Origin of the sequence: Luteimonas sp. J29 (genome assembly GCF_000472505.1) — a bacterium.
Classification (GTDB): Bacteria; Pseudomonadota; Gammaproteobacteria; order Xanthomonadales; family Xanthomonadaceae; genus Luteimonas.
The window spans coordinates 39,088-137,870 of sequence record NZ_KI421429.1 but is presented as its reverse complement, the minus strand read 5'-3'; the positions used below and the strand labels follow the sequence as shown (position 1 = coordinate 137,870).

The window sequence follows — 98,783 nt, the reverse complement described above, 5'->3', positions numbered from 1 at the left end:
ACCGCTACTTCCAGGCGACCGGCGACGACGAGGATCCGGGCGACGACATCGGTGCGTACGCCGAAGGCGCGTATGCGACCGCGTCGGGCGAGGCGGCGAACGCGTTCGGCCAGGGCGCGTCGGCCTACGGCAGCGGCGCGTACGCCGACGGCCAGTACGCGACCGCGTCGGGCTTCAACGCGACGGCGACGGCCGACAGCGCGACGGCGGTGGGCGGGAGCCTGTACTACGAGGATCCGACCACGGGCGAGGTGCTGCTGGACCAGACGACGACCGCCTCGGGGGTGGGTGCGAGCGCGTTCGGCGCGGGCGCGCAGGCCAACGGTGCGTTCAGCACCGCGACCGGCGCGGCGGCGACGGCCGACGGCCTGCAGTCGACGGCGCTGGGCTACAGCAGTGCGGCGGGGGGCGACTACGCCATCGCCGCGGGCGGCTTCAGCGATGCCTCGGGCTACGCGGCGACCGCGCTGGGTTACGGCGCGGTGGCGGGCAGCGCCTTCTCCACCGCGGTGGGCGTGGACGCGTCCGCGACCGGCCAGGGCGCCACGGCGGTTGGTGGTTACGCCGACCTCGTGCCGGGACTCGGCTTCATCGTGCCGGCCGCGGCCGACGGCACCGCGGCGTCCGCGTTCGGTTCGGGTGCGGGCGCCTGGGGCGACTTCAGCACCGCGACCGGTGCACTGGCGCAGGCCGACGGCGACCAGGCCACCGCGCTGGGCTACTTCGCCTATGCGCAGGCCGACCGCGCCACCTCGGTGGGCGCGCAGGCCTGGGCCAGCGGCGCGGACAGCGTGGCGCTGGGCTTCTACAGCACCGCCTTCGGCGACTACGGGGTCGCGGTCGGACCCAACGCCTTCGTCAACGAGGACAACGGCGTCGCCCTCGGGTCCAACGCCTCGGTCGACGCCGCGAACAGCGTCGCGCTGGGTGCGGATTCGGTGGCCGACCGCGACAACACGGTGTCGGTGGGCAGCGTGGGCAACGAGCGCCAGATCACCAACGTCGCCGACGGCCGGATCGCGGCCGGCAGCACCGACGCGGTGACCGGCGGCCAGGTGCACGGCGCGCTCGACAGCCTGGCGCAGGCGATCGGCGGCGGCGCCGAGGTCACCGCCTTCGGCACGCTGTCGGCCCCGGCCTTCATGATCCAGGGCAGCACCTACTTCAGCGTCGGCGACGCGCTGGGGGCGCTCGACGCGCACATCAGCATGCTCGACAGCCGCCTGGTCGCGCTCGAGGGGTCGTCCGCCGGTGCGCCGGCGAGCGCCGCGACCGGTGGGCGGCGCATGGGCGGCGACGCCGCCGGCGGCGTGCGCACGGACGTGCCCGCCGGAGACGTCGGCGTCGGCGGGCCCGCCGTGGCGGGGGGCGGCGGCGCGCCGGTCGCCGACGTTCCGGGCACGGCGTTCGCCGTCGGCCAGGACGCGGTGGCCACGCAGCCGACCGCCACCGCGATCGGCGACGGGGCGACCGCCACCGCGGCCAACTCGGTGGCGCTGGGCCACGGCTCGGTCGCCGACCGCGCCAATACGGTGTCGGTGGGCAGCGCGGGCAACGAGCGCCAGATCACCAACGTGGCGGCCGGCACCCAGGCCACCGACGCGGTCAACGTGGCCCAGCTCGAGTCCACCGCGACGCGCGCGGTGGCCGACGCCAACGCCTACACCGACCAGCGCTTCAATGCCTGGGCCGACAGCTTCTCGGCCTACCAGACCGAACTGGAGCGGCGCTTCACCGACCAGGACCGCCGCATCGACCGCCAGGGCGCGATGGGCGCGGCGATGCTCAACATGGCCACCAGCGCCGCGGGCATCCGCACCCAGAACCGCCTCGGCGTGGGCGTCGGCTTCCAGGGCGGGCAGAGCGCCCTGTCGGTGGGCTACCAGCGCGCGATCAGCGAGCGCGCCACGGTGACCATCGGCGGTGCCTTCAGCGGCGACGAGAAGTCGGTGGGCCTGGGCGCTGGCTTCGGCTGGTGACCCGGAGCGGCGGCGGGCGCCGCGCCCGCCGCCGCGGAATACGGGATTCCCGCGGGGCGCCACGGCGCATCCGTCTCCCACGGGCATCCGGTGAGCGACAGCAGCAGACGGTGATTGCGGGGCGTCCGACCCGGTCGCGCCGCCCATGTGCGATGGACCCACACGTTCCCAGAGAGGGCAATTCATGAAGAAGCGCAACATCCTCCCCTGCACCCTGGCCCTGGCCGTGATCGCCGCGGTCGGCGCCACGGGCGCGAACGCGGCCAAGACGCCCAAGCTCCCGATCCGCCCGGCCAACCTGGCCGCGCAGCTCGGCGACCAGCCATCGTTCCACCGGATCGTGGTCCAGTACCGCGACGGCGCCCGCGAAGCGACCGACCGCAGCGCGGCCGCGGCCGGGATCACCCGCGCGCTGTCGCGCTCGGGCCTTGCCGGCACCCGTGCCGCCAGCGCCAGCCACCTGCGCAAGCTCGCCACCGGCGAGCACCTGATCAGGCTCTCGCGCAGCCTTGATCGCGTCGAGACCGAGGCCCTGCTGCGCCAGATCCAGGCCGATCCCAACGTGGTATCGGTGCGGCCCGACCGCATGCGCCGCATCACCCGCGCCGCCAAGGCCGGACCGGACGTGAAGCCCGCCTACGTGCCGAACGACCCGTACTTCGTCGAGTACCAGTGGCACTTCCTGGCGCCCGATGGCTCGCCCACCTACGACGGAGGCCCGAACCGCGGCGGCGCGAACGTGTCCGCGGCGTGGGACCTGGCCGACGGCAACGGAATCACCATCGCGGTGCTCGACACGGGCATCACCGAGCATCCGGACCTCGACACCTCGCTCGGCGACGCCGGCTACGATTTCATCAGCGATTCGTTCGTGTCCGGCCGGCCGACCGACGACCGCGTGCCCGGCGGCTGGGACCTGGGCGACTGGACCATCGGCTATCCCGGCGCGGGCTCGTGCATCCAGGACTACAGCTCCTGGCACGGCACCCACGTCGCCGCCACCGCCGGCGCGGAACTCACCGGCAACGGCGTCGGCATGACCGGCATTGCCCACAATGCCAAGGTCCTCCCGGTGCGCGTGCTCGGCCACTGCGGCGGCTACGAGAGCGACATCATCGACGCCATCGTCTGGGCGGCGGGCGGCACCGTCCCGGGCGTGCCGGACAACCCGAACCCGGCCCACGTCATCAACCTCAGCCTCGGTGGCGAAGGCCCCTGCTCGGCGGGCGAAGCCGCCGCGATCGCCCAGGCCAACGCGCTCGGCGCGGTGGTCGTGGTCGCCGCGGGCAACGAGAACACGAACGTGTCCAACGCCTCGCCCGCCAACTGCCCGGGCGTGATCGCGGTGGCGTCCAATGGCGTGACCAGCCGGCGCGCGTTCTACTCCAACTACGGCGCGGGCATCACCCTGTCGGCCCCGGGCGGCGGCATCTTCGCCAACGACGGTGCGGGCGGGGCGCAGATCTACGACGGCTTCGTCTGGCAGGCCCTCAACCCCGGCGATACCACCCCGGTACCGCTGGCGCAGATCAACCCGGCCAACGCCTACGGCGGCATGGCGGGCACCTCCCAGGCGGCGCCGCACGTCGCCGGCGTGGTGGCCCTGATGCAGGGCGCGCGCCTGGACGCGGGCCTGCCGCTGCTCACCCCGGAGGAGGTCAAGGACATCCTCGTGTCCACGGTCAGCCCGTTCACCGTCGCGCCGGGCGCCTCGCAGCCGATCGGCCCGGGCATCCTCAACGCCGCCGCCGCGGTGGCGAAGGCGATCGAGCCGCCGTGCGAGGAGAACTGCGGTCCGGTGGCCACCCCGATCTCCAACGGTGTCGCCGTGACCGGGCTCGCGGGCGCGGCGGGCAGCGAGGTGCTGTACAGCATCGAGGTCCCGGCGGGCGTGAACGGGCCGCTGAGCATCACCACCAGCGGCGGCAGCGGCGACGTGACCCTGCTCGTCAGCCGCGGCGAAGAGCCGACCGACGCCAACGCGCAGTACCGCTCCGAGCGTCCGGGCAACAACGAGACGGTGCGCGTGGACGCGCCGCAGGCCGGCACGTACTACATCAAGCTGGTCGGCGTGCGCGCCTACAGCAACGTGCGCCTCGTCGCCCGCCACAACTGATCCCCAGCGTGGTGCAATTGGGGCCCCGGTTCGCCGGGGCCCTTTTTTGTCCGGCGGGCCGAGTGCGCGGCGCGTGCTCCGGCCCGGGGGCGGCCACGACGGCCTGGTGCCCGCCGCCGGCGACGCGGGCGCGACCCCGGATCGCGCGGGAACCCCGCGTCAGACCCCGTTCACCGCCCGGGCGCGGCCGGGGCGGTCGGGCAGGGCAAACTGTTAAAGTCGAGACCCCCGACGGAAAGCCCCCTATCGTGAACGCGATTCCCGACCCGGTGGCCGCGCCGCAGGCCCGGACGGCGGAAGACCGCATCCTCGACGTGCTGCTCTCCAGGCAGCAGCTCAAGGATGTGGACCTCGCGCGCGCCCGGCGCCTGCAGGAGGAGACCGGCGGGCCGATCCTGCAGCTGCTGTCGCGCCTGGGACTGGTGTCCGAACGCGACCATGCCGAGGCCTGCGCGCAGGCGCTGGGGCTGCCGCTGGTTTCGGCCAAGGACCTTCCCGCGGAGCCGCCCGAGCTGCCGGCGGAGAGCCAGCCGCTGAGCGTGCGCTTCCTCAAGCAGTTCCACCTGTGCCCGGTCGCCGAGCGCGACGGCGGCATCGACCTGCTCATGGCCGACCCGCACGACGGCTACGCGCTCGACGCGGTGCGCCTGGCCACCGGCCGCGAACCGCGGCCCGTGGTCGGGCTGCGTTCGGAGATCGACGACCTGATCGAACGCTGGCACGGCCAGGGCCGCAGCGCCATGGGCGCCATCGTCGAGACCGCCGACGGCGAGGGCGGCGGCGACGTCGACGACGTCGAGCACCTGCGCGACCTCGCCTCCGAGGCGCCGGTCATCCGCCTGGTGAACCTGGTCATCCAGCGCGCGGTCGAGCTGCGTGCGTCCGACATCCACATCGAACCGTTCGAGAACCGGCTCAAGGTGCGCTACCGCATCGACGGCGTCCTGGAGGAGGGCGAGAGCCCGCCCGCCAACCTGACCGCCGCGGTGATCAGCCGGGTCAAGATCATGGCCCGGCTCAACATCGCCGAGCGCCGCCTGCCGCAGGACGGCCGGATCATGTTGCGGGTGCAGGGCAAGGAACTCGACCTGCGCGTGAGCACCGTGCCCACCGCGCACGGCGAGAGCGTGGTGATGCGCCTGCTCGACCGCGAGACGGTGGTGTTCGACTTCCATCGCCTCGGCTTCACCGACGACTTCCTGCCCAGCTTCCAGCGCGTGCTCGAACAGCCGCACGGGATCCTGCTGGTCACCGGCCCGACCGGATCGGGCAAGACCACGACGCTCTACACCGCGCTGTCGAAGCTCAACACGCCCGACGTGAAGATCATCACCGTCGAGGACCCGGTCGAGTACCAGATCGAGGGCATCAACCAGATCCAGGTGCGGCCGCAGATCGGGCTCGACTTCGCCAACGCGCTGCGCTCGATCGTGCGCCAGGACCCGGACATCATCATGATCGGCGAGATGCGCGACCTGGAGACCGCGCGCATCGCGATCCAGTCCGCGCTCACCGGACACCTGGTGCTGAGCACCCTGCACACCAACAACGCCGCCGGCGGCATCACCCGCATGCTCGACATGGGGGTGGAAGACTACCTGCTCACCTCGACCGTCAATGGCATCCTCGCCCAGCGCCTGGTGCGCCGGCTCGAGCCGACCCATGCCGAGCGCTACCCGGCCTCGCCGGAGGAGATCGAGAAGTTCGGCCTGCGCCGCTTCCAGCCCGAGGGCGAGATCTTCCTGTACCGCCCGCGCGGGTCGGCGATCGCGCCCACCGGCTACCTCGGCCGCACCACGATCCTCGAGTTCCTGGTCATGAACGACGACCTGCGGCGCGCGGTCATGCGCCACGCGGGCATGGGCGAGATCGAGCAGATCGCGCGCCGGCACGGCATGCGCACCATGTACGAGGACGGCATCGCCAAGGCCGTGGCCGGGGTGACCACGATCGAGGAAGTGCTGCGGGTGACGGAGGACGCATGACTCCGGCCACGTGCAGCCAGGCGGGCGGGCGGTAGCGGAGCACCATGCCCCTGTATCGCTACAAGGCGCTCAACGCGCGCGGCGAGACGCTCGAAGGCCGGATGGAGGCGGCCAGCGAGCGCGAGGTCGCGCAGCGCCTCCAGGAGCAGGGACACCTGCCGATCGAGGCGCGCCCGGCGGGCGAGGGCGGCGGCGCGGCGTCGTGGAAGTCGCTGCTGCGGCCGAAACCGTTCGCGGGTGCGCGCCTGGTCCAGTTCACCCAGCAGCTGGCGACCCTGCTCGGCGCCGGCCAGCCGCTGGACCGCGCGCTGACGATCCTGCTGGAGCTGCCCGAGGAACCGGCGGCCCGCCGCACCATCGCCGAGGTGCGCGACGCGGTGCGCGGCGGCGCCTCGCTCTCGACCGCGCTCGAACGCCAGCACGACACCTTCTCTCGGCTCTACATCAACATGGTCCGCGCGGGCGAGGCGGGCGGCAGCCTCGAGGAAACCCTACAGCGCCTGGCCGACTACCTCGAGCGCAGCCGCCTGCTGCGCGGACGGGTGGTCAACGCGCTGATCTATCCGGCGATCCTGGTGGTGATGGTGGCGCTGTCGCTGATGTTCCTGCTCGGATACGTGGTGCCGCAGTTCGCCGCCATGTACGAGAGCCTGGACGCGCCGCTGCCCGTGTTCACGAAGATCGTGCTGGCGATCGGCCTGTTCGTGCGCGACTGGTGGATCGTGCTGCTGGTGGTGCCCGCGCTTGCGCTGTGGTGGTTCGACCGGCGCCTGCGCGATCCCGCCTTCCGTACCCGCTTCGATGGATGGGTGCTGCGCCGCAAGCTGGTGGGCGGCCTGGCCGCGCGGATGGAAACGGCGCGCCTGGCGCGCACCCTGGGAACCCTGCTGCGCAACGGCGTGCCGCTGATGACCGCGCTGGGCATCGGCCGCACCGTGGTCGGGAACCGGGTGCTCGCCGCCGATGTCGAAGCCGCGGCGGAGGACGTGAAGAACGGCATCGGCCTCTCGACCGCGCTGGGCAAGGGCAAGCGCTTCCCGCGACTGGCGCTGCAGATGGTGCAGGTGGGCGAAGAGTCCGGGGCGCTCGACGCGATGCTGCTCAAGACCGCCGACACCTTCGAGCAGGAGACCGGCCAGGCGCTCGACCGCATGATCGCGGCCCTGGTGCCGGCGGTGACGATGGTGCTGGCGGTGGTGGTGATGGTGGTGATCCTCGCGGTGCTGGTGCCGATCTACGACCTGACCAGCGTGATCGGCTGAACCGCGCGGACACGGTGGACACGCAATGGAGTGGAGGAACGGACATGGGTAATCGAAGATTCAAGGCGCGACCGGGCGGGCGTCGGCGCTCCATCGGCGCCGGCCGCGGCGCCGGCCGCGCCTCGCAGCGTGGCTTCTCGCTGATCGAGATCATCCTCGTGGTGGTGCTGATCGGGGGCATCGTCGCCTTCGCCGCCACCCGCATCCTCGGCGGCGGCGACCGCGCGCGGGTGCGCCTGGCCGAGGCCCAGGTGCAGACCCTGGCCGAGAAGGTGCAGCAGTTCGAGATGGATACCGGCGCGCTCCCGGCCACGCTCCAGCAGCTGGTGGTCGAACCGGGCGGCGCGGTCGGCTGGCTCGGCCCCTACGCGAAGGAAGCGGAGCTGCGCGATCCCTGGAACACGCCGTTCGAGTACCGCGTGCCCGGCGACGGCCGTCCGTTCGAGATCGTGAGCTACGGCGCCGACCGCAAGCCGGGCGGCACCAGCGTCAACGCGGACATCCGCTACCAGTAGCCGGTCGTGGCGCGGGCGCGGCGGCGGAAGCATCCGGATGCGGGCCGCGGCGGCGGAGACCGGCGGCCGTGCCGCCGCGGGCGCCAGCCGGGCTTCTCGCTGCTGGAACTGCTGCTGGTGATGGCGCTCATCGCCGCCACCGGCCTGCTCGCCGCCGGCGTGCTCACCGGCGGCTTCGAGCGGATGTCGCTGCGCAGCGGCGCCAGGGAGATCGCCGAACAGCTGCGCTTCGCCCGCGCGCACGCCATCGCCACGGGCGTCCCGCAACGTTTCACCATCGATCCGGTCGCGCGCACATGGCAGGGCGCGAACGGTCGCGCCGGGGAGCTCCCGGGCAGGCTGCAGATCCGTTTCACCGGTGCGCGCGAGGTGCAGCCGGCCGAAGGCGTGGGCGCGATCGTGTTCTTCGAGGACGGCGCCTCCACCGGCGGGCGCGTGCAGCTCGGCCTGCGCGACGCGGTGTGGAACGTGGACGTGGCCTGGATCACCGGCGAGGTGACCCTGCGCCGCGGCGGAGCGGAGCGATGAGCGGCGGCCGGCACCGGCGCCACGCCGCGTGCGCCGGACTGCGGCAAGGGCGGCGGCGGGTGCCGCGCGGGACCCCCGGCGGCGGCGCGCAGACGGCGCGGCCGATCGCGCGCGGCAGGCGCCAGCGCGGCTACACCCTGCTGGAGATCATGGTCGCGTTCGCGGTGCTCGGCGTGGCGCTGGTGCTGCTGCTGGGCACGCTCTCGGGCGGCGTCCGCCAGGTGCGCTGGGCGGCCGACAGTGCGCGCGCGGCGCTGCACGCGCGGTCGCTGCTCGACGTGGTCGGCGTGGGCGAGCCGCTCGAACCGGGGCTGCGCGAAGGCGGGTTCGAGGACGGCCGCTACCGCTGGGTGCTCCAGGTCGAACCGTACGTCGATCCGGCCCGGCTGCCCGACGAGCCGGTGGATCCGTTCGGCCCGCGGCTGATGCACCTGGTGCTGCAGGTGCAGTGGGGCGAGGGCGGGCCGCGCGAGCGGCTGCGGCTGGAGACGCTGCGCCTGGTGCAGCCGGATGCGGCGTGGGGGTCGGGGTGATGCGTTCGCGGCGCGGGCCACCCAGGCCCCCTGGAGGGGAGCGCAGGCGTGCGAGGGGCGTCGATCGCGTGTCCGTTTCGACGAAGCGATCCGCGCAGCCGCATGACGCCGGTCGCGGGCCCGTGACTGGCATCAGCCGTGGCGCCGGCGTCGTTCCCGCCGCGACGGCGCGCGCGTCGCAGCGCGGCTTCACCCTGCTCGAGATCCTGGTCGCCATGACCCTGCTCGCGGCGGGGCTCGCGCTGGGCTTCTCCACGCTGCGCGCGGCGACCGCGACGGTCGATCGCGGCGAGCAGATCGCGGCCAGGACCGAGCGCATGCGCGCGGTGGGGAACTTCCTGCGCCGGCGGCTGGCGTCGGCCACGCCGATCGCGTTCGGGACCGATCCCGGTACCGGCCGCGTCCTGCGCTTCCATGGCGAGCCCGACCGCATCCGCTTCGTCGCCGACCTGCCCGACTACCTGGGCCGCGGCGGCCCGCACCTGCACGAGATCCGCGTGCGCGACGCCGGGCGCGACCAGACGCTGGTGGTGTCGTTCGCGATGGTGCTGGCCGGCGAGACGGTCGACGCGCGCGATGCGCGCGCGCCGGAGGTGCTGGTGCCCGACCTGCGCGGCGCGCGCTTCCGCTACCGCGGCATCGGCGAGGACGGGCGCCTGGGCGAGTGGACCGACCGCTGGGAAGAGGTCGAGATGCTGCCGGTACAGGTGTCGGTGGAACTGGCCAGCCGCAGCGGGGGCACCTGGCCGCCGCTGCTGGTGACCCTTCCGCAGCGCGGAGGCATGGTGCGGTGAGCCGGCTGCGCGCGCACGGCCGCGGGGCGGCCCTGGTCCTGGTGCTGTGGCTGGTGGCGCTGATGGCGGCACTGATCGGCGCGTTCGCAATGACCGCGCAGACCGAATACCTGCAGGGGCGCACGCTGGATGCGTCGCTCGTGGCCGGGCAGGCGGCGCGGGCCGGACTCGACTACGCGGTCACGCGGGTCTCGCACCCCGAACCGCGCCGGCAGTGGTTGCCGGACGGCCGCCGCTACGCGTGGCGGTTCGGTGGCGCGGACGTGGAGGTCCGCATCGTCGACGAGTCCGGCAAGCTCGACCTCAACGCCGCCGAGCCGGCCTCGCTGTCGGCGTTGATGCAGGTGCTGGGCGTGGAACGCGGGCGCGCCGACGCGCTGGCCGCGGCGATCGTGGACTGGCGCGACGGCGACGATCTCACCCAGCCGCAGGGCGGCGCCGAGGACCCGCAGTACGCGGCGGCGGGGCTGGCGTGGGGGGCGAAGGACGCGCCGTTCGAGACCGTCGCCGAGGTCGAACAGGTGCTGGGCATGACCCCGGGCCTGTTCGCGGCCCTGGCCCCGCACCTGACCGTGTACAGCGGGCTGCCGATCCCCGATACGCGCTTCGCCGCCGGGCCGGTGCTCCAGGCCATGGGCGTGGATCCGGAACCGGTGCTGGCCGGGCGTGAACGCCCGCCGGCGCCCGGCGACCCCGCGTTCGTGGGCACCGGCAGCGGCACGTATAGTATCGAGAGCCGGGCGCGGCTCAGGGACGGCCGCCAGGCCGCCCTGCGCGCCGTGGTCCGTCTCGGTCCCAGTGGAGTGCCGGGGTCGGCGTTCACCGTCTTGAAATGGGAGGAAGGCGCGTTGCCGCGATGAGCGCCGTGGTCGAACAATCCGAGGCGGCCCCCGGCGGACTGCGCGCCGGGCTGCACCGCATCGACGGCACCCTGCGACCGCGCCTGCGCCGCTTCCTGGCCTGGTGGGGCGCGGCGCTGGCGGGCTGGCTGCCGTCGCGCATGCGCGACCTGTTCGGGCTGTCACCGCAGCGGCTGCTGCTGCGCGTGCGCGGCGACGGGCTCGAGCTGGCGCTGTGGCGCGGCGACGGCATGCGGGCGCTGGACAGCGTGCCGCTGGACGGGCTGCCCGACCAGGGCGCCGATCCCTTCGCCCTGTTGCTGTCGCCGCGCGCCGTGGACGTGCCGCGCTGGCTGGTGCTGCCGGCGCGGTCGGTATTGCGGCGGCGGCTGACCCTGCCGGCGGCGGCCGGCGAGCGCCTGCGCGAAGTGCTCGGCTTCGAGATCGACCGCCAGACGCCCTTCGCCGCCGACGAGGCCCAGTACGACGCGCGCGTGCTCGGCACCCGCGGCGACGGCCAGCTCGACGTCGAACTGGTGGTGGTGCCGCGCGCCACGCTCGACGCCGCGCTCGCGGCATTGGGCCCGCTGGCGCCGACGCTCGCGGGCGTCGACGCGGCGGATGCCGACGGTGCGCCGCTCGGCCTGAACCTGCTGGGCGACGCCCGTCGCCTCCGGCGCGAGGATCCGTGGCGGAGGCGCAACGCGGTGATGCTGCTGGTCGCGGCGCTGGCGCTGTTCGCGGGCATGTGGCAGATGCTGGCCAACCGCCAGGCGGCGGCCGAGTTGTTCGAGCAGCAGGTGGAGGAGTCCGTGCGCCAGGCGCGGGCCGCGTCGCTGGAGAAGCGCCGCCTGCTCGACCTCGTCGAAGGCGGCGCGTTCCTGCAGTCCGCGCGCGCCGGCACGCCGACCATGGTCGAGCTGATGGACGAGCTGGCGCGGCGCCTGCCCGACGGCACCTACCTGGAGAAGCTGTCGATCGAAGGCGACCGCATCCTGCTGATCGGCCTGAGCAGCGAGGCCTCCTCGCTGGTGGGCCGGCTGCAGGGATCGACCCTGTGGACCGCACCGGCGCTGGCCGGCGCGCTGCAGCCCGATCCGCGCAGCCGCATGGACCGTTTCACCCTGACCGCCACCGTCGCCAGGGGCCAGGCCGGCGTGCCGGCGGCCGCGACGGCCGGGGAGGCCGGCGATGCAGCCGCAGCCGACTAGGCGCGACCGCTGGCTGGCGCTGGCGATCCTCGCCGGCATGCTCGTGCTCGCCTACCTGGTGCTGGTCCATCCGTGGTGGACGGTGCCGATGCTCGAGACCGGCGCGCGCATCGAGACCCTGCGCGAGCGCGACCTGCGCGCGCGCATGGAGCTGGCCCAGGCGCCGGAGGTCGCGAGCCGGCTCGAGGCCGCGCGCGAGGCCATGGCCGGCACCCCCGGCTTCATGGCCGAGGCCAACCTGCAGCTGGCCACCTCGGCCCTGGTGCAGCGGCTCGAACAGGCGGTGGCCCAGGCCAGTCCCGGCAACCGCAGCTGCGCGATCAGCAACCGCCAGCCGATCAACGAAGTGCGCCAGGAGCGCTTCCCGCGCGCCACCGTGCAGGTGCGCCTGACCTGCGGCAACGCCGAGCTGGCCGCGGTACTGCACTCGCTGGAAAGCGGCTCTCCGCGCCTGTTCGTCGACAACCTCAACATCCTCGCCCAGCGCTACCAGTTCAGTGGCGGCGGCGGCAGCGGCGGCGGCGTGGACGCGAGCTTCGACCTGACCGGCTACCTGCAGCCTTCCGCCACGGGGGTGGCCGGTGCGCGCTGAGGACGCCGGCGCGCGCACCTGGCTGTCCGCCGCGATCGCCGGCTGGGCGGTGTGCGTGTGGATCCTGGCGATGTTCGGCATGGGCGGCAGCATCGACCGCCTCGAGGAAGACCCGTCGCTGGTGCAGCCGCTGCCGGCGCTGGGCGCGCCCGCGCCCGAGCGGCTGGGTCCGCTGCCGCAATACGGCGACGTCGCCGCGCGCCCGCTGTTTACCGACAACCGGCGGCCGCAGCCGTTCGTGATCGACCCGACGGCGGAGCCGGGCGCAGGCGGCGGTTTCGACTACGTGCTCACCAGCGTGCTGCGCACCCCGCAGGTGCAGCTGGTGATCCTGCAGCCGGCCGAAGGCGGCGAACCGGTGCGCGTGCGCCAGGGCAGCGCCCCCGAGGGCGCGCCGGGCTGGGTGCTGCAGTCGGTGGAAGCGCGCCGCGCGGTGTTCGCCGGACCCGAGGGCGAGCGCACCCTCGAACTGCGCGTGTTCGACGGCATGGGCGGAGAGGCGCCGACCCCGTTCGCCCCGCGCGACGCGACGGCCTCGGCGGCGGGACCCTCGCCGTCGCCGTCGCCGTCGCCGCCGGCGACCGCGGCGCCGCCGGACGGCCGCCCGGCGCCCGCGGCCCGGGCCGAGCCGACCGGGGCGGCCGCCGAGCCGCTGGTGGCCGACGCGCCCGATGCCGCTGCCCAGCGGCAGGCGGAGCAGGAGCAGGTGGAGATGATCCGGCGCCGGATCGAGGAACGCCGCGCCCGCCTGCGGGCGGACGAGATGGCCACGCGGCGCCCCCCGCGCGCCGACCCGAACACCAACTAGACTGTGCCGATGACCCTGCGAAGCTCCTGCCGTCACGCGATCGCGGCCTTCCTGGCCGCGCTGCTCGCCGCCTGCGCCTCGATGCCCCCGCCGACGCTGTCGCGCGCGCCGCAGCGCCCGGCCGCGCCGGACGGCGCCGCCGGGATCGAGACCGAGGCGTTGCCCGCCGAGGACGCCGGACCGCGGGCGCAGATCCGGCGGGGCACCGGGCAGGTGATCAACCAGCGCGCCGCGGCCTCGACGCCGCCCAACCTCGGCGGCAGCACCGGCGAAGCCTCGTTCAACTTCGAGGGCGAGCCGCTGCATGCGGTGGTCAAGGCGATCCTCGGCGACATGCTCGGCCAGAACTACACCATCGCCCCGGGCGTGCAGGGCACGGTCACGCTGGCCACGCCGCGCACGGTCAGCCCGGCGCAGGCCTACGTGCTGCTCGAGCGCGCGCTGGCCGACAACAACGCGCGCATGGTCTACAGCGGCGGCATGTACCAGATCGTGCCCGCCGACTCCGCGCTGGCCACCGGCGCCGTGGCGCCGCGCTCGGGCAGCGCCGCCGCGGCGCGCGGCTTCGAGGTGCGGGTGGTGCCGCTGCGCTACATCTCCGCCAGCGAAATGGAGAAGGTGCTCAAGCCCTACGCCCGGCCAGACGCCATCGTCGCGGTCGACAACGGACGCAACACGATCACCGTCTCCGGTTCGCGGGTGGAGCTGGAGAATTACCTGCGCACCATCGAGATCTTCGACGTCGACTGGCTCTCGGGCATGTCGGTGGGCGTATTCCCGCTCCAGGCCGGCAAGGCCACGCGCGTGGTGGCGGACCTGGAGAAGGTGTTCGGCGAGCAGAGCAAGTCGCCTGTCGCGGGCATGTTCCGCTTCATGCCGCTGGAAGGCGCCAATGCGGTGCTGGTGATCACGCCGCAGCCGGAGTACCTCGACGAGATCCAGGACTGGCTCGACCGCATCGACAGCGCCGGCGCGGGCATGCGGCTGTATTCGTACGAACTCAAGTACATCCGCGCCCGCGACCTGGCCGAGCGGCTGGCCGAGGTGTTCGGCGGCCGCGGCGCGCGTTCGGGCGGCGGCGACGGCGGCCCGTCGCTGATGCCGGGGACGACCCCGTCGACCCTCGGCGGACTGGGCGGCCAGTTCGACGGCGGCGGGCGAGGGGGCGGCGGGTTCGACCAGGGCGGCGCGCCGGGCAGCGGCAGCGGCAGCGGCAACGGCGGCTTCGGCAGCGGCTCGATGTCGCTGGGCCAGGACGGCGGTGGCCCCAGCGCGGTCACGCTCGAGGTCGAGGGCAACCAGGTCGGCGTGTCGGCGCTGGACGAGACCAATGCCCTGCTGGTGCGCACCACGCCCACGGCGTGGAAGTCGATCCGCGAGGTGATCGAGCGCCTGGACGTGATGCCGCTGCAGGTCCACATCGAGGCCCAGGTGGCGCAGGTGCAGCTCACCGGCGAGCTGGCCTACGGCGTGCAGTGGTTCATCGAGAACGGCGCCTCCGGCGTGCCCGGCCTGCCGAGCCTGGACCTCGCGGTCAATCCCTCGCTGCCGCGCAGCTGGAGCACGTTCGGCGGCAGCGTTACCGGCAGCAACGGCGCCTCCTGGACCCTGTTCAAGAACGACGCCGCCGCGATCATCAGCGCCCTGGACCGGGTCTCGGACGTGCGCCTGCTGTCCACCCCGTCGGTCTTCGTGCGCAACAACGCCGAGGCCGAGTTCAATGTCGGCGACCGGATCCCGGTGTCCACCGTGTCGGTGAACCCGATCCTCGGCAGCGACAGCAGCCTGACCTCGGTCCAGTACCTGGAGACGGGCACGATCCTCAAGGTGCGGCCGCGCGTCACCCAGGACGGCACGATCTTCCTCGACATCGTGCAGGAAATCAGCGCCCCGACCGGCCAGCCGGACAACAACGGCAACTTCATCATCTCCACCCGCCGGCTCAGGACCGAGGCGGCGGCGCAGGACGGCGACACGGTGATGCTCGCCGGCCTGATCAGCGACGGCGTCGAGCGCGGCAGCGGCGGCATCCCCGGGCTGAGCCGGATCCCGGTGCTGGGCGCCCTGTTCGGCAGCCAGCGCAACCAGAGCTCGCGCAGCGAGACCATCGTCCTGATCACCGCGCGCATCGTGCGCAACAACAACGAGGCGCGGAGCCTGACCGACGAGTACAGCCGCCGCTTCCGCGCGATGGAGCCGCTGCACCAGCCTCGGGACTGACCCGGTGCAGGCACGCGGATCCACGCATGGCTGAGCTTCCGGTCGTGCTGCTGCCGGTGGGCGTCGACGACGATGCGCTCGACGCCTGCCTGGCCGCCCTCGACGCCGCGACGCCGGCCGGCACCCGGGTCTGGCTGGCCGACGATGGCCAGGCCGGCCCGCGCGGCCTCGCGATCATCGAGCGCTGGCTCGGCGCCACCCGGCTGCAGGCGCACTACACGCGGCGCGACCGCCCGGCGGGCGAAGTCGCGCATCTGGACGAGATGCTGGCGGCCTGTGGCGATGCCGACGTGGTGGTGCTCGCGCCCGACGCCGTGCCCGCGCCGGGCTGGGCGGCGCAGCTCGCGGCCTGTTTCGCGCGCGACGCCTCGATCGCCAGCGCCACGCCCTGGTGCAATGCCGGCGAAGCGGCGGCGTGGCCGCGGATCGGCGAGATCGAGCCGATGCCCGCCGACCTGCCGCGGCTGGCCCGGGCCTGCGCCGCGATGCCGCCGGTGCATCCGGAGCTGCCGGCCGCGGTCGCGCACGCGGTGATGCTGCGCGGCAGCGCGCGCCGCAAGGCCGGCGGACTGGACACGGCGAGTTACCGTTCCTGGTACGCGGCGCTGATCGACCTGTCGCTGCGCCTGTCGGGCCTGGGCTGGCGCAACGTGTTGTGCGAGACCGCCTTCGTCGCCCGCGGCGGCGAGGGCGGGCCGGCCGACGGCGACATGGACGCGCTGGCCGCGCGCTGGCCCGCGTGGCACGCGCGCCTGGCCACGTTCCTGATGGAAGATCCGCTGCGCGCGCTGCGCGAACGGCTGTCGCGCCTGGAGGCGGAGGCCGCGGGCCCGCAGCGCCAGCACGAGCTGTTCCCGCCCGATCCGCCCGGCGGGCCCGGCGCGGGGGAGGACGGAACGTGAGCGCGCACGCGCCGGGGATCGCGGCGATCGTGGTCAGCCACGAGAGCCTCGCCACGATCGACGACTGCCTGGAGCGGCTGCTGGCTTGCGACGGCGTCGTCCAGGTGCGGGTGGTCGACAACGGTTCGACCGACGGCACCCTCGAGGCGGTGCAGCGCCAGGCCGCGCGCGACCCACGCCTGCGATTCATCGGCAATCCCGACAACCCCGGATTCTCCGTGGCCTGCAACCAGGGCGCGCGCGACAGCGACGCCGAATGGCTGGCCTTCGTCAACCCGGACTGCCTGCCGGCGCCCGACGCACTGGCGCGCCTGCTGGCCCACGCGCGCGCGCTCGACCGCGACTGCCTGCTCGGCGCGGACCTGGTCGACGAGCACGGCCGCCGCGACGATGCCGCGCGCCGGCGCGACCCCGACCTGGCCGCGATGCTGCGCGACCGGTCCGCGCGCGACGTAGCGGTGCCGCCGGATCCGTCGCGCGCGCTGCAGCCGGTCGATGCGGTATCCGGGGCGCTGATGCTGCTGCCGCGGCGCCTGTTCGAGCGCATCGGCGGTTTCGACGAAGGCTACCGCCTGCATGCCGAGGACCTCGACCTGTGCCGCCGCGCACGCGCCGCCGGCGCGGTGGTGGCGGTGGCCAACGACGTCCGGGTGCTGCACCTGCGCGGCGTGTCCAGCCGCGCGCGTCCGCTGTTCGTCGAATGGCACAAGCACCGCGGCCTGTGGCGCTACTTCCGCCGCTTCGACGCCGCGCGCACGCCGTGGCCGGCGCGCGTCGCGGTCTGGTGCGCGATCTGGCTGCGCTTCCCGTTCGCCGCCCTGCGGCAGTGGCTGGCGTGACCGCCCCCGCCGCGGCCGACCAAGGAGCAAGACGATGCCCGTGATCGAATCCCTGCTCGATACCGACCTGTACAAGTTCACGATGATGCAGGCGGTGCTGCACCAGCACCCGGGCGCGCACGCCGAGTACCGGTTCCGCTGCCGGACGCCCGGGATCGACCTGGCCCGCCACATCGACGCGATCTCCGACGAGATCGACCACCTGTGCACGCTGCGCCTGGCCGACGGGGAACTGGACTACCTGCGCGGCCTGCGCTTCATCAAGTCCGACTTCGTCGACTTCCTCGCCCTGTTCCGGCTGCAGCGCAAGTACGTCTCGCTGCGCCGCTCGAAGGCCGAGCCCGGCGCGATCGAACTCGAGGTCAAGGGGCCGTGGCTGCACACCATCCTGTTCGAGGTGCCGCTGCTGGCGATCGTCAACGAGGTGTACTTCCGCGACACCCACGGCGCGCCGGACGAGGCCGAGGGCCTGCGCCGGCTCGAGGCCAAGGTGGCGCGGATCAACGACGCGGTCGGCTACGAGGACTGCCGGATCACCGACTTCGGCACCCGCCGGCGCTACTCGCGCGCCTGGCACGACCGGCTGATCCCGCGCCTGGCCCAGGGCCTGGGCGAGAAGTTCGCCGGCACCAGCAACGTCGACCTGGCGCGCCGCCACGGCCTGGTCGCGCAGGGCACGATGGCGCACGAATGGCTGCAGGCCTACCAGGCGCTGGGGCCGCGGCTGCGCGATTCCCAGGTGGCCGCGTTCGAGGGCTGGGCCCGCGAGTACCGCGGCGACCTCGGCATCGCGCTCACCGACGTGATCGGCCTGGACGCGTTCGTGCGCGACTTCGACATGTACTTCTGCAAGCTGTTCGACGGCATGCGCCACGACTCCGGCGACCCGGTGGAGTGGGGCGAGCGGCTGATCGCGCACCTGGCCGCGAACAAGGTCGACCCGCGGACCAAGGTGTTCGTGTTCAGCGATGGCCTGGACATCGAGGAGGTCATGCGCCTGTACGCGCACTTCAAGGGACGCTGCCTGATGTCGTTCGGGGTCGGCACCAACCTCACCAACGACCTGGGCCCGAAGCCGCTGAGCATCGTGATGAAGATGGTCCGCTGCAACGGCCAGCCGGTGGCCAAGCTCAGCGACAGCCCCGGCAAGACCATGTGCGACGACCCCGGTTACCTGGCCTACCTGCGCCAGGTGTTCGGCGTCCCGCCACCCGAGTGACCCGCATCCCCTGTAGGAGCGGCTTCAGCCGCGACCGCCTATTGGGAATGGCGCCGCTCCGGGGGCCCGCTACCGCGGCCGAAGCCGCTCCCGCACGCACCGACGCCGCTCAGCGGTAGCGGTTGATCTCGTCGCGCAGCAGGCGCGCGGCCCCGGCCGCCGCCTCCGCGTAATCCTCGCCGGTGGAGGCGTAGAGGATGCCGCGCGAGGAGTTGATCACCAGCCCGGTGCCATCCACGGTCGCGCCATTGCGCACCACCGCCTCGACGTCGCCGCCCTGGGCGCCCACGCCCGGGATCAGCAGCGGCATGTCGCCGACGATCCCTCGGATCACCTTGAGTTCTTCGGGGAAGGTGGCGCCGACCACCAGGGCGCAGTTGCCGTCCACGTTCCATCCGGTCGCGATCGCGCGCGCCACGTGCTGGTACAGCGGCAGGCCGCCGACGTCGAGCTCCTGGAAGTCGCGCGCGCCGGGGTTGGAGGTGTGGCACAGGAAGATGCAGCCGCGGTCGTTGCGCTGCAGGAAGGGCGCGGCGGAATCGCGGCCCATGTACGGATTGAGCGTGACCGCGTCGGCGCCGAAGCGGTCGAAGGCCTCGATGGCGTACTGCGCGGCGGTGCTGCCGATGTCGCCGCGCTTGGCGTCGAGGATCACCGGGATGTCCGGATGCGCGGCGTTGAGGTGGGCGATGAGCCGCTGCAGCGCGGCCTCGCCGCCGTTGTGGGCGGCGAAGTAGGCGATCTGCGGCTTGAACGCGCAGGCGTAGCGGGCGGTGGCGTCGGCGATGTCGCGGCAGAACGCGAACAGCGCCTCGGCCGTGTCCGCGTAGCCGTTGCCGACGAAGCGGTCGGGGAACCGCGCCGGATCGGGGTCCAGGCCCACGCACAGCAGGCTGTCGGCGTCGCGCCAGCGGGCGCGGAGCTTGTCGATGAAGGTCATGCGCTCTCCCCGGTATCGAGTTGGAGGCCACGCCCGGACCGGGCCGCGCGCCCGCGCCGGTCCGCGGCGCGGGCGGCCGTGGCCGTTACTTCAGCGCCTTGAAGCGCAGGCGCTTCGGGCCCGCGTCGTCCCCGAGGCGGCGCTTCTTGTCTTCCTCGTACTCGCGGTAGTTGCCCTGGAAGAACTCCACGTGCGAGTCGCCCTCGAAGGCCAGGATGTGGGTGGCGATGCGGTCCAGGAACCAGCGGTCGTGGGAGATCACGAAGGCGTTGCCCGGGAACTCCAGCAGCGCGTCTTCCAGCGCGCGCAGGGTCTCGATGTCCAGGTCGTTGGACGGTTCGTCGAGCAGCAGCACGTTGCCGCCCTGGAGCAGGGTCTTGGCCATGTGCAGGCGGCCGCGTTCGCCGCCCGACAGCGAGCCCACGCGCTTCTGCTGGTCCTGGCCCTTGAAGTTGAAGCGGCCGATGTAGGCGCGCGACTGGATCTCGATGCCGTTGATGTTGAGGATGTCCAGGCCGCCCGAGACCTCCTCGAACACGGTCTTGTCGCCGTCCAGCGCGTCGCGGCTCTGGTCTACGTAGGCCAGCTTCACGGTCGGCCCGATGATGATCTCGCCCGAGTCGGGCTTCTCCTGGCCGGTGATCATCTTGAACAGGGTCGACTTGCCGGCGCCGTTGGGGCCGATGATGCCGACGATCGCGCCCGGCGGCACGATGAAGCTCAGGTCGTCGATCAGCAGCCGGTCGCCGAACTTCTTGCTGACGTTGCGGAACTCGATGACGTTGTTGCCCAGGCGCTCGCCCGGCGGGATGAAGATCTCGTTGGTCTCGTTGCGCTTCTGGTACTCGACCGACTGCAGTTCTTCCAGGCGGGCCAGGCGCGCCTTGCCCTTGGAGCGGCCGCCCTTGGCGTTCTGCCGGGCCCACTCCAGCTCCTTGGCGATCGCCTTCTGGCGCGCCTTCTCCTGGTTCTCCTCCTGCTTGAGCCGCTCTTCCTTCTGCTGCAGCCACTCGGTGTAGTTGCCCTTCCACGGGATGCCGCGACCGCGGTCGAGCTCGAGGATCCACTCGGCGGCGTTGTCGAGGAAGTAGCGGTCGTGGGTCACCGCGACCACGGTGCCCGGGTAGCGCTGCAGGAACTGCTCCAGCCACTCCACCGACTCGGCATCGAGGTGGTTGGTCGGCTCGTCGAGCAGCAGCATGTCCGGCTTCTGCAGCAGCAGGCGGCACAGCGCCACCCGGCGCTTCTCGCCGCCGGAGAGGTTGCCGATCTTCGCGTCCCACGGCGGCAGGCGCAGCGCGTCGGCCGCGACCTCCAGCTGGTTCTCCAGGGTGTGGGCGTCGCCGGCGGCGAGGATCGCCTCCAGCCGCTCCTGTTCCTTGGCCAGGGCGTCGAAGTCGGCGCCTTCCTCGGCGTAGGCGGCGTAGACCTCGTCCAGGCGCTTCTGCGCCTGCAGGATCTCGCCGACGCCTTCCTCGACCGCCTCGCGCACGGTCTGCGCGGGATCCAGCTGCGGTTCCTGGGGCAGGTAGCCGACCTTGATGCCCGGCTGGGGGCGGGCCTCGCCCTCGAAGTCGGTATCCACGCCGGCCATGATCCGCAGCACCGTGGACTTGCCGGCGCCGTTGAGGCCCAGCAGGCCGATCTTGGCCCCGGGAAAGAAGCTCAGCGAGATGTCCTTGATGATCTGCCGCTTGGGCGGGACCACCTTGGACACACGGTTCATGGTGTAGATGTACTGCGACGACATGGACGGACTCCGGGGAATAGCGCGCGGCCGCAACCCCGCGCGGCGGGCCGCGCGGACCGGCAGGGATGGCTCGGGATGGGTCGATTATAGCCGGTCGTGCCGGCCGGCCCGAGGCTGAGCCGCGGCTAAACGCGGGCCGGGGCACGGAACCGTGCAACCGATTGCAGGGAGTATCGATTCAGCCGCGCCGGCCGATAGTCTCCATCACGCCGTCCGGGGTGGGATGGCGCGGACCTGGAGAGCGAACCATGAACCTGAAAGTCACCTGGGCGACCGTCCTTGCCGTGGCGCTGGCCACGCTCGCCTCGCCGGCATTCGCCGACGCCCGTCGCGGCCACGGCCACCACGACCGCCGCGAGTACCGCCACGACTACCGCCGCGAGGTCCGCCACGACCGCCGCGACCATCGCTACGACCGCCACCACCGTGCCCCGGTGCGCGTCGTCCACCACCACCACCATGCGCCGCCGCGCCACGCCGGCCCGCCCCGCTGGGCCCGCGGCGGCTACGTCCACCACTACCACCACCCGGTGTACGTGGTCCACGACTACCACGGCTACGGGCTGCGCCATCCGCCGCACGGCCACCACTGGGTGCGCGACGACTATGGCCGCTACCTGCTGGTCGCCGTCGCCACCGGCCTGATCGTGGACATGATCCTGCGCTGAGGCCTGCACCCGGCGGGGAAAGTTTCCCCTGCATCCGACCCCCGGAAGGCGCGCCCGCAGGCGCGCCTTCCGTCGTTCCGGGCCCGGTCGCGGGCCGCGGGCAGGGCGGGACGGTACAATTGCGTGCCTGCCCCTGCCCCGGAGAGCCGATGTTCCCGCGCGATGCCCGCATCGAAACCTTCGATCCCGAACTGGCCAAGGCCATCGCCGACGAGGCCCGCCGCCAGGAGGACCACGTCGAGCTGATCGCCAGCGAGAACTACGCCAGCCCCCGGGTGATGGAAGCCCAGGGCAGCCAGCTGACCAACAAGTACGCCGAGGGCTACCCCGGCAAGCGCTACTACGGCGGCTGCGAGTACGTGGACGTGGCCGAGCAGCTGGCGATCGACCGGGTCAGGCAGCTGTTCGGCGCCGACTACGCCAACGTCCAGCCGCACTCGGGCTCGCAGGCCAACCAGGCGGTGTACTTCGCCCTGCTGCAGCCGGGCGACACGATCCTCGGCATGTCGCTGGCCCACGGCGGCCACCTGACCCACGGCGCCAGGGTCAACGCCTCGGGCAAGCTGTTCAACGCGGTCCAGTACGGCGTCGACGACGACGGGCTGATCGACTACGACGAGGTCGAGAAGCTGGCGCTCGAGCACAGGCCGAAGATGGTGGTCGCCGGTTTCAGCGCCTATTCGCGCCGGATCGACTGGGCGCGCTTCCGCGCCATCGCCGACAAGGTCGGCGCGATCCTGTTCGTGGACATGGCCCACGTCGCCGGCCTGGTCGCCGCGGACGCGTACCCGAACCCGCTGCCGCACGCGCACGTGGTCACCTCGACCACCCACAAGACCCTGCGCGGCCCGCGCGGCGGCATCATCCTGGCCGCGAAGCAGGGCGCGGGCGACCGCTTCGACGACATCGCCAAGAAGCTGCAGAGCGTGGTCTTCCCGGGCATCCAGGGCGGCCCGCTGATGCACGTGATCGCGGCCAAGGCCGTGGCCTTCAAGGAGGCGCTGGAGCCGGAGTTCAAGGCCTACCAGGAGCAGGTGGTGAAGAATGCGCAGGCGATGGCGAAGGTCATCATCGAGCGCGGCTACCGGATCGTGTCCGGCGGCACCGACAACCACCTGATGCTGGTGGACCTGATCGGCAAGCCGATCACCGGCAAGGCGGCCGAGGAAGCGCTGGGCAAGGCCCACATCACGGTCAACAAGAACGCCGTGCCCAACGACCCGCAGAAGCCGTTCGTCACCTCCGGCCTGCGCATCGGCACGCCCGCCGTCACCACCCGCGGCTACCGCGAGGCGGACTGCGGGCAGCTCGCACACTGGATCTGCGACGTGCTCGACGCGCCGGAGGACGAGGCCGTCCTCGCCCGGGTGCGCGAGGCGGTCACGGCGCAGTGCCGGACGTTCCCCGTCTATGGGTGAGGCGCGGCGTCATGCGACGGCCGGCCGGCGGTGCCCCCGCCGGACCGGCGCACCGTTGCCGCCGCCGGCCGGACGCCGCTAGCCTCCACCCGCCGAGGAACGCCGCCCGATGCACTGTCCCTTCTGCCAGCACCAGGACACCAAGGTCATCGACTCGCGCGCGTCCGAGGACGGCGCGACGATCCGGCGCCGGCGCGAATGCGAGGCCTGCGGCGAGCGTTTCAGCACGCTGGAGACGATCGAGCTCAAGCTGCCGGTGATCATCAAGGGCGACGGGCGGCGCGAGCCGTTCGACGCCCGCAAGCTGCGCATCAGCATGGACCGCGCGCTGCACAAGCGCCCGGTCTCCGAAGAGCAGATCGAGGCCGCGGTGCGCGCGGTGGTGCACCAGCTGCGCATGACCACCGAGCGCGAGGTGCCCTCGCGCCGGGTCGGCGAGTTCGTGATCGCCGAGCTGCGCAAGCTCGATCACGTCGGCTTCGTGCGCTTCGCTTCGGTGTACCGCTCGTTCGAGGACATCACCGATTTCCGCGAGGAGCTCGACCGGCTCGAACGCGAGCTGCCGGCGGTTCCGGCCGAAGGCCAGCTGCCGCTGCTGGGCGGCGACGTGGTGCCGTTCGACAAGGCCTCCGGCAAGGGCAAGAAGCGCTGATGCGCGGGGCCTTGCGGGCGTGAGCGCCTTCTCCGCCACCGACCACGCGATGATGGCCCGGGCCCTGCGCCTGGCCGGGCTGGGCGCCTACACCACCCGGCCCAACCCGATGGTCGGCTGCGTGCTGGCGCACGGCCACGAGGTGGTGGGCGAGGGCTGGCATCGCCGCCAGGGCGAACCGCACGCCGAGGTGCTGGCGCTGCAGGCGGCCGGCGAGCGCGCCCGCCACGCCACCGCCTACGTCACCCTCGAACCCTGCGCCCACACCGGCCGCACCGGGCCCTGCGCCGACGCGCTGGTGGCGGCGGGCGTGGCGCGCGTGGTCGCGGCGATGCGCGATCCGTTCCCGCAGGTCGACGGCAGCGGTTTCGACCGCCTGCGCGCGGCCGGGATCGCGGTCGAGGTCGGGCTGATGGAGGCGCAGGCGCGCGCGCTCAACGTCGGCTTCGTCTCGCGCATGGAGCGCGGCCGGCCGTGGGTGCGGGTGAAGCTGGCCTGCAGCCTCGACGGCCGCACCGCGATGGCCAGCGGCGATTCGAAATGGATCAGCGGCGAGGCGGCCCGGGCGGACGTGATGCACTGGCGCGCCCGCGCCGGCGCGATCCTCACCGGCGCCGGCACCGTGCTGGCCGACGACCCCTCGCTGACCGTGCGCTTCGACACGCCGCGCGAGTTCGTGCCGCCGCTGCGCGTGGTGCTCGATCCGGGCCTGGCCACCGTCGCCCGCGGCAAGGTGCGCGAGGGCGATGCGCCGACCCTGTACCTGCACGCGCCCGACGCCAAGCCGCCGCGCGAGCTCACCGCCGACCGCGCCGCGGTGCCGGTGCGCGCCGGCGTGTTCGACCTGCCGGCAGTGCTGGCCCTGCTGGCCGGGCGCGGAATCAACGAGGTCCACGTCGAGGCCGGCGCGACCCTGGCCGGGGCGCTGCTCAAGGCCGGACTGGTGGACGAGCTGCTGCTGTACGTGGCGCCGGTGGTGCTGGGCGACACCGCGCGGCCGCTGTTCGGTGGCCTGGGCTTCACCGAGATGGCGCAGCGGCTGACCCTCGACATCGTCGAGACCCTGCGCATCGGCGACGACCTGCGGCTGCGGCTGCGGCCGCGGGCAGGGGCCACGGCCTGACGGCGGCGATGCCGGGTCCGGGGTTCAAGGACCACTTTTCCGCGGTCGCCGCGGCCTACGCCGGCGCGCGGCCGGGTTACCCGGACGCGCTGTTCGACTGGATCGCCGCCGTCGCGCCGTCGCGCGGGCTGGCGTGGGAAGCCGGCTGCGGCAGCGGCCAGGCCACGCGCAGCCTCGCCGCGCGCTTCGAGCGCGTGCACGCGACCGACGCCAGCGCGGAACAGCTCGCCCATGCCCGCGGGCCGGCCAACGCGCGCTTCGCGGTCGAACCGGCCGAACGGTGCAGCCTCGGCGCTGCCAGCGCCGACGTCGCCTGCGTCGGCCAGGCCCTGCACTGGTTCGACCTGCCGCGCTATTTCGACGAGTGCGCGCGCGTGCTGCGGCCGGGCGGGGTGCTGGTGGCCTGGACCTACGATGGCCTGGCGGTACCGCCGGAGCTGCGCGAGGCGGTGGGCGCCTTCAGCGACGCGATCCGCCCGTACTGGCCACAGGAGCGGGCGCTGGTCGGCGCGGCCCACGCCGGCTTCGACTGGCCGTTCGCGCCGGTCGACACGCCGGCGTTCACGCTCGAGGCGGACTGGCCGCTGGCGCGGATGCTGGCGTACTTCTCGAGCTATTCGGCCACGCGCCGGCATCGCGAGGCCACCGGGGCCGATCCGGTCGCCGCGCATGCCGACGCCATCGCCCGCGCCTGGGGCGATCCGGAGGCGACCCGCCGCCTGCGCTGGCCGCTGTACGTGTTCGCGCGGAGGAAGCCTTGATCCGCTGGGGCATCCTCGGCTGCGGCGAGGTCACCGAGGTGAAGAGCGGGCCGGCGCTGCAGCGCGCGCCGGGCTCGGCGCTGGTCGCGGTGATGCGCCGCGACGCCGCCAGGGCCGAGGACTACGCGCGCCGTCATGGGGTGCCGCGCTGGTACGCCGATGCCGATGCGCTGGTCGCCGACCCGGAGGTGGACGCGGTGTACGTCGCGACGCCGCCATCGAGCCACGCGCCGCTGGCGATCCGCGCGCTGCGCGCAGGCAAGCCGGTGTACGTCGAGAAGCCGATGGCGCTGGACGCCGGCGAGGGCGCGGCCATGCTCGCGGCCAGTCGTGAAACGGGACGGCCGCTGTTCGTCGCCTACTACCGTCGCGCGCTGCCGCGTTTCCTGAAGGTCCGCGAGCTGCTGGCGTCGGGCGCGATCGGCGCGCCGCGGCGGGTCCGGGTGCAGCTGCACCGGACCCTCGATCCGCGCTACGCCGACCCGGCCGCGCTGCCGTGGCGGGTGCGGCCGGAAGTGTCCGGCGGCGGCCTGTTCGTCGACCTCGGCAGCCACACCCTGGACCTGCTCGATTTCCTGCTCGGCCCGGTGGTCGGGGCCTGCGGCGAGGCGCGCTCGGCGTCGGGTGCCTATCCGGCCGAGGACACCGTCGAGGCCCGCTTCGGCTTCCCCGGCGGGGTCGAGGGCACGGGCGACTGGTGCTTCTGCAGCGATGCCCGCCGCGACCTGGTCGAGATCGAGGGCAGCCGCGGCCGGCTGTCGTTCGCCACCTTCGACGAGGCGCCGGTGGTGCTCGAGGCTGGCGGCCGCCGGCAGAGCTGGAGCATCCCCCACCCGCCGCACATCCAGCAGCCGCTGGTCGAGACCGTGGTCGCCGCGCTGCAGGGCCGCGGCGACTGCCCGTCCACCGGCGAGACGGCGGCGCGCACCACGGCGGTGATCGACGCGATCCTGGCCCGCTTCCGCAACGCTGCGTCCGGCGCCTCGACGCGGGCCGCGGGGCCGCTGGGCTAGAATGGCGCCACGGCCGCCCGCGTGGCGGCCACCAACGATGGAAACGTCTTCGGGGCGGGGTGGAAGTCCCCACCGGCGGTAGGCGTGGCGCGACCCGGCGGATCGCGCGCGCGAGCCCGCGAGCGCCCGGCCGGCATTCCCGGCCGGGGTCAGCAGATCCGGTCCAATGCCGGAGCCGACGGTCACAGTCCGGATGAAAGAAGACGCGTCGCGCGGCCCCGTGGGCCGTGCGTTCGCTCGCTCCCGCGGGCGTTTCCCGCATTGCGGGAAACGGTCATGTTCACAGGTCTCATCGAGGGTGTCGGCACGCTGGTCTCGCGCGAGGCGCGGGGCGGCGACGCGCGGCTGCGGATCGCGGCCGGCAGCCTGCCGTTCGACGGCGTGGCGCTGGGCGAGAGCATCTCGGTCAACGGCGTGTGCCTCACCGTGGTCGCGTTCGACGACGCGCATTTCGAGGCCGACGCCTCCAACGAAACCCTGTCCCTGACCACGCTCGGCGCGCTGGCGCCGGGGCGCGCGCTCAACCTCGAGCGCGCGATGCGGCCCAGCGACCGGCTCGGCGGGCACCTGGTCAGCGGCCACGTCGACGGGGTGGGGCGGGTGGCCTCGGTCGCCGACGACGGCCGCGCCCAGCGCTGGCGCTTCACCGCGCCGGCGGCGCTGATGCGGTACATCGCGCGCAAGGGTTCGATCTGCGTCGATGGCGTCAGCCTCACCGTCAACGCGGTCGACGCCGACGGCTTCGAAGTGGCGCTCGTGCCGCACACCGTCGCCCACACCGCGTTCTCCGGCACCGCCCCCGGCGATCCGGTGAACCTGGAAGTGGACCTGCTGGCACGCTACGTCGAACGCCTGCTCGAGGCCGGCACGCCGGCGGGAGGGCGCTGAGATGGCCTTCGCACCCGTGCCCGAACTGCTCGAGGAGATCCGCCAGGGGCGGATGGTGGTGATCGTCGACGACGAGGACCGCGAGAACGAGGGCGACCTGATCATGGCCGCCGAACTGGTGCGCCCGTCCGACATCAACTTCATGGTCACCCATGCGCGCGGGCTGGTGTGCCTGTCGCTCACCCGCGAACGCTGCGCGCAGCTCGGCCTGCCGCCGATGGTGCAGTCCAATACCTCGCGCCACCGCACCAACTTCACCGTGAGCATCGAGGCGGCCGAGGGCGTGACCACCGGCATCTCGGCCCACGACCGCGCGCACACCATCCGTACCGCGGTGCGCCCGGACGCGCGCCCCGAGGACCTCTCGCAGCCCGGCCACATCTTTCCGCTGATGTCCGAACCGGGCGGCGTGCTCGCGCGCGCCGGCCACACCGAGGCCGCGTCCGACCTGGCGCGGCTGGCGGGCCTGGCGCCGGCCGGCGTGCTGGTCGAGATCCTCAATCCCGACGGCAGCATGGCGCGGCGCCCGGAACTGGAAGTATTCGCCCGCGAGCACGGCCTGAAGATCGGCTCGATCGAGGACCTGATCCGCCACCGGCTCGAGACCGAGCACACGGTCGAGCGCCTGGACGAACGCGGCATCGAGACCGCGCATGGCCCGTTCCGCCTGGTCAGCTACCGCGACCGGCTGGCCGACCTGCTGCACCTCGCCCTGGTGCGGGGCACGCCCGATCCGGCGGTTCCGGCGCTGGTGCGGGTGCAGCCGATGAACCCGCTCGCCGACGCGCTGCACTGGCGGCGGGCCGACTTCGGACCGGCCAGCGGCGAGGTGCTCGCGCGCCTGGCCGCCGAGGACGCGGGCGCGCTGGTGCTGCTGGACGAGCCGCGCGACCCGCAGGCCCTGCTCGAGCGCATCCGCGCGCCGCAGTCCGCGCCGCCGGCCGCCGGCCGCGGCGGCCGCACCGGCGAGTGGCGCCGCAATGGCGCCGGCTCGCAGATCCTCCACGACCTGGGGTTCGGGCGCCTGCGCGTGCTCGGCACCCCCCGCCGCCAGGTGGGCCTGGCCGGCTTCGGCCTGGAGATCGTCGGCTACGAGGAGCCGTGAGGCCGCGTCCGCGGCCCGGCGCGGGGGCCGCGCGCGGTAGAATCGCGCTCCCGCCCACCGGACCCGCCCCGGCATGAGCCATTACGAAGGCGACCTGCGCGTCATCGAAGGCGCCCGCTTCGCGATCATCGCCAGCCGCTGGAACCCGCGCATCTCCGATGCGCTGGTGGCGGGCGCGCGCAAGGCCTTCGCCGACCATGGCGTGGCCGCGGACGCGGTGGACGTGGTGCGCGTGCCGGGCGCCTGGGAGATCCCGCTGGCCGCGCGCCGGCTGGCCGGGCGCGGCGCGCATCGCGCGATCGTCGCCCTGGGCTGCGTCGTGCGCGGCGACACCCGGCACTTCGAGCAGGTGGCCGACGGCTGCAGCGACGGCCTGATGCGGGTCGCGCTCGACCACGGCGTGCCGGTGGCCAACGGCGTGCTGGCGGTGGATTCCTACGAGGATGCCGAGAAGCGCGCCGGCGGCAGCCACGGCAACAAGGGCGAGGAATGCGCGCTGGTGGCGATCGAGATGGCGCACCTGATGGAGACCCTGCCATGAACCGTGGACGGCGTCGCGACGGCGTGGATCCGGTGGCGCGCACGCGTTCGCGCCGCCGCGCACTGCAGGCGGTGTACGCGATGCAGCTCTCGGGCGTTGACGCGAAGAACGCGATCGCCCAGTTCGCGCACGAGCAGGCCCACGAAGTCGCCGACCTCGAGTACTTCGAGGACCTGGTGCGCGGCGTCGGCACCCACCGCGCCGAGCTCGACGCGGCGCTGCAGCCCTTCCTCGACCGCCCGGTGGAGGAGGTGGACCCGATCGAGCGCGCGATGCTGCGCATCGCCGCCTACGAGCTGCGGCACCGGATCGACGTCCCGTTCCGGGTGGTGATCGACGAGGCGCTGCGCACGGTCAAGCGCTTCGGCTCCGAGCACGGCCACACCTACGTCAACGGCGTGCTCGACCGCGCCGCCGCGGAGTGGCGCGCGACCGAGGTCCAGGCCGCGCGCGGCTGACCGGCGCGTCGCGGGGCCGCGGCCGATGGCGATAGAATTCGACCTGATCGCCCGCATCCGGGCCCGCGCCGGGACGCGCGGGGACGTGGTCCTGGGCATCGGCGACGACGCCGCGCTGCTGCAGCCGCCGGAAGGCATGCAGCTGGTGGTGACGATGGACGCGCTCAACGCCGGCGTGCACTTCCCGCATGGCACGGCGCCGGCCGACATCGGCTGGAAGGCGCTCGCCGTGAACCTGTCCGACCTCGCCGCGATGGGCGCGCGCCCGGCGTGGTGCACGCTCTCGCTGTCGCTGCCCGAGGGCGACGCGCGCCTGGTCGACGCGTTGCTCGACGGATTCCTCGCCCTGGCCGCCGAGCACCACGTGGCGCTGGTCGGCGGCGACACCACGCGCGGGCCGCTGTCGCTGTGCGTGGCCGCGCACGGGTTCGTCGAACCGGGCCGTGCGCTGCGCCGCGACGGGGCACGCGTCGGCGACGACGTCTGGGTGACCGGCACGCCGGGCGACGCGGCCGGTGCGCTGGCCGCGCTGCAGGCCGGCGCCGCGGTCGAGCGCGCGCTGCGCGCGCGGCTCGACCGGCCGCAGCCGCGGGTGGCCGCGGGACGCGCGCTGTCGGGGCTGGCCACCGCCTGCATCGACGTCTCCGATGGCCTGCTCGCCGACCTCGGCCACGTCTGCACCGCCTCCGGCGCGGGCGCGGTGGTCGAACTCGCGGCTTTGCCGGCGTCGCCGGCGCTGGCGCGTTTCCGGCCGGAGATGCGCTGGCCGTGGCAGGCCTGCGGCGGCGACGACTACGAACTGTGCTTCACCGCGCCGCCGGAGCATCGCGAGGCGATCGCGCAGGCGCTCGCCGGCGCGGGCGTGCCCGCGGCGCGTATCGGCCGGATCGAGGACGGACGGGGCGTGCGCGCGCTGCGGCCGGACGGCAGCGCGTGGACGCCCGCGGTGCCGGGCTACCGCCACTTCCAGGACCCCGCGTCCCCCCTGTAGGAGCGGCTTCAGCCGCGACCGGGAATCGACACGCGCGCAGGTCGCGGCTGAAGCCGCTCCTAGAGGGAGGCTTTCGGCTGCGCTTCCCGCGATCAGGCGCCGCCGCGAAGCGTCGCGATGGCATCGGCCATGCGCGACAGCGCCTCGTCCAGCACCGGTCGCGGCATGGCGAAATTCAGGCGCACGCAGCCCGCGCCCGCCTCGCCGCACTCGCGGCCGTCGGTGAGGGCCACGCGCGCGTGGCGGCGGAAGAAGCCCGCGGCCGTGGTGGCTTCCGGGAGCGGCAGGGCGCGGCAGTCGATCCACGCAAGATAGGTGCCCTCGGGCGCGATGAAGCCTGCGTCCGGCAGGTGCGCCGCCATCCAGTGCGCCAGGCGCCGGCGGTTGCCGTCGAGGTAGGCGACCACCTCGTCCAGCCACGGTCCGCCATCGCGCCAGGCGGCGGTCGCCGCGATCATCCCCAGTCCCGCCACGCCGTGGCCGGCCAGCAGCGCGATCCGCCGCCATCGCGCCAGGTCGTCGTCGTTGCACAGGATCATCTGCGCGCACTTGAGGCCCGCGAGGTTCCAGCCCTTGGAGGCCGACACCGCCACGACCGCGTGCCGCGCGGCGGCCTCGGACACGCTCGCATAGGGGACATGGTGCGCCCCGGGATACACGAGCGGCGCATGGATCTCGTCCGAGAACACGCGCGCACCGCGACGTTCCACGATCCCGGCCAGCGCGCGCAGCTCGCCAACCTCGAACACGCGCCCGAGGGGATTCTGCGGATTGCACAGCAGCACCAGGCCTGCGCCGCCGGCAAGCGCGGCGTCGATGCCGTCCAGGTCCATGCACCAGCGCCCGCCGCGCGGCACGTGCGGCACCTCCACCACGCGGTGGCCGTGCAGCTGCAGCAGCGGACCGAACGGCATGTAGGCAGGCGTCGGCAGCACGACGGCGGTGCCCGGGGGGAGGAAGTGGGCCAGCATGATCTCCAGCGCACCGAGCACGTCGCCGACCGCGTGGATCCGCGCCGGATCCACTTCCCAGCCGTGGCGCGCGGACTGCCACGCGGCGCAGGCCTGGGCCAGGTCGCGCGACAACGCGGGCGTGGGATAGCCGGTGCGTCCGCGCGCCACCGCCTCCTGCAGCGCCTGCGCCACCGGCGGCGCCAGGCCGAAGTCCATCTCGGCGACGAAGGCGCCGATGCAGTCGGGGAACGCGCTCCACTTCAGCCCGCCCGCGGCGCGCAGGGAAGCTTCGTCGATGTGGTCGAATCCGGTGCTCATGCGGTCGGGTCAGTCGTCGGCACGGAAGGCGTCGCGCAGCCAGCGCAGGGTGGGGGCCTCGGGATCGCCGCTGGCGTCGACCACGTCGAAGCGGCACGGCGCGTCGCGGAGCCGGCGCTCGCGGGCCAGGAACTGGCGTGCCGCCAGCACCAGGCGCCGGCGCTTGCGGGCATCGATCGAGGCGGCGCCGTCGCCGAACCGCGCGCTGCGCCGGTAGCGCACCTCGACGAACACCACGGTGTCGCCGTCGAGCATCACCAGGTCGAGCTCGCCGAAGCGCGCGGTCGCGTTCGCCGCCAGCGGCCGCAGTCCCTCGCGGCACAGATACGCGCAGGCGGCGGCTTCGACCCCGGCGCCGCGCTCGCGCATCCTCAGCGGGCGGTGTCCGCGACCGGCGTCACCAGGCCGCCGCTGAAGGTGGCCCAGGCGGGCGTGCGCAGGACGCGGCCGTCGCCGGTCATCGACAGGCGCCCGGTCGCGCCCTCGATCGTGGCGTCGGGGCGCGCCGCCAGCTGCGGCAGGCGGGTGCTGAGCAGCCAGGCATCGTGGCCGAAGGCGAACAGCCGCGCGGCCGGGCCGCGGGTGGCGGGCAGCTGTTCGGCCAGCGTGGCGGCCGAGGGCAGGCCGGGGTGGCCGCTGGCGGTCCAGGGCTCGGTCACGAACACGACCCCGTCGAGGGCGCGGTCGTCGTCCGCATTGCCCGTGCCCGAGGCCAGCTGCGAGGTGGCCACGCGCAGGCGGTTGCCGAGGCCGGCGGCGAACAGTTGCGGCACCACCAGGCGCGCCTCGCTGCCGCGCAGCGCGACCAGCACCGCGTCCACGCCGCCCTCGCTGGTCGCTGCCGTGCGCAACGCGGGCGACTGGTCGCCCGGGTCCTCGCCGGTGATGGCCAGGGTGGACACGATCGTGCCGCCCGCGGCCTCGAACGCCTCGCGGAACGTGGCCACCGCGCGCACCGCGTGGTCGTCGCCATTGCTCAGCACCAGCACCCGGCGCGCATTGTGCGCGAGCAGGCGCGTGGCGATGGCGGCGCCTTCGTCCTCCGGCGCGAGCGAGAAGTCGGCGGCGTTCTCCGGCGGCGCCTGGTGGCCGCGGTTGAGCGCCAGCAGCGGCACCGGCTGCGGGGCGCTGAACAGTGCCGACACCTCGTCGCGGCCGAGCGGGCCGAGGATCTGGTCCGCGCCTTCGGCGACCGCGCGGTCGCGCGCGGCCACCGCACCCGAGATCGTGCCGCCAGTGTCGTAGAACACGAGTTCGGGCCTGTCGCGACGCTCGCCGTAGTAGGCGGCGAGCAGGCCGTCGCGCACGGGGCCGGCGGCGGTGGCGAGCGGGCCGGTCATCGGCAGCAGCACCGCGAGCCGGCGCGGCGGCCGGTAACCGTCGCCGTCGCCGGGGCCGGCACGGTCCGCGCCGAACGCCCAGTGCGAGCTGACCGGCTCGGGCGCGGTCGTCGCCACCTGGGGGCCCACCTGCACCGAGGCGCAGCCCGCCAGCATGGCCGCCAGGGCCGCGCCCAACATCGCTTTCGACTTCTGCCGCATCTGCGGGCCCCACGGGTGGACAATGTCCCGATTCTACCGTCAGACCGTGGAGGGGCGATGCCGACCGATCCAGCCGCAACCGTCGCCGGCGTGCTGCACGTGGTGGCGACGCCGATCGGCAACCTGGGCGACCTGTCGCCGCGTGCCGGGCAGGTGCTGGGCTCGGTGGACGCCATCTGCGCCGAGGACACCCGCCACACCCGCCAGCTGCTGTCGCAGCTGGGCGTGTCCACGCCGCTGCTGGCCCTGCACGAGCACAACGAGGAGGCGATGGCGCCGCGCCTGGTGGCGCGGCTGCAGGCGGGCGAATCGCTGGCCCTGGTCAGCGACGCGGGCACGCCGCTGGTGAGCGACCCGGGCTTCCGCCTGGTGCGGGCGGCGCGCGAGGCCGGGATCCGGGTCAGCCCGGTCCCGGGGCCCTGCGCCATGGTCGCCGCGCTGAGCGTGGCCGGGCTGCCGAGCGACCGCTTCGTGTTCGAGGGCTTCCTGCCGGCGAAGGCGGGCGCGCGCCGCGAGCGCCTTGCGGTGCTGGCCGGCGAAGCGCGCACGCTGGTGTTCTACGAATCCTCGCACCGCATCGAGGAAATGCTGGCCGACGCCGCGGCCGCGTTCGGCGAAGACCGCCGCGCCGTGCTCGCGCGCGAGCTCACCAAGATGTTCGAGACCGTGCTCGACGGCACCCTCGCGCGGCTGCACGCGCGGGTCCGCGACGATGCCGACCAGCGCAAGGGCGAGTTCGTGGTGGTGGTCGAGGGCGCCGGGGAGGACGGCGCCGCGCGGCTGGCCGAGGGCCGGCGCGTGTACGCGCTGCTCTCGACCGAACTCAAGCCCTCGGTCGCGGCGAAGCTCGCCGCCGAAATCACCGGCGCGCCGCGCAAGGCGCTCTACGGCGGCTGAGGCGCCCGGCGCGCGGCCGGCGCGTCAACGCTGGCCCATGGCCGTATTGCGGGCGCGACCGGGATCGAAGATGCGGTTGTCGGCCTCGGCCTGCAGGTAGCGCCGCAGCACTTCCTGCTGGCAGCCGAACTGCTCCGCCAGCTCGGGCGGGATCTGGCCGTGGCTGCGCACGCCTTCGCGGGTGGTGAGGAAGAAGCGTTCCGGCGCCGTCCACGCGATCCCGAGCGGCATCGACCGCGGCTCGAACAGCGAGCGGCCCAGGAAGCTGTTCGGCGCCTGCGGGGCCTCGAGCAGCTGCAGCAGGGTCGGGGCGAGGTCCAGCGAGTTGCGGCCGTCGGCGTCGAGCGTCTCCGGCAGCCGGTGGAACGGGTCGCGGACCAGTAGCGGGATGCGGTCGACGAAGAACGGGCGGAAGTCGCTCCCGGCGACCTTGCGGTAGGCCGGCTCCGGATAGGTGGAATGGTCGGCGGTGACGACGAGGATCGTGTCGCGCGCGTACGGGCTGCGGTCGAACCAGTCCAGGAACTGCCCGAACGCCGCGTCGTAGTTGTGCAGCTTGTCCAGCACCGGATTGTCGTGCCCGGCGTAGCGCACCGGTCCCGGCGGGATCATGGCGTGGGTGCCGATGTTGTAGAGCATGATGAAGAACGGCTTGTCTTCGCCGCTTTGCAGGCGCCGTTCCAGCAGCGCCTGCAGGCCTTCGAACAGGCTCTGGTCCTCGATCGCGGCGGTGCGCCCGCGCAGCGGGAGTTCGCGCCCGAGCAGGTCCGAGCCGATGGTGTGGCGCGAGTAGACCTGGCCGAACCCGATCGAGCGCAGCATCAGGATGAACGGCTTGGTCTCCGGGTGCGGCGCGAGGAAGAACGTCTCCCAGCCGGCGGCCGAAAGCAGCGCAGGGACCGTCTGCCGGCGGGTGGTGGTGAGCGCGTTGGGATCGGGCACGCGCTCCCATCCGTTCTGTCCCGCGCCTCCCGAGGCCATGAGGCCCGAGGTCATCTGGCCGCCGACGCCGCGGTAGGTGGCCGCGGTGTGGTTGAAGTAGTTGTCCACGCGCATCGACTCGGCGGCGACGCGGTCGAAGTTCGGCGTGAGTCCGGGATACTCGCCGCCGTAGGCGCCGAGCATGCGTGCCGACACGCCCTCGGACATCAGCACGATCATGTTCGGCCGCCCCGGTGGCGCGTCGGGCGCGCGCGCCAGCCGCTCGCGGTAGATCTCGTTCTTCTGGAACGGGAACTCCTCGTGCTGCGCCGGCCAGGCGAAGCACGCCTCGACGTCCACCGCGACCGCCCCGGAAGACGCGTCGGGGGCGGCCTGCGATGCGTCGTACGCCGCGACCGCGAGCGCGGCCAGCGGCGTCTGCCGGAACCCGGGCTCGAGCGCGGGGGCCTTGCGCTGCAGCGTGGCGAGATAGGCCACGAGCAGCATCGCGATGCCGAGGCTGCCGGCATAGGCCCCGCGGCGCAGCCACTCGCCGTTGAGCGGACGTGGCGCCTGCGCGGGCCGCGGCAGCAGCGTCGACCAGCAGAACGCAAGCCACCACAGCAGCGCCAGCGCGACCGCGAGCATCAGCCGCTTCGAGAAGAGGAACTGCGCCGAGTCGCCGTTCTGCAGCGCCAGCGCGGTCAGGAAATTGCCGGAGATGTGCAGCGAGTACGCCTGGACCAGGTAGCCGGCGCAGGCGAGGCCGGCGATCGCCCAGCACAGCGCCAGCCACGCCGGACGTGCGCGTCCGCGTGCGGCCATGCGCATGCAGCCGGCCAGCAGCAGGCCGATGAACCAGAGTTCGACGATGTTGCCGGCCATCCGCACCAGGGTGCGGCCGGCGCCCTCGCCGTCAGGCAGGGCGAAGCCGAACAGGCCCAGCCAGTAGGCGGCGGCGAGTCCAGCGAGGAACAGGAGGCGGCCATGGAGCGCAGCAAGCGTGCGCAGCCCGCCTCGACGCAGGGGGGACGTCATCGGCAGTGGGGGAGAGCGGAGCCCGCACCGAGGATAGAACGCTGCGTCGTCATCAGCCTTTCACTACGCTGAACACCATCGATTGGCCCTTTTTCGCTGCGAGCGATTGGTACCGTCCCGCGTCGTGCGACAATCGCCGCGGCGGAGTCGGCCGGACAGCCGCGTCGTCGCTCCCTCGCGGAACGATGCCGAGGAAAGTCCGGGCTCCACAGGGCACGGTGCCAGGTAACGCCTGGGCGGCGCGAGCCGACGGAAAGTGCAACAGAAAGATACCGCCAGCGGCCCGGCCGTCTCCGGACGGCAGGGTGCGGGCAAGGGTGAAATGGTGCGGTAAGAGCGCACCGCGAGCCTGGCAACAGGCCGGCACGGCAAACCCCACCGGGAGCAAGACCAAATAGGGAGGCAGTGCCGTGGCCCGCGGCGTCTCCGGGTAGGTTGCTCGAGCGCACCGGTGACGGTGCGCCCAGATGAATGGCTGTCCACGACAGAACCCGGCTTACAGGCCGGCTCCGCCACCTTCTTCGATGGACGCGACCACTCCGACGCCTGGCCTGCAGTTGGGGTGCCCGGCGCTGGCACGACGGTGGACACTGCCAGCCGGATGGGCATGGATGACAATTCTCGCCATGCCGCTGGGCGTGGAACGCTGGTTCCCGCACCGCCGGGACGTGGTGGCAGCATCGCTGCGCGCGCCCGATGGGCCTTCCGATGCCGGGCAGTCTAGTGGAATGCAGTCGCGCCGTCGCCGGCGATGCGGCCGACGGCAGCGCGCATGCGCATCGTCAACCCAGGCCGCGCGCCGCGCACTCGGCTTCGACCCGCGCGTGGGTGCGCCAGAACGGACGCGGTTCGTCGCCGCGCAACACGTCGCCGAGGATGTCGAGGTGGGTGTGCCAGCCGCCGGCGACGGCAAGTGTCTGCGCGCCCTCGGCAAGGCGCTGGTGGGTGAGCGTCAGCAGCACGTCGTCGCCATCGGGTTCGAGTTCGATGGTGACTTCCGAGGCCGGTTCCGGCGCATCCGCTGCACTCCCCCAGGTGAAGGCGAGCAGGCGTGGCGGCTCGCAGCGCACGATGTCTCCCCGGACCGTGCCGGCATTGCCGGCCTCGCGGTACCTGTCCGGCGCCGGATCGTCGTCGCGCGCGAGCTCGGCATTGCGGAAACGCAGTTCGACGGCGCCGCCGGGGCGCAGGTCCATCGGGCCGCCGGCCAGCCAGCGGCGGCGCTTGTCCGGTTCGGTGAGGTAGGCCCAGACGCGTTCGACGGGGCCGGGCAGGCGGCGCCGGAATCGCAGGGTGCCGGATGCGACGAGGGTGCCGTGATCGCTCATGGCTCGGGTTCTCCTGGGTCGTTGGGGGGGAGGGTGGCGGGATCGTCGGGATCGCCGTCGCGGAGCAGGGATTCGAGGGCGTCCAGGCGCGCGCTCCAGAACCTGGCGTAGCGGCGCAGCCAGGCGTCGGCCTCGGCCAGCGGGCCGGGATCGAGGGCGCAGCGATGGGTGCGCCCCTGGACCGTGCGCCGGACCAGCCCGGCGCGCTCGAGGGTGCGGATGTGCTTGGACGCGGCGGCCAGCGACATGTCGAACGGCGCGGCCAGTTCGCCCACGCTGCGCTCGCCGCCGGCCAGGGCGGCCAGCATCGCGCGCCGGGTGGGGTCGGACAGGGCGTGGAACACGCCGTCGAGCCGGGAGGGATATTCAATCATGCGGTTGAATATCCGCCGCTGCGCCGCAAATGTCAACCGAGAGGTTTACAATGGCCGTTGCTGCGACGCAGCATGCAGCTGCGTTGCGCCCCTGGGGGCGGCCCGTGCAGGGGCTGCAAAGGGCCGATTCTCAAAATTTGAGACTTATCAGCATCTTGTGGATAAGCCTTGAGCAACTTCGTGAAGTGTCACGCAAGTTATTGACCCGATTAATGAAATTTCGACGGCAAAGCTGTTGACATCGTTACGGACGGGTCATAAGGTGGCGCTTCGTGGGGAAACCGGGTTTTTTGTGGTTTTCCAGGTCTGAAGCCCGCCGAAGACGGGCACCTCCGGGCAGGCATTGGTGTTCCAGGGCGAAAACGCCATCACGATCGACGACAAGGGCCGGCTGGCGATCCCGACCAGTTACCGGGACCTCGTGGCCGACGTCGGCGGCAACCGCCTGGTGGTGACCTACAACCCGTTCGAGTCCGGCAGCCTCTACATCTATCCCTACCCGGTGTGGGAGCGCGTGCGCGACCAGGTCAACGCGCTCCCGCGCACCCGTTCGGTCAACCGCCAGCTGCAGCTCAAGCTGGTCGGCGCGGCCACCTTCGTCGAGCCCGACGCCAACGGCCGCATCGGCATCCCCGCCAGCCACCGCAACGCGGTCGGCATCGAGAAGAAGGCGGTACTGGTGGGCATGGGCGAGAAGTTCGAGCTCTGGAGCGAGCAGGCGCACCTCGCGCAGATCCGGCAGACGCTTGGCGACGCGGACCTGGGCGACGACCTGGTCGAGCTGCAGCTGTGACGGAGGGGCGCGCGGAAGCCCGGTCCGCGCACCTTCCGGTGATGTTCGAGCAGGTCATGGAAGGGCTGCGGGTGCTGGAGGACGGAACCTACCTGGATGGCACGTTCGGGCGCGGAGGCCACGCGCGCGGCGTGCTGGAGCGGTTGGGTAGCGGAGGCAGGCTGCTGCTGATGGACAAGGATCCCGAAGCGATTGCGGAGGCCGGGCGCGCGTTCGGCGCCGACGCGCGCGTCGCGATCCGCCGCGGCAGCTTCGCCGACATGGGCGCGTGGGACCTGGCCCGCCAGGGCCTCGACGGCGTGCTGCTCGACCTGGGCGTGTCCTCGCCGCAGCTCGACGTCGCCGAGCGCGGTTTCAGCTTTGGCAAGGACGGCCCGCTCGACATGCGCATGGACCCCGATTCCGGCGAGAGCGCGGCGCAGTGGCTGGCGCGCGCCGACGAGCGCGAGATCGCCGACGTGCTGTGGACCTACGGCGAGGAGCGGATGAGCCGGCGGATCGCGCGCGCGATCGTCGCCCGCCGCCGCGAACGTCCGCTCACCCGCACCGCCGAACTGGCCGAGCTGATCGCCTCGGTCGTGCCTCGCGGCCGCAGCGACACCCACCCGGCCACGCGCTCGTTCCAGGCGATCCGGATCCACGTCAACCGCGAGCTCGAGGACCTCGAGCGCGGCCTCGACGCGGCCCACGACGCGCTGCGCCCGGGCGGGCGGCTGGCGGTGATCAGCTTCCATTCGCTCGAGGACCGCATCGTCAAGCAGTTCATCGCCGCGCGCGCCAAGGCGCCGCCGGGCAACCGCCGCCTGCCCGAGGCCACCGGCTTCGCGCCGACCCTGCGCGCGGTGGGCGCGGCCCGGAAGGCGGACGAGCGCGAGCTGGCCGCCAACCCGCGCGCCCGCAGCGCGGTGCTGCGCGTGGCCGAGAAGCTCCCGGCGGCGCAGGAGGCGCGTCCATGATGCGCCTGGCCATCATCGTGCTGGTCGTGGCCAACGTGATCACCGCGATCGGCGTGGTGCACGCGCGCCACCAGCACCGCGAACTGTACGTGCAGCTGACCCGGCTCGAGCGCGAGCGCGACGAGCTGGACATCGAGTTCGGCCGGCTCCAGCTCGAGCAGGCCACGTGGGCGGAGAGCAACCGCATCGACCAGGTGGCGCGCACGCGCCTGGGCATGCGGTTCCCGGCCACCGGCGAGATCGTGGTGGTGCGGCCATGAGGTTCGTGCGCAGCGCCTCCGGCAGCGCCAAGAAGCCGCGTCCGCGCGCGCAGTTCAACCTGCGCGGGCGGCTGATGCTGGTCGCCGGCGCGATGGGCCTGTGCGCGGTCGCGCTGGTGGTGCGCGCGGTCGACCTGCAGCTGGTGGACAACGACTTCTACCAGCGCAAGGCCGACGCGCGCTTCCTGCGCGAGGTGCCGATCCCGACCTCGCGCGGCATGATCACCGACCGCAATGGCGAGCCGCTGGCGGTGTCCTCGCCGGTCGAGTCGCTGTGGGCCAACCCGCAGGAGCTGGCCAACGACCCGGAGGCGATCGCGCGCCTGGCCGAGGCCACCAACCTGCCGCTGGACTACCTCACGCGCTACGTCTCGCAGCGCAAGGACAAGGAGTTCATGTACGTGCCCGGGCACCGCCGGATCAACCCGGCGGTGGCGCAGAAGATCCTGGCGCTGAAGATCCCGGGCGTGTTCTCGCAGCGCGAGTTCCGCCGCTTCTACCCGCAGGGCGAGGCGGTCGCGCACGTGCTCGGCTTCACCAACATCGACGACCAGGGCCAGGAAGGCGTCGAACTGGCTTTCGACGAGTGGCTGCGCGGCAAGCCCGGCCTGCAGAAGGTGATCCGCGACCGCCACGGCCGGATCGTCGAGCACGTCGATCTGGTGCGCCCGGCCGAGCCGGGCAAGGACCTGGTGCTGAGCATCGACCGCCGGATCCAGTTCCTCGCCTACCGCGAACTCAAGCGCACCCTGCTCGAGACCCGCGCCGCGAGCGGCTCGGTGGTGATCCTGGACGTGGCCACCGGCGAAGTGCTGGCGATGGCCAACCTGCCGTCCTACAACAACAACAAGGTCAGCGGCGAGAACCGCGACGCCTACCGCAACCGCGCGGTCACCGACCTGTTCGAGCCCGGCTCGACCATGAAGCCGCTGACCGTGGCCGCGGGGCTCGAGGCCGGCGTCATCACGCCGGCCACGCGCATCGACACCAATCCCGGCTGGATCCCCAACGGCAAGTACCGCACCACCGACTTCCGCAACTACGGCGTGCTCGACGTCACCGGCGTCATCACCAAGAGCTCGAACGTGGGCGTGTCGAAGATCGTGCGGCTGATCCCGGACCGCCAGTTCGACGCCTTCCTGCGCCGCTTCGGTTTCGGTTCCAGCACCGGCAGCGGCTTCCCCGGCGAGGCGCCCGGCACGCTGCCCACGCCCGACCGCTGGAGCGGCACCCACAAGCAGACGCTTTCGTACGGCTACGGCCTGTCGGTGACCCCGCTGCAGATCGCGCGCGCCTACGCGGCGATCGGCAACGGCGGCTTGATGGTGACGCCGACCTTCGTCAAGGGCGGGCACAGCGGCGAGGCGGTGCGCGTGCTCGACGAGGACGTCGCGGCGAAGGTGATGCGGATGATGCAGACGGTCACCGAGCCGGGCGGCACCGCGACCCGCGCCGCGATCCTCGGCTACCACGTCGCCGGCAAGACCGGCACCGCGCGCAAGTCCGCCGCCGGCGGCTACTCGCGCCGGTACGTCGCCTACTTCGCCGGGCTGGTGCCGGTCGAGAAGCCGCGCTTCGCGGTGACGGTGGTGGTCAACGACCCCGATCCGTCCGCCGGCGGTTCGACCTACGGCGGTGGCTACGTGTCCGCGCCGCTGTTCGCGCGGGTGATGGAGGGCGCGTTGCGGCTGATGGACGTGCCGCCGGACGACATCGACACCTGGCTGGCCGCGCAGGCGGCCGACGAGGCGCGGCGCGCGCGCGTGCACGGCGCCGCGGCGCAGGCGGGAGGCGGGCAATGAGGCGCTCGATGCCGCTCGCCGGCCTGCTGCCCGACGTGGCCGGGATCCCGGAAGGCCTGGTGGTCACCGGGCTCGCGCTCGACAGCCGCGAACTGCAGCCGGGCCACGCCTTCATTGCCGTGGCCGGCTTCGGCCGCCATGGCCTGAACTTCGCCGAAGAGGCGCGCCGCGCCGGCGCGAGTGCGATCCTGTTCGAGCCGCCGGTACCCGGCGACGTCCCGCCGCCTCCATCCGGGGCGATCGCGGTGCCGGGCCTGCGCGCGCGCCTGGGCCAGCTCGCCGACACCTTCCACGACCGCCCCTCGGCGCGGATGACCACGATCGGCGTCACCGGCACCAGCGGCAAGACCTCGACCGTGCAGCTGCTGGCGCAGGCGCTGGAACTCAACAGCGTCCGGGCCGGCACCATCGGTACCCTCGGCGCCGGCCCCTACGGCCGCCCGCGACCGACCGGCTTCACCACGCCCCTGGTGCTCACCACCCACGCGCTGCTCGCCGAACTGCGCGACGAGGGCATGGACGCGGTGGCGATGGAAGTCAGCTCGCACGCGCTCGACCAGGGGCGCGTGGACGGCGTGCACTTCGCGGTGGCCGTGTTCACCAACCTCAGCCGGGACCATCTCGACTACCACCCCGACATGGCGCACTACGGGGCGACCAAGGCGCGCCTGTTCGCGATGCCCGGGCTGCGCGCGGCGGTGGTGAACCTGGACGACCCCTTCGGCCGCGGACTGCTGCCGGCCCTGCCGGACTCGCTCGAGGTGCTCGGCACCAGCGCCCGCGGCGCCGCGGACGCGGCGGTCCGCGCCACCGGCGTGGTCCTCGACGGCAACGGCCTGTCCTTCACCCTGCACATGGCCGGCCGCAGCTGGCCGGTGTCCTCGCCGCTGCTGGGGCGGTTCAACATCGACAACCTGCTGGTGGTGGCCGCGGTGATGCAGTCGCTGGGCCACGACCCGGACGGCATCGCCGCCACGCTCGGCCGGCTGCAGCCGATCCCGGGGCGCATGAACCGGCTCGGCGGCGGCGACCGGCCGCTGGTGGTGGTCGACTACTCGCACAAGCCCGACCCGCTGGAACAGGCGCTGCAGTCGCTGCGCGACCACCTGCAGGGCCGCCTGGTGTGCGTGTTCGGCTGCGGCGGCGAACGCGACGCCGGCAAGCGCCCGGTGATGGCCGCGATCGCCGAGCGCCTGGCCGACGAGGTGGTGGTCACCGACGACAATCCGCGCCACGAGGACGGCGACGCGATCGTCGCAGGGATCATGGCCGGCTTCGCCCACCCCGAGCGGGTGCGGGTCGAGCGCGACCGCCGCGCCGCGATCACGGGCGCGATCACGCGCGCGCGCGCCGGCGACATCGTCCTGGTCGCCGGCAAGGGCCACGAGGACTACCAGGAAGTCGCCGGGGTCAAGCACCCGTTCGACGACACCCGCGTCGCGCGCGAGGCGCTGCACGCGATGCTGGCGGAGACCGCGCGATGAAGCCGCTGCCGCTCTCCCGGATCGCGCAGTGGGCCGGCGGCCGCCTGGTGGGCGCCGGCGCCGCCGCCGACGTGCTGATCGACGCGGTCGAGACCGATACCCGCACCCTCGACGCGCGCGACGGCCGCGCCGCGCTGTTCATCGCGCTCCGGGGCGTGAACTTCGACGGCCACGACCACGTCGCGGCCGCCGCCGCGCAGGGCGCGCGCGCGGCGATGGTCTCGCGCGAGGTCGACGCGCCGCTGCCGCAGGTGCTGGTGGCCGACACCGAGCGCGCGCTGGGCGCGCTGGCCGCCGCGATCCAGCGCGGCCGCCGCGGCCGGGTGGTCGGCATCACCGGCAGCAACGGCAAGACCAGCGTCAAGCAGCTGGCGCTCGCGATCGCCTCGCGCGCCATGCGCGCCCACGCCAACCCCGGCAACCGCAACAACGAGATCGGCCTGCCGCTGTCGGTGATCGAGGCGCCGGACGACGTCGATGTCGCGATCTACGAGATGGGCGCCGGCAAGCGCGACGACATCGCCTACCTGACCGCGATCGCGCGCCCGCACGTGGCCGTGGTCAACAACGTCGCCCCGGCGCACCTGGAGCGCATGCGGAGCCTGATGGGCATCGCCGAGACCAAGGGCGCGATCTACGAGGCGCTGCCGCACGACGGCACCGCGGTGATCAACGCCGACGACGCCTTCGCGCCGTACTTCGCCGGCCGGGCCCAGGGCCGGCGCATCATCCGCTTCGGCCTGGAAGCCAGCGCCGACGTCACCGCGCGCGAGGTCGAATGCGGCGACGGCGAGTCGCGCTTCACCCTGGCCACGCCGGCCGGCAGCGTCGGCGTGCGCCTGCCGCTGCCGGGTCGCCACAACGTCGCCAACGCGCTGGCCGCGACCTCGGTCGCGCTTGCGCTCGGCGTGCCGCTGGACACGATCGCGCTGGCGCTGTCGGAAGCCGAGCCGGTGAAGGGGCGCCTGGTGCGCCATCGCCTGGCCAACGGCGCGATGCTGATCGACGACAGCTACAACGCCAACCCCGGTTCGCTCAACGCCGCCATCGACACCCTGGCCGCCGCCGCGGGCGAGAACTGGCTGGTGCTCGGCGACATGCGCGAGCTCGGCGCGGACGGCGAGGCGCTGCACGCCGAGGCCGGCCGCCGCGCGCGCCGCGCGGGGATCGCGCGCCTGTACGCGATCGGGCCGCTGAGCCGCGCCGCGGCCGAGGCCTTCGGCGAGGGCGGGCGACACTTCGACGACCACGGCGCGCTGGTCGACGCGCTACGGGTCGACCTGCACGCCGGCGTGCGGGTGCTGGTGAAGGGGTCGCGCGGCAGCGCGATGGACCGCGTGGTCGACGCACTGCTGCCGGAAACGGGGGAACACGATGCTGCTTGAACTCACCCGCTGGCTGCAGCAGCACGAGGGCCTGTTCGGCCTGTTCGGCTACCTGACCTTCCGCGGCATCCTCGCCGCGCTGACCGCGCTGTTCCTGTCGCTGTGGTGGGGCCCGGCGGTGATCCGCAAGCTCGCCCAGTACAAGGGCGGCCAGCCGATCCGCCAGGACGGCCCGCAGTCGCACTTCTCCAAGGCCGGCACCCCGACCATGGGCGGGGCGCTGATCCTGATCACGGTCAGCGCCGCGGTGCTGATGTGGGGCGACCTGCGCAACAAGTACGTGTGGGTGGTGCTGCTGGTGATGGTGGCCTTCGGCGCGATCGGCTGGTACGACGACTGGATCAAGATCGTCAGGCGCGACCCGAACGGCCTGAAGTCGCGCTGGAAGTACCTGCTGCAGTCGATCTTCGGTCTCGCCGCCGGCCTGTATCTGTTCCTGTACGCGGACGTGCCGGCGGCGACGACCTTCTACGTGCCGCTGTTCAAGTCGGTGGCGCTGCCGCTGGCGGGGATCAGCTTCGTGGCGATCGCCTACTTCTGGATCGTCGGGTTCTCAAACGCGGTCAACCTCACCGACGGCCTCGACGGCCTGGCGATCATGCCCACGGTGCTGGTCGCCGGCGGCCTCGCGGTGTTCGCCTACGCCTCGGGCCACGCCGAGTTCTCGCGCTACCTGCAGATCCCGCCGGTGCCCGGCGCCGGCGAACTGACCATCATCTGCGCCGCGATCGCCGGCGCGGGCCTGGGTTTCCTGTGGTTCAACACCTACCCGGCGATGGTGTTCATGGGCGACATCGGCGCGCTGGCGCTGGGCGCGGTGCTCGGCACGATGGCCGTGATCGTGCGCCAGGAACTGGTGCTGGTGGTCATGGGCGGCATCTTCGTCATCGAGACGCTGTCGGTGATGATCCAGGTCGCCAGCTTCAAGCTCACCGGCAAGCGCGTGTTCCGCATGGCGCCCATCCACCACCACTTCGAGCTCAAGGGCTGGCCGGAGCCGCGCGTGATCGTGCGCTTCTGGATCATCTCGGTGATCCTCGTCCTGGTCGGCCTTGCAACGCTGAAGGTGCGCTGATGGCCGTGACCGCCGACTCCCGCATGTTCGAAGGCAGCGGCCAGGCGACCCGCCTGGACGCCATCGAAGGCCGCTACGATGGCTGGCTGATGGGCGTGGCGCTGGCGCTGGCGGCGTTCGGCGTGGTGATGGTCGCCTCGGCCTCGATCGCGGTGGCCGGCAACCACGGCCAAGGCCCGTTCTACTACCTGTTCAAGCACGTGGTGTTCCTCGCCGCCGGCATCGTGCTGTGCGCGGTGGCCATGCGCACCGACCTGAAGCTGGTCGAGAAGTACCCGCACGGCCTGCTGGTGGCCTGCATCGTGCTGCTGGCGCTGGTGTTCCTGCCCGGCCTCGGGGTCACGGTCAACGGCGCGCGCCGCTGGATCACCTTCGGGGTGGCGAACTTCCAGGTGGTCGAGGCGGCGAAGGTGCTCTACCTGGTGTGGCTGGCCAGCTACCTGGTGCGCTTCCGCGACGAGGTCAACGCGACCTGGACGGCGATGCTCAAGCCGATCGGCGTGGCCCTGGTGATGGTGCTGATGCTGCTGGTCCAGCCGGACTTCGGCTCGGCCACCATGCTGCTGGCGGTGACCGCGTGCATGCTGGTGCTCGGCGGCGGCCACCTGAAGCGGATGGCGGTGCCGGTGCTGTGCCTGCTGCCGGCGCTGGTGGCCGTGGCGGTGATCGAACCCTACCGGCTGCGCCGCATCACCTCGTTCTGGAACCCGTGGGAAGACCAGCTCGGCGCCGGCTACCAGCTGAGCAACGCGCTGATGGCGATCGGCCGCGGCGAGCTCACCGGCGTCGGCCTGGGCGCCTCGATCCAGAAGCTGTCCTACCTGCCCGAGGCGCACACCGACTTCATCTTCTCGGTGATCGCCGAGGAGCTGGGCTTCATCGGCGTGCTGGCCGTGATCGGGCTGTTCGCGGCCCTGGTCGGGCGTGCGCTGTGGATCGGCTACCGCTGCGTCGAGATGCGCCGCCACTTCGCCGGCTACGTCGCCTTCGGCGTGGCCCTGACCATCGGCCTGCAGGCGCTGGTGTCGATCGGCGTCAACCTCGGCCTGCTGCCGACCAAGGGACTGACCCTGCCGCTGGTCTCGGCCGGCGGCTCGAGCGTGATGATGACCTGCCTGGCGATTGGCCTGCTGCTGCGCGTGTCCTACGAACTCGACCGCGCCCAGCGCCAGGTGGCGCGCCTGCGCGGGGAGGGCGCCCGCGCGCCGGGCGGCGAAGGCCCGCCGCCGCCGCCGACCTCGCAGCCGCCGCCGTCCGCGCTCGCCGGCGTCCGCGGCACCAGCCGCCTGCGCCCGCGCATCGAACCGACCCTGGGCCGGGGTCCGACCGGCTTCGGAAGGACGCCGTGATCCGCCGCCTGCTCGCCGCCCGCGACCTGACCAAGGAGGGCATCGCCCGCTCGTTCTCGCGCGTGCATTTCGTCGGCGTCGGCGGCGCCGGCATGAGCGGCATCGCCGAGGTGCTGTGCACGCTCGGCTACAGGGTCTCGGGTTCGGACACCGCAGACAACGCCACCACCCGGCGCCTGGCCGAGCTGGGCGTGACCGTGCACCGCGGCCACGCCGCGGCCAACGTCCTCGGCTGCGACTGCGTGGTGGTGTCGAGCGCGATCCGGCCGGACAACCCCGAGCTGATGGAAGCGCGCTCGCAGCGCATCCCGATCGTGCCGCGCGCCGAGATGCTGGCCGAGCTGATGCGCTTCCGCCGCGGGATCGCGGTCGCCGGCACCCACGGCAAGACCACCACCACCTCGCTCACCGCGAGCGTGCTGGCCGAAGGCGGGCTCGACCCGACCTTCGTGATCGGCGGCCAGCTGCTCGCGGCCGGCGCCAACGCGCGACTGGGCGGCGGCGACTGGCTGGTGGCCGAGGCCGACGAGAGCGACGGCAGCTTCCTGCGCCTGAACCCGCTGATCGCGGTGGTCACCAACATCGACGCCGACCACCTCGAGAACTACGGCGGCGACTTCGCCCGGGTCCAGGCGGCGTTCTCCGAGTTCCTGCACCGGCTGCCGTTCTACGGCCTGGCGGTGCTGTGCATCGACGATCCCGAAGTCGCGCGCCTGGCCGAGGACATGCCGCGCCACGCGATGACCTACGGCGTCTCCGCGGCCGCCGACGTGCGCGCAGAGGACGTGTCGCAGCACGGCACCGCGATGCACTTCACCCTGTGCCTGCCGGACGGCTCGCGCACGCCGGTGACCCTGGCGCTGCCCGGCCGCCACAACGTGCTCAATGCGCTGGCCGCGGCCGCGATCGGCTGGCAGCTGGGCGTGGAGACCGCGCAGATCGCCGCGGCGCTGGAGAAGTTCCAGGGCATCGGCCGCCGCTTCAACCTGCTGGCCTCGCTGCGCACCGCGCAGGGCGCGCAGGTGCAGCTGGTCGACGACTACGGCCACCATCCGCGCGAACTCGCCGCGGTGTTCGAGGCCGCGCGCGGCGGCTGGCCCGACCGGCGCCTGGTGGTGGCGTTCCAGCCCCACCGCTACACGCGCACGCGCGACCAGTTCGACGATTTCGCCGCGGTGCTGTCGGACGTCGACGCGCTGGTCCTGACCGAGGTGTATCCGGCCGGCGAGGCGCCGATCGCCGGCGCCGACGCCAAGGCCCTGGCGCGCGCGATCCGGGCCCGCGGACGCATCGATCCGGTGGTGGTCAACAGCGCCCAGGAGCTGCGCGAGGTGCTGCCCGACGTGCTGCTCGACGGCGACCTGCTGCTGATGATGGGCGCCGGCGACATCGGCCATGCCGCCCAGCAGCTGGCGCGCGAAGGTTTCCCGGAGGCCGCGCGATGAGCCTGGCCATCCCCGCGCTGCGCGTCACCGACCCGGCCGCCTTCGGCCGCGTGGCGGTGCTGATGGGCGGCACCAGCAGCGAGCGCGAAGTCTCGCTGCAGTCCGGCCAGGGCGTGCTTGAAGCGCTGCGTTCGCGCGGCGTGGACGCCCGCCCGGTGGACGGCATCCCGGCCCTGGTCGAAGCCATCCGCGCCGGCACGGTCGACCGCGTGTTCAACATCCTCCACGGCAACCGCGGCGGCGGCGAGGATGGCGTGGTCCAGGGCCTGCTCGAGGCGCTGGGCGTGCCGTACACCGGCCCCGGCGTGCTGGGCAGCGCGCTGAGCATGGACAAGATCCGCACCAAGCAGGTGTGGATCGCCGAAGGCCTGCCGACCCCGCGCTTCGCGCGCGTGCCGGCCGGCGGCGACCTGCGCGCCGCGATCGCGCAGGTCGGGCTGCCGGCGTTCGTGAAGCCCTCGTGCGAGGGATCGAGCGTGGGCGCGGCGCGCGTGGTGGGCGACGACGACGTCGCCCATGCGGTCGCCGTCGCGCGCGACTACGGCGGCGAGATGCTGGTCGAGGAGATGGTGGTGGGCGACGAGCTCACCGTGGCCATTCTCGGCGACGTCGCCCTGCCCTCGATCCGGATCGTGCCCGCCGGCGAGTGGTACGACTACAACGCCAAGTACATCGCCGACGACACCCGCTACCTGTGCCCGGGCCTGGACGAGGCGGGCGAGCGCGCGGCCGGCGAACTGGCGCTCGCGGCGTTCGTCGCCGCCGGCTGCAGCGGCTGGGGTCGCGTGGACCTGATGCGCGAGCGCGACAGCGGCCGCCTGCTGCTGCTGGAAGTGAACACCGCCCCGGGCATGACCAGCCATTCGCTGGTGCCCAAGGCCGCGGCGCAGGTGGGCATCGACTACGCCGAGCTGTGCTGGCGCGTGCTGGAGCAGACCGTATGAACGGACCGCTCCGCCGCATCCTCCAGGTGGGCGCATGGGCACTGGCCCTGGCGGTGGTCGCGCTGCCGGTGGTGGCGCTGGTCAACGGCTGGATCGGCGCCGAGCGCTGGCCGCTGCGCACGCTGCGCGTGACCGAGGGCCTGGAGCGGGTGGACGTGGCGCGCCTGCGCCAGGTGGTGGCGCCGCATGCCGCCTCCGGCTTCTTCGCGATCCGCCTCGACCAGGTGCAGGCCGACGTCGCGCGGCTGCCGTGGGTGGAGCGGGTCGAGGTGCGCAAGCTGTGGCCGGACGTGCTCGAGGTGCGCATCTCCGAGCACCGCCCGTTCGCGCGCTGGGGCGCCGACCGCCTGCTCTCGGAGCAGGGACGCCTGTTCCCGGTCGAGGGCATCGAGGTGCCGGAGGGCCTGCCCGAGCTCGACGGCCCCGATGCGCGCGTGGCCGACGTGGTGGCGCTCTACAACCAGGCCCGGGAGATGTTCGTGCCCGGCGGCCTGTCGGTGCGCCGGCTGGTGCTCGACCGCCGCGACAGCTGGTCGCTGGTGCTGGACAACGGCATCGAAGTGACGATCGGCAAGCAGGAAGCGCGGTTGCGCCTGCAGCGCTTCGCGCGCGTGCTGCCGCAGCTGCTGGCGCGCAGCGCGCAGGTGCTGCGCCGCGCCGACCTCCGCTACACCAACGGCTTCGCCCTGGAATGGGGCGAGCCCGGACCTGCCGGCGGCGACGCGGGCGGGGGCGGCGCGCTGGCGTCGCTCACCCGCCACGACGCGCCGACCGGCCTGCGTTCCCCCCTCGTGAATCCCGGCTCCCGCACATGAACCGCAAAGGCGACAAGGCCCTCATCGTCGGACTCGACATCGGCACCTCCAAGGTGGTGGCGCTGGTGGGCGAGTACTCCCCCGGCAACCCGATCGAGGTGATCGGCATCGGCAGCCACGAATCGCGCGGCCTCAAGCGCGGCGTGGTGGTCGACATCGAATCCACCGTGCAGTCGATCCAGCGCGCGATCGAGGAGGCCGAGCTCATGGCCGGCTGCGAGATCCGCAGCGTGTACGCCTCGATCTCCGGCAACCACGTCCAGTGCCGCAACTCCAACGGCATCGTCCCGATCCGCGACGGCGAGGTGACCTGGGCCGACCTCGACCGCGTGCTCGACGCGGCCAAGGCGGTGGCGATCCCGGCCGACCAGAAGATCCTGCACGCGATCCCGCGCGAGTACGTGCTCGACGACTCGCAGGAAGGCATCCGCAACCCGGTCGGCATGACCGGCGTGCGCCTGGAGGTGCACGCGCACCTGGTCGTGTGCGCGCAGTCGGCGGCGGCCAACATCAGCAAGTGCGTGCAGCGCTGCGGCCTGCAGATCGACGACCTGGTGCTGTCCTCGCTGGCCTCGAGCACCGCGGTGCTCACCGGCGACGAGCGCGAGCTCGGCGTGGTGCTGGTGGACATGGGCGCGGGCACCACCGACCTGGCGGTGTTCGTGCACGGCGCGATCTGCCACACCGCCTCGCTGCCGATCGCCGGCGACAAGGTCACCGAGGACATCGCGCACATGCTGCGCACGCCCACGCCCGAGGCCGAGCAGATCAAGGTCCGGTACGCCTGCGCGCTGGCGCAGCTGGCCACCAGCGAGGAATCGATCCAGGTGCCGAGCGTGGGCGACCGCCCGCCGCGCCGCCTGCCGCGCCAGGCGCTGGCGCAGGCGGTGCAGGCCCGCTACGAGGAGATCTTCGAGATGGTCCAGGCCGAGCTGCGCCGCTCCGGCTTCGAGCAGCACGTGCGCGCCGGCATGGTGCTCACCGGCGGCGCCGCGAAGATGGAAGGCGTGGTCGAGCTGGCCGAGGAGATGCTGCAGATGCCGGTGCGCGTGGGCATCCCGCAGCACGTCACCGGCCTGGGCGAAGTGGTCAACAACCCGGTCCACGCCACCGGCGTGGGCCTGCTGCTGATGGGCAGCCAGATCGAGAACCCGCGCCGTCCGTCGCTGCCGACGGGCAAGGCCGGGACGCTGTTCAAGAAGCTGAGCACCTGGTTCCGGGGCGAGTTCTGAGCCCCCGGGCGGGAACGGGACACGGGGAGAAGCCGGCGGTGCCGGGAGATGCGAAGGGCGGAGGGAGCAGGGCAGCAGCAAGTCGGTCAACAGTCAGTCGAAACAGACAGCAACAGCAACAGCAACAGCAACAAAGGCCACAAGGCGTCACCCGATAACAACGCCGGCGATGAGCGGAACGGAAACGGCAGGAACCGCGTCCGGACCCCAATCCCGGCACAAACCGAGGACTAGGACATGGCACATTTCGAACTCGTGGAAAAGATGGCCCCGAATGCCGTCATCAAGGTGATCGGCGTGGGCGGCGGCGGCGGCAACGCGGTCGCGCACATGGTCAACAGCAGCGTCGACGGCGTGGAATTCATCACCGCCAATACCGACGCGCAGGCGATCCGCAACTGCGGCGCCAAGCTGCAGCTGCAGCTCGGCTCCAGCGTCACCAAGGGCCTGGGCGCGGGCGCCAACCCCGAAGTCGGCCGCCAGGCCGCGCTCGAGGACCGCGAGATCATCATGGACGCGCTGCAGGGCGCCGACATGGTGTTCATCACCGCGGGCATGGGCGGCGGCACCGGCACCGGCGCGGCGCCGGTCGTCGCGCAGCTGGCCAAGGAGATGGGCATCCTCACCGTGGCCGTGGTGACCAAGCCGTTCCCGTTCGAGGGCCGTCGCCGCATGCAGGTCGCGCTCAAGGGCATCGAGGACCTCTCGGCGCACTGCGACTCGCTGATCACGATCCCGAACGAGAAGCTGATCACCGTGCTCGGCCGCAACGCCACCATGATCCAGGCGTTCCGCGCCGCCAACGACGTGCTGCTCGGCGCGGTGCAGGGCATCGCCGACCTGATCGTGCGCCCGGGCCTGATCAACGTCGACTTCGCCGACGTGCGCACCGTCATGTCCGAGATGGGCCTGGCGATGATGGGCACCGGACACGCCCGCGGCGACGACCGCGCCCAGGCCGCGGCCGAGGCGGCGATCCAGAACCCGTTGCTCGACGACGTCAACCTGGCCGGCGCCAACGGCATCCTGGTCAACATCACCGCCGGCCCGGACTTCACCATGAGCGAGTTCGACGAAGTCGGCCGCACCGTGGAGAACTTCGCCAGCGAGGACGCGACCATCGTGATCGGCACCGTGCTCGACCCCGACATGGCCGACGACGTGCGCGTGACCGTGGTGGCCACCGGCCTCAACCGCGCCGCGGGGCGCCAGCCGATCCGCGACACCGGGTTCGAGGGCGCCACCGGCCGCCGCCCGAACGTGCAGCTGGTCAACACCGGCCGCCGCGACGGCACCACCGGCATGTTCATCGACGATCCGGTCGAGGCGTTCAACAGCGGCGCGGGCATCGCCGGCGCGCTGCGCGGCCGCTCGGCGGCGGCGGAGCCGGCCGCCCCGGCGCCGGCGGTGGCCGATTTCGGCGACAGCAACTACCTCGACATCCCGGCGTTCCTGCGCCGCCAGGCGGACTGACCGCGGGTCCGCCAGGCCCGTCCCCGCGCTGGCGGGGGCGGGCGCCATGTCCGATTCCGCCGCCGGGCCAGTGCCGGCCCGGCGGCCTTTCGGGCGATCCGCGGCGCGTGGCCGCTAGAATCCAGTTCAGGCCGCGTGATGATAATCTGGGACGTTGCCCGGCGACGGGGAACTCCTGCAATCAGGCCGTGACCCGATGCCGCAGCAACGCACCATCAAGAACGTGATCCGCGCCACCGGCGTGGGCCTGCACAGCGGTGAGAAGGTGTTCCTCACCCTGCGCCCGGCCCCGCCCGACACCGGCATCGTGTTCCGCCGCGTGGACCTGGACCCGGTGGTGGAGATCCCCGCCTCGGGCGACCTGGTCACCGAAACCACCCTCTGCACCGGCCTGAGCTGCGAAGGCGCCAAGGTGCAGACCGTCGAGCACCTGATGTCGGCCCTGGCCGGCCTGGGCGTCGACAACCTCTACGTCGAGCTGTCCGCGGCCGAGGTGCCGATCATGGACGGCTCCTCGGGCCCGTTCGTGTTCCTGCTCCAGTCGGCCGGCATCGTCGAGCAGGGCGTGCCCAAGCGCTTCATCCGGATCAAGCGCCCGATCGAGGTGCGCGAGGGCGACAAGATCGCCCGTTTCGAGCCCTACGACGGCTTCCGCCTGGGTTTCACGGTCGATTTCGACCACCCGGCGATCCCCAAGTCGCGCTCGCGGGCGGAGATCGAGTTCTCGACCGAGAACTACATCCGTGAGGTCAGCCGCGCCCGCACCTTCGGCTTCATGCGCGACCTCGAATACATGCGCGAGCGCAACCTCGGCCTCGGCGGATCGATGGACAACGCGATCGTGCTCGACGAGTTCCGGGTGCTCAACGACGACGGCCTGCGCTACGCCGACGAGTTCGTGCGCCACAAGATCCTCGACGCCATCGGCGACCTGTACCTCGCCGGCCGCCCGATCCTGGGCGCGTTCGAGGGCTACAAGTCCGGCCACGCGCTCAACAACAAGCTGGTGCGCGCGCTGCTGGCCGACCGCGAAGCCTGGGAGGAAGTGAGCTTCCCGGTCGAGGCCCCGGCCCCGCTGGCCTACGGCGCCCCGCTGACAGCCTGACCTGTCCCCGCCCGGGGGTTGCCCCGGGGACGCACCCCGTCGCAATCCTGCCGAGGGCCCGTTCGGCCCGCGGTCATGCGGCCGTCACATTTCACGCGACGAAGTCGCGGATGTAACCTTTTCTTAACGAAATCAGCCCATTCCGGCCGGGCAGGTTAACGCTTTGTGCAGACGGGGCCGCTAGGATGCGCTGTCCGCGTGGGCCGGCAGGACGGTCGGGAACCCCCACGCGCATGCCGGCAGGTCAGTCCTCCGGATCCGCGCCGGGCGCGGGATCCCCGAGGGCGGCCAGTGCGGCGCGGAGGGCTTCTTCCGTGGCCGCGGACGGTCCGCCGGAGCGACGCGCCTGGGGGCGCGGGCTGCCGGCAGGGAGTTGCAGCGGTTCCCGGGTCGTCCGGATGGCGACCTCGCGCACTTCCAGTCCGAGGGATCGGGCGACGTCGATCAGGTCCGGTGCGGCCAGGCGCAGCCTGGCGTGCCAGACGGGGGAATCGACGAGCATGACCAGCCTGCCGTCGGCCACGTTGGCCAGCCGCACATGCGGCGCCAGCGCCTCCGGCAGGAGGGGACGCAGCTGGCGGTCCAGCGCGTCGAGCCCCAGGGCGCGGCGCACCGGGTCGGCGGCGGTACCGGACAACAGTGCATCGAGTGCCGTCTGCATGGTCGCGGATCGCTCCGCACCGGCAGGCAACCTGGGCGAACTGGACCGCCGTGGCAAGGAACCAGACATAGGCTATGACTCTACACACAATCTCCGTGCAGGCGCTGTCGATCCTCCGGGCCCTGGGCCGCGACCTGCATGCACGCCTGGTTGCGCGGCCGGTGTCGGCCGCCATCGTCCTGGTCGGCACCGGCCTGTTGATGGGCGGCGCGATCAACGCGGCCAGCGTCAACCGCCTGCAGGAGCAGGTCAGTGGCCAGGCGCAGTCGCTCGAGGCGACCCGGCGCGAAGCCCAGCGCGAGGTCAACGCCCTCGCCACGCGCCTGGCCGAACTGCAGGCCCAGGCCAACCGCCTCAACGCGCTGGGCGAGCGCCTGACCCGGATCGCCAAGCTCGGCGACGGCGAGTTCGACTTCGCCCAGCCGGTCGGCATGGGTGGCGCCGAGCCCAGCCAGGACATGCCGGCGCGCGCGCTGGTCGAAGGGATGGACGCGGTCGAGGCCGGCTTCGCCCATTCCGGGCGCCAGCTGTCCGTGCTCGAGGCGCTGCTGTTCGACCAGGAACTCGAGCGCAACGCCGTTCCGTCGCGTTCGCCGGTGGAATCGGGCTACGTCACCTCCGGTTTCGGCGGGCGCGCCGACCCGTTCGGCGGCGGTCGCCAGTTCCACAAGGGCATCGATTTCCACGCCCGCACCGGCGACCCGGTGCTGGCGGTGGCCGACGGCGTGGTCAGCTTTTCGGGCGTGCGCAGCGGCTACGGCAACGTGGTCGAGGTGGACCACGGCAACGGCTTCGTGACCCGTTACGCGCACAACTCCCGCAACACCGTGAAGGTCGGCGACCTGGTCCGGGTGGGGCAGCAGGTCGCCAGGGCCGGCTCGACCGGCCGCTCCACCGGCGCCCACGTGCACCTGGAAGTCTGGGAGAACGGGCGCCTGCACAATCCGCGCAAGTTCCTGGAACTGGCCCGGAAGTAGCCCAGGCGATCCGCGGCGCCGTCCGCCCCGCGCACACCCGCGAGTCCCGCGAGTCCCGCGAGTTTCGAGAGTCCCCTGCAACTCCCTCCCCCGCGGGCGGGGGAGGGCTGGGGTGGGGGCAAGCCGGAACGCGTGACCGACTGGCGCCTGCGGGCGGCCCCCCTCCCATCCTCCCCCCGCGAGCGGGGGGAGGGGGAAGAAGCGCGATGCCGATGCGGGATGCCCGGTGCTCCCTCCCCCGCGAGCGGGGGGAGGGTTGGGGTGGGGGCAACCCGGAACGTGTGACCGACTGGCGCCTGCGGGCGGCCCCCCTCCCAGCCTCGCCCCGCGAGCGGGGGGAGGGGCAGGAAGCGCGGTGCTGGTGCGGGGCGTCAGCCCATGCTCCCTGCCCCGCCACGGGGAGGGGGGGCGCAGGGCGCGGGGGATGTTGGAGGCAAGCTCCTCCCCGCGAGCGGGGAGGGTGGATGGAGATGAAGCACGGGCCCGCCCCCCGTCCGCCGGCGCCCCGTCACGGTCTTGCAAACGCCCCCGGCCGCCACCACGGTACAATGCGCGTTGCCATCGAAAAGGGCGCCCTTGCGCCCTTTTTCATTGCCGGCGCGCCCGTTCCCGGCCCCCGGCCAGGCCCCCGTCACAGTTCTGGTACCCAAATGCTCAATCGCCTGCTCACCAGCGTCTTCGGCAGCCGCAACGACCGCCTCCTCAAGCAGCTGGGCGGGATCGTCAAGAAGATCAACGCCCTCGAGCCGCAGATGCAGGCCCTCTCGGACGCCGAGCTGCAGGCCAAGACCACCGAGTTCCGCGAGCGGGTGGCCAAGGGCGAGTCGCTCGACAAGCTCCTGCCCGAGGCCTTCGCCGTCTGCCGCGAGGCCAGCGTCCGCGTCCTGGGCATGCGCCACTACGACGTGCAGCTGATCGGCGGCATGGTCCTGCACATGGGCAAGATCGCCGAGATGCGCACCGGCGAGGGCAAGACCCTGGTCGCGACCCTGCCGGTGTACCTCAACGCCCTGGAAGGCAAGGGCGTGCACGTGGTCACCGTCAACGACTACCTGGCCCGCCGCGACGCCGCGCAGATGGGCGTGCTCTACAACTGGCTCGGCCTGTCGGTGGGCGTGGTCTACCCGGGCATGCCGCATTCGGACAAGCGCGCGGCCTACGGCGCCGACATCACCTACGGCACCAACAACGAGTTCGGCTTCGACTACCTGCGCGACAACATGGCCATGTCCAAGGCCGACCGCTACCAGCGCGGCCTGCACTACGCGATCGTGGACGAGGTCGACTCGATCCTGATCGACGAGGCCCGCACCCCGCTGATCATCTCCGGCCCGGCCGACGAGTCGCCCGAGCTCTACCTCAAGGTCAACCAGATCGTCCCGCAGCTGACCCGCCAGGAAGTCGAGGACGGCATCGGCGACTACTGGGTGGACGAGAAGGGCAAGCAGGTGCACCTGTCCGAGGCCGGCCAGGAGCACGCCGAGGAACTGCTGACCCGCGCCGGCATCATCGCCGCCGGCGACAGCCTGTACGCGCCGCACAACATCCACGTGGTCCACCACCTCAACGCCGCGCTGCGCGCGCACGCGCTGTTCCAGCGCGACGTCGACTACATCGTGCGCGACGGCGAGGTGATCATCGTCGACGAGTTCACCGGCCGCACCCTGCCGGGCCGCCGCTGGTCGGACGGCCTGCACCAGGCGGTCGAGGCGAAGGAGGGGGTGCCGGTCCAGCGCGAGAACCAGACGCTGGCCAGCATCACCTTCCAGAACCTGTTCCGCATGTACGGCAAGCTCGCCGGCATGACCGGCACCGCCGACACGGAAGCGTTCGAGTTCAGCAACATCTACGGCCTGGAAGTGGTGGTGATCCCCACCCATCGGCCGATGATCCGCGTCGACCATCCCGACGCCGTGTTCCTCAACCGCGCCGGCAAGTACCGCGCGGTCTGCCAGGAGATCAAGTCCTGCTACGAGCGCGGCCAGCCGGTGCTGGTGGGCACCACCTCGATCGAGGTGTCGGAGCTGCTGTCGCAGTTCCTGCGCGAGGAGAAGATCCCGCACGAGGTGCTCAACGCCAAGCAGCACGAGCGCGAGGCGCAGATCATCGCCCACGCCGGCCGCCCGAAGGCGGTGACCATCGCCACCAACATGGCCGGCCGCGGCACCGACATCGTGCTCGGCGGCTCGCTGCAGGCCGAGCTCGCCGCGCTGGGCGAGGACGCGTCCGAGGCCGACAAGGCGCGCGTGCGCGAGGAGTGGCAGCAGCGCCACGACGAAGTGGTCGCGCTGGGCGGCCTGCACATCATCGGCACCGAGCGCCACGAGTCCCGCCGCATCGACAACCAGCTGCGCGGCCGCTCCGGCCGCCAGGGCGACCCGGGGTCGAGCCGCTTCTACCTGTCGCTCGAAGACAACCTGATGCGCATCTTCGCCGCCGACTGGGTGCAGAAGGTGATGGCGCGGATGGGCCTGCAGGAGGACGACATCATCGAGTCGCCGCTGGTCTCGCGGCAGATCGCCAATGCCCAGCGCAAGGTCGAGGCGCACAACTTCGACATCCGCAAGAACCTGCTCGAGTTCGACGACGTCAACAACGACCAGCGCAAGGTGATCTACGGCCAGCGCAACGAGCTGCTCGAGGCCGAGAGCATCAAGGACAACATCGACGGCATCCGCGCCGACGTGGTGGCCGAGGTGGTCGAGCGCTTCGTGCCGCCCGACTCGATCGACGAGCAGTGGGACCTGCCCGGCCTGGAGGCGACCCTGGAGCAGGACTTCGGCCTGCGCCTGGACCTGCAGGGCATGGCCAGGGCCAGCCGCGAACTCGACGCCGAGGGCATCCAGGAGCACGTGCGCCGGGAGCTGGACCGCGTGTTCGAGGAGAAGGAGGCCCAGATCGGCTCCGAGACCATGCGCGTGCTCGAGAAGCACATCATGCTCAGCGTGCTCGACGAGAACTGGAAGCAGCACCTGGCGCGCATGGACTACCTGCGCCAGGGCATCCACCTGCGCGGCTACGCGCAAAAGCAGCCCAAGCAGGAGTACAAGCGCGAGGCGTTCGAGCTGTTCAGCGAGATGCTCGACAAGGTCAAGCGCGAGGTGATCATGCTGCTGGCGCGCGTGCGCGTGCGCACCGAGGAGGAGATGGCGGCGATCGAGGCGCAGGAGCGCGCCCAGGCGGAGGCGCGGCTGCGCCAGGCCCAGTTCCAGCATGCCGACGCCGGCGGCTACGGCGCCGACGAGGAAGCCGCGCAGCCCGACTACCAGCAGGGCCCGCGTGCGCCGATCGTGCGCGAAGGGGCCAAGATCGGCCGCAACGACCCGTGCCCCTGCGGCAGCGGCAAGAAGTACAAGCACTGCCACGGCCAGCTTTCCTGAGGACAGCGCCCCCTGCACCGACCGTCCGCCCGCCTCCAGCCTGAGCGCAGCCCCCGCCGCCGCGGGGGCAGGGCCGGGCACATGCCTGGTGGCGTGCTGGCGCTGCGCGCCCCCCTCCCGGCCTCCCCCGGCAAGCGGGGGGAGGGGCCAGGACCACTGACGGGCCGGCGGGAGGCGCGGACCAGGCGCCGGCCGCAGCCTGGCGCCGGCGCATCGCACGACGTTCCGCCCCCCATGCGCTGCAGCCCCCTCCGCCGCCTGCGGGGGAGGGCCGGGGAGGCGAACGCCACCCCGGAGGCCCGGGACCCCCTCGCATGAACCAGGGCACCCCGCACCCGCCCGCGCCCGCGGGCACTCCCCCCACGATCCACGTCGTCGCCGGCGTCATTACCGACACCCGTGGCCGGGTGCTGCTGGCGCGCCGAGCGCCGGGCAGCGAGCTGGCCGGACTCTGGGAGTTCCCCGGCGGCAAGCTCGAGCCGGGCGAGGCGCCCGAGGCCGCGCTCAGCCGCGAGCTGGAAGAGGAGCTCGGCATCCGGGTCGAGCCCGGCGCCCCGCTGATGACCGTTCCGCACCTGGCGCCCAGCCGCCGGCTGCGACTGGACGTGCGTCGCGTGGCCGGCTGGAAGGGCAGCGCCAAGGGACTGGAGGGACAGGCGCTGGCCTGGGTGCAGCCGGAGAAGCTGGCCCGTTACGACATGCCCGCGCCCGACCGCCCGGTGGTGGCGGCGCTGCTGCAGCCCGACCATTGCCTGGTGACGCCGCCGCCCGGCGCCGACGACGCGGCCTGGCTCGCGGCCTTCGATGCCGCGCTGGCGCGTGGCGTGCGCCGGGTGCAGTTCCGCATGCCGGGCGTGGACGAGGCCCGGCGCCGGCGGTTGCTGGACGGCGCGGCCCGGCTCTGCAGCGACGCCGGCGCGCAGCTGCTGGTCAATGGCGATCCCGCGCTGGCCCTGGCGACCGGCCTCGGCCTGCACCTGCCCGCGGCACGGCTGGCCGGGATCGAGGCGCGGCCGGTCCCGGCCGAGGTTCCGTTTTCCGCGTCCTGCCACGACGAAGCGCAGCTGGCGCGGGCCGAGGCGCTGGGCTGCGACTTCGTCCTGGTGGGCCCGCTGCGGCCGACGCCCAGCCATCCCGGCGAGCCCGGCATCGGCTGGGAACGCTTCGAGGCATTGCGCGAGCGCAGCGCGCTGCCGATGTACGCCATCGGCGGACTTGGCCCGGCCGACATCCCGGTTGCCCGCCAGCATGGCGCCCAGGGCATCGCCGCGATCCGCGGCCTGTGGGACGCCCCGGCCGCGGATCCACCCCCGCGCCCCGCCCGCCGCCCCCGCGCCACCCGCCTGTAGCGCGCACCGGGCCCATCGCGGCTCCAGGTTCCGACCGCGCGCCCCGGCGCCGCTGCCGGATTCGCGGCGGCTGGCCGGCTGACGTGCGAATGACATGGCGATCGCAATGCCCCCTCCCAGCCTCCCCCCGCAAGCGGGGGAGGGGCAGGATCGCGGGAACGACCAGGCGGGAGAGGGGCAGGAGCGCGGGCCGGGAGATGGGCACCACCGCCGGGGGAGCGGCGGAAGGGTGCGGATGAGGTCGGGCCGACGTGGCCCGAGGCCGGGCGGGATGACCCGCGGTCCGGGCGGCAGGTCGCCTACCCGTCGACAGTCCCGGCCGCCGCGGCGGCGAGGGCGCGGTACTGCGCGTCGAGGGCGGCGACCTGGGGCGGCAGTGCGTCGATCGGGCCGTCGTTCACCAGTATGTCGTCGGCGATCGCCAGGCGTTCCGCCCGGCTGGCCTGCGCGGCGATCATGCGGTCGGCCAGCGCGAGGTCGATGCCGTCGCGGGCCAGCAGGCGGCTACGCTGCACCTCGACCGGCACGTCCACCACCAGCACGCGGTGCAGCCAGGGATAGGCGGCACGCGGACCGCCGCCGGAGGTCGTCGCCGCCTCGGCCAGCAGCGGGATCGCGGCCACCGCGTACGCTCCCGGCGCCGCTTCGCAGGCGGTCCGCAGCAGGGTCCGCACGCGTGGATGCACGATCGCCTCGAGCGTCAGGCGCGCCGCGTCGTCGGCGAACACCCGCCGCCGCATGGCGGGGCGGTCGAGGCTGCCGTCGGGCGCGAGCACCTCGGACCCGAAGGCGGCCACCACTTCGGCCAGGCCGTCACTGCCTGGCGCCACCGCCTCGCGCGCGGCCACGTCGGCATCGGCCACGGTGACGCCCAGCGCCTCGAAGCACCGCGCCACCTCGCTCTTGCCGGAGGCGACGCCCCCCGTCAGTCCCACGATGTATCCGGCCATCTGCGGATTGTGCACGTCGCGCATGCGGATTCGGCGCCCGGGGGGCGGATGCCGGCATTCCCCCGCACTTCAACCCCCTCCACCGCGCGCGGGGGAGGGTTGGGGTGGGGGCGAATGGGGCCGGATGGTGTGGCTGCGAGATGCCCCCCCTCCCAGCCTCCCCCCGCAAGCGGGGGGAAGGGCGGGCGCCGGGGCAGGAGGGGCGAGTCTGCGGGGAGCAGGGGCAGGAGCGGGGAGGCTCCTGGGCTCAGAAGCCCGCGTAGCTGCGGTACAGGCCGAGCAGCTGGTCGCCCCACATGAAGACGATCCAGCCGGCGATGGCCAGGTAGGGGCCGAAGGGAATCGGGGTGGCGCGGTCGCGGCCCTTGACCGCCAGCCAGATCGAGCCCACCACCGCGCCCACCAGCGAGGACAGCAGGATGATCGGCAGCACCCCGGCCAGCCCCACCCAGGCGCCGAGCGCGGCCAGCAGCTTGAAGTCGCCGTGGCCCATGCCCTCCTTGCCGGTGACCTGCTTGAACAGCCACCACACCGACCAGAGGCTCACGTAGCCGGCGATCGCGCCCAGCAGCGCGGGCTTGGCCGGCATGTACAGATTGTCCAGCGCCGCCACCAGGCCCAGCCACATCAACGGCAGGGTCAGCGAGTCGGGCAGCAGCTGGGTGCGCAGGTCGATGCCCGACAGCGCGATCAGGAAGCAGGTGAGCAGGCAGGCGCCGAAGCCCTGCCAGCCGAACCCGAAACGCCACACGCACACCAGGCACAGCACCGCGGTGAGCAGTTCCACCAGCGGATACTGGATCGAGATCGGCGCCTTGCAGCTGCGGCAGCGGCCACGCAGCGCCAGCCAGCTCAGCACCGGGATGTTCTCGTACCAGGCCAGCTGGTGGCCGCAGTGCGGGCAATGCGAGCGCTCGACCACGATCCCCGGCGGCGGCGGGTCGTACAGCTCGGGCTCGCCCAGCACCTCGCGGGCTTCGCGCTTCCACTCCCACTCCATGCGCCGCGGCAGGCGCAGGATCACCACGTTGAGGAAACTGCCCACGAGCAGCCCCAGCCCGGCGGCCAGCGGATAGCCGAGCGCGGGGTTCTGGTCCAGGTACGCCATCGAGCCGTCAGCCCATCAGGGTCATGGCGATCTTGAAGATCGGCAGGTACATCGCGATCACGATCGAGCCCACCAGGGTGCCGATGATCACCATCACGAACGGCTCGATCAGGCTGGAGATCGCATCGACCGCGTTGTTGACCTCTTCCTCGTAGAACTCGGCGACCTTGAACAGCATCGCGTCGAGCGCGCCGGCCTCCTCGCCGATGGCGGTCATCTGCACCACCATGTGCGGGAACAGGCCCACCTGCTTCATCGCCACGTTGAGCGGGAAGCCCACCGCCACGTCGTCGCGCATCTGCATCACGGCGTCGGTGTAGACGCGGTTGCCGGTCGCGCCGGCCACGCTGTCCATCGCCTCCACCAGCGGCACGCCGGCCTTGAACGTCACCGCCAGGGTGCGGGCGAAGCGGGCGATGGCCGAGTTGTGCAGCACCTGGCCGATCACCGGGATCTTCAGCATCAGCCGGTCCACGGTGTGCTGCAGCTTGGGCGAGCGCTTGTACACGTACATGAAGGCGGCGAACGCGCCCAGGGCGACGATCAGGATCGCCCACCACCACTTCACCAGGATCTCGGAGATGCCGAACACCAGGGTGGTGAACGCCGGCAGGTCGGTGCCGAAGCTGGCGAACTGCTCCTTGAAGATCGGCACCACGAAGATCATCAGCACCGCGCACACCAGGATGGCGACGCCGATGATCGCCAGCGGGTAGAACATCGCCTTCTTGATCTTGCCCTTGACCGACTCGATGTTCTCCTTGTACGTGGCGATGGTCTCGAGCACGGTCTCCAGCGCGCCCGAGGACTCGCCCGCGCGCACCAGGTTGCGGTACAGCTCGTCGAACTGCACCGGGTACTTGCTCATCGCCTCGTAGATCGACGAGCCGCTCTCCAGATCGAGGCGCAGGTCGTCGACCATCTTCTTCATGCGCGGGTTCTTCTGGCCCTGGCCGATGATCTCCAGGGCCAGCACGATCGGCACGCCCGACTTCATCATGGTGGCCAGCTGGCGGCTGAAGACGGCGATGTCCTTGGCGGTGATCGCCTTGCCGGCGCTGCCGAACAGGGGCTTGGGCTTGGGCTTGACCATCCCCGGCTGGATGCCCTGCTTGCGCAGTTCGGCCCGCAGCAGGTTGGCGTTCCGGGCCTGCTGCTCGCCCTTCATCTTCTTGCCGCGCTTGTCGACGCCCTCCCAGATGAACGTCGGCATGTTGACGCCTTCGCGCGTCGGCTGCGCCGGCTTGCGAGCGGCGGTCTTGGCGGCGGAACGGGTCACGGCCATCGCTTGGTCCCCTGGTATCCCCGGCCTCCCCGACCGGGCGAATTCCCTTGCATGGTAACCCCTTACAAGCGGAAGTGAAATTCATCTCTGTGACGGCGAGCAGGGTTTGGCAGTGCAGTTGCCGCGTGCCCGGGGCAGGGGAGGAGTGGCAAGTGCGGGGTGGGGGCGCAGCGCATATCAACTCCCTCCCCCGCATGCGGGGGAGGGCTGGGGTGGGGGCGTGCCGGTGCGAGTTGGATGGGCCTGCTGCGGAGTGCCCCCCTCCCAGCCTCCCCCCGCAAGCGGGGGGAGGAGTGGCAGGCGCGGGGTGGAGGCGCAGCGCCCATCAATTCCCTCCCCCTCGTGCGGGGGGAGGAGCGGCAAGTGCGGGGGAGCAGGCGCAGCACGCATCAACTCCCTCCCCCGCATGCGGGGGAGGGTTGGGGTGGGGGCATGCGGGGGGGAGTGGCTTGCTGCGGAGTGCCCGCAGCGGAAGCGCCGTAGCAAGAGAGACGCAGCGGAAGCGCCGCGACACAACCGCCGCAGCAAGAGGGCCTCGGCGAATCCGCCGTGGCAACAGCGCCCGGCGAACTTGCCGCGGCAAGAGCGCCCGGCGAACCCGCCGCAGCAAGAGCGCCCGGCGAAACCGCCGCAGCAAGAGCGCCCGGCGAAACCGCCGCTACGGCGCCGCCGTCCTCCGCGCCTCAGTCCTTGGTGACGCGGTTGATCTCCGCCAGGCTCGTCACGCCCTGCTTCACCTTGCGCAGGGCCGACTGGCGCAGGTCGCGCACGCCCGAGCGCTGCGCGGCCTCGGCGATCTGGATGGCGTTGCCGCCCTCGAGCACGATCGTGGCGATCTCGTCGGTCATCGGCATCACCTGGTAGATGCCGGTGCGGCCCTTGTAGCCGCCGGTGCACTCGTCGCAGCCCACCGGTTCGTACACGGCGAAGCCCTCGGCGATCTCCTCCTCGGTGAAACCCTCGGCCAGCAGCGCGTGGTCCGGGATCTGCACGGGCTGCTTGCACTTCTCGCACAGCCGCCGCGCCAGGCGCTGGGCGATCACCAGCGTCACCGAGCTGGTGATGTTGTACGGCGCGATGCCCATGTTCATCAGGCGCGCGATGGTCTGCGGCGCGTCGTTGGTGTGCAGGGTGGACAGCACCATGTGGCCGGTCTGCGCGGCCTTGATCGCGATCTCGGCCGTCTCCAGGTCGCGGATCTCGCCGACCATGATGATGTCCGGGTCCTGGCGCAGGAAGCTGCGCAGCGCGGCGGCGAAGGTCATGCCGCGGCGCTCGTTCTGCTGCACCTGGTTCACGCCCGGCAGGCGGATTTCCACCGGGTCCTCGACCGTGGAGATGTTGCGCTCCTCGTTGTTGAGGATGCCCAGCGCCGTGTACAGCGACACCGTCTTGCCCGAGCCGGTGGGGCCGGTCACCAGCACCATGCCGTAGGGCTTGTGGATCGCCTCCTCGAACAGCTTCTGCTGGTCGGGCTCGTAGCCGAGCTTGTCGATGCCCAGCTTGGCCGCGCCGGCGTCGAGGATGCGCAGCACCACCTTCTCGCCGAACAGGGTCGGCAGGGTGCTGACGCGGAAGTCGATCTGCTTGGTCTTGCTGATGTTGAGCTTGATGCGCCCGTCCTGCGGCACGCGCTTCTCGGCGATGTCCAGCTGCGCCATGACCTTCAGGCGCGCGGTGATGCGCGAGTGCAGCTTGACCGGCATCTTCGCCACCTGGCGCAGGATGCCGTCGATGCGAAGGCGTACGCGATAGTCGGTCTCGTACGGCTCGAAGTGGATGTCCGAGGCGCCGCGCTTGATCGCGTCGATCAGGATCTTGTTGACGAACTTGACGATCGGCGCGTCGTCCTTGCCTTCGCCGGCCGCGTCGCGGCCCTCGTCCTCGGTCCCGGCCTCGACCTCCAGGTTCTCCAGGCCCTCGGCGTCGTCGAGGGCGTCGCCGAAACCCTCGGCCGCCTGCCACAGCTCCAGGGTGCGGCGGATGGTGTCCTCGTCGACCAGGATCGGTTCCACCATCAGGTTGGTGTGGAACTTCACCTCGTCCAGCGCATGGGTGTTGGTCGGGTCGGAGGTGCCGACGAACAGCTTGCCCCCGCGCTTGAACAGCGGCAGCACGTGGTGCTTGTTGAGCAGCTCCTCGCTGACCAGCTTGAGCGCGTTGGAGGAGGGGTCCATCGCCGCCGCGTCGAACACCGGCATGCCGAACTCGATCGAGTTGGCGGCCGCCATCTGCGCGGCGGTGACCAGCTTGTGCTCGCGCAGCCAGACGCCGACCGGCTTGCGTTCCGCGCTGGCCTTGTCCAGCGCCTCGCGGGCGGCGGCTTCCTCGAGCGCTCCGTCGAGCACGAGGCGGCGGGCGATGCCGGTGATGCCGGCAAGGTTGGCGGTGACGGCGTTCATGGGTACGGATTTCCCCTGCGGTCGGACGACTTTACCGCAAATCCGCGGCACCGAATCCACCCGGCGGCGCCCGGGACCGGTCTCCGGGCGCCGCCGCGATGCCCGCGGCCTCCATGCCGGCGGCAAGCGCCGCGTCCTTCCGTGGCGGGCAGGCCGCGAGGCGCCCGCGGGCCGCGCCGTCCGCGGCGAACCCGGTCACGGCCCGGCGCCGCGCCGCTTCCCAGCCCGGACGCGTCCGGCTACCCTCTGGCGCAAAGGGGAGCGTTGTGACCGTATCCGTCATCCTGCCTGCCAAGAACGAGGCCGAGGGCCTGCGCCGCACGCTGCCGGCCCTGCGCGAGCGGATGCCCGCGGCCGAGATCATCGTCGTGGACGACGGCTCCACCGACGACACCGCCGAGGTGGCGGCCGCCCTGGGTGCCAGGGTGCTGGGCTCCCCGTACTCGATGGGCAACGGCGCCGCGATCAAGCGCGGCGCGCGGGCGGCCACGGGCGAGATCCTGGTGTTCATGGACGCCGACGGCCAGCACGACCCGGCCTGCATCCAGACCCTGCTGGCCAAGCTCGACGAGGGCTACGACATGGTGGTCGGCGCCCGCGACTGGTCGGGCCAGGCCGGCGTGCACCGCGGCGTCGCCAACGCCTTCTACAACTGGCTGGCGAGCCGGATGACCGGGTTCGAGGTCAAGGACCTCACCTCCGGCTTCCGCGCCGTGCGCGCGGCCAAGTTCCTGGAGTTCCTGCACCTGCTGCCCAACGGGTTCAGCTACCCGACCACCAGCACCATGGCCTTCTTCCGCAGCGCCTACCCGGTGGCCTACGTGCCGATCCCGGTGGCCAGGCGGGTGGGCACCAACAGCCACATCCGCCCGCTGAAGGACGGCATCCGCTTCCTGCTGATCATCTTCAAGATCGCCACGCTGTACTCGCCGCTGAAGCTGTTCGCGCCGGCGGCGATGTGTTTCTTCCTGGCCGGCGCGGGCTACTACGCGTACACGTACGCCACCTACGGCCGCTTCACCAACATGAGCATGCTGCTGCTCAGCGCGTCGGTGATCATCTTCCTGATCGGGCTGGTGTCGGAGCAGATCACCACGCTGACCTACAAGGCGGACAGCCAGGGCCGGGCATGAGCACCGGCGAGGGGGTTGCCGCGCGCGTGCAGGTCGACGGCCGGGGACACGTGGACTGGAGCGCATGACCACGCCGGCAATCGTGATCGTCACCTCATCGTTCCCGATCAGCGGGGATGGCAGCGAGGCCGCGGGCGGCTTCGTGGCGGACCTGGCCGAGGAACTCGGAAAGCATGTGCCCGTGCGCGTCGTGGCGCCGGGCCGCGCGGGGCAGCGCGAGCGCTGGGCCGCCAACGTGGAGGTGTACCGCTTCGCCACGCCCGGCAAGCCCCTGTCCACGATGAAGCTCTGGCACCCCGTCGGCGCGCTGCAGGCATTGCGGGTGATGGCGGCGGGGCAGGAGGCGACCGACCGCGCAATGGCGGCGGGGCCGGTCGCGCACGTGCTGGCGCTTTGGGCGTTGCCCTGCGGTCATTGGGCACGCAAGGCGGCGCGCAGGTACGCTTGCGGGTACTCGGTGTGGACGCTCGGCAGCGACATCTGGACGCTTGGACGGATCCCGGGCCTACGCACACACCTCCGCCATGTGCTGGCCGAGGCGCGGTACTGTTATTCGGATGGTCTTCAGCTCGCCAAGGATACGCGTGCGATCGCCGGACGCGAGGTCGAGTTCCTGCCGAGTACTCGCCGGTTTCCGGTCGTTGTGGGCGAGCGTGCGGAGTCGGGGCCGAAGCGGCTGTTGTTCCTTGGACGTTGGCATCCGAACAAGGGCGTGGACGTGCTGCTGGACGCGTTGTTGCTTTTGTCGGACGCCACATGGACGGAGATCGCCGAGGTCCACATCGCAGGTGGGGGGCCGCTAGAACGCGATGTGCATGCTGCCGTGGCCGCGCTGACCACGGCAGGGCGGCCGGTCCGGCTCAGTGGTTTCCTTGATACCGCGGCGGCGGCGGCGGCCTTCGCGCAGGCCGATGCACTTCTTTTGCCTTCGCGCGTGGAGAGCATTCCCGTGATCTTTTCCGACGCTATGAAGGCGGGCATCCCCGTGGTCTCGACCCCGGTGGGCGATCTGCCACATCTGCTTCAGGACGGGCCTACCGGTGTGCTGGCAAAGGCGGTGAATGCGGAAGCATTTGCGTCGGCTATTGAATCCTTTCTGGCCACTCCTCACTTCGACCACTTCGCAGCGGGGATCTCCACCATGGCGGCGCGTTTCTCGCTACCGCGGATTGCTGAAGACCTGACGTCCCGCCTGCTCGCTGAGGCGAACCAATGAGCGCGGCTGGGGAGGCAAAGCGTAAGCGCGCTCGCTGGCAGACCGCACTGGCGATCGTGTTCACGCTCGCGGCGCTGGTGTGGGTGGGCGATCTCGTGCGCGTTGCCTGGCCGACCTTGGCCGATGCAATGCGACATGTCGACGCTCCGATGATGGGCATGGCGGCGTTGGCGTGCCTTGCCGGTGCCGCCACGCATGGAGAAATGTTTCACATACTGGTGCGGGAGTTTTGTGCGGCCCGGATGTCACGGAGCCAGACATACAGCCTGCAGTTCGTGGCGCAGCTCGTGCGCCATTTGCCAGGCCGATTCTGGGGGGTGGCTTACCAGATCGCCCAGACGCGCGGAGACCTTCCCGCGAATGGAATCGTGCTGGTTCACACGGTGCTGGCCGCGACCGCGACCTACTTCACGGTTTGGTGCGTGGCGACGATCTTCGCATTCGAGCGCTCTGTCATCCATGGACTCGCATGCTTCGCCTGCGGTGCTCTGCTGCTTGCGGTTTCAGTGCCGTGTGGACGCATGCTCGGCCGTCTCGGCCATCGATTGCCGACTTTGCCCGGGGGATTCGGTAACGCACAGAAGCGGCTGATCGAGGCGGCGGCCAGCCTGCGTGGCAGATCGGCGATTGCGTTCTATTTAGTGGTCGGCGTGGGCTGGCTATTCTACCTTGGCGCCTGGGCGGTGTTCGGCGCCGCGTATCCGGGCCTGGATGCCGGGCAGGGATTGCGCCTTGTCGGCTACTACAGCCTGGCTTGGATCGTGGGCTTCGTCGCGGTGTTTACTCCCGCTGGTTTGGGCGTTCGTGAGGTGGCTTTTCTCGGTTTGGCGAGCGAGTTTCCCGCAGATGTGTTGGCTATGACAGCGGTACTAGGCAGAGTCTGGTTGCTTCTCAACGATATTGTCCTGGGCGGCGTGGCCTTGCTAATGACAGGAAAGCGACATGGCGAGCGATGAGGGAGCCTTCGACGACAGCGGCATCAATGTTGCCGACCCCAATGACCGACTTGGCTTGAAGGCCGATTACATTAGCCTGGTCCAGGAGTTGGCACTGCAATCGTTAGTGCCGGATGGCCGCGGTCGTGCCCTCGAAATCGGTTGCGGCTACGGTCGGCTGACCCCGACTATCGTGCGGCTGGGTTTCGAGGTCATTGGTATTGACCCTTCGCTCCGATTGCTACGCCTTGCCCAAGCACGTTTACCTGGACAGCACTTCTGTGTTGGCGCACTGCCAAATCTGCCGTTTCCGGACGCAGGCTTTGAGGCGGCATTCCTGATCAACGTGCTCAGAGTACTCCACCTGATGGGAATTAAGGAGGTGGTCGACGATGTTGGGCGAGTGATCGCCCCCGGCGGGCGCTTGATCATCTTGGACAACCTTCGCGACGGTGATACTCGCTACGTCACCGACGAGTGGATCATCGATCGTTTTCAGCGGCTAGGCCTTGAACTAGTAGCGCGCCGGGCAGTCCGCCGTGGGCGGTGGCTGGGTGTACTTGCCATCCGGCATGGTCTTGTGCCCCGCATCTGGTTGCCCGCAATCGCGCGCCATGAGCTCGCGCGTATGGCCAAGCGGACGCGCATTCCGCGATGGACGTATGACAATGTCATTTACGTTTTCCGGAAGCCGCTATGACTTCCATTGATCGCCCTTGGGCGGTGATCCTAGCTGGTGGGCTGGAGATACCAGCGGTGGCATTGGCGCGCGCATTCACGCGCCACGGAATACCTTGGGCGGCGATCGGTCTGCGACCGAAGAGTCTGCTGCGTGGTATGCCGGGCTGTCAGGCCTTCGCGGATCTCTCGTCTCTTACCGACGTAGGAGCACTTCGCGACGCCCTGATCCAGACGCTCGCAGACTGGCGCGCCCGTTCGCCGGGTTCACTGGCCTGTTTCGCCACGGAAGATCGGGGCCTCAGGTGCCTGAACACATGGCGAGACGACATACTACCTTTGGCCGAGTTTGCTCGTGCGCGCGCACTTCGAATGGGAGGTCTCGACAAGGCAGAGTTGTTCGCAGCGCTTGCGAATGAGCCTGCAGGCGCGCGAACGCGAGTGCTTTCGACGCCATTGGAGATCGACGCGACACTAGACGCGCTTGGCGAGGATGCTGTGTTCAAGCCAGCGATGAAGCCGTGGGACATGGATCTGTCTGCGCTCGGGCATGGTGCCAAGGTGGTAACGCGAAGAGAGGGCGAGTCTCGACACGCCTTGCTTCGTCGGCTGAACAAAGTATGGTCCTTGTCGGTGCGCTGGATCGCGCAACCGCGGCTGCATGAGTTCGCCGATGGCGAGCATGGTGCTTGGGTCGCCGGGGCGCCCGGCGACTACGCTGGCCTCGGTTTTGTGGAGCGCTTGAAGCATCCGCGTCGCGGTGGCACAGGCTGTTGGGTTGAGGCCGGTGGTGATTCGATGCTGGTGGAGCCTGCGCAGCGGGTGCTGGCCGCCATCGACTTTGTCGGGTTGGCCGAGGTGCCATTCCTCCTCGACGCTAGGAATACGCCGAGGTTGCTCGAGCTCAATGCGCGGGCATGGCTGCAGGTTGGCTTGGCGGAACGTGCTGGTCTGCCCGTCTCGGCAATTGCCTATCGGAGTCTCACTGGCGTGTCGGTTCCGGCTCCTTCGCATATCAAGGCAGCTAGCTGGATAAATGTGGAGCGTGCGCTACTTGCAGTACACGCGGGGCAAAGACGCGGAGATCTCTTGTCTCAGCTTTGGCGCGCGTGGCGACGTGACCAAGCCGAGTTGGCTATGTACAGTGATGTCGATTGGCGCACTCGGGCCGGCTGGCTCAGCCGTATCGGTGGCGCGCTGCTGTTGGGAAGGTCGGGATGAGTCGGGTTCCGGTGGTCGGCGTGTTCGATTCTGGGGTCGGCGGCTTGACTGTGCTCGCGCGCCTGCGGGCAAGACTCCCAGCGATCGACTTTCTCTACCTGGGCGATACCGCTCGGGTACCCTATGGAACCCGCTCTGCGCAAACCATAGTTGACTACACGCGCCAAGGGATTCGATACCTGCAAGCCGCTGGGGTAGATCTGGTTGTAGTTGCATGCAATACCGCTTCGGCGGTGGGTTTGCCGGCGCTGGCAGGTGAGGCGACCATTCCAGTTGTCGGGGTGGTTGAGGACGGTGTCCTGGAGGCCGTCAACACCGCGCGTCGCGGCGTCCTCGTGCTTGCGACACCTGCAACTATCGCGGCTGGTTCGTACCAGCAGGCCATCCATGTGCAGCGCCCGAATTTGGCGGTTGAAGGTGTCGCCTGCCCGCTGTTCGTCCCGCTTGCCGAGGAAGGTTGGGGGGATTCCGAGGTCGCTGATGCGGTCGCCAGCCGCTATCTCGCATCGGTTGATGTGTCCCGCTATGATCTAGTCCTCCTGGGTTGTACGCACTTTCCACTCCTTGCGCCGACCTTGCGCCGATGCCTGCCGGACGGGATCGTGATCGAGGATCCAGGACCGCGTCTGGCAGAGAGGGTGGCCGCGATGCTCGGCCCGACGGTACCCCGCTCTGGTTCGGTCTCTTTCGAGGTAACTGATTCGGTAGCGTCTTTTGCCAGGGTCGCGGGTCGGATGGGAATGCCGGCAGAAGGGTGCGTTAAACATCTTCCGCTCGCGGCGCTAACTGAGCATGGCTGCACATCCGTGATGGCGGGAACGTAGCCAGAACCCCTGGTGAACGGGTTGGCAGGTTGGAATGGTTCGTGAGGTGGTTGCAGCCAGACGAAAGTTCTGGAAATCCTGCGGTGCGATCTTGATGGGTCGGCGAGGGAAAGCTACGAGGCTGCACGATTCCTCATGAGTGACGAATGCCGGTGATATCCGCGAAGACGTGTGGCGACCGATTCCGCAACTTGATCGTCGTCGGAGCTGAAGTCACGTGCGTGGCAGGCACTGCCGAATCGAGGCGATGTCAGGACAGGAGCTCGAGAAGAACTGACAGTCGGCGGCAAGCGATCGTTCTGGCGGGCACTGATCCGTCCAATGAAGCGTGAGCGCTTCTTCGAGCACGGCGGGCTCGTCCAAGGTTCGATATTAGCGCGTTGACGGTAACCCTCGTCGCAGCCCCTCGATCTCCTCGGCCAGGTCTTCGCGCCCACGCTCGCGCAGTTCGGTAGCGAGTTGTTGGTGGAACGGATCGCCGGGCGACACCAGCAGCAGCGCGCGCACGAAGTACGGCATGGCGCGGTCCGGCTCGTCCAGGTCGTCCATGACGAAGTAGCCGAAGCCGGCCAGTTCGTAGGGCTTGAACTCGGCGCGTTCGACCAGCAGGTCGAGCGTCTCCAGCAGTTCCGCGGCGTCGAGCGGTGCGCCCTTGCGGAAGTTGTGGGTCATGATCAAGGTGGCCCGGCGGTTGTCCCAGGTCATGGGCACGGTGCGCAGGCGCTCGCGGTACTGCTCCCAGTCGGCGGGCGTCACGTCGCCGCGCAGGCTCTTGAGCACGATCAGCAGGGCGTTGGCATTGAGCGAGTGCGGCATGTTGCGCGTGCCCGCGCTGCAGGCCTCGATCGCAGGTTCGAGGTTCGGGTTGCCCGCCACCGGGCCCCCGCCGCCCGTGTAGTGCTCGGCGCACAGCAGGATCCAGGCACGCGCGGAGCCCGGCGCCGACGCGGTGGCGGCCTGGGCCATGGTGAGGTTGCTGCGCCAGTCGTGGGCCCGCAGCAGTGTGGCCGTGGCCAGGCCGGCGAGGATCGCCACGCAGGCGGCCGTCTGCGCCACCAGCGGGATGCGCAGTCGCACGGCGGCGTGCGCCAGCAGGCTGCCGATCGCCAGTACTGCACCGATCAGCGCGAAGTGGTTGCGATGCTCGAACGCCAGCTCAAGCCCCACCACGTTGCTGGTGATGAAGTGCGCGGCGAAGAACCACAGCACGCCCAGGGCGAACAGCGGCCAGCGCCTGCGCAGCCACAGGGCGAGGGCGGGCAGGGCCACGACGACGACCAGCGCCGGCAGGGTGGTCCACGGTTGCAGCAGGCCCCGGGAGGGCTGCAGCCAGTCGTAATAGAACGGCATGTGCCTCGGCAGCGGCACGAGGATCTGCCACAGGTACAGGCACAGCACTCGGGCCTGGGTCATCAGGCGCTCGGGAGTGGAGAAGTCGCGGCCCGGGTAGGCGTCCCAGCGCCACCGGTGCGGCACCACCCAAAACAGGAACACGGCCGCGGCGCCCACGACGGCAATCAGGTAGCCGCGCCGCAGCCGGGTGGCCAGGCGCGCGTCCGCGGCGGCGAAGCGCAGCACGGTCAGCTCGAGCGCGAGGGTGTAGGCGGGCAGCAGGGCCGAGTCTTCCTTGCAGCCCAGCGCCAGGATCCACAGCAGCAGGGTGACGAGCAGGCCGGTGCGGCCGGAGCGGCCCTCGATCTGTGCCCGGCGCGCCTGCAGGTACGCCCACAGCGCCAGCACCAGGAACAGGGTGCCCATGGTCTGCAGGCGCTGCACCACGTACAGCACCGAGGACACCTGCAGCGGGTGCAACGCCCAGGCCAGCGCCAGCGCAGGCGCCAGCCAGGTCGCCCGCTCGCGGCGGACGCCGGCCACGAGCAGCAGGGCGCGGAAGAGCCAGGCCAGCGCGAGCGCCGTGATCCCGTGCAGGACGATGTTGGTGACCTTGAAGGTGGCCGGGTCGAGGCCGCCGCGCAGGTGGTCGAGGGCGAACGTGACCGTTGGCAGGATCCGCATGAAGCCGGAGATCTGCGGGCTGGTGGCGATCCGGTACAGGGCCTCGCCATCCAGGCGCTCGATGTGCAGTTTCGTATCGTTGACGATGTTGGGGAAGTCGTCGAACACGAAGTCGCCAGGCAATCCTGGCAGGAAGGCCAGTCCAGCAAGCAATGCAACGGCCAGTGCAAGTAGCAGGAATCGGCCAGCGTGGCTCTCAAGCATGCGCGTCCCCCCGGGGAAGCCCCGATTATGGGTGATCAGGGGCGGCTGTGTCCCGACTTCGGGGCCGAGGGGCCGAGGGGCGATCGCTCAGTCGAGCGAGCAGCTCGCCGTAGGCAAGTGGCAGGTAGTGGTCCGGATGCCGGGCAGCCTGGGCGTGCCGCTGACGGGCGTCTCCAGATCCACGGCTGTGTCGGCGGACGTACAGGCGCTCAGCAGCGGGTCCGGGATAGACATGCCGTTGTGGATCGCCGCCAACGAGAAGATGGCGTAGTTCTTCATCTCGGCCTGGCAGGCATTCTCGGCGGAGCGAATCCGGTAATTGTTGTAAGCCGGCAGGGCGATCGCCGCCAGGATCGCGATGATCGCGACCACGATCATCAGTTCAATCAAGGTGAAGCCGCGGACAGTGTTGCGCATGGTGGTATTCCCCCGGAGCCACCCGACTGGTCCCCGATGGACACTGCTAGCAAGACTCTGGCCAATGGGGCGCGGGTACTTGATGGCCAAGGGGGTCCGAGATCGAAAATGTGATTTGGATCTCGATGGGCCCGCGTCCCGTCTGCTGGGGCATGCGTTACCTGGTCGGGGACAAAAAGAAAGCCCCTCTTGCGAGGGGCTTTCCGAGCGACACAACGTGTGGACGATCAGCGGCCCGGGATGGAGCAGGTGGCCGACTCCGGATCGCACACGGTATCGGCCTGACCCGGCAGCTGCGGCTCGAAGGTCGGGTTGCTACCGTCGCCCGACGTGCACGCCGAACGCGGCAGGGTCTGCGGCAGCGGCATGTCGTTCACCGAGGAGGCCAGCCAGGAGTTCATGTAGGCCTTGGCCTCGGCCAGGCACGCATTCTCGGCCGAACGGATGCGGTAGTTGTTGTACGCCGGCAGCGCGATGGCGGCCAGGATGGCGATGATCGCGACCACGATCATCAGCTCGATCAGGGTAAAGCCCTTCTGCGTCTTCATGCTCTGTATCCCCTAGAGGTTGACTAGTCGACTCCACGTGCCCCGCCGGTCCGGCTGTAACCGGGTCCTGTGGGCAGCCGTGCGTGGCGCACGTGCCCGGGGATTAACGCAGATTGCGTGCCAACCCCGCAACACAGCGGGTCCATGGGTGGCATGGGGTACGGGTTCACACTCCGTACGGGTTTCGTGACGAAGTTGCCTGCCCCTTATGGGCAGTTTCGAGTCACAAAGTGACGCGGTGGGGCCAACGTCGTCCCGGGCGACGGGTGGCGCTCCGGAAGTTGTGATGCGTGTCGGTGTTGTTGCGTGAGGGGGCGCATGGTTGCGCATCGCTGCGCAGGGCCGTGCGATTCCGACGAGCGGTGCGGAAGCGGGAGCGAGCGGTTGGGCGGGGGCGTATGAGGCCCGCGATGGATGCCGGTTGCGGCTGTAGGAGCGGCTTCAGCCGCGACCCTGTCCCTCGGCCAACGCGCCGCGCGGGGCAGGCCGGGGCGCCAGGCCTTGCGCGGGGTCGCGGCTCAAGCCGCTCCTACAGGGGGCGGGGTGGTGGGGTGGGTCAGTCGATGCCGAGCTTCTTGAGCTTGTAGCGCAGGGCGCGGAAGGTGATGCCCAGGGCGGCGGCGGTCTTGGTCTTGTTGTAGCGGTTTTCCTGCAGGGCCTGCTGGATCGCGGCGCGCTCGATCTCCTCGATGTAGGAGGGCAGGGCGCTGCTGGAGGTTTCGAACGGGCTGGCGTTGCGCGGGTCGGTGGCGCCGGGCGGGGCGTTGACCGGCGGGGCGGGGATCGGCGCGGCCGACACCGAGGCCGCGCCCGGGGCCGCCGGCGGGGCCACGGTGGCCGCGGGCAGCTGCAGGTCGGAGGCGTGGATGGTGTTGCCGTCGGCCAGGGCCAGGGCGCGCTCGAGGATGTTCTCCAGTTCGCGCACGTTGCCGGGGAAGGGATGGCGCTCGAGCGCGGCGATGGCGTCGGGGGCGAGCGTGGGCGCCTGGCGCTTCATCGCCCGCGACAGCCGTTCGAGGATCGCCTCGGACAGCAGCGGCAGGTCGCCGGCGCGCTCGCGCAGCGAGGGCACGTGCAGGCCGATGACGTTGATGCGGTAGTAGAGGTCGTGGCGGAACTTGCCCTCGGCGACCAGCTGGGCGAGGTCCTTGTGGGTGGCCGAGAGGATGCGCACGTCCACCTGCACCTCGCTCTGCGAGCCGACCGGGCGCACGCTCTTCTCCTGGATCGCGCGCAGCAGCTTGACCTGCATCGGCAGCGGCAGCTCGGCTACCTCGTCGAGGAACAGGGTGCCGCCGTCGGCGGCCTGGAACAGGCCGGCCTTGTCGCTGGTGGCGCCGGTGAAGCTGCCCTTCTTGTGGCCGAAGAACTCGCTCTCCATCAGCTCGGACGGGATCGCGCCGCAGTTCACCGGCACGAACGGGCCGCCCGCGCGCGAGCCCTGGGCGTGGATGGTGCGGGCCACCAGTTCCTTGCCGGTGCCCGACTCGCCGCTGATGTGCACCGGGGCCTGGCTGCGGGCGACCTTGGCGATGGTCTGGCGCAGGGTGACCATGGCCGGCGAGGCGCCGAGCAGGCGGCCGGCCTCCTCGGGCTCGGCGATGCGGCGGGTGTTGAGTTCCAGCGCCTGGCGGACCAGGCCGCGCAGGACGTTGATGTCGACCGGCTTGCTGACGAAGTCGAAGGCGCCGGCCTTGAGCGCCTCCACCGCGGCCTCGACGTTGCCGTAGGCGGTGATCACCGCGACCGGGGTGGTGGGGAAGCGGGTGGAGATCTCGCTCACCAGCTCCAGGCCCGAGCCGTCGGGCAGGCGCATGTCGGTGAGGCAGAGGTCGTAGGACACGGTGCCCAGCATCTGCCGGGCGGCGTGCAGGTTGGGGGCGGTGTCGGTGCGCAGGCCCATCCGGCCCAGGGTCAGCACCAGCAGTTCTCGGATGTCGTGCTCGTCATCGACGATCAGGGCACTGCGTGCTTCGTTCATAAAAGTGAGGAATTCGTCGCAAGGTGACCAATATTGACACTTTTTGACCCGGGTGACGAGGGACGCCGTCCCGTTCCGGAGAGGCGGCAGCCCCGGGCCGGGCGGGGCGTGCGGCGCCCGCCACGGTATCGGCCGTTGCAACTGGAACTTTTGCCGCGCCTCAGTCGGGCTGGAGCAGGGTGTTCTGCGGCGGCAGGGTGATGCGGAAGCAGGCGCCGCCGCCGGGGACGGGCACGTACTCCAGCTCGGCCTCGTTGGCCCGGCACAGTTCGTGGGCGATGTAGAGCCCGAGGCCGGTGCCGTTCTCGGAGGTGGTGAAGAACGGGCGGAACAGCTGCGAGGTCACCGCGTCGGGGATGCCGGGGCCGCGGTCGAGGATGCTCAGCACCGGCACGCCGCCGGATTCCTCCACGTGCAGGGCGATGCGCGGCACCTCGCCGGGCAGGTGGCCGTAGCGCACGGCGTTGTTCACCAGCGCGGTGACGATCTGCTGCAGGTGGCGCGGGTCGAACATCACCGGCAGCCGGGCCGGTTCGCCGGTGAGGCGGATCTGCGCGTTCTCCTCGGGCACGATCAGCCGGTAGTCCTCGATGAAGTGGCGCAGGAAGCCGACCAGGTCGATGCGCTCGGGCTTGGCCCGCTCGCGACGCGCCAGGCCCAGCACGCTCTCGACGATGCCGTTGGTGCGCATGCACTGCTGGTGGATGATCTGCAGCAGGCGGCGGTCGCTGGCGCCCAGGTCCTGGGATTCCTCGAGCAGCTGGGTGGCGTAGTTGATCGCCGCCAGCGGGTTGCGGATCTCGTGGGCGAGGCTGGCCGAGAAGCGGCCCATCGCGGCCAGGGTGAGGGATTCGGCGCGGCGCGAGACCAGCGAGGTGTCGTCGAGGAACACCAGGGTCGCGTCGCTGGTGGCGAGCAGGCGGGTGAAGCGCGGCAGCACCTCGGCGTCGTCGGGGCCGCAGGCCATCGGCAGCTCGTTCTGCTGGCCGTCCTGGCGCCACTGGGACAGGCGCTCGGCCAGTTCCGGCGCGACCTCGGACAGCATCCGGCCGTGCATCGGGTGGTCGTCGCCGTCGGCGTCGTCGAGCAGCAGCACCTGCGCGGCCTCGTTGGCCATGCGGATGCGGCCGGCGCCGTCGACCAGGATCACGCCGATGCGCATGCGCCGGATCACCAGTTCGTTGACCTCGGCCAGGTTGGCGGCCTCGGCCGAGCGCTGGTCGGCCAGGCGCTGGGCGGCGCGCATCTGCCGGCCCAGGTGGTGCATCAGCGCGGCCACCGCGACGTAGGCCACGGCGAACATCAGCACCTCGGCCAGCGGCCGCTCGGCCACGTCCTCCATCCGCTGCCAGCCGTACTGGGTGAGCAGGGCGGCGGTGGCGGCGCCGGCGAAGGCCATGCTCCAGGGCATCGACAGGAACAGGGCGCCGGCGGCCAGGTTGAACACGAACATCAGGGCGATGCCGGGCCCGGCGGCGGGCAGGGCATGGGTGGCCAGGAACACCACCGCCAGGTCCACCCCGAGGCCGACCACCACGTGCGGGAGCACCCCGCCGCGCAGCAGCGGGCCGGCCCGGTACAGGCGCCAGGCGTGGGCCAGCAGCACCCCCGAGAGCACCACGTAGGTGGTGGACACGGTGCGCGCCAGCTCGGGCATGTGCATCTCGCCCAGCAGCGCGCCGGCCGGGCTGAAGACGATCAGCGCCAGCAGGGCCGACTCGAACAGGCGGTACAGGGCGAACAGGTACAGCTCGCGGCGCAGCGAATGCTGTTGGCGGGCGGCGGGCACTGCTGCGGATGCGGCCAAGGGCGAATGGCGCGGAGGGTCGGGGCCCCGGAGTATAGGGCCGGAACCGCCGCCTGCGGGCCCGGCGGCCGCCCGGCCGCGGCCGCCTTTGCCCGGGGGCGGCCCATGCGCGAGAATATGCGGCCGCGTGCCGCCTGCAGGCCTCCGGGTCCGGGCGCCGCCGCGATCCTCCCCAGCACGGACCCCACATGAACTTTCACGAATACCAGGCCAAGCAGTTGTTTGCCGAATACGGCATCGCGGTCCCGGCCGGGCGCGTCGCGCGCTCGCCGGAAGAAGCGGTCGACGCGGCGAAGGCGATCGGCGGCGACTTCTGGGTCGTCAAGGCCCAGATCCACGCCGGCGGCCGCGGCAAGGCGGGCGGCGTCAAGCTCGCCCGGACCCTCGACGAGGTGCGCGACTACGCCAAGGGGATGCTCGGCACGCGGATGGAGACCTACCAGTCGGCGGGCGTGGCCCTGCCGATCGACTGCGTGCTCGTGACCCAGGCCACCGACATCGCCCAGGAGCTCTACCTGTCGGTGCTGGTGGACCGCGGCAGCCAGTCGGTGACCTTCATCGCCTCGAGCGAGGGCGGCGTCGAGATCGAGAAGACCGCGCAGGAGAACCCCGACGCGATCCAGACCCTCAACGTCAACTTCGTCCAGGGCCTGCAGCCCTACCAGTGCCGCGAGATGGGCTTCGCCCTGGGCCTGAGCGCCAAGCAGGTCAACCAGCTGACCAGGATCATGCTGGGCCTGTACAGGCTGTTCAACGAGAAGGACCTGTCGCTGGTCGAGCTCAACCCGCTCGCCGTGCTCAAGAACGGCGACCTGGCGGTGCTCGACGGCAAGGTCAACTCCGACGACAACGCCTCGTTCCGCCATCCGGACCTGGTCGCGATGCGCGACATCCGCCAGGAGGACGAGACCGAGGTCGCCGCGAGCCAGCACGACCTCAACTACGTGACGATGGACGGCAACATCGGCTGCATGGTCAACGGCGCCGGCCTGGCCATGGCGACGATGGACGTGATCAAGCTCGAGGGCGGCGAGCCGGCCAACTTCCTCGACGTGGGCGGCGGCGCCAACAAGGAGCGCGTGACCGAGGCGTTCAAGCTGATCCTGTCGGACGAGGACGTGAAGGCGATCTTCGTCAACATCTTCGGCGGCATCGTCCGCTGCGACATGATCGCCGAGGGCATCATCGCGGCGGTCAAGGAAGTGGACGTCAAGGTGCCGGTGGTGGTGCGCCTGGAGGGCACCAACGTCGAGGCGGGCAAGAAGCTGCTGCGCGAGAGCGGGCTGGCGATCATCCCCGCCGACGACATCAACGATGGCGCCCGCAAGGCGGTCGCGGCGGTGAAGCAGGCCGCCTGAGGCATCCACCAGCCCTCCACCGGCTGCGGCAGCGGGTCCGCGCGATCCCACGCATCCGGTGCAGGGACCTGCACGCTCCCTCCCCCGCCTGCGGGGGAGGGCTGGGGTGGGGGCGAACCTCGCTTCGGACCCGGCCCCCCTCCCAACCCTTCCCCCGCACGCGGGGGAAGGACCCGAATCCAGATCAGGACCAATACATGAGCGTTCTCGTCAACAAGAACACCAAGGTGATCGTGCAGGGCTTCACCGGCCAGCAGGGCACCTTCCACGCCGAGCAGATGCTCGACTACGGCACCAAGGTCGTGGGCGGCGTGACCCCGGGCAAGGGCGGCACCGAGCACCTCGGCCTGCCGGTCTTCAACACCGTGCGCGACGCGGTCACCGACACCGGCGCCGACGCCTCGGTGATCTACGTGCCGCCGCCGTTCGCGGCCGACGCCATCCTCGAGGCGGCCGACGCCGGCATCCGGGTGATCGTGTGCATCACCGAGGGCATCCCGGTGCTCGACATGCTGCGGGTCAAGAACACGCTGCGCACCACCTATCCGGACACCGTGCTGGTCGGGCCGAACTGCCCCGGCGTGATCACCCCGGGCGAGTGCAAGATCGGCATCATGCCGGGCCACATCCACAAGCCGGGCAAGGTGGGCATCGTCTCGCGCTCGGGCACGCTGACCTACGAGGCGGTGAAGCAGACCACCGACGTGGGCCTGGGCCAGTCGACCTGCATCGGCATCGGCGGCGACCCGATCAACGGCACCAGCTTCGTCGATGCGCTGAAGCTGTTCCAGGACGACCCGCAGACCGAGGGCATCATCCTGGTCGGCGAGATCGGCGGCAGCGCCGAGGAAGAGGCGGCGGAGTTCATCGCCGAGTTCGTGACCAAGCCGGTGGTGGCCTTCATCGCCGGCGCCTCGGCGCCGAAGGGCAAGCGCATGGGCCACGCGGGCGCGATCGCGTCCGGCGGCTCGGGCACGGCCGAGGGCAAGTTCGCCGCGCTGGAGAAGGCGGGCGTGACCACGGTGAAGTCGCCGGGCGACCTGGGCGCGGCGATCGCCAAGCGCCTCAACGGCTGACCTCGCGCGCCGGCACGCTGCATGCGGAAGGCCGCCTTCGGGCGGCCTTCTGCTTTGCGGGGTTGCTGGATCCGGGTGTTGCCGGTGGCCCCCACCCCAACCCTCCCCCGCAAGCGGGGGAGGGAACCAAGGGCGCGGGAGGGGGAAGGGGGGGTCAAAGGCGCGAGGGGAAGACGAGTCGCGCAGCTTCCCGTAGCCGCGGCCTCTGCTCCCTCCCCGCTTGCGGGGGAGGGCCGGGGTGGGGGCCACCACGGCATCCAGACCAGGCAGCGCCCGCACCCTCACCACGGGCCTTTCCGACACGACGCTCCGACGCACCCTGATCGGCCCCGTCAGCCACCCGCGTCACCCTGCACCCGCACCCCTGTGGAGCCACGCGATGCGGGCAGGCCAGAAGCGCGACCGCGCCCGCGCGTTGCGGGCGGCCATGACCGACGCCGAGCGCGCGCTGTGGCGGTGCCTGCGCCTTCGCCAGTTGGCCGGCCACAGGTTCCGCCGCCAGGTGCCGATCGGGCCGTTCGTCGCCGACTTCGCCTGCCTGCAGGCCGGGCTGGTGGTGGAGGTCGATGGCGGGCAGCACGCGGGTGCGCGCGGCGACAGGGCGCGCGACGCCTTCTTTCGCGCGCAGGGCTTCAGGGTCCTGCGGTTCTGGAACCACGATGTGCCGGGGAATGCGGAAGGGGTGTGCGAGGTGATCCTGGAGGCGCTGGGGGAGGCGGGGTGACGGGTGCTGTTCGCGGGGTGCCCCCACCCCAACCCTCCCCCGCAAGCGGGGGAGGGGGCCAAGGGCGCGGGAGGGGGAAGGGGGTCAAAGGCGCGCGGGGAGGACGAGTCGTGCAGCTTCCCGAAGCCGCTGCCTCTGCTCCCTCCCCCGCTTGCGGGGGAGGGCCGGGGCGGGGGCCACGACACCCGCCCCGGCCGCGCAACCGGCACGACCACCGCGCATGTGGCCCCCATGCCCCGGCCTGCATCCCCGACGGGCCATACTTGCAGGTCCCACGCCCGTTCCCCCGCACGGATCCCGCACATGACCGACACGCTCCGCATCGCCATGGCCCAGTTCGATTTCCCCGTCGGCGACGTGGCGGGCAACACCAGCCGGATCGCGGCGATGATCGCGGAGGCGCGCGACGAGTACGGCGCGGACGTGGTGCTGTTCCCCGAGCTCGCCATCAGCGGCTATCCGCCGGAAGACCTGCTGATGCGCCCGTCCTTCCTCGCCGACTGCGAGGCGGCGCTGCGCGAGGTGGCCAGGGCCGCGACCGGGATCGTGGCGGTGGTCGGCTGGCCCGAGTCGGCCGGCAGCATCCTGTACAACTCGGCAAGCGTGCTGCGCGGCGGCAAGGTCGAGGCGACCTGCCGCAAGCGCGAGCTGCCCAACTACAACGTGTTCGACGAGCGCCGCTACTTCCACGTCGATCCGGACGGCGGCAGCTGCGTGTTCGAGGTCAAGGGCGTGCCGCTGGGCGTGGTCGTCTGCGAGGACCTGTGGTTCCCCGAGCCGCTGCGCGACACGGTCCGGGCCGGCGCGCAGCTGGTGCTGGTGCCCAACGCTTCGCCGTTCGAGCGCGGCAAGCACGCCCAGCGCGACGCGCTGCTGGCCGAGCGCACGAAGGAGAACGGGGCCGCGCTGGCCTACGTCAACCTGGTCGGCGGCCAGGATGCGCTGGTGTTCGACGGCTCGTCGGTGGTCGCCGACGCCGACGGCACCGTGCACCCGGCGGCGGCCGCGTTCACCGACCAGTGGCTGGTGGTGGACTACGACGTCGCCGGGCGCCGGTTCTCGCCGGTGGTGTGGATGGACGACGGCGACGAGAGCATGGACGCGCTGGCCTGGCGCGCGATCGTGCGCGGGATCCGCGACTACTGCGCCAAGAACGGGTTCACCAGGGCGTGGCTCGGGCTGTCGGGTGGCATCGATTCGTCGATCGTGCTGGCGCTGGCGGTCGATGCGCTCGGCGCTGGCAACGTCACCGCGGTGCGGATGCCCTCGCGCTACACCGCCGGGCTGTCCAACGACCTGGCCCAGGAGCAGTGCGACGCGCTCGGCGTGCGCCTGCTGACGGTGCCGATCGAGCAGCCGTTCCAGGGCTTCCTCGAGGCGCTGGCGCCGCATTTCGAGGGCCGCGGGCCGGACACCACCGAGGAGAACCTGCAGTCGCGCACCCGCGGCGCGCTGCTGATGGCGCTGGCCAACAAGTTCGGGGGGCTGCTGCTCACCACCGGCAACAAGAGCGAGTACGCGGTCGGCTACGCCACCATCTACGGCGACATGTGCGGCGGCTACGCGCCGATCAAGGACCTGTACAAGACCGAGGTGTATGGCCTGGCGAAGTGGCGCAACACGGTGGGCGGGGCGCCGGTGATCCCGCCGGGCGTGATCGCGCGCCCGCCCTCGGCCGAGCTGCGCGACAACCAGCTCGACCAGGATTCGCTGCCGCCCTACGACGTGCTCGACGCGATCCTGCGCCGCTACGTGGACCTGGAGCAGTCGCGCGACGAGATCACGTCCGCCGGCTTCGACGCCGCCACGGTCGACCGGGTGCTGCGGCTGGTGCGCGTGGCGGAGTGGAAGCGGCACCAGGCGGCGACCGGGCCGAAGGTGTCGCGGCGCGCGTTCGGGCGCGAGCGGCGCTATCCGATCAGCAACCGCTATCCGGCCTGAGGGCGGGGCCCGGAAACAGGAACGCCGCCCCGGGGGCGGCGCCTGCAGGTCGCGGCGGTGGCCGGGTCAGTTCTTCCGGCGGCGCGCGTCGTTGTCGATCGCCGAACGCTCGCCGGCGAACGGGTTGAGCTTGCGGATCGTCCACGGATAGTCCGGCCAGTCCCCGGTGAGGTAGGGGTGGCCGGGCTCGTTGTGCTCGAGCACGCGGCGCGCGTCGGCGGCCAGGGCGTCGTTGCCCAGCCCGGCGTAGGCCGCGGCGAGCACCGCGACGGCGTCGTTCTGGAACTCGCTCTGCGGGTAGGTCTCGAGCAGGTACTTGGCGCGGTCGGCCGCGGCCACCAGCGCACCGCGGCGCATGTAGTACAGGGCGACCTCGATCTCGTGGCGGGCGAACAGGTTGCGCAGCTCGATCATGCGCTTGCGCGCGTCCTCGGCGTAGCGGCTGTTCGGATAGCGGTCGACCAGGGTGTTGAAGTCGGAGAACGCCTGGTTGGGCGCGGCCAGGTCGCGCCGGCTGGCGTCCAGCCGCCACACGCGCTGCAGGAACACGGTGTCGCGCTTGGCGTTCACCAGGCCGCGCAGGTAGTACATGTACGGCGTGTTCTTGTGCGTGGGGTAGGTGCGCAGGAAGCGGTCGATGGCCGAGATCGCCTCCTCGTCGTTGCCCATCTTGTAGTAGGCGAACGCGGTCTCCATCAGCGCCTGCTCGGTGTACGGCCCGTACGGGTACTGCGCCAGCAGGCGGCGGTAGGTGACCACGGCGCCGGCCCAGTTGCCGGCGTGCATCTGCGACAGGCCCTTGTCGTAGAGCTGCTCGACCGGGACCCCTTCGTTCTCGTCCTTGTCCTTGAACACGCCCTTGATCCGCGCGCAGCCGGAAGTCGACAGGACGATCACCAGCAGCAGCAGGATCGCGCGGCGGAACGGGGTCAGGCGGAGGGACATGGGCACCGGGGCAGGCTGGGCACGAAGCGCGGATAATAGCAGTCCGCCCCCGCCGCCCGGGCCGGGGGCCTGAATCGCAGCCGTCCATGCCCCAGTCCAGTCCCGATGCCGTCGACCTCCGCGAAGCCCGCGTGCCCGAATCCGCCGCCGGGCGCCGGTTCGACGCGGTCCTGGCCGAGCTGTTCCCCGAGTTCTCGCGCTCGCGCCTGGCGGCCTGGATCCGCGACGGCGACGCGCTGCTCGACGGCCGCCAGGCGCGGCCGCGCGATCCGGTGCGCGGCGGCGAAGTGGTGCGCCTGGCCGCGCGCCGGCAGGTGGAGACCACGGCCGTGCCGCAGGACATCCCGCTGCGGATCCTGTTCGAGGACGAGCACGTGCTGGTGGTGGACAAGCCCGCGGGGCTGGTGGTGCATCCGGGCGCGGGCAATGCCGACGGCACCCTGGTCAACGCGCTGCTGCACCGCGACCCCTCGCTGGCGGCGCTGCCGCGCGCCGGGGTGGTCCACCGCCTCGACAAGGACACCTCCGGGGTGATGGTGGTGGCGCGCACGCTGCAGGCGCAGGCCGCGCTGGTCGACCAGCTGTCGGCGCGCGGCGTGCACCGGCAGTACCTGGCGGTGGTGGTGGGCGCGCTGGTCTCGGGCGGCACCGTCGATGCGCCGATCGACCGCCATCCGCGCGACCGGATCCGGATGGCGGTGCGCGAGGACGGGCGCGAGGCGGTGACCCACTACCGCCTGCGCGAACGCTTCCGCGCCCACACCGCGCTCGAGTGCCGGCTCGAGACCGGGCGCACGCACCAGATCCGCGTGCACATGGCGCACATCCGGCATCCGATCGTCGGCGATCCGCTCTACGGCGGCCCGCTGAAGCTTCCCAGGGGCGCCACCGACGCGCTGGTGGCGGCGCTGCGCGGGTTCCAGCGCCAGGCGCTGCATGCCGAGACGCTCGAGTTCGCGCATCCGGCCACGGGCGAGCCGGTGCGCTGCAGCGCGCCGGTACCCGACGACATGCTGGCGCTGATGGCGACCCTGCGCGAGGACGCGGCGGTGCACGCCGAGGCCGAGCGCGCGCGGCGGTGGTGAGCGACCGGGTCCAGCCGACGGCGCCGTTCCCGCCCGCGGTGCGGGCGTTCACCACGCTGCGTTACGGCGCGGGGGCCTCGGCGCCGCCGTTCGACAGCTTCAACCTGGGCAATGCCCGCGGCCCCGGGGGCGACGACCCGGCGGAGGTCGCGCGCAACCGGGCCGAACTGGTGCGGCGCTTCGGGTTGCCGTCGGCGCCGCACTGGCTGCGGCAGGTGCACGGGACGCGGGTGGTGCGGTTCACGGGGCCGCCGCCCGGGCCCGGCTTGCCGTTTCCCCCGGAGGGCGGGGAGCGGTCGGGAGGGGAGCGGACTGGGGTCGCGTGGCTGCGGAGCGGGCCCCCACCCCAGCCCTCCCCCGCAAGCGGGGGAGGGGGTGGACCAGGCCGGGGTGGACCGGACGGGAGTGGACCGGGCGGCGTTGGACCGGGCGGAGGTGGGCCGGGCGGAGGTGGACCGGGCGGAGGTGGATCGGGCGGAGGTGGATCGGGCGGAGGTCGACCAGGCGGAGGTGGACGCGGCGGTGGCGGCGAAGTGCGGTCGTCCCCCGCGGCCAGCGACCGGCTCCCTCCCCCGCCTGCGGGGGAGGGCTGGGGTGGGGGCAACACCCCGCACCCCGGGGAACCGGGAGCCGACAGCGCAGGTGACGCCAAGGCCGCGGCGCAGTCGACGGCCGGCTGCGCCGAAGAACCCGAGGCCGACGCGGCCGTCACCTCGACGCCCGGCGTGGTCCTGGCCATCCTCACCGCCGACTGCCTGCCGGTGGTGTTCGCGGCCCGCGACGGGACCGAAGTCGCCATCGCCCACGCCGGCTGGCAGGGCCTGGCCAATGGCGTGCTCGAAGCCACGCTCGCGGCCATGCACACGGCGCCGCGCGAGCTGCTGGCCTGGATCGGCCCCTGCGCCGGGCCCGCGCGCTACGAGGTGGGGCGCGACGTCTTCGACGCCTTCACCGCGCCCGACCCGGATGCCCGGGCCGCCTTCGTCCCGACCCGCGAGGGCCACTGGCGGGTGGACCTGCCGGCGCTCGCACGCCGGCGCCTGGCCGCCGCGGGCATGGCGCCGCAGGCGGTGCACGGCGGCGAGCTGTGCACGATCTCCGACCCCGGGCGCTTCTTCTCCCACCGCCGCGACCGCCGCAGCGGACGCATCGCCACGATCGCGTGGATCGATCCGGGGGCGCGCTGACGCCCCCGGGCGCGCGATGCGCGCTCAGAAGCTGTAGCGCAGGCGGGTGTAGTAGTACGCGCCGTTGCTGCCGATCGGCGAGAGCACGTCGTAGGGCAGGTTGCCGAAGTAGTAGATGTCCTCGTTGGAGAGGTCGGGATACGCGTCGGTCAGGTTCTGCCCGCCCAGGGCCAGGGTCCAGTGGCGGTTGAACCGGTACTCGACCTCGGCGTCGAGCTGGAACTCGGCGCCGTACACCTGCTCGGGCTCGAAGCCGCCGCCGAAGTTGAACACGCGCTTGGCGCTGCCGTGGCGCTGCAGGCGCGCGAGCAGGTTCCAGCGGTCGTTGTTCCAGTTGGCGCCGAGCTGGGCGCGGGTACGCGGCGCGGCGTCGGTGATGGTGTTGCTTTCCTCGATGCCGAACAGGATGTAGCCCGGGTCGAGCGTGGTCAGCTGGGCCGGCGTGGCGACGATGTTCTCCAGCTCGGTCTTCGCGTAGCTCCACGCGCCGGTGACCAGCAGCCGGCCGCCGGCGACCTCCTGGCGCCAGTTGGCGACCAGTTCCGCGCCGCGGGTGCGGGTGTCGGCGGCGTTGACGAAGAACTGTGCGCTCTGGATCCGGGCGACGTCGAAGTTGTCGTCGACGAACTGCGTCAGCGCGTCGCCGGTGATGGACTCCGACAGCGCGATGCGGTCGTCGATGCGGATCTGGAACACGTCGAACGACAGGTCGAAGTGGTCGCCGATGCGGCTGGTGAAGCCGAGGCTCAGGTTGACCGACTTCTCCGGGTCGAGGTCGGTCGCGCCGAGGGCGCGCGCGATCGGGTTGTTCACCGACAGCAGGCGGCCTTCGACGATCTGGCCCGCGGCGTTGTAGCCGGTGCTGGTGGACTCGTAGCCGACCTGGGCCAGCGACGGCGCGCGGAAGTTGTTGGAGACCGCGCCGCGCAGGGCGAAGGCGGGGCTGAACTCGTAACGCGCGGCGAGCTTGCCGGTGAGTTCGCCGCCGAAGTCCTCGTAGTCCTCGTAGCGCAGGGCGAGGTCGGTGGTCAGGCGAGGGCCGACGCTGCTCGACAGGCTTGCATAGACGCTGGCCACGCCGCGGTCGAGGTTGGCTTCGTCCTGTGGGGTCAGGCCGCCGCCGGCCTGCGAGCCGGCCGGGCGGTCGCTGTACGGGCCGACGGCATAGCTGGCCGGGTCGCCGGCGCCGGTCTCGTAACGCTCGATCCGGTACTCGGCACCGACGGCGAGGGTGTGCGCGGACTCGCCACGGTCGAAGCCGCGGACCAGGTCGAGATTGGCCAGGGTCTGTGAGAAGGCGTAGTCGCCGGTCTTGAACCGGGTCGGGCTGGACGGGCCGAGCGAGCTGTTGATCGAGTCGCGCAGGCGGTAGGTGAATTCGTTGCGGCCGTGGTTCACGCTGCCGTCCACGTCCCAGCCGCCGAGCGTTCCGCGCACGCCCGCGACGAAGGCGGCGTCGAGGTTCTCGCCCACCGACACCGGGCGGAAGCCGTCCGGATAGACCTCCGGCCAGTTGGCGCTGCTGTCGGGATAGCGGAAGTAGTTGGCGCCCTCGGTGTCGCGCTGGTTCCAGGTGCCGAAGGCGTAGAACGTGGCGTCGTCGCCGAGCGCGGCCTCGGCGTTGAACCAGGCGTTGATGTCGCGCGAGTCGCCGTCGCCCAGGTGGTAGTTGCGCTGGCCCTGCACGGCGAGGTTGGCCGGGGTCTGGTCCCAGGGCGGGACCTGGTCGAAACCGGCGCGGTTGGTGGCCGAGCGCTGCTTGAATTCCACGCCCAGGCGCAGGGAGCCGTCGCCGCCCAGCGCGGTGCCGACCTTGGCGCTGAGCTGCGCGGACTGGCCGTCGGTGAGCGTCCGGCCGATCGGTTCGACGTCGGTGTGGTGCAGGCCGTAGCCGGCTTCAAACTCGCCGCCTTCCGCGGCGTCGTCGAGGATGATGTTGATCACGCCGGCCACCGCGTCCGAGCCGTACTGCGCGCCGGCGCCGTCGCGCAGCACCTCGATGCGCCGGATCGCCGAGACCGGGATCGCGTTGAAGTCCACCGGCGTGGTGCCGCGGCCGATCTTGCTGCCGGTGCTGACCAGCGCGGAGGTGTGGCGGCGCTTGCCGTTGACCAGTACCAGCACCTGGTCCGGGGCGAGGCCGCGCAGCTGCGCGGCGCGCACGTGGTCGGCGCCGCCCGAGTTGGACTGGCGCGGGAAGTTGAACGAGGGCAGCAGGGCCTGCAGGGCGCTGCCGAGCTCGCCGTTGACAGCGCCGGCGCGGCGCAGGTCGTCGGCGGTGAGGACGTCGATCGGCGAGGTGGACTCGAGCGCGGTGCGGTCGCTGGCACGCGTGCCGGTGACGATCACCTGGTCGAGGGTGGTCACCGCGTCCTGGGCCAGGGCGGGGGCGGACAGGGCGAGGCCGATGGCGGCCACGAGCGGGAGGCGGGGGCGGGCGGACATGCGGGGTGCTCCGGAAAACGGGGTGGGACCGGAGAATCTCCCTATCCATCCGGATGAAGGGATATGTTATTCAGGCAGGCAGGGCGCCGGCCCGCCGCCGCAATCGCCAATCCGAATCCACACATGACCGAACGTTATTTGCCCGCCCGGAGCCGCACTGGCCACGCTGTGCCGCCGCCGTCCAGCCCTCGTCCCATGCGTGCCGTCCTGCCCCTGCTGCTCTGTGCGCTGCTCGTCGGCTGCGCGACCGCGCCTGCGGCCGGGCCGGCGGCTCCGGTCGGATCCAGCCTCGAAGGGGATGCCGCCCGGCCGGCGCTCGCCTCCGGCTGGGTGCGCAGCGAACTCTATTTCGGCGTCGGCAAGGCCAACATCGACCCCTCGGTGGCCCCGATCGGCGAGGCCCAGTGGCGCGAGTTCCTGGATCGCGAGGTGACCCCGCGCTTCCCCGATGGCCTGACCGTGCTCGATGCCTACGGCCAGTGGCTGTTCCGCGGCCGTGCCGAACCCGAACGGCTGCAGTCGAAGGTGCTGGTGATCCTGCACGAGGACACCCCCGCACGCAGCGCCGACATCGAGGCGATCCGGCTGGCCTGGAAGCAGGCGCACGGGCACCAGTCGGTGCTGTGGTCGCGCCAGCCGGTCGTCGTTGCGTTCTGATCCCGGCGGGCCGGTTCGCGCCGGCCTCCACCCGTCCCCCCAGCCAGCAGGTGCCCGCACGATGAACACGCAGCCCCGCCACCATGCTTCCCGCCACCTCCGCCGCAGCCTGCTTGCGCTCGCCCTGGCCTTGCCGCTGGCGGTCCAGGCCCAGGACGCCGTGACCCTCGACGCGCTCGAGGTCACCGCCCAGCGCAAGGTCGAGAACATCCAGGACGTGCCGATCTCGATCAGCGCCGTATCGGGCGAGAAGCTGTCCGTGTTCGCCTCCGGCGCCGGCGACGTGCGCTTCCTGTCCGGGCGCGTGCCGAGCCTCAACATCGAATCCTCGTTCGGCCGCGCGTTCCCGCGCTTCTACATCCGCGGCCTGGGCAACACCGACTTCGACCTCAACGCCTCGCAGCCGGTGTCGCTGGTGTACGACGACGTCGTGCAGGAGAACCCGATCCTCAAGGGCTTCCCGGTGTTCGACCTCGACCGGATCGAGGTGCTGCGCGGCCCGCAGGGCACGCTGTTCGGGCGCAACAGCCCGGCCGGCGTGGTGAAGTTCGAATCGGTGCGCCCGTCGCAGGAGGCCAGCGGCTACGCGCGCATCGCGCTGGGCAACGAAGGCCTGTGGAACGTCGAGGGCGCGTACGGCGGGCCGCTGACCGACCGCTGGTCGGTGCGCGTGTCGGCGCTCTACCAGCGGCGCGACGACTGGGTCGAGAACACCCATCCGGGCGCGGCCAACGACGGGCTGGAAGGCTTCGACGAGTCCGCCGCGCGGGTCCAGTTCCTGTACGAGGGCGAGGATTTCGAGGCCCTGTTCAACCTGCACGGGCGCCACCTTAACGGCACCGCGCGCGTGTTCCGCGCCAACATCATCCAGCCGGGGAGCAACGACTTCGTGCCCGGCTTCGACCGCGACCGGGTGTCGCTGGACGGCGTGAACTTCTCCGACCTCGACAGCCACGGCGGCAGCGCCCGCCTGCGCTGGGACCTGGGCGACTACAACCTGTACTCGATCACCGGCTACGAGACGGTGGAAACGCTCAACCGCGGCGACATCGACGGCGGCTATGGCGCGGCGTTCCTGCCGCCGGAGCTGACCGGGCCGGGCGTCATCCCGTTCGCCTCCGAATCCGCGGATGGCTTGCCGGACCACCGCCAGATCACTCAGGAATTCCGCATCGAGTCGGATTACGGCAACCGCTTCGAGTGGCAGGCGGGCCTGTTCTGGTTCGACGAGGACCTGACCGTCGACAGCTTCAACTTCGACTCGCTCGCGCCCGGCAACCCGCGCGCGGGCTACGCGGTGCAGACCCAGCGCAACAAGGCCTGGGCGGTGTTCGCGTCGGGCGAATACGACGCCACCGATCGCCTGACGCTGCGCGGCGGCCTGCGCTACACGCACGACGAGAAGGCATTCAGCGCCACGGTCATCGAGGCGGCCCCGTTCGGCGCGCCCGTGGGCGGGCCCTACCGGGTGGACGTGGACGACAGCAACGTGAGCTGGGACCTGAGCGCGGTGTACGCGGCCAGCGACGCGGTCAACGTCTATGCCCGCGTGGCCACCGGCTTCCGTGCGCCGTCGATCCAGGGCCGGCTGCTGTTCGCCGACCCGGCCGCGCCCAACGGCGGCGTGACCACCGCGGGGTCTGAAGAGGCGATCTCGTTCGAGGCCGGCATCAAGGCCGACCTGTGGGACCGCCGCGCGCGCCTGGGCCTGAACGTGTTCCGCTACGAGGTCGACGACCAGCAGATCATCGCCGTGGGCGGCGCGGCCAACATCGCGACCCTGCTCAACGCCGACCGCACCACCGGGCAGGGCCTGGAGCTCGATCTCGAGGCCTGGGTGACCGATTCGCTGCTGGTCACCCTCGGCAGCAGCTACAACGACACCGAGATCGACGACCCCACGCTGTCGGTGGCCGGCTGCGCCCAATGCACGATCACCGACCCGCCGGTGCTCGACGCCGACGGCCAGCCGACCGGGCGCTACTACATCGACGGCAACCCGCTGCCGCAGTCGCCGAAGTGGGTGCACAACCTGACCGCGCGCTGGGGCGTGCCGGTGGGGCAGGGCGAGTTCTTCGTGTTCACCGACTGGGCGTACCGCAGCGAGGTGAACTTCTTCCTCTACGCGTCGCCCGAGTTCACCGGCAAGTCGAGCCTGGAGGGCGGCCTGCGCCTGGGCTACAACTGGGCCGACGGCAACCGCGAGGTGGCGGTGTTCGGGCGCAACATCACCGACCAGACCCGCATCGTCGGCGGCATCGACTTCAACAACCTCACCGGCTTCCTCAACGAGCCGCGCACCGTGGGCGTCGAATTCACGGCACGGTTCTAGGACGTGGCGGTATGCAGGGCCGACTCCCTCCCCGCGTGCGGGGGAGGGTTGGGGTGGGGGCAACCAGCCAGCGATGCGATCCGGGCGTTGCCCCCCCTCCCAGCCTCCCCCCGCAAGCGGGGGGAGGGGCCGAACGCGGCGCAGGAACCGTGCAAGCCCTTCCACGCCACGCATCACTCCCTCCCCCGCGTGCACGTCCCTCCATTCCACGCGTCACTCCCTCCCCCGCGTGCGGGGGAGGGTTGTCGCCTTCCGGCGCCATCTGCCGATCCTGGCGCTCCCTCCCCCGCGTGCGGGGGAGGGTTGGGTGGGGGCAGCCGGTCAGCGATGCGATCCGGGCGTTGCCCCCCCCTCCCGGCCTTCCCCCGCAGGCGGGGGGAGGGGCAGCGGGTAGGGCGAGGACCATGCACCCTCCCGCGCGCTTTCGCGTTTCGACCTGAGCCGGACACCCCGAGGATCCACATCGCATGACCCCGACTCCCTCCCGCACCCCGCCGCGCTGGTTCGTCGCCGGCGACCTCAACGGCTTCTTCGGCCTCGTCGTCGACAACCTTTCGATCCTCGGCTTCATCGCCATGGCCCTCGTGGGCATCTTCGGCGTGCCCGCGGAGATCGTGTTCGGCCGCATGTTCCCGGGCACCGCGCTCGGCGTCCTGCTGGGCAACCTCGCCTACACCGTCATGGCACGACGGCTGGCCGCGCGCACCGGCCGCGACGATGTCACCGCGATGCCGCTGGGCCTGGACGCGCCGACCAGCATCGGCATGGCCCTGCTGGTGCTCGGGCCGGCCTTCCTCGCGTTCCGCGCCGAGGGCATGGACGCCGGGGCGGCGGGCATCGCCACCTGGCAGGTGGGCATGGCCTCGCTGGTGGTGATGGGCGTGCTCAAGACGGTGCTGTCGTTCGCCGGCGACTGGATCACGCGGGTGCTGCCGCGCGCGGCGCTGCTCGGGTCGATCGGTGGCGCGGCGCTGACCCTGCTGGGGTTCCTGCCGCTGGTCGAACTGCTGCGCAATCCGGTGGTCGGGATGGTCACGTTCGGCCTGCTGCTGTACGTACTGGTCGCGCGCGGATCGCTGCCGGTGCGGATCCCGGGCGTGCTGCTCGCGTTCCTGGTCGGCACCGCGCTGTACTACGGGCTCGGGCTGGCCGGACTCGGCGTGCCCGGCTTCGCCCTGCCCGAGCCGGTGCGACTGTCGCCGCAGCTGCCGCTGCCGGGCCTGGGCTTCATCGACGGCCTGCCGGCCACCGTGCCCTACCTGCCGCTGCTGCTGCCGTTCGGGCTGCTGATGGTGGTGGGCGGGATCAACGTCAGCGAAAGCGCGCGCGCGGCGGGCGACGACTACCGCACCCGCGACGTGCTGCTGGTCGAGGCGCTCTCGACCCTGGTCGCCGGCCTGTGCGGCGGCGTCGCCCAGACCACGCCCTACATCGGCCAGCCGGCCTACAAGCAGATGGGCGCGCGCAGCGGCTACACCCTGCTGACCGGCCTGTTCGTCGGCATCGGCGGCATGCTGGGCGTGGTCGCCGGCCTGGTGCAGTGGCTGCCGCTGGCGGTGCTGGCGCCGATCATCGCGTACGTGGGAATCGGCATCACCGTGCAGGCGTTCGAGGCCACGCCTGCGCGCCATGCGCCGGCGGTGGTGCTGGCGTTCCTGCCCTCGCTGGCCTACCTGCTCGGGATCAAGCTCGGCAATCCGGACTGGATCTCGCCGGGCCACTTCGCCGAGCTGTACGCGCAGACCGGCGCGCACGGACTGCCCGAACTGGCGGTGCTGGTGACGCTGGGCAACGGCTTCATCATCACCGCGATGCTGTGGGCCACCGCACTGGTGGCGATGGTCGAGGGCCGCCTGCGCGCCGCGGCCGGGGTGCTGCTGCTGTGCGCGGGGCTGTCGCTGGTGGGCGTGGTGCATTCGGTGGATCCGCGCGGCGGGGTGTACCTGCCGTGGGCGCTGGACGGCCTGCGGGCGGTGATCGCCTGGCAGTTCGCCGGCGGCTACGCGGCGCTGGCCGTGCTGCTCGGCCTGCTGTCCCTGCAGCGCGGGCGGGTCGCGGTGGCGACGGGCTAGGCAGGAACGCGACCTCCGGCACGGACCCGGGGTGCGGGACGGGGGCTATGCTTGCCGCCTCGCGACACGAGGCCTGGCATGCAGCCGTCCCTGTTCCAGCAGGTGCTCGGGGCCGCCTTCTTCCGGCTGCCCGACAGCCTGCGCCAGCTCCACTCCAGCCGCGGCCTGGTCCGCTACGCCGGCCAGGCGACGATCGAGCGCGGCCGCAATCCGCTCGCGCGCCTGTGCGCCTGGCTGGCCGGCCTGCCGCCGGCGGGTCAGGACGTGGCGACCGTGGTCGAGTTCGAATGCGAACCCGCGCGCGAGACGTGGCGGCGCCGGTTCGGGGAAGCGCGGATGACATCGACCCTGCGCCTGCGCGGCGGCCGGCTGCGCGAGCGGCTGGGGCCGGTGTCGCTGCGCATCGAGCTGCATGCCAACGATGGCGTGGTCTGGTGGACGGTGTCGGGGGCGCGGCTGTTCGGGCTGCTGCCGCTGCCGGCCTCGATGTTCGACGGCGTGCGCTGCCGCGAGTACGAACAGGACGGGCGCTACCGCTTCGAGGTGGAGGCGGTGCTGCCGGCGGCCGGGCGGGTGATCCGGTATTGGGGGTGGCTGGAGCCGGCATAGGCGGCGGAAGTCGCTTTGCGATCTCCGCGCGCGTTCCGGGCGAGGCGATGCGCTTCACTGCACCTCTCCCCGCTTGCGGGGAGGGGACGGCTTCAGGGACTTTGCTGCCTGGCGTGCCCCCACCCCGACCCTCCCCCGCAAGCGGGGGAGGGGGCTGGTTTCTCGCGGGGGTGATGCGACGGGCGCGTCTGTCGTGCTCCTCCCCCCGCTTGCGGGGGAGGCCGGGAGGGGGGCGGCTTCAGGTCGCTCTGCTGCCTGGCGTGCCCCCACCCCAACCCTCCCCGCGAGCGGGGGAGGGAGGCGCTTCGCCCCGAGGCTTGTTTCCAGACGGCGACGACCGCATCTGGAGAGCATCGCCGGCCTTGCCGGCCACACCGTTTCCGAGGAAATCCCCATGCGGATGGACAAGCTCACGTCGCGTTTCCAGCAGGCGCTGGCCGACGCGCAGTCGCTGGCCGTGGGCCGCGACCACAACATGATCGAGCCGGTGCACCTGCTCGTCGCGCTGCTGGACCAGCAGGGCGGCGGCACGCGCCCGCTGCTCTCCCAGGCCGGCGTCAACGTGCCGCTGCTGCGCGAGCGCCTGGGCGAGGCGCTGGACCGGCTGCCGAAGGTGACCGGCCAGGCCGGGCAGCTGTCGGTCAGCAACGACCTGGGCCGGCTGCTCAACGTCACCGACAAGCTCGCCCAGCAGCGCGGCGACGCCTTCATCGCCAGCGAGCTGTTCCTGCTCGCCGCGCTCGAGGACGGCGGCGAGGCCGGGCGCCTGCTCAAGGCCGCCGGCGCCACGAAGCAGGGCCTCGAGGCCGCGATCGACAAGGTGCGCGGCGGCGAGACCGTGCAGGACGAGAACGCCGAGGATTCGCGCCAGGCGCTGGAGAAGTACACCATCGACCTGACCGCGCGCGCCGAGTCGGGCAAGCTCGACCCGGTGGTCGGCCGCGACGAGGAGATCCGCCGCACGATCCAGGTGCTGCAGCGCCGGACCAAGAACAACCCGGTGCTGATCGGCGAGCCCGGCGTCGGCAAGACCGCGATCGTCGAAGGCCTGGCCCAGCGCATCGTCAACGGCGAGGTGCCCGAGCAGCTCAAGGGCAAGCGCGTGCTCAGCCTCGACATGGGCGCGCTGATCGCCGGCGCGAAGTACCGCGGCGAATTCGAGGAGCGGCTCAAGGCCGTGCTCAACGACCTGGCCAAGAACGAGGGCCAGATCATCCTGTTCATCGACGAGCTGCACACCATGGTCGGCGCCGGCAAGGCCGAGGGCGCGATGGACGCCGGCAACATGCTCAAGCCGGCGCTGGCGCGCGGCGAGCTGCACTGCATCGGCGCCACCACGCTCGACGAGTACCGCAAGTACGTGGAGAAGGACGCCGCGCTCGAGCGTCGCTTCCAGAAGGTGTTCGTGGGCGAGCCCAGCGTCGAGGACACCATCGCCATCCTGCGCGGCCTCAAGGAGCGCTACGCGGTGCACCACGGCGTGGAGATCACCGACCCGGCGATCGTCGCCGCGGCCACGCTCAGCCACCGCTACATCGCCGACCGCCAGCTGCCCGACAAGGCCATCGACCTGATGGACGAGGCGGCCTCGCGGATCCGCATGGAGATCGACTCCAAGCCCGAGGAGCTCGACCGCAAGGAGCGGCGCCTGATCCAGCTCAAGATCCAGCGCGAGGCTCTGAAGAAGGAGACCGACGACGCCTCGAAGCAGCGCCTGGCCGACCTGGAGGCCGAGATCGCCACCCTCGAGCGCGAGTACAACGACCTCGAGGAGATCTGGAAGGCCGAGAAGGCCACGGTCCAGGGCGCGACCAGGATCAAGGAGCAGATCGAGCAGGCCCGGCTGGAGCTAGAAGCCGCGCAGCGCCGCCAGGACTACGCGAAGATGAGCGAGATCCAGTACGGCCGGCTGCCCGAGCTGGAGAAGCAGCTCACGGCCGCGCAGGAGGCCGAGCGCAGCGGCTTCAAGCTGCTGCAGGACCGCGTGACCGCCGAGGAGATCGCCGAGGTGGTGTCGCGCTGGACCGGCATCCCGGTGAGCAAGATGCTCGAGGGCGAGCGCGAGAAGCTGCTCAAGATGGAGCAGGCGCTGCACGAGCGCGTGGTCGGCCAGGACGAGGCGATCAAGGTCGTCTCCGACGCCGTGCGCCGTTCGCGCGCCGGCCTGTCGGACCCGAACCGCCCGAGCGGCTCGTTCCTGTTCCTGGGCCCGACCGGCGTGGGCAAGACCGAGCTGTGCAAGGCGCTGGCCGAGTTCCTGTTCGATTCCAGCGACGCGATGGTGCGCATCGACATGAGCGAGTTCATGGAGAAGCACGCCGTCTCGCGCCTGGTCGGCGCGCCCCCGGGCTACGTCGGCTACGAGGAGGGTGGCTACCTCACCGAGGCCGTGCGCCGCCGCCCCTACAGCGTGATCCTGCTCGACGAGGTCGAGAAGGCGCACCCGGACGTGTTCAACATCCTGCTGCAGGTGCTCGACGACGGCCGCCTGACCGACGGCCAGGGCCGCACGGTGGACTTCCGCAACACCGTGATCGTGATGACCTCGAACCTGGGCTCGCACCAGATCCAGGAGTTCAGCGCCGACGATTCGCCCGAGGCCTACCTGCAGATGAAGGCGGCGGTGATGGGCGTGGTGCAGGCGCACTTCCGGCCCGAGTTCATCAACCGGCTCGACGACATCGTCGTGTTCCACCCGCTGGACAAGGCGCAGATCAAGTCGATCGCGCGGATCCAGCTGCGCGGGCTGGAGAAGCGGCTGGCCGAGCGCGGCATCCGCATCGAGGTGTCGGACAGGGCACTGGAGCTGCTGGGCAACGTCGGCTTCGACCCGGTGTACGGCGCCCGCCCGCTCAAGCGCGCGATCCAGCAGCAGCTGGAGAACCCGCTGGCGCAGGAGATCCTGTCGGGCCACTTCGGCAACGGCGACACGGTGCGCGTCGACGCCGAGGGCGGCAAGCTGGTGTTCGTGAAGGGCTGAGCCCGCGCGGCGCCCACGCCACGACCCACGCAAGGCCGGCAGCCAAAGCCCGTAGCCCGGATAAGCGAAGCGCATCCGGGACCCCGCGGCGCCGGGTGGCCCGGAAGTCGCTCCAACCGCCCCGGCGCTCCGATCCCGGATG

79 protein-coding genes, 1 other RNA gene, 4 pseudogenes and 1 riboswitch are annotated in these 98,783 nt (G+C 71.7%); of the genes and pseudogenes, 64 read left to right on the top strand and 20 right to left on the bottom strand.

Annotation, left to right across the window (positions count from 1 at the left end; genetic code table 11):
* The 16 genes from LUTJ29_RS0114945 to pncB form a co-directional block, all read left to right on the top strand.
* Nucleotides 1–1,979: YadA-like family protein (locus tag LUTJ29_RS0114945; protein ID WP_027073208.1), on the top strand; the 1,979-nt coding region annotated here is incomplete at its 5' end.
* A 184-nt stretch (nt 1,980–2,163) separates the two neighbouring features.
* A complete protein-coding gene (locus tag LUTJ29_RS0114940; protein ID WP_027073207.1) occupies nt 2,164–4,095 on the top strand; it encodes a S8 family serine peptidase in 1,932 nt (643 codons plus the stop codon).
* A 248-nt stretch (nt 4,096–4,343) separates the two neighbouring features.
* Nucleotides 4,344–6,080, top strand: coding sequence for a type II secretion system ATPase GspE (gene gspE / locus LUTJ29_RS0114935; protein WP_027073206.1), 1,737 nt, complete (start codon nt 4,344–4,346; stop codon nt 6,078–6,080).
* A 44-nt stretch (nt 6,081–6,124) separates the two neighbouring features.
* Nucleotides 6,125–7,342 (top strand): type II secretion system F family protein, encoded by a 1,218-nt coding sequence (locus LUTJ29_RS0114930; protein WP_027073205.1) that lies wholly within the window; start codon nt 6,125–6,127, stop codon nt 7,340–7,342.
* Between the two features lie 44 nt (nt 7,343–7,386).
* Nucleotides 7,387–7,857, top strand: a complete 471-nt coding sequence (gspG, locus tag LUTJ29_RS0114925; RefSeq protein WP_051323070.1) for a type II secretion system major pseudopilin GspG — start codon at nt 7,387–7,389, stop codon at nt 7,855–7,857.
* 6 nt (nt 7,858–7,863) lie between these two features.
* Nucleotides 7,864–8,385: a GspH/FimT family pseudopilin gene (locus LUTJ29_RS0114920; protein ID WP_232221231.1), complete on the top strand. Its 522-nt coding sequence runs from the start codon at nt 7,864–7,866 to the stop codon at nt 8,383–8,385.
* Between the two features lie 104 nt (nt 8,386–8,489).
* The gene (locus LUTJ29_RS0114915) at nt 8,490–8,918 is read left to right on the top strand and encodes a type II secretion system protein (RefSeq protein WP_027073202.1); all 429 of its coding nucleotides are present in this window, start codon (nt 8,490–8,492) and stop codon (nt 8,916–8,918) included.
* A gap of 122 nt (nt 8,919–9,040) precedes the next feature.
* Complete coding sequence (locus LUTJ29_RS0114910; RefSeq protein ID WP_232221230.1) at nt 9,041–9,712, top strand: prepilin-type N-terminal cleavage/methylation domain-containing protein; 672 nt, start codon at nt 9,041–9,043, stop codon at nt 9,710–9,712.
* 62 nt (nt 9,713–9,774) lie between these two features.
* Nucleotides 9,775–10,572: a type II secretion system protein GspK gene (locus LUTJ29_RS17790; RefSeq protein WP_084524922.1), complete on the top strand. Its 798-nt coding sequence runs from the start codon at nt 9,775–9,777 to the stop codon at nt 10,570–10,572.
* Entirely contained in the window at nt 10,569–11,762 is a 1,194-nt protein-coding gene (locus tag LUTJ29_RS17785) for a PilN domain-containing protein (protein WP_084524917.1), read from the top strand. Before LUTJ29_RS17790 ends, LUTJ29_RS17785 begins: the two co-directional genes overlap by 4 nt.
* Nucleotides 11,743–12,354, top strand: coding sequence for a type II secretion system protein GspM (gene gspM, locus LUTJ29_RS17780; protein ID WP_043741716.1), 612 nt, complete (start codon nt 11,743–11,745; stop codon nt 12,352–12,354). The genes LUTJ29_RS17785 and gspM overlap by 20 nt, the downstream gene beginning before the upstream one ends.
* Nucleotides 12,344–13,162 (top strand): hypothetical protein, encoded by an 819-nt coding sequence (locus tag LUTJ29_RS17775; RefSeq protein ID WP_051323069.1) that lies wholly within the window; start codon nt 12,344–12,346, stop codon nt 13,160–13,162. The genes gspM and LUTJ29_RS17775 overlap by 11 nt, the downstream gene beginning before the upstream one ends.
* A 9-nt stretch (nt 13,163–13,171) precedes the next feature.
* Nucleotides 13,172–15,382 (top strand): type II secretion system secretin GspD, encoded by a 2,211-nt coding sequence (gspD, locus tag LUTJ29_RS0114885; protein WP_043741715.1) that lies wholly within the window; start codon nt 13,172–13,174, stop codon nt 15,380–15,382.
* Nucleotides 15,383–15,408: 26 nt separating this feature from the next.
* Nucleotides 15,409–16,284 carry a glycosyltransferase gene (locus tag LUTJ29_RS17770; RefSeq protein WP_156911584.1) on the top strand — a complete coding sequence of 292 codons (876 nt, stop codon included), beginning with the start codon at nt 15,409–15,411 and terminating at the stop codon, nt 16,282–16,284.
* The gene (locus LUTJ29_RS0114875) at nt 16,281–17,123 is read left to right on the top strand and encodes a glycosyltransferase family 2 protein (RefSeq protein WP_027073199.1); all 843 of its coding nucleotides are present in this window, start codon (nt 16,281–16,283) and stop codon (nt 17,121–17,123) included. Before LUTJ29_RS17770 ends, LUTJ29_RS0114875 begins: the two co-directional genes overlap by 4 nt.
* Nucleotides 17,124–17,157: 34 nt before the next feature.
* On the top strand, nt 17,158–18,342 hold the full coding sequence (pncB, locus tag LUTJ29_RS0114870) for a nicotinate phosphoribosyltransferase (RefSeq protein ID WP_027073198.1): 1,185 nt from the start codon (nt 17,158–17,160) through the stop codon (nt 18,340–18,342).
* Nucleotides 18,343–18,451: 109 nt separating this feature from the next.
* Here pncB and pyrF read toward each other — a convergent pair whose 3' ends face one another.
* Together pyrF and ettA are read right to left on the bottom strand one after the other, a co-directional pair.
* A complete protein-coding gene (gene pyrF, locus LUTJ29_RS0114865; protein WP_027073197.1) occupies nt 18,452–19,282 on the bottom strand; it encodes an orotidine-5'-phosphate decarboxylase in 831 nt (276 codons plus the stop codon).
* A gap of 85 nt (nt 19,283–19,367) precedes the next feature.
* On the bottom strand, nt 19,368–21,032 hold the full coding sequence (gene ettA / locus LUTJ29_RS0114860; protein ID WP_027073196.1) for an energy-dependent translational throttle protein EttA: 1,665 nt from the start codon (nt 21,030–21,032) through the stop codon (nt 19,368–19,370).
* A 248-nt stretch (nt 21,033–21,280) separates the two neighbouring features.
* On the opposite strand from ettA, the gene LUTJ29_RS0114855 reads away from it, so the two are divergent.
* From LUTJ29_RS0114855 to thiL, 11 genes are all read left to right on the top strand, one after another.
* Nucleotides 21,281–21,700, top strand: a complete 420-nt coding sequence (locus LUTJ29_RS0114855; protein WP_027073195.1) for an RcnB family protein — start codon at nt 21,281–21,283, stop codon at nt 21,698–21,700.
* A 149-nt stretch (nt 21,701–21,849) separates the two neighbouring features.
* Nucleotides 21,850–23,118, top strand: coding sequence for a serine hydroxymethyltransferase (gene glyA / locus LUTJ29_RS0114850; RefSeq protein ID WP_027073194.1), 1,269 nt, complete (start codon nt 21,850–21,852; stop codon nt 23,116–23,118).
* A gap of 109 nt (nt 23,119–23,227) precedes the next feature.
* Complete coding sequence (gene nrdR, locus LUTJ29_RS0114845) at nt 23,228–23,770, top strand: transcriptional regulator NrdR (protein ID WP_027073193.1); 543 nt, start codon at nt 23,228–23,230, stop codon at nt 23,768–23,770.
* 49 nt (nt 23,771–23,819) lie between these two features.
* Nucleotides 23,820–24,893, top strand: a complete 1,074-nt coding sequence (gene ribD / locus LUTJ29_RS0114840) for a bifunctional diaminohydroxyphosphoribosylaminopyrimidine deaminase/5-amino-6-(5-phosphoribosylamino)uracil reductase RibD (protein ID WP_051323073.1) — start codon at nt 23,820–23,822, stop codon at nt 24,891–24,893.
* Between the two features lie 8 nt (nt 24,894–24,901).
* On the top strand, nt 24,902–25,654 hold the full coding sequence (locus LUTJ29_RS0114835; protein WP_027073191.1) for a class I SAM-dependent methyltransferase: 753 nt from the start codon (nt 24,902–24,904) through the stop codon (nt 25,652–25,654).
* A complete protein-coding gene (locus LUTJ29_RS0114830) occupies nt 25,651–26,667 on the top strand; it encodes a Gfo/Idh/MocA family oxidoreductase (protein WP_027073190.1) in 1,017 nt (338 codons plus the stop codon). Before LUTJ29_RS0114835 ends, LUTJ29_RS0114830 begins: the two co-directional genes overlap by 4 nt.
* A 41-nt stretch (nt 26,668–26,708) precedes the next feature.
* Nucleotides 26,709–26,876: riboswitch (FMN riboswitch) on the top strand.
* 67 nt (nt 26,877–26,943) lie between these two features.
* Nucleotides 26,944–27,555, top strand: coding sequence for a riboflavin synthase (locus LUTJ29_RS0114825; RefSeq protein WP_027073189.1), 612 nt, complete (start codon nt 26,944–26,946; stop codon nt 27,553–27,555).
* A gap of 1 nt (nt 27,556) precedes the next feature.
* The gene (gene ribB / locus LUTJ29_RS0114820; protein ID WP_027073188.1) at nt 27,557–28,660 is read left to right on the top strand and encodes a 3,4-dihydroxy-2-butanone-4-phosphate synthase; all 1,104 of its coding nucleotides are present in this window, start codon (nt 27,557–27,559) and stop codon (nt 28,658–28,660) included.
* A 73-nt stretch (nt 28,661–28,733) separates the two neighbouring features.
* Nucleotides 28,734–29,201 (top strand): 6,7-dimethyl-8-ribityllumazine synthase, encoded by a 468-nt coding sequence (gene ribH / locus LUTJ29_RS0114815; protein WP_027073187.1) that lies wholly within the window; start codon nt 28,734–28,736, stop codon nt 29,199–29,201.
* Nucleotides 29,198–29,659 (top strand): transcription antitermination factor NusB, encoded by a 462-nt coding sequence (gene nusB, locus LUTJ29_RS0114810; RefSeq protein WP_027073186.1) that lies wholly within the window; start codon nt 29,198–29,200, stop codon nt 29,657–29,659. Before ribH ends, nusB begins: the two co-directional genes overlap by 4 nt.
* 25 nt (nt 29,660–29,684) lie before the next feature.
* Nucleotides 29,685–30,650, top strand: a complete 966-nt coding sequence (thiL, locus tag LUTJ29_RS0114805) for a thiamine-phosphate kinase (RefSeq protein ID WP_043741712.1) — start codon at nt 29,685–29,687, stop codon at nt 30,648–30,650.
* 92 nt (nt 30,651–30,742) lie between these two features.
* On the opposite strand, the gene LUTJ29_RS0114800 is transcribed toward thiL, so the two are convergent.
* Genes LUTJ29_RS0114800 through LUTJ29_RS0114790 form a run of 3 tightly spaced genes read right to left on the bottom strand, consistent with a single transcriptional unit; the run spans nt 30,743 to nt 33,438 of the window.
* Nucleotides 30,743–31,921 (bottom strand): aminotransferase class I/II-fold pyridoxal phosphate-dependent enzyme, encoded by a 1,179-nt coding sequence (locus LUTJ29_RS0114800; protein WP_027073184.1) that lies wholly within the window; start codon nt 31,919–31,921, stop codon nt 30,743–30,745.
* A gap of 9 nt (nt 31,922–31,930) precedes the next feature.
* Complete coding sequence (locus LUTJ29_RS0114795) at nt 31,931–32,290, bottom strand: YraN family protein (protein WP_043741710.1); 360 nt, start codon at nt 32,288–32,290, stop codon at nt 31,931–31,933.
* 2 nt (nt 32,291–32,292) lie between these two features.
* Nucleotides 32,293–33,438 carry a penicillin-binding protein activator gene (locus LUTJ29_RS0114790; RefSeq protein ID WP_232221229.1) on the bottom strand — a complete coding sequence of 382 codons (1,146 nt, stop codon included), beginning with the start codon at nt 33,436–33,438 and terminating at the stop codon, nt 32,293–32,295.
* Nucleotides 33,439–33,519: 81 nt separating this feature from the next.
* On the opposite strand from LUTJ29_RS0114790, the gene rsmI reads away from it, so the two are divergent.
* On the top strand, nt 33,520–34,359 hold the full coding sequence (gene rsmI, locus LUTJ29_RS0114785) for a 16S rRNA (cytidine(1402)-2'-O)-methyltransferase (protein ID WP_043741708.1): 840 nt from the start codon (nt 33,520–33,522) through the stop codon (nt 34,357–34,359).
* 24 nt (nt 34,360–34,383) lie between these two features.
* On the opposite strand, the gene LUTJ29_RS0114780 is transcribed toward rsmI, so the two are convergent.
* A complete protein-coding gene (locus LUTJ29_RS0114780) occupies nt 34,384–36,318 on the bottom strand; it encodes an LTA synthase family protein (protein WP_027073181.1) in 1,935 nt (644 codons plus the stop codon).
* Between the two features lie 143 nt (nt 36,319–36,461).
* Between LUTJ29_RS0114780 and rnpB the strand changes: the two genes are divergently transcribed.
* An RNA gene (gene rnpB, locus LUTJ29_RS18235) (RNase P RNA component class A) lies at nt 36,462–36,833 on the top strand.
* A gap of 267 nt (nt 36,834–37,100) precedes the next feature.
* Here rnpB and LUTJ29_RS0114775 read toward each other — a convergent pair.
* Complete coding sequence (locus LUTJ29_RS0114775) at nt 37,101–37,646, bottom strand: SRPBCC family protein (RefSeq protein ID WP_027073180.1); 546 nt, start codon at nt 37,644–37,646, stop codon at nt 37,101–37,103.
* Nucleotides 37,643–38,020 (bottom strand): metalloregulator ArsR/SmtB family transcription factor, encoded by a 378-nt coding sequence (locus LUTJ29_RS0114770; protein ID WP_027073179.1) that lies wholly within the window; start codon nt 38,018–38,020, stop codon nt 37,643–37,645. The genes LUTJ29_RS0114775 and LUTJ29_RS0114770 overlap by 4 nt, the downstream gene beginning before the upstream one ends.
* A 346-nt stretch (nt 38,021–38,366) precedes the next feature.
* Between LUTJ29_RS0114770 and mraZ the strand changes: the two genes are divergently transcribed.
* From mraZ to lpxC, 14 genes are all read left to right on the top strand, one after another.
* Nucleotides 38,367–38,813, top strand: coding sequence for a division/cell wall cluster transcriptional repressor MraZ (gene mraZ, locus LUTJ29_RS0114765; RefSeq protein ID WP_027073178.1), 447 nt, complete (start codon nt 38,367–38,369; stop codon nt 38,811–38,813).
* Entirely contained in the window at nt 38,810–39,769 is a 960-nt protein-coding gene (gene rsmH, locus LUTJ29_RS17765; RefSeq protein ID WP_043741706.1) for a 16S rRNA (cytosine(1402)-N(4))-methyltransferase RsmH, read from the top strand. The genes mraZ and rsmH overlap by 4 nt, the downstream gene beginning before the upstream one ends.
* Nucleotides 39,766–40,029, top strand: coding sequence for a cell division protein FtsL (gene ftsL, locus LUTJ29_RS0114755; RefSeq protein WP_027073177.1), 264 nt, complete (start codon nt 39,766–39,768; stop codon nt 40,027–40,029). Before rsmH ends, ftsL begins: the two co-directional genes overlap by 4 nt.
* On the top strand, nt 40,026–41,831 hold the full coding sequence (locus LUTJ29_RS17760; RefSeq protein WP_051323068.1) for a penicillin-binding transpeptidase domain-containing protein: 1,806 nt from the start codon (nt 40,026–40,028) through the stop codon (nt 41,829–41,831). The genes ftsL and LUTJ29_RS17760 overlap by 4 nt, the downstream gene beginning before the upstream one ends.
* Complete coding sequence (locus tag LUTJ29_RS0114745) at nt 41,828–43,315, top strand: UDP-N-acetylmuramoyl-L-alanyl-D-glutamate--2,6-diaminopimelate ligase (RefSeq protein ID WP_043741704.1); 1,488 nt, start codon at nt 41,828–41,830, stop codon at nt 43,313–43,315. The genes LUTJ29_RS17760 and LUTJ29_RS0114745 overlap by 4 nt, the downstream gene beginning before the upstream one ends.
* Nucleotides 43,312–44,700: a UDP-N-acetylmuramoyl-tripeptide--D-alanyl-D-alanine ligase gene (gene murF, locus LUTJ29_RS0114740; RefSeq protein WP_027073175.1), complete on the top strand. Its 1,389-nt coding sequence runs from the start codon at nt 43,312–43,314 to the stop codon at nt 44,698–44,700. The genes LUTJ29_RS0114745 and murF overlap by 4 nt, the downstream gene beginning before the upstream one ends.
* On the top strand, nt 44,690–45,775 hold the full coding sequence (mraY, locus tag LUTJ29_RS0114735) for a phospho-N-acetylmuramoyl-pentapeptide-transferase (RefSeq protein ID WP_027073174.1): 1,086 nt from the start codon (nt 44,690–44,692) through the stop codon (nt 45,773–45,775). The genes murF and mraY overlap by 11 nt, the downstream gene beginning before the upstream one ends.
* A 23-nt stretch (nt 45,776–45,798) precedes the next feature.
* Nucleotides 45,799–47,124 carry a putative lipid II flippase FtsW gene (gene ftsW / locus LUTJ29_RS0114730; protein WP_027073173.1) on the top strand — a complete coding sequence of 442 codons (1,326 nt, stop codon included), beginning with the start codon at nt 45,799–45,801 and terminating at the stop codon, nt 47,122–47,124.
* Nucleotides 47,125–47,150: 26 nt separating this feature from the next.
* Complete coding sequence (murC, locus tag LUTJ29_RS0114725) at nt 47,151–48,569, top strand: UDP-N-acetylmuramate--L-alanine ligase (RefSeq protein ID WP_232221234.1); 1,419 nt, start codon at nt 47,151–47,153, stop codon at nt 48,567–48,569.
* Nucleotides 48,566–49,513 carry a D-alanine--D-alanine ligase gene (locus LUTJ29_RS0114720; RefSeq protein WP_027073171.1) on the top strand — a complete coding sequence of 316 codons (948 nt, stop codon included), beginning with the start codon at nt 48,566–48,568 and terminating at the stop codon, nt 49,511–49,513. The genes murC and LUTJ29_RS0114720 overlap by 4 nt, the downstream gene beginning before the upstream one ends.
* Entirely contained in the window at nt 49,510–50,328 is an 819-nt protein-coding gene (locus LUTJ29_RS17755) for a cell division protein FtsQ/DivIB (protein ID WP_051323067.1), read from the top strand. Before LUTJ29_RS0114720 ends, LUTJ29_RS17755 begins: the two co-directional genes overlap by 4 nt.
* A complete protein-coding gene (gene ftsA, locus LUTJ29_RS0114710; RefSeq protein ID WP_027073170.1) occupies nt 50,325–51,560 on the top strand; it encodes a cell division protein FtsA in 1,236 nt (411 codons plus the stop codon). The genes LUTJ29_RS17755 and ftsA overlap by 4 nt, the downstream gene beginning before the upstream one ends.
* A 237-nt stretch (nt 51,561–51,797) precedes the next feature.
* On the top strand, nt 51,798–53,033 hold the full coding sequence (gene ftsZ, locus LUTJ29_RS0114705) for a cell division protein FtsZ (RefSeq protein ID WP_027073169.1): 1,236 nt from the start codon (nt 51,798–51,800) through the stop codon (nt 53,031–53,033).
* 196 nt (nt 53,034–53,229) lie between these two features.
* A complete protein-coding gene (gene lpxC, locus LUTJ29_RS0114700) occupies nt 53,230–54,138 on the top strand; it encodes a UDP-3-O-acyl-N-acetylglucosamine deacetylase (RefSeq protein ID WP_027073168.1) in 909 nt (302 codons plus the stop codon).
* Nucleotides 54,139–54,382: 244 nt separating this feature from the next.
* Here lpxC and LUTJ29_RS0114695 read toward each other — a convergent pair whose 3' ends face one another.
* Nucleotides 54,383–54,799 carry a DUF721 domain-containing protein gene (locus tag LUTJ29_RS0114695; protein WP_051323066.1) on the bottom strand — a complete coding sequence of 139 codons (417 nt, stop codon included), beginning with the start codon at nt 54,797–54,799 and terminating at the stop codon, nt 54,383–54,385.
* A 200-nt stretch (nt 54,800–54,999) separates the two neighbouring features.
* Between LUTJ29_RS0114695 and LUTJ29_RS0114690 the strand changes: the two genes are divergently transcribed.
* The 3 genes from LUTJ29_RS0114690 (at nt 55,000) to LUTJ29_RS17750 (ending at nt 60,505) form a co-directional block, all read left to right on the top strand.
* Nucleotides 55,000–55,776 carry a peptidoglycan DD-metalloendopeptidase family protein gene (locus LUTJ29_RS0114690; protein ID WP_343122692.1) on the top strand — a complete coding sequence of 259 codons (777 nt, stop codon included), beginning with the start codon at nt 55,000–55,002 and terminating at the stop codon, nt 55,774–55,776.
* Between the two features lie 650 nt (nt 55,777–56,426).
* Nucleotides 56,427–59,156: a preprotein translocase subunit SecA gene (secA, locus tag LUTJ29_RS0114685; RefSeq protein ID WP_027073165.1), complete on the top strand. Its 2,730-nt coding sequence runs from the start codon at nt 56,427–56,429 to the stop codon at nt 59,154–59,156.
* A gap of 314 nt (nt 59,157–59,470) precedes the next feature.
* Nucleotides 59,471–60,505: a Nudix family hydrolase gene (locus tag LUTJ29_RS17750; protein ID WP_051323065.1), complete on the top strand. Its 1,035-nt coding sequence runs from the start codon at nt 59,471–59,473 to the stop codon at nt 60,503–60,505.
* Between the two features lie 299 nt (nt 60,506–60,804).
* On the opposite strand, the gene coaE is transcribed toward LUTJ29_RS17750, so the two are convergent.
* The 4 genes from coaE to pilB all read right to left on the bottom strand — a co-directional run bounded on the left by coaE (nt 60,805) and on the right by pilB (nt 66,250).
* A complete protein-coding gene (coaE, locus tag LUTJ29_RS0114675) occupies nt 60,805–61,455 on the bottom strand; it encodes a dephospho-CoA kinase (protein ID WP_027073164.1) in 651 nt (216 codons plus the stop codon).
* Between the two features lie 247 nt (nt 61,456–61,702).
* Nucleotides 61,703–62,563 carry an A24 family peptidase gene (locus tag LUTJ29_RS0114670; RefSeq protein WP_027073163.1) on the bottom strand — a complete coding sequence of 287 codons (861 nt, stop codon included), beginning with the start codon at nt 62,561–62,563 and terminating at the stop codon, nt 61,703–61,705.
* A 7-nt stretch (nt 62,564–62,570) separates the two neighbouring features.
* Complete coding sequence (locus tag LUTJ29_RS0114665; protein WP_232221233.1) at nt 62,571–63,776, bottom strand: type II secretion system F family protein; 1,206 nt, start codon at nt 63,774–63,776, stop codon at nt 62,571–62,573.
* A 755-nt stretch (nt 63,777–64,531) separates the two neighbouring features.
* Nucleotides 64,532–66,250: a type IV-A pilus assembly ATPase PilB gene (gene pilB / locus LUTJ29_RS0114660; RefSeq protein ID WP_027073161.1), complete on the bottom strand. Its 1,719-nt coding sequence runs from the start codon at nt 66,248–66,250 to the stop codon at nt 64,532–64,534.
* 266 nt (nt 66,251–66,516) lie between these two features.
* Here pilB and LUTJ29_RS0114655 point away from each other — a divergent pair, with 266 nt between their 5' ends.
* The 6 genes from LUTJ29_RS0114655 (at nt 66,517) to murI (ending at nt 72,257) form a co-directional block, all read left to right on the top strand.
* The gene (locus LUTJ29_RS0114655) at nt 66,517–67,383 is read left to right on the top strand and encodes a glycosyltransferase family 2 protein (RefSeq protein ID WP_043741702.1); all 867 of its coding nucleotides are present in this window, start codon (nt 66,517–66,519) and stop codon (nt 67,381–67,383) included.
* 64 nt (nt 67,384–67,447) lie between these two features.
* Complete coding sequence (locus LUTJ29_RS18230) at nt 67,448–68,599, top strand: glycosyltransferase (RefSeq protein WP_027073159.1); 1,152 nt, start codon at nt 67,448–67,450, stop codon at nt 68,597–68,599.
* Nucleotides 68,596–69,555 (top strand): lysylphosphatidylglycerol synthase domain-containing protein, encoded by a 960-nt coding sequence (locus LUTJ29_RS0114645; protein WP_027073158.1) that lies wholly within the window; start codon nt 68,596–68,598, stop codon nt 69,553–69,555. The genes LUTJ29_RS18230 and LUTJ29_RS0114645 overlap by 4 nt, the downstream gene beginning before the upstream one ends.
* A complete protein-coding gene (locus tag LUTJ29_RS18505; RefSeq protein WP_084524913.1) occupies nt 69,542–70,234 on the top strand; it encodes a class I SAM-dependent methyltransferase in 693 nt (230 codons plus the stop codon). The genes LUTJ29_RS0114645 and LUTJ29_RS18505 overlap by 14 nt, the downstream gene beginning before the upstream one ends.
* Entirely contained in the window at nt 70,231–71,433 is a 1,203-nt protein-coding gene (locus LUTJ29_RS18750) for a hypothetical protein (protein WP_144774236.1), read from the top strand. The genes LUTJ29_RS18505 and LUTJ29_RS18750 overlap by 4 nt, the downstream gene beginning before the upstream one ends.
* 20 nt (nt 71,434–71,453) lie before the next feature.
* On the top strand, nt 71,454–72,257 hold the full coding sequence (murI, locus tag LUTJ29_RS18500) for a glutamate racemase (protein ID WP_186441943.1): 804 nt from the start codon (nt 71,454–71,456) through the stop codon (nt 72,255–72,257).
* Nucleotides 72,258–72,629: 372 nt separating this feature from the next.
* Here murI and LUTJ29_RS0114640 read toward each other — a convergent pair whose 3' ends face one another.
* The 5 genes and pseudogenes from LUTJ29_RS0114640 to LUTJ29_RS0114620 form a co-directional block, all read right to left on the bottom strand.
* Entirely contained in the window at nt 72,630–74,477 is a 1,848-nt protein-coding gene (locus tag LUTJ29_RS0114640) for a hypothetical protein (protein WP_144774235.1), read from the bottom strand.
* A 303-nt stretch (nt 74,478–74,780) separates the two neighbouring features.
* Nucleotides 74,781–74,894: pseudogene (locus tag LUTJ29_RS18910) on the bottom strand (prepilin-type N-terminal cleavage/methylation domain-containing protein); the annotation flags it as partial.
* A 458-nt stretch (nt 74,895–75,352) separates the two neighbouring features.
* Nucleotides 75,353–75,442: pseudogene (locus LUTJ29_RS18905) on the bottom strand (prepilin-type N-terminal cleavage/methylation domain-containing protein); the annotation flags it as partial.
* Between the two features lie 556 nt (nt 75,443–75,998).
* Nucleotides 75,999–77,423 (bottom strand): sigma-54 dependent transcriptional regulator, encoded by a 1,425-nt coding sequence (locus LUTJ29_RS0114625; RefSeq protein WP_027073155.1) that lies wholly within the window; start codon nt 77,421–77,423, stop codon nt 75,999–76,001.
* Between the two features lie 160 nt (nt 77,424–77,583).
* The gene (locus LUTJ29_RS0114620) at nt 77,584–79,212 is read right to left on the bottom strand and encodes a HAMP domain-containing sensor histidine kinase (protein ID WP_027073154.1); all 1,629 of its coding nucleotides are present in this window, start codon (nt 79,210–79,212) and stop codon (nt 77,584–77,586) included.
* 206 nt (nt 79,213–79,418) lie between these two features.
* Between LUTJ29_RS0114620 and sucC the strand changes: the two genes are divergently transcribed.
* The 4 genes from sucC to LUTJ29_RS0114600 all read left to right on the top strand — a co-directional run bounded on the left by sucC (nt 79,419) and on the right by LUTJ29_RS0114600 (nt 84,329).
* Nucleotides 79,419–80,588 carry an ADP-forming succinate--CoA ligase subunit beta gene (gene sucC / locus LUTJ29_RS0114615; protein WP_027073153.1) on the top strand — a complete coding sequence of 390 codons (1,170 nt, stop codon included), beginning with the start codon at nt 79,419–79,421 and terminating at the stop codon, nt 80,586–80,588.
* 197 nt (nt 80,589–80,785) lie between these two features.
* On the top strand, nt 80,786–81,664 hold the full coding sequence (gene sucD, locus LUTJ29_RS0114610; protein ID WP_027073152.1) for a succinate--CoA ligase subunit alpha: 879 nt from the start codon (nt 80,786–80,788) through the stop codon (nt 81,662–81,664).
* Between the two features lie 379 nt (nt 81,665–82,043).
* A complete protein-coding gene (locus LUTJ29_RS0114605; RefSeq protein ID WP_027073151.1) occupies nt 82,044–82,388 on the top strand; it encodes an endonuclease domain-containing protein in 345 nt (114 codons plus the stop codon).
* A gap of 303 nt (nt 82,389–82,691) precedes the next feature.
* Nucleotides 82,692–84,329 carry an NAD+ synthase gene (locus LUTJ29_RS0114600; protein ID WP_027073150.1) on the top strand — a complete coding sequence of 546 codons (1,638 nt, stop codon included), beginning with the start codon at nt 82,692–82,694 and terminating at the stop codon, nt 84,327–84,329.
* A gap of 66 nt (nt 84,330–84,395) precedes the next feature.
* Here the strand turns inward: LUTJ29_RS0114600 and LUTJ29_RS0114595 are convergent, their stop codons facing one another.
* Nucleotides 84,396–85,274: an outer membrane protein assembly factor BamD gene (locus LUTJ29_RS0114595; protein ID WP_043741696.1), complete on the bottom strand. Its 879-nt coding sequence runs from the start codon at nt 85,272–85,274 to the stop codon at nt 84,396–84,398.
* An 86-nt stretch (nt 85,275–85,360) separates the two neighbouring features.
* Here LUTJ29_RS0114595 and rluD point away from each other — a divergent pair, with 86 nt between their 5' ends.
* The 3 genes and pseudogenes from rluD to pgeF form a co-directional block, all read left to right on the top strand.
* On the top strand, nt 85,361–86,359 hold the full coding sequence (gene rluD / locus LUTJ29_RS0114590; protein ID WP_027073148.1) for a 23S rRNA pseudouridine(1911/1915/1917) synthase RluD: 999 nt from the start codon (nt 85,361–85,363) through the stop codon (nt 86,357–86,359).
* Nucleotides 86,353–86,598: pseudogene (locus tag LUTJ29_RS18900) on the top strand (laccase domain-containing protein); the annotation flags it as partial. The gene rluD and the pseudogene LUTJ29_RS18900, both read left to right, overlap by 7 nt.
* 444 nt (nt 86,599–87,042) lie before the next feature.
* Nucleotides 87,043–87,546 (top strand): annotated as a pseudogene (gene pgeF / locus LUTJ29_RS17735) (peptidoglycan editing factor PgeF); the annotation flags it as partial.
* Between the two features lie 24 nt (nt 87,547–87,570).
* Here pgeF and LUTJ29_RS0114580 read toward each other — a convergent pair.
* A complete protein-coding gene (locus LUTJ29_RS0114580) occupies nt 87,571–89,991 on the bottom strand; it encodes a TonB-dependent receptor (RefSeq protein ID WP_027073147.1) in 2,421 nt (806 codons plus the stop codon).
* A 195-nt stretch (nt 89,992–90,186) separates the two neighbouring features.
* Here LUTJ29_RS0114580 and LUTJ29_RS0114575 point away from each other — a divergent pair, with 195 nt between their 5' ends.
* From LUTJ29_RS0114575 to clpB, 5 genes are all read left to right on the top strand, one after another.
* Nucleotides 90,187–90,648 carry a DUF3574 domain-containing protein gene (locus tag LUTJ29_RS0114575; RefSeq protein WP_027073146.1) on the top strand — a complete coding sequence of 154 codons (462 nt, stop codon included), beginning with the start codon at nt 90,187–90,189 and terminating at the stop codon, nt 90,646–90,648.
* Nucleotides 90,649–90,709: 61 nt separating this feature from the next.
* Nucleotides 90,710–92,980 carry a TonB-dependent receptor gene (locus tag LUTJ29_RS0114570; RefSeq protein ID WP_027073145.1) on the top strand — a complete coding sequence of 757 codons (2,271 nt, stop codon included), beginning with the start codon at nt 90,710–90,712 and terminating at the stop codon, nt 92,978–92,980.
* A gap of 467 nt (nt 92,981–93,447) precedes the next feature.
* Nucleotides 93,448–95,052: a membrane protein gene (locus LUTJ29_RS0114565; RefSeq protein ID WP_027073144.1), complete on the top strand. Its 1,605-nt coding sequence runs from the start codon at nt 93,448–93,450 to the stop codon at nt 95,050–95,052.
* Between the two features lie 78 nt (nt 95,053–95,130).
* A complete protein-coding gene (locus LUTJ29_RS0114560; RefSeq protein ID WP_043741693.1) occupies nt 95,131–95,661 on the top strand; it encodes a DUF4166 domain-containing protein in 531 nt (176 codons plus the stop codon).
* Between the two features lie 394 nt (nt 95,662–96,055).
* Entirely contained in the window at nt 96,056–98,641 is a 2,586-nt protein-coding gene (clpB, locus tag LUTJ29_RS0114555; RefSeq protein WP_027073142.1) for an ATP-dependent chaperone ClpB, read from the top strand.
* Nucleotides 98,642–98,783 lie beyond the last annotated feature (142 nt).

What these genes read in the sequence shown, in the direction of transcription:
- LUTJ29_RS0114940 (WP_027073207.1), top strand. Translation starts at nt 2,164, where the DNA reads ATGAAGAAGCGCAACATCCTCCCCTGCACCCTGGCCCTGGCCGTGATC.
- LUTJ29_RS0114930 (WP_027073205.1), top strand. Translation starts at nt 6,125, where the DNA reads ATGCCCCTGTATCGCTACAAGGCGCTCAACGCGCGCGGCGAGACGCTC.
- gspG (WP_051323070.1), top strand. Translation starts at nt 7,387, where the DNA reads ATGGGTAATCGAAGATTCAAGGCGCGACCGGGCGGGCGTCGGCGCTCC.
- LUTJ29_RS17790 (WP_084524922.1), top strand. Translation starts at nt 9,775, where the DNA reads ATGGCGGCACTGATCGGCGCGTTCGCAATGACCGCGCAGACCGAATAC.
- LUTJ29_RS17785 (WP_084524917.1), top strand. Translation starts at nt 10,569, where the DNA reads ATGAGCGCCGTGGTCGAACAATCCGAGGCGGCCCCCGGCGGACTGCGC.
- gspM (WP_043741716.1), top strand. Translation starts at nt 11,743, where the DNA reads ATGCAGCCGCAGCCGACTAGGCGCGACCGCTGGCTGGCGCTGGCGATC.
- gspD (WP_043741715.1), top strand. Translation starts at nt 13,172, where the DNA reads ATGACCCTGCGAAGCTCCTGCCGTCACGCGATCGCGGCCTTCCTGGCC.
- LUTJ29_RS17770 (WP_156911584.1), top strand. Translation starts at nt 15,409, where the DNA reads ATGGCTGAGCTTCCGGTCGTGCTGCTGCCGGTGGGCGTCGACGACGAT.
- pncB (WP_027073198.1), top strand. Translation starts at nt 17,158, where the DNA reads ATGCCCGTGATCGAATCCCTGCTCGATACCGACCTGTACAAGTTCACG.
- pyrF (WP_027073197.1), bottom strand. Translation starts at nt 19,282, where the DNA reads ATGACCTTCATCGACAAGCTCCGCGCCCGCTGGCGCGACGCCGACAGC.
- ettA (WP_027073196.1), bottom strand. Translation starts at nt 21,032, where the DNA reads ATGTCGTCGCAGTACATCTACACCATGAACCGTGTGTCCAAGGTGGTC.
- LUTJ29_RS0114855 (WP_027073195.1), top strand. Translation starts at nt 21,281, where the DNA reads ATGAACCTGAAAGTCACCTGGGCGACCGTCCTTGCCGTGGCGCTGGCC.
- glyA (WP_027073194.1), top strand. Translation starts at nt 21,850, where the DNA reads ATGTTCCCGCGCGATGCCCGCATCGAAACCTTCGATCCCGAACTGGCC.
- nrdR (WP_027073193.1), top strand. Translation starts at nt 23,228, where the DNA reads ATGCACTGTCCCTTCTGCCAGCACCAGGACACCAAGGTCATCGACTCG.
- ribD (WP_051323073.1), top strand. Translation starts at nt 23,820, where the DNA reads ATGATGGCCCGGGCCCTGCGCCTGGCCGGGCTGGGCGCCTACACCACC.
- LUTJ29_RS0114835 (WP_027073191.1), top strand. Translation starts at nt 24,902, where the DNA reads ATGCCGGGTCCGGGGTTCAAGGACCACTTTTCCGCGGTCGCCGCGGCC.
- LUTJ29_RS0114825 (WP_027073189.1), top strand. Translation starts at nt 26,944, where the DNA reads ATGTTCACAGGTCTCATCGAGGGTGTCGGCACGCTGGTCTCGCGCGAG.
- ribB (WP_027073188.1), top strand. Translation starts at nt 27,557, where the DNA reads ATGGCCTTCGCACCCGTGCCCGAACTGCTCGAGGAGATCCGCCAGGGG.
- ribH (WP_027073187.1), top strand. Translation starts at nt 28,734, where the DNA reads ATGAGCCATTACGAAGGCGACCTGCGCGTCATCGAAGGCGCCCGCTTC.
- nusB (WP_027073186.1), top strand. Translation starts at nt 29,198, where the DNA reads ATGAACCGTGGACGGCGTCGCGACGGCGTGGATCCGGTGGCGCGCACG.
- thiL (WP_043741712.1), top strand. Translation starts at nt 29,685, where the DNA reads ATGGCGATAGAATTCGACCTGATCGCCCGCATCCGGGCCCGCGCCGGG.
- LUTJ29_RS0114800 (WP_027073184.1), bottom strand. Translation starts at nt 31,921, where the DNA reads ATGAGCACCGGATTCGACCACATCGACGAAGCTTCCCTGCGCGCCGCG.
- LUTJ29_RS0114795 (WP_043741710.1), bottom strand. Translation starts at nt 32,290, where the DNA reads ATGCGCGAGCGCGGCGCCGGGGTCGAAGCCGCCGCCTGCGCGTATCTG.
- rsmI (WP_043741708.1), top strand. Translation starts at nt 33,520, where the DNA reads ATGCCGACCGATCCAGCCGCAACCGTCGCCGGCGTGCTGCACGTGGTG.
- LUTJ29_RS0114780 (WP_027073181.1), bottom strand. Translation starts at nt 36,318, where the DNA reads ATGACGTCCCCCCTGCGTCGAGGCGGGCTGCGCACGCTTGCTGCGCTC.
- LUTJ29_RS0114775 (WP_027073180.1), bottom strand. Translation starts at nt 37,646, where the DNA reads ATGAGCGATCACGGCACCCTCGTCGCATCCGGCACCCTGCGATTCCGG.
- LUTJ29_RS0114770 (WP_027073179.1), bottom strand. Translation starts at nt 38,020, where the DNA reads ATGATTGAATATCCCTCCCGGCTCGACGGCGTGTTCCACGCCCTGTCC.
- ftsL (WP_027073177.1), top strand. Translation starts at nt 39,766, where the DNA reads ATGATGCGCCTGGCCATCATCGTGCTGGTCGTGGCCAACGTGATCACC.
- LUTJ29_RS17760 (WP_051323068.1), top strand. Translation starts at nt 40,026, where the DNA reads ATGAGGTTCGTGCGCAGCGCCTCCGGCAGCGCCAAGAAGCCGCGTCCG.
- LUTJ29_RS0114745 (WP_043741704.1), top strand. Translation starts at nt 41,828, where the DNA reads ATGAGGCGCTCGATGCCGCTCGCCGGCCTGCTGCCCGACGTGGCCGGG.
- murF (WP_027073175.1), top strand. Translation starts at nt 43,312, where the DNA reads ATGAAGCCGCTGCCGCTCTCCCGGATCGCGCAGTGGGCCGGCGGCCGC.
- mraY (WP_027073174.1), top strand. Translation starts at nt 44,690, where the DNA reads ATGCTGCTTGAACTCACCCGCTGGCTGCAGCAGCACGAGGGCCTGTTC.
- ftsW (WP_027073173.1), top strand. Translation starts at nt 45,799, where the DNA reads ATGTTCGAAGGCAGCGGCCAGGCGACCCGCCTGGACGCCATCGAAGGC.
- LUTJ29_RS0114720 (WP_027073171.1), top strand. Translation starts at nt 48,566, where the DNA reads ATGAGCCTGGCCATCCCCGCGCTGCGCGTCACCGACCCGGCCGCCTTC.
- LUTJ29_RS17755 (WP_051323067.1), top strand. Translation starts at nt 49,510, where the DNA reads ATGAACGGACCGCTCCGCCGCATCCTCCAGGTGGGCGCATGGGCACTG.
- ftsA (WP_027073170.1), top strand. Translation starts at nt 50,325, where the DNA reads ATGAACCGCAAAGGCGACAAGGCCCTCATCGTCGGACTCGACATCGGC.
- ftsZ (WP_027073169.1), top strand. Translation starts at nt 51,798, where the DNA reads ATGGCACATTTCGAACTCGTGGAAAAGATGGCCCCGAATGCCGTCATC.
- lpxC (WP_027073168.1), top strand. Translation starts at nt 53,230, where the DNA reads ATGCCGCAGCAACGCACCATCAAGAACGTGATCCGCGCCACCGGCGTG.
- LUTJ29_RS0114695 (WP_051323066.1), bottom strand. Translation starts at nt 54,799, where the DNA reads ATGCAGACGGCACTCGATGCACTGTTGTCCGGTACCGCCGCCGACCCG.
- LUTJ29_RS0114690 (WP_343122692.1), top strand. Translation starts at nt 55,000, where the DNA reads ATGGGCGGCGCGATCAACGCGGCCAGCGTCAACCGCCTGCAGGAGCAG.
- secA (WP_027073165.1), top strand. Translation starts at nt 56,427, where the DNA reads ATGCTCAATCGCCTGCTCACCAGCGTCTTCGGCAGCCGCAACGACCGC.
- LUTJ29_RS17750 (WP_051323065.1), top strand. Translation starts at nt 59,471, where the DNA reads ATGAACCAGGGCACCCCGCACCCGCCCGCGCCCGCGGGCACTCCCCCC.
- coaE (WP_027073164.1), bottom strand. Translation starts at nt 61,455, where the DNA reads ATGGCCGGATACATCGTGGGACTGACGGGGGGCGTCGCCTCCGGCAAG.
- LUTJ29_RS0114670 (WP_027073163.1), bottom strand. Translation starts at nt 62,563, where the DNA reads ATGGCGTACCTGGACCAGAACCCCGCGCTCGGCTATCCGCTGGCCGCC.
- LUTJ29_RS0114665 (WP_232221233.1), bottom strand. Translation starts at nt 63,776, where the DNA reads ATGCCGACGTTCATCTGGGAGGGCGTCGACAAGCGCGGCAAGAAGATG.
- pilB (WP_027073161.1), bottom strand. Translation starts at nt 66,250, where the DNA reads ATGAACGCCGTCACCGCCAACCTTGCCGGCATCACCGGCATCGCCCGC.
- LUTJ29_RS18230 (WP_027073159.1), top strand. Translation starts at nt 67,448, where the DNA reads ATGACCACGCCGGCAATCGTGATCGTCACCTCATCGTTCCCGATCAGC.
- LUTJ29_RS0114645 (WP_027073158.1), top strand. Translation starts at nt 68,596, where the DNA reads ATGAGCGCGGCTGGGGAGGCAAAGCGTAAGCGCGCTCGCTGGCAGACC.
- LUTJ29_RS18505 (WP_084524913.1), top strand. Translation starts at nt 69,542, where the DNA reads ATGGCGAGCGATGAGGGAGCCTTCGACGACAGCGGCATCAATGTTGCC.
- LUTJ29_RS18750 (WP_144774236.1), top strand. Translation starts at nt 70,231, where the DNA reads ATGACTTCCATTGATCGCCCTTGGGCGGTGATCCTAGCTGGTGGGCTG.
- LUTJ29_RS0114640 (WP_144774235.1), bottom strand. Translation starts at nt 74,477, where the DNA reads ATGCTTGAGAGCCACGCTGGCCGATTCCTGCTACTTGCACTGGCCGTT.
- LUTJ29_RS0114625 (WP_027073155.1), bottom strand. Translation starts at nt 77,423, where the DNA reads ATGAACGAAGCACGCAGTGCCCTGATCGTCGATGACGAGCACGACATC.
- sucC (WP_027073153.1), top strand. Translation starts at nt 79,419, where the DNA reads ATGAACTTTCACGAATACCAGGCCAAGCAGTTGTTTGCCGAATACGGC.
- sucD (WP_027073152.1), top strand. Translation starts at nt 80,786, where the DNA reads ATGAGCGTTCTCGTCAACAAGAACACCAAGGTGATCGTGCAGGGCTTC.
- LUTJ29_RS0114605 (WP_027073151.1), top strand. Translation starts at nt 82,044, where the DNA reads ATGCGGGCAGGCCAGAAGCGCGACCGCGCCCGCGCGTTGCGGGCGGCC.
- LUTJ29_RS0114600 (WP_027073150.1), top strand. Translation starts at nt 82,692, where the DNA reads ATGACCGACACGCTCCGCATCGCCATGGCCCAGTTCGATTTCCCCGTC.
- LUTJ29_RS0114595 (WP_043741696.1), bottom strand. Translation starts at nt 85,274, where the DNA reads ATGTCCCTCCGCCTGACCCCGTTCCGCCGCGCGATCCTGCTGCTGCTG.
- rluD (WP_027073148.1), top strand. Translation starts at nt 85,361, where the DNA reads ATGCCCCAGTCCAGTCCCGATGCCGTCGACCTCCGCGAAGCCCGCGTG.
- LUTJ29_RS0114580 (WP_027073147.1), bottom strand. Translation starts at nt 89,991, where the DNA reads ATGTCCGCCCGCCCCCGCCTCCCGCTCGTGGCCGCCATCGGCCTCGCC.
- LUTJ29_RS0114575 (WP_027073146.1), top strand. Translation starts at nt 90,187, where the DNA reads ATGCGTGCCGTCCTGCCCCTGCTGCTCTGTGCGCTGCTCGTCGGCTGC.
- LUTJ29_RS0114570 (WP_027073145.1), top strand. Translation starts at nt 90,710, where the DNA reads ATGAACACGCAGCCCCGCCACCATGCTTCCCGCCACCTCCGCCGCAGC.
- LUTJ29_RS0114565 (WP_027073144.1), top strand. Translation starts at nt 93,448, where the DNA reads ATGACCCCGACTCCCTCCCGCACCCCGCCGCGCTGGTTCGTCGCCGGC.
- LUTJ29_RS0114560 (WP_043741693.1), top strand. Translation starts at nt 95,131, where the DNA reads ATGCAGCCGTCCCTGTTCCAGCAGGTGCTCGGGGCCGCCTTCTTCCGG.
- clpB (WP_027073142.1), top strand. Translation starts at nt 96,056, where the DNA reads ATGCGGATGGACAAGCTCACGTCGCGTTTCCAGCAGGCGCTGGCCGAC.